Here is a 112,249-nt window from a genome sequence, read left to right on the forward strand (position 1 = left end):
GACCCTCCCCAACGAAAAGGCATCTTTGGGAGTACCGCGACAAACTGACGAGATGGGCTACGAGACGCTGATCGTGGAGCGCAAGGGACGGGTGGGATGGCTGATAAACAACCGCCCCGACCAGCTCAACGCCATGAACTCCCAGATGCGGGAGGAGTTCGCGGAGGCGTGGCTGGAGCTCGACCGGGATCCGGAGGTGCGGGTGATCGTCCATACCGGGGAGGGGCGGGCCTTCCAGACCGGGGTGGATGTGGTGGAGTTGGCCACCGACGGGCAGGGCATGGAGCGCTATCGGGAATCGGTGGAGAACTTCGATCTGCACTTCACCTCGTGGCACCAGAAAGTGCGCAAGCCGGTGATCACCGCGGTCAACGGCATCTGCTGCGGTGGCGGCTTCCACTGGGTGGCCGACGCCGACATCGTGATCGCCGCCTCCGACGCCCAGTTCTTCGACCCCCACGTGTCGGTGGGCCAAGTAGTGGCCTTGGAGGCCATCGCGCTGTTGAAGAAGATGCCCGCGGAGACGGTTATGCGGATGGCCCTGATGGGCGCCCACGAGCGGATGGGCCCCCAGCGGGCGTACGAACTGGGCATGATCAGCGAGATCGTGGACCCGCCCGAGCGCCTACGGGAGCGAGCCGGCGAGATCGCCGAAGCCATCGCCCGCAACTCCCCTTCTGCGATGGCCGCTACCAAGAAGGCCCTGTGGGACGCCATGGAGCACGGCCTAACCGAGGCCAGCAAAACCGGTGCCTTCCACATGACCGGCATCTGGGGCCACCCCGACCAAGTGGAGGGCCCCGCCGCCTTCGCCGAGAAACGCGAGCCCCAATGGGAACCTCTGGATCCGAATTAGGCTAAATAAGTACTCATGGGAACGATTGTCATCACCGGATCAGCAGGCGGAATCGGCCAAGCCACTCGGGAGCGCCTCTCCCGAGACGGCCACGAGGTGATCGGGGTGGACATCCGTGACGCCGAGGTCATCGCCGATCTTTCAACTCCTGAGGGGCGCACCGAGATGATCGGCGCGGTGGCCGCCGCTAGCGGAGGTCGGATCGATGGCCTGGTGGCCGGCGCCGGAATTACCGGCCCCGATCCCGAGCAGGTGGTGTCGATCAACTACTTCGGGGCGGTGGCCACCGTGGAGGGGCTGCGTCCCCTGCTGGCCCAGGGCACCGACTCCTCGGCCGTGGCCATCAGCTCCAACTCCTGCACAACGTTGGTAGCTCTGCCTGATGGGCTGGTGGAGGCCTGTCTGAACGACGACGAGGCCCAGGCCCGGGAGCTCGCCGGCTCTGACCCGGGCACGGCCTATGCCACCAGCAAGCTGGCCTTGGCCCGGTGGGTGCGGCGCACCGCCATCGGAGACGACTGGATCGGGTCGGGCATCCGGCTCAACGCGGTGGCCCCCGGGCTCATCGACACGCCGCTGGTGGCCGAGAACCTCGACATGATTATGAATTTGGGCGACGTGTACCCCATCCCCCAGAACCGCCCCGGACGCCCCGCCGAGGTGGCCAACCTGCTGGCCTTTTTGCTATCGCCCGACGCCAGCTTCTTCTGCGGCTCAGTGGTGTTCATGGACGGCGGCAGCGACGCCGCCCTCAACGCTGACGCCTGGCCCGCCACTAACACCACCGCCGAACGCTGGCCGACCCCGGACTGAATTCAACTCCTTCTGGGGCTCCAATTCCCTACTTGCTGCCTTGGCGCTTTTGGATGCGGGCCCACTCGTCTCTTAGGCCGACTGTGCGGTGGAACAGGTCGGGGGTCTCGGGGTCGCGGGCGAAGTAGCCGAGGCGCTCGAACTGGACGACTTGGCCGGGGGCGATGTCGGCCATGGCGGGCTCGAAGCGGGCGCCTTCGATGAGCTGGGCGGAGTCGGGGTCGAGCGAGTCCATGGGGTCGGATCCGTCGGCGCCGGGGTGGGGGTCGGTGAACAGGCGCTCGTAGAGGATGGCCTGGCCTTCTAGGACGTGGGCGGCGGACACCCAGTGGATGGTGGCCTTGACCTTGCGACCGTCGGGGGCCTTGCCTGAGCCGGTCTCGGGGTCGTAGGTGCAGCGCACCTCGGTCACGTTGCCGTCGGCGTCGGTGGCCACGTCGGTGCAGGTCACGAAATAGCCCGACCGCAGCCTCACCTCCCGACCCGGGGCCAGGCGGAAGAACTTGGGCGGCGGATCGAGCATGAAATCGTCCCGCTCGATGTAAAGCTCCCTCGTGAATGGAACCTGCCGGGTTCCAGCCGACGGGTCTTCGGGGTTGTTGCCCGCTTCCCGCATCTCCACCTGGTCTTCGGGATAGTTCTCGATCACCAGACGCAGCGGGTTGAGCACGGCCATCCGGCGCAGTGCCGTCGCATTGAGCTCTCGGCGGACGAACGACTCCAGCAGCTCCACCTCTACCGTTCCATCCACCCGGGCCACGCCGATGTGGCGGCAGAACTCCCGAATGGCCTGGGGCGGAAAGCCCCGGCGGCGAAGACCTCGCAGGGTGGGCATGCGGGGGTCGTCCCACCCGTCCACATGGCTCTCGTCCACCAACTGCGATAGGCGGCGCTTGGACAACACGGCGTGGGTGACGTTCAGGCGGGCGAACTCGGTTTGGCGAGGGCGGTCGCCGGGCAGATCGAGATGGTCCAAGAACCAGTCGTACAGCGGGCGGTGGGCGTCGAACTCGAGGGTGCAGATGGAGTTGGTCACCCCCTCCACCGCGTCGCTCTGGCCGTGGGCCCAGTCGTAGGTGGGGTAGATGCACCACTGGTCTCCGGTGCGGTGGTGGCTCGCGTGGCGGATGCGATACAGCACTGGGTCGCGCATCAGCATGTTCTCGTGGGCCATGTCGATGCGGGCCCGCAGCACCCGCTCGCCGTCGGCGAACTCCCCGGCCCGCATCCGCCGAAACAAGTCGAGGTTCTCCTCGGGGGTGCGGTCGCGCCACGGGCTGTCGGTGCCCGGCTCGGTGAAGCTGCCCCGGTTCTCGGAGATGGCCTCGGCATCTTGGTCGTCCACATAGGACAGCCCGGCCTGAATCAGGTCTTCGGCCCACCGGTAGAGCTGCTCGAAATAGTCGGAGGCGTACAAGGTGCCCCGGTCGGACTCGTAGCCCAGCCAGGCGATGTCCTCTTCGATGGCGGCGACAAAATCGGCCCGCTCCGTCTCGGGGTTGGTGTCGTCGAACCGGAGGTTGCAGGTGCCGCCGAACTCGGCGGCCAAATCGAAGTTCAAACAGATCGACTTGGCGTGGCCGATATGGAGGAATCCGTTGGGCTCGGGCGGGAACCGGGTCTGCACCCGACCGCCATAGATGCCATCGGCGATGTCCTGGCGGATCAGGCTGCGAATGAAGTCGCTGCGCTCGCCGGGCTCGTCGCCTCCCGGGTTCCCGGCATTGCTCATATCCACCATCCTTGACGGATTTTGCGCCGACCGGCAACGCATTATGGGGGTGGTTGGCGCGAAACTGGGGAATGGCCTATTCGATCATCGACGTTGACACGCACATCACCGAGCCAGCCGACACCTGGACCAGCCGGGTGGCCGCCCGCCACCGCGACCACGTTCCCCGAGTCGAGGAGATCGACGGCCGTCAGATATGGCTGTTGGGCGACGACCGCGTCGGTGCGGTGGGCCCGACGGCCCCGGCCGGGTGGTCGAAGCCGATGCCCGATTCGCCCGCCGGCTATGACGAGGTACACCCCGCGGCCTACGACGCCCAGGCCCGCCTGGAGCTGATGGACCAGCGAGGAGTGTGGGCCGAGGTTCTGTACCCCAACGTCGGAGGGTTCGGCGCCCAGAAGTTCTTGTCCATCGACGACGCCGAGCTGAAGTACGAGTGCGTCCGGGCCTACAACGACTTCCTCTCCGAATGGTGCAGCGCCGATGACCGGCGGCTCATCCCGTCGATGGCCACCCCGTTCTGGGACGTGGACAATGCAGTGGCCGAGGTGCAGCGGTGCGCGGCGATGGGCTACCGGTCGGTGAACTTCACCGGCGAGCCCCAGGTGTTCGGCCTGCCCTATCTGGGCGAGTCCCACTGGGATCCGTTCTGGTCGGCGGTGTGTGACTGCGACATGGTGGTGTCGTTTCACATCGGCAGCGGCGAGTTCAACTGGGACCACAACCGGGTGGAACGCCGGGGCTTTGCCGAGGCCTACGCCCTGCAATCGGTGGACTTGTTCACCAAGAACGGCATCCAGGTGTGCGACCTGCTGCTGTCGGGGGTGCTCCCCCGCTACCCCAAGCTGAAGGTAGTGTCGGTGGAGTCGGGCATCGGCTGGCTGCCCTTCATGCTCGAGGCGGTGGACAACCAGTTCGTCGAAGGCGGCGGCATGAATGACCGGCCCGAGTTCGACCGGCTGCCCAGCGAGTACTTCACCGGACAGGTGTACACCACGTTCTGGTTCGAAGAGTCGGCTCCCCAGGACCTGCTCGGAGGCCGGATTCCGCTCGACAACGTGCTGTTTGAGACCGACTTCCCCCACCCCACCTGCCTCTACGACAACGTGGAGGAGAAGATTGCCGCCAGCCTCGGGCACTTTTCTCCCGAAGACCGCCACCAACTCCTCTGGGGCAACGCCGAGAAGCTGTACCGGGTGGAAGCGCCTGTCTAGAGTCCAGCCCATGAGCAATGGATGGGACAGAGAAGCTGATGTAGTAGTGCTGGGGATGGGCGCGGCGGGATGTGCCGCGGCCGTCGCGGCGGCCGATGCGGGGGCGTCGGTCTTGTTGCTGGAGAAGATGCCCGAGGGCCGAGAAGGGGGCAACACCCGCATCTCGGGGGGGATCTGGTTCAACAGCTTGGACCGCGACGGGATGGCGACGTATTTGCGGTCGCTGTGCGGGCCTTACACGCTGCCTGAAGAGATCATTGAGGTGTGGGCTGACGAGACTTACAAGAACACTGAGTGGTTGGAGGGGCTGGGCGTGACGCCGGGGGTTCATGCCGACTACAAGCCGGAGTACCCGGAGATGCCCGGTGCGGAGTTCTATGGCGGCTATTTGGGAGTCAATGGCGAGATGGGGCAGCAGTTGCTGTGGAAGGCCCTTTCTGCTGCGGTGCGGGACAAGGGTGTGGAGGTGTTGTTGGATACCCCTGCTGACGAGCTGGTGACCGACGATGACGGCGCGGTGGTTGGCGTGGCGGCCACTTCGGGCGGTCAGCCGCTGAGGGTGGGCGCCCGCCGGGGGGTGGTGCTGGCTACTGGTGGCTTTGAGAACAACCCCGACATGGTGCGCGACTACTTGCAGCTTCCCGGTTCCCCGGTATGGGGTTCGCCGGCGGGTACCGGCGACGGGATCAAGATGGCCCAGAAGGTGGGCGCCGATCTGTGGCACATGGACAACATGATGGCTGCCCTCGGCTTTGCCGCCGACGGGTTCGAAGCGGGGATGTACGTGATGTTCATCTTCTCCATGGGGTTCATCTGCGTGGGCAACGATGGCCGTCGGTCCCACAACGAGATTCCGCCCCAGGGCCACGGCCACGGTCTGATCGACGGCGACTACGAGCTGTTCCAGCGCCGTCCGCTGCACGTGATCTTCGACGAGAACACCCGTCAGGCCGGGCCCATCTCCCCGCCTCGGGAGATCTTGCCGGTGGGATGGAACCTGCTCATGGAAGGCTACGAGTGGAGCGCCGACAACTCGGCCGAGATCGAGAAGGGCTGGATCCAACAGGCCGACACCCCCGCGGAGCTGGCTGAGACCCTCGGCATCGACCCCGATGGGCTGGAGGCGGCGGTGGCCTCATGGAACGAGGTCTGCGCCGCCGGCAACGACCCGCTGGGCCGCCCCGCAGCCACTCTCGCTCCACTGGCCACTCCCCCGTACTACGGGTTCACTTCAGCCCCGCTATTGGGCTGGACCAACGGCGGCCCTCGCCGTAATGAGAAGGCCCAGGTGCTCGATCCCTTCGGCCAGACCATCGGCCGCCTCTACGCTGCCGGCACGGTCAGCTCCACCTATAGCCGGTGCAAAGACGGCGGCTTCCACATCGGCGACGCCCTAGCCTTCGGCCGAGTCGCCGGCCGCAACGCAGCAGGCGAAACCCCCCGCTGATTCTGGCTTAGGGCCAAGACCTCCACGAGACGATGTCCATAGCGATGACCGGTCCCGGGGGCCGGGTGGTTTGGTATTGGGGGTACTTGGCGGCCAGCAGGTCGAGGGCGTGGTCGCGCTCGTCGCCGTCGATTAGCACTCGGGCGGTGCCGTCCACTCGGATCCACCACAGCTTCGACCAGTCGTCGTCGTAGCAGTCGACCAACAGGCAGGCCGCGGGGTTGGCGGTCAGGTTGTCGAGGCGGCGCAGTGCCAGAGTGGACTTGGGCTTGGCATCGACCGCCGAATACACCACATCGCCCTTGAGGAAGAAGCAGCACGGCACGGCGTGAGGACGGTCATCGGCGGTGATGGTGCTCAATATGGCCGACCGGGCCTCTCCCACCCGCTGCCGCATTTCGCCCTGTTCCATCTCTGAACTCTAGGAATTCTGCAGAAGAGGCGGGAGCAGCGGGCAATTTGAACCGACTCGAGGGGGCAAGGCAAGTAGAACGTTGTTGTGGTCCGAGTGCCTCGATCGCAGCCGGTTGCTCCCGAGCCGCTGTTCATGGTGGGGGCGGTGTCGCAGTATCTGGGCGCGGCGGTGGCTGTTCACCTGTTCGACGAGATTGCCCCGGCTGGGGTGGCGCTGGTGCGGGTGCTGGGCGCGGCGGTGATGATCATCGTGCTGCGGCGCTCCTGGCAGCGACGCTGGAAGGCCCAAGACTTGGCGTGGGCCTCGGCCTTCGGGGTGGCGCTGGCCGCCATGAACCTGTCGATCTATCTGGCCATCGACGAACTGCCGTTGGGCAACGCGGTGGCCATCGAGTTCACCGGCCCGATCCTGGTGGCCGCCGTGGGCACCCGTACGCTCCGCTCCGGTGCCGCGCTGTTGATGGCCGCGGGCGGGGTCGTGGTGCTGGCCGGGGTGGAGGCCGACGGCACTATGCGGGGGGTGGGATTCGCCTTGCTGGCCGGGATGTTCTGGGCTGGCTACATCGTGCTCGGGCACCGAGTAGCGCGGGGTCCGGCCGCGGTGGACGGACTGGGCCTGGGGATGTTGGCCGGAGCGGCGGCCATCAGCGGCTTCGGCGCCACCGAGGTGGGATCGGCGCTGGACTCGCCGCTGGTGCTGCTGTTGGCCCTGGCCACCGGGCTGTTGTCGAACGTCATCCCCTACTGGATCGACCAGTTGGTCATGAAGCGAATCACCCAGCACCGCTTCGCGCTCCTGCAAGCGCTGCTTCCCGCGACTGCGGTGCTCGTGGGTTTGGCCGTGCTTCTCCAGGTGCCCAGCGGGAGGGAATTGTTTGGCATCGCCTTGGTGATCGCCGCTATCTTGCTCAGCCGCACCGTGAAGGGATCCGGCGGCACCGCCGAAGGGATGGGCTTACGGGCACAGTAGGCATCGGCCATTCCCGCCATGCCAAAATATATGCTTGTAATTACAATCTATAGATTCCAACCCGCATTTGCAGAAGTCCCATTCACCTCTCCATGCGCTCTATCCGCTTGCTCAGCTTCATCGCCTTATCTGGCCTGGCCTTGGTTGGCACCGGAAGCCAGACCGACAGCTACGACCACTACGGCGTAGAGCAGTGGCGTGGTCTGGTGGAAGAGATGTTTCCGGCCGACGAGGTAGACGACGTGCTCTCGGTGATGGCCTGTGAGTCCCTTGGCAACCCCAATGCCCGCCATCTGGAGGAGTGGGGGGACTACTCACTGGGACTCATGCAGATCAATGAGGGCTGGCTCACCGGATGGAGCATGCCGGAGTGGGCAATACTCTCTCACAACGATCAGCCCGTCGACCTCACCGACCCGGCCACCAATCTCCAAGCCGCCAAGTTCATCCGCTACTACGAGGACTCCAGCGGCCACCCCCCTTGGTCCCAATGGGCCTGCCAGCCCGAGTAAACGGGGACTTCGCCGATACGCTTGAGCGTGTCATTCGTAGGCATTTACGACGCTGACGGGGGGCTTGGCGGCGAGCTGCGGTATGTGGCCGGCAAGCTCCTGGGCCGGGGAAAGTGCGCCCTGTGCGACATCACCCACGGGTGGAATCCAATGGGGTCGCGGAGCTGGAAGCAGGCCTGTGCGGTGTCGGATGTCGATCTGGAGCTCTTGCATCGCGACGAGGCCACCGCTGAGCAATTGGCAGCCACCACTGCTCTGCCCACCATTCTGCGCGGCGACGACGGACAGTGGAGCGAGATAGTCCCGGCAGATGAGATTGCCCAGTTCGTGGGTGCGCCCGACGCTCTGTTGGAGCGCTTGGGCGCGCTCTAGGCACGCTCAGTTCGTCGAGAAGGGCAGGTACTGGTAGGTGCGGGTCGACGAGCCGCCGGCGAAGCGGGCGGCATTCTCGTCAACCGAGTGGTCCGGGAACCGCCGCAGCAGCTCCTCGAGGGCGACTCGGCACTGGAGACGGGCCACCGATGCGCCCAGGCAGTGGTGGGCGCCGTAGCCGAGGGCGACGATCTTGTCGATCTTTCGCTTCACATCGAGTTCTCCGGCAGTGGGCCCGAACTCCCGCTCGTCCCGGTTGGCCGATCCGAACAGCAGCAGCGCTTTTTTGCCCTCGGGGATGGTGACGCCGTGCAGGGTCACATCCCGGGTCAGCGTGCGGGCCAGGTTCTGCACCGGCGAGGTCAGCCGCAACAGCTCCTCCACCGCGTTGGGGATCGCCGAAGGATCGTCGATCAGCACTTGACGCTGATCCCGATGACGGTCGAGCAGCACCGTTGATGCGCTGAGCATGCCGGTAACGGTGTCGTTGCCGCCGGTGATCATGGTGAATATGAACCCCACGATCCACATGGCCGAGGCGGTGTCCTCGCCCTGTTCAACCAGATCGGTCACCAGGTCGTCGCCGGGATCGGTCTTGCGTCGCTCAATTAGCCCAGTGGCGTACTCGAACAGCTCCAGGAACGCGCTCTGGTCCTGGCCGTAGGCCGCGGTGGACTCGGCGGTGGCCTGCACGATGCGCTCGGTCCAGCGGTCGAACAGCACCCGGTCTTCGGGGGGGACACCCAGGTAATAGGCGACCAGGTAGCTGGGCAGCGGCTTGAACAGGGCTTGGACGATGTCGACGTCGCCGGCCTCGGCCACCGCATCGAGCTTTTGGGCGATGAACTCCCGAACCAGGTCCTCCACCGGGGCCACCTGGCGGGGGGTCATGGGCCGGCTCACCAGCCGGCGCATGGCAGTGTGCTCGGGCGGGTCCATCATCACTATGGGCCGGGCTTTCTCGTCGAAGCTGGCCATGTCGTCGGGGACGGTGGTCAGGCCGTTGGCCGACGAATAGGTAGCGGTGTCGCGGGCGGCGGCGAAGACGTCGTCGAACCGGGACAGCACCCAGAACTGGCCATCACCCACCTCGTGGACGGGGTCCTCATCCCGCAGGGCGCGGTAGTCGTCCCATGGCTCGGCCCACTTCTCTCCGCCGCGGTAGGCGAACTTGACGGCCACGGGTTCAGCTCAGCTCGAGGCCGTCCAGGGAACCTTCGTCGCGCCAGGCCTTGAGGAGCTTGAAGAACTCCTGAGCGCCGCCCCCGTAGTTGCCGCCGAACCAGCCGGGGCCCTCGTCGGGCCTTCCCTCGTTGTTGTAGTAGCCGGGCGTGCAGGACTCCAGGAATCCGGCCCGGCGATAGGCCGACTCCATGATGACGCGCACCCAGTCGGCCTCGGCCTGCTCGGTGGGCTCCACCACAGTGGCCCCCGCCGACAGGCCCTTCTCGACGATGTAGGCCACGTGCTGGCTCTGCTCGTTGTAGAGCTCGGTGAAGTTGGGGGAGACCCCCGACTGGATGCCGCCCATGTGCAACAGGTTGGGGTATCCCCGGGTGACCACCCCGTGGTAGGTGGACATCCCGTCCTTCCAGCGCTCGCTGAGCGTCACGCCGCCCCGGCCGTAGATTTCGCAGTTGGCCCGGTGGGAGTAGTCGGTGCCCACCTCGAACCCGGTGGCGAAGATGATGCAGTCCAGCTCGTACTCCTGGCCGCCGGCCACCACGCCTTTGGGTGTGATCCGCTCGACGCCCTGGCCGTCGGTGTCCACCAGGGTGACGTTGTCGCGGTTGAAGGTGGGCAGGTAGTCGTCGTGGAAGCACGGCCGCTTGCAGAACTGCCGGTAGTAGGGCTTGAGCGCCTCGGCGATGGACGAGTCTTCGATGAGCTCGTCGACCCGGCTGCGGATCTGCTCCATCTTCTGGAAGTCGGCCATCTCCATGGCCTCGGCGATCTCCTCGGGGGTGCCGAGACGGGCGCCCTCGCCCAGCGCGGTGAGGTTGCGCAGGATGTCGGTCCAGCCGTCGCTGACCAGATCCTCTTCTTGCATGCTGCCGGCCACGATGTTGCCGAAGTTCTCGATGCGGTTCTGCTGCCAACCGGGCTCCAGCGACATGGCCCACTCCGGGTCGGTAGGGCGGTTGCCCCGAACGTCGATGGACGACGGGGTCCGTTGAAACACATACAGGTGCTGGGCGGCCTCGCCCACATGGGGGATACACTGCACCGCGGTGGCCCCGGTGCCGATCACCCCGACCACCTTGTCGGACAGCTTGGTCAGGTTCCCGTGGGTGTCGCCGCCGGTGTAGTCGTAGTCCCACCGGCTGGTGTGGAAGGAGTGGCCCCCATAGGTGTCGATGCCGGCGATGCCGGGCAGCTTGGGCCGACTGAGGGGCCCGATGGCCATGATCACGAAGCGGGCCCGCATCCGGTCGTTGTGGTTGGTGTGCAACACCCAGCGGTGGTCGGCGTCGTCCCAGTGCATCTCGTGTACCCGGGTGCCGAAGCACACGTCGCGGTACAGGTCGAAGTGGCGGCCCAGGGCCTTGCAGTGCTCCAGGATCTCCGGCCCGTAGGAGTACTTCTCCTTGGGCATGTAGCCCATCTCCTCCAGCAGGGGCAGGTAGATGTACGACTCGATGTCGCACTGCACCCCGGGGTACTGGTTCCAGTACCAGGTGCCGCCGAACTCGGCCCCGGTCTCGATCATCCGGATGCTCTCCACGCCGAGCTGGCGGAGCCGGGCCCCGGCCAACAGCCCGCTGAACCCAGTGCCGATGATGACCACGTCCACCTCGTCGGTCAGCGGCTCCCGGGTGATCCCCGTTTGGGCCGGGTCGTCCAGATAGCGGGAGAACTCCCCGTCCATGGCGATGTACTGGTCGTTGCCTTCGGCCCGGAGGCGCTTGTCCCGCTCGTGTCGGTACTTCTCTCGGAGGGCATCGGGGTCGAATTCCATCTTGGCGTCAGAAGAGAGAGTGTCGGTCATAGCCCACTACGATACGGCCCATGACCTTTGAGGCTCGATTCGACTTGAGTGACGTGGACTGGACCCATATGGAAGGGGGCCCGGAGTTCGACTATCCCGTCGAGTTCGACGTGGCCGTGCTCGGCTCCCAGCCCGAGAACGGCACGCTTGACTTGCTGGTGCGCTTCGCCCCCAACTCGCACTGCCACTTCCATCGCCATGTCGCGGTCACCCGCACCCTCGTGCTCCAAGGCGAGCACCATGTGTTCGATGTCGGGTCCAACGGCGAGACCGTCCACAAGATCAAGCCCGCCGGCACCTACAGCCAGAGTCCCTCCGGCGAAATTCACATGGAGCGGGGCGGTGAAGAGGGCGCCATCGTGCTGTTCAATCTCCACTCCCCCACCGGCGTGCTCTTCGAAACCCTCGACGCCGACCACAACGTGTTGGCTACCTCCACCATCGAGTCGATGTCCGAGGGCCCCCTCATGGGGGGCTAGGGCGCTCCGGTTAATCCCCGAAGGCGCAGCCCTATTGCCGGGGTTCTCCCGTCAAACCCTTGCGGGTGTAGGTGATGTCTGAGCGATCGCGGTGGCCGATGGTGAAGTCGTCGTCGTAGGGGAACGAGTAATTCAGGGTGAGGGTGTAGCGCCACTCGAAGGCGCAGACCCGGGTGGCGATCAGCCAGGGTCCGCCGCCGCGCCGCTCGAACCGGTCCACATAGCGCAGGCCCATGCGCATGTCGGAGCCCGGCCCCTCCTCGGTGGGATGCACCACGTGGTGGGCGTTGCAGTAGGTCTCCACGAAGGCCACGTCGCCCTCTAGCTGGATGCGGGACTGGCCCAGCAGGTGCTGGGTGTAGTCGAAGGCCGCGAGCACCTCCAGCACCCAGTCGGCGAACTCCACCGGGCTGCCGCGGAAGTTGTTGTGATCGTCGAACCCGTCGGGGTGATAGCCGGAGACGATCAGCTCCTTGTCGAGCCGGTCGGTGCCCCGGGCCACCCGGTGGACGGTGTCGGTGATCTCGTCCTTGTCGACCAGCGCCTGAAGCCGGGGATCCAGTTCAGCCTCCGATCGATCAACCACCGTCCACCCCGATCATCACCGCCGAGAGGGTGAAGGGGCCGTCGCCGGTATTTCGCCAGGCGTGCTCGGTGCCCCGCTGGATCACACAGTCGCCAGCGGTGAGGTGTACCGGGGGTTGGCCGGGCAGCTCCAAATCGACGGTGCCCTGAGCGATCCGCACGAAGTCGATGGTGGGGGTTTGGTGCATCAATGCGGCCTGGTCGGCCATCGACGCCGGAATGGTCACCTGCTTCCAGGTCACCCCTCCCCCGGGCGGATTGAGCTGCATCTCCGACTGGGGGGCATCGCCGCCCTGGAGCTCGCTGGCCACGGGAGCGAACGTGTGCCACAGCTCGGCGGTTAACAGCCCGCCCTCGGACTGCGATGCGGTAGCCGGCGGCCCATCGGCGCACACCCCGTTGCCGTCGGTGACGATCCGGCGGGGGCCAACGGTGCCGACGGATGCCCCGGCAAAGCCGGGATCAGCCCCTTCGCCCACCCCTAGCATGATGGCGCTGAACGTACAGGGCTCGTCGCCGATGACGATCCACCGATGCCAGGTGCCCCGCTGTATCACGCAGTCGCCCGCTTCGAGCTCCACCCAATGGTCGTTCAGCTCCAAGCGGATCTGGCCCGAGATGATCTCGATGAAGTCGATGGTGGGGGTGGCGTGGAAGCCGACGCGGTCTTGGTCGAATCGGGGGTCGTCGAGTGGGCCGATGGCCTTTCCCCCCGAGGGCTTCAGGGTGAAGAAGCGCCACGAAATCCCGCCGGGCGGGGGGACGAAATCAGTAATGCCCTCGGGCTCGTCCCCACCGTCGTCGACGGAGGCGGGATGCTGCCCCACGTACCACATACTGGCCGTGCTCCGTCCCAAGAAGCTCGACTCGGCCATGCCGTCGGAAGCGACGACCGGGGCACCCCGTTCGTCGTGTCCGGTAACAATTCGCCGCCTTGTGAATGCCATCCGCCCACCGTAGCTACCCTCTGAGACGTGGTGGACATCGGCTCCCTCATCAAGCAGTCAATCTCGTGCTGGCGGGAGGGTGAGGGTGGGACCGGGGCGGCGGAGATCGCCTTCTGGTCGGCGGTGTCGCTGTTTCCCGCCGCGGTGGCCGCGGCGGCCATCGCCTCCACGGTTCGGGCGGTGTCCGACCGGATCGCCGACCGGTTCAACGAATGGCTGGCCGACGCGGGCCAGACCGCGCTCAGCGACGTGGACAGCACCATCGGCGAGGAGCTCGCCGATGTGGTGTCGGCGCCGGTGGCGGCTACGTCCATTGCCGCGGTGGTCGCGGTGTGGGGCACCATGAGGGCCGCGGCCGCGGCGTGCCGGGCCGTTCGCCGGGTTCGGGGAGAGTCCCGCCGGTCGTGGTGGATGGAGCGGTTCGCCGGATTCTGGCTCTTGGTGGGTGTCATCCCCCTGATCGCCGGGCCCACCGCCATTGCGGTGTGGGTCGACGCCCGCCTGGCCCCGGTGGTCGGCTTCGTGTCGGCGGTGGCCGTCTTCTCCCTGGTGCAGAAGGTGGCCTGCCCCCGCCGACCCCTCCGCCACGACCTGATCGGCGGCCTGGTATCAGCCGTTTGGTTCTCAATCGTTTCGGCTATCGCTGCGCTGGCAGTGAACTGGTCCGTCGGCGGCACCGCGGTCACCGTGGCCACCGCCGGAACCCTGGCCGCCCTCAGCTGGCTATGGGCCGCCGCCTGCGGAGTAACCGCCGGCGCCGCCATAGCCGGCGCCCTCGATCAGCGGAACGCCTAGTCGCCGCCTAGAAAAGAGACCTCTCGATCAGGTTCCCTCCTGTCAGGCAACTCAAGATCGATGCCGCGCGGCATGTTGTCAACAAGCCATTGGCCCATATGCTCACGCTCCTGTCGTTGGGCGAAATCAGCCGGAGCAGCCCCCGACGCGGCCACTAGTTGAGCCGGAGCGATGGGAAAGCAGGAATCGGGAGTGCCAGCCGCAGCCCACACGGCCTCATATGCCAGCAAGTCCTCGTCGATCCAGGTAGCCAGCTGGTTGATATGCCCGAACGGCGGAGTGCCCCCGATGGCATACCCGGTGGCTGCTCGCACCGCCTCCGGCTCAGCCAGGCTGACCTCCTCACCGACAAGCTCTCCCAAGCGATCGATGTCCACTTGGTTAGCTCCTGAAGTCAACGCCACCACCAGCTTTGTCGGAGTGGCGAATACCAGCGACTTCACGATTTGGCCTACTTCGCAGCCCACCGCGGCGGCGGCATCAGCCGCAGTCCGAGTGCCCGCGGGATACCGCACTGGCTCCACCTGAACACCCAGCTCTTCGGCTGCCGCCCTAAACCGCTCCATTCCGCTGGTCATGAAGTTCTCGCTACCTACTTCAAGAAGTCGAAATAGATGAGCTAATCACGCCCGGGAAGACCTCCTCAACCGACTTGCCGGTAAGCCTCATGTAGAGAGCATCCGGACAGAGCTCGATCTCTTCCCCCCAGGCGATCCCTCCATCTGCGGCAATTCGCACTGCCTCAAAGCAAGCTCGACTCTCCCACGCCTGAAACACGCCTCGGCCAGCCAGATCCGACAGATCAACCTCGCCAGCTACCCCATTGGGGTATCGAAGCCAGACTCGATATCCCTCTCGGGGTGCCACTTCAATCGGGCGGTTCAAATTACTTGTGCTTTCCATTTGCTCTGAGCCTCAGCACTTGCGATAGGCCTTGCCTGCTAGTCCAAACTACCGGACTCCACGCCCAATACCCCACCGCATTCGGTCAACATGCAACTTCGCGCACCGCGTGCGACCAATTGCCATGGGTGAAGTACGGTCAGGCCATGTCTGAACCCCGCCAGCCCGATGTGCTCAGCCGACTCCCAATACCCGAGGAAGTCCGCGATGACGTGATGGAGATGTTGAGGGTGGGGCCGTCGGCGGTGTGGGGTCGGCCGGTGCTGAGCCGTCGGGAGCGCAGCTTGGCCACCATTGCCATGATGACTGCGCTGGGCAACGAGTTCGCCATCCGCGAGCACGTCATCATGGGCTTGGACTCTTTCGGCCTGGACCGGGAGGAGATCTGCGAGGTCATGATCCAAGCCGCCATCTACGCCGGCTTCCCGGCCGCCATGAAGGCCTTCGAAATCGCCACCGACATCTTCGCCGAGCGCGACGCTGCTGCTTGAGAGAGCCCCTCTTGGCCACAATGGCGACTATGCGCCGCCACCCCGTAGGGCCCCGGATTATGCGCCGGCTTCCGGAGAACTGGGAACCTGCCCAGTTCCAGTGTTTCGAGGTCTCACCGGTAGCCCCAACTATCGGCGCTGAGCTATCCGACCTATCCCTGCGGGATGTGGACGACGAGCTGCTCGAGGAGCTCGACCGAGCCTTACTGGAGTGGAAGGTGCTGATTGTGCGAGATCAGCCAATCGATGTCTCCGCCCAGGGTGCGCTGGCCCTTCGCTGGGGACCACTCACCGATGACCAGCTGATCCCCAATCCCGGCACCGCCGCCCAAACAGATGCCATCACCTTCGAGCGCAACGACACCGTGGTCGGACTGGAGAACATGTGGCACACCGACGGCACGTTTCGAACCCACCCGCCGGTCTGCACCATCCTGCGGGCCATTGAGATTCCCCCTGTGGGAGGCGACACCCTGTTCGCCGACATGGCCGCCGCCTGGGACAACCTCGACCCTGATCTTCAAGACCGGCTGACCTCGCTGTCAGCCCGCCACGACTGGAGCATCGGGGCCTACGCCGACAAGTACGGGGACGATCTGGACAAGCTGCGGGCCGAAGTTCCTCCCGTTGTCCACCCGGTGGCCCGTCCTCATCCCCGCACTAGACGGCTCACCCTGTTCGTAAACGCCGGTTTCACCACCGATTTGGTCGACCAAAACGGCTCACCGGTTGACGACAGCGACGACCTGCTCAATCTGCTTTGCCGCCAAGCCGAGGTCCCCGAATACCACTGCCGGGTCCGCTGGGCCCCCAACACTGTGGTGATCTGGGACAACCAAGCCGTCCAGCACTACGGCGTCAACGACTACCACCCTGCCCTAAGAGTGATGGGCCGCGCTTCTGTCGCCGGAGGTTGAGGTCCGCGGCTACGACTTGACGGTGAATATCCAGCGGCCGTCGGCGTTGGACAGGTGGCCGCAGCTGGGGCCGGCGAAATGGGTGCCGAAGATTAGGATGCCGGAGTCGGCGTAGCGCTCGCGGAAGGCTTTACGGGTCTCAGAGGCTCTTGCTGGGTCGTCGTCGGCGGTCATTACCCATTCGGGGGCGGAGAACTGGACGGGGTGGTGTACCAAGTCGCCGGTGATCACGGCCTCGTGGCCTGCCGATGAAATGCGCACGCTTACGTGGCCGGGGCTGTGGCCTGGTGAGGGCTCCAGGCTGATCTCGCCGGTGACTTGGTGGTCGCTGTCCACCAGGTCGGCCAGCCCGGCGTCCAGCACTGGGCGCACGGCATCCCCGAAAGTGATGGCCGCCCCCTCGGCGCCGGAGTCCCAGTACTCGTACTCGGTGCGGTTGAACAGATAGCGGGCGTTGGGGAAGGTGGGCACCCACTCCCCGTCCACCAGGATCGTGTTCCAGCCCACGTGGTCGAAATGCAAGTGGGTACACAACACGATATCGATGTCGCCCGGTTCAAAGCCGGCAGCAGCCAACTCGTCGAGAAACCCTTCGCCCAAATGGCTCATCTGGGGGACCATCTCGATAGGGCGGTTGCCGATGCAGGTGTCCACCATGATGGTCTGGCCCTCCGACTCCAGCACCAGAGCATGGATAGACAGCGGCATGTTGCCCTCGTCGTCCAGAAAATAGGGCCGCAGCCAGTCGGCATTGGCCTCGAACACCCCCATGTCGGGCTCCACGTACATCCCCTCGGCGGGAACTGGTTGCAGGGTCTCGCGCACCAGCATGACTTTCACGTCGCCAACCTGTGTGACCAGTGCCATGGTCAACCTCCGATCTTGTCCAGAACCTCGGTCTGGTAGCGGCCGACAAAGCGGCGGATGTCGTCGATGTCGGTACTGCCCGACTCGGCGGCCGACACGATCAGCCGGTCGAGGCCCGTTTCGGCGTACTTCTCGATGAGGCCCAAGTCGAACGACCCGCCCCGCTGGTAGCTGCCCGGCCACACCGTCGTCTCGATGGCGTCGGGATCTCGGCCGTGCTCGATGGCGGTGGCCCGAATGGTGGCCACCCGGTCGGCGTAGTCCTCCGGTGAGATCACATAAGGATAGAACCCGTCGCCCAGTCGCCCGGTTCGCCGGGCCGCCCGGCCGGTGCTGCCCCCGATCACGATGGGCGGGCCACCGGGCTGGGCCGGATTGGGCAGGCTCTCGCACTCGGTGAAGCTCACCGCGTTGCTCTGGTAAGTGCGGTAGCCGGGGGCCCACAGCTCCCGCAGGGCGCCGATGCACTCGTCGAGCCGCTCGCCCCGGCCCTCGTAGGGCACCCCGCAGGCGGCGTACTCCTCGATCTGCCAGCCGCTGCCCACCCCGAGGATCACCCGCCCGCCGCTGAGGGCATCGAGGGTGGCCACCCGCTTGGCCATCACCGCCGGCGGGTGCAGGGGCAGGACTATCACACCGGTGCCCAGCCGCACCCGCTCGGTCACCGAGGCCATGAAGGCCAGCATCTCCAGCGGATCGGGCATCACCACGCCCGGAGCGCCGGGCATGCGGCCCGACTCCGAATACGAGTAGCGGGGCTCGTAGTTGTTGGCCACCACCACGTGCTCAACCGTCCAGATCGACTCCACTCCCTCTTCGTCCATCGCCTGGGCGAACTGGGTGATCCAGCGGGCGTCGGTGACGACCGACTCGTGCATGTGGGGAAGGACTCCGAGGCTGACCATGAGCAGAAGACTAGGCGCGGGTCACAGCACGCCGGAGGGGTTAGCTTCGTGGGGTGTCGGATCATCTGGTTATCGACGTGGACGGCCACGTGTTCGAACCCGACGAGCTGTGGGAGAAGTACCTCCCGGCCCGTTTCCACGAGCGGCGGCCCCGGTTGATCACCGACGACCGGGGTACCACCCGCTATGTGATCGAGGGCAAGGTGATCCCCCCGGGCACCGGCACGGGCGCGTGGGCGCCCGAGGGCATCCGAGAGTCCACTACCCTCCGAGAGGGCGGTGTCGACTCTTCGCTGCGGCTGGCTGACATGGACACCGAGGGCATCGACATCGCCGTGCTTTACGGGGCCATGTCGCTCGGCTTGTACGCCGGATCAGACCGAGATCTCACCGTCGCCTGCTGTCGGGCCTACAACAACTGGCTGGCCGACTGGTGCTCGGCCGACCCCAAGCGGCTGAGGGGCACCCCGGCGCTGCCGTTGAAGTGGATGGACGAGGCGGTAGCCGAGGCCGAGCGGTGCGTTACCGAGCTGGGTTTCGTCTCGCTGACCGTTCCCTGCGCGGTGGGCGATCGCAATCCCGATCACCCCGACAACGACCCGCTCTACGACCTGGCCGAACAGCTGGATGTGCCCTTGGGCTTCCACGCTGGGGGCTGCCGGTTTGCCAATGGTCGATTCACCGACGCCTACGCCCAGCTCCATGTGATCGAGTTCCCGTTCAATCTGATGTTCGCGGCCACTACGCTGATCTGCGGCGGGGTGTTCGAGCGGTTCAAACGGCTTCGAGTGGCATTGCTGGAAGGCGGGGTGGGCTGGGTGCCCCACACGCTGGAGCGCCTTGACGAGCACTACGAGTACCGAAGCCACGAGTTCGACGCCATCACCAAGCCGCCTGGCGAGTACTTGGCCGAGGGGCGGCTGTTCGTGTCCACCGAGGGCGAGGAAGGCCTGCCCCAGGTGATCGAGCAGATCGGCGGCGACATCATCGTGTGGGCATCCGACTACCCCCACTGGGACAGCGACTTCCCCACCAGCGTGACCGGCGTGACCGACCGCTCCGATCTGGCCGAAGCCCACAAGCGGGCCATATTCGAGGCCAACCCCAAGCGGCTGTTCGGGTGGGACTGAGCCCATGAGCCTGATCACAACGGCCGACACCATCGAAGAGTGGGTGGAATTAGCTCACGCCGAGGGGTTGACCGACGGCTTGCCGGTGTATCCCCCCACCCGGGTGGCGGTGGACGCCCTGGTGGCCGCCTCGGGCCGGGATCCTGGCCAGCTACTGGGAGCCATCCCCCCGAGGGGCGGTGCGGCCACTGTCGAGGTGGCGGCGGCCAATGCGGTCATGGCCGGTTGTCGGCCCGAGCACTTCGAGGTGGTGCTGACCGCCGTCGAGGCCATGCTGGAGGACCGATTCAACCTGCGTGGGGTGGTCACCACCACCCACCCGTGCTGGCCGCTGGTCATCGTCTCGGGGCCGGCGGTGGAGCGGCTCGCCATGGCTCATACCGAGTCGGTATTCAGCGGCGGCGGGGCCCACGCCAACGCGGCCATCGGCCGGGCCGTCAAGCTGCTGTTGTGGAACGCCGGCGGGGCCACCCCCGGCGAGCCGGTAAAAGAGGTGTTCGGCCACCCTGGCCGCTACGCCTTCTGCGTGGCCGAGTCGCCGGCCAGCCCGTGGCCTCCGCTGCACCAGGCCCGAGGCGTCGACGCGGCCAGCGGGATCACCGTGTTCGCCTGCGAGTCCCCCACCAGCGTGGCCATGTGGGGGGCCGACGACACCCCGGTCAACCGACTGGCCCAGTTGGCCGACGCCATGGCCATCAAGGGGTGCAACAACACCCACACCATGGGCGAGACCCTGGTGGTGCTCACCCCCAACGAGGCCCGCCACTTGGCCGAGAACGGCTACGACCGGGCCGCGGTGCAAGAGCAACTCTGGCAGCAGGCCCGGCGGCGCGTCGGCGACCTTCTCTCTCCTGGCGTTCCTCCCTATGCCTGGTGGCCCGACTGGGTGGACGCCGACGATCCCGACACGCTGGTGCCGGTCACCGAGCGGCCCGAAGACATCCACGTGATGGTCACCGGCGCCGAGTCGATCCCGTGGATGGCGGTGTGCGCTGGCTGGGGCAACCTGGGCGGTTACGCGGTGAGCCGGGCGCTCGATGGCTAGAACTGGCAGGATTGAAGTGTGAAGTCGATCGGAGAGCTGGTGGATCCCCGGGGCCAAGTAGTGGTCAACGATGCAACCCTGGCATCCCGGCGGGGCCACACCCAGGGGCCGCTGACCATCGGTTTCCTGGTCAACGAGTACAACCCCTCCTCCGGCCCCGACTTCACCCGCTACACCGAGGTGCTGGAGCAGGAGTTCCGCCATCGCCTGGACGTGACCGCGGTGGTCCGCCAGCACAAGCCGGTGCTCAGCCGGCCGGCGGGCGACGAGATGCTCGCCTCGTTCCGGGCCTGTGCGGGGGTGGTCAACGGCCTGGCCAAATGAGGCTCATGCACGTCGGGCAGTGTGCTCGACGCCGTGAACCTGGAGAGGCTGGGCATCCCCACCGTAACCGTGGTCACCGAGCCGTTTACCGTGGCCGCCGACACCGTCGCCCGCTCCCTGGGCATGCCCGACATCCCTCGGGTGGTGATCCCCCACGACTACCTCAGCGAAGACACCGACGCCATCACCAAAAAGCTCGAGCCCCTGCTCGAAGAGATCGTCGACCGGCTGTTGGTTCGCTAGCCGGCTGCTTGAGCGCAGGCTACGAACTCTGCTCCTGAAACTCTTCGGGGCTCTTGATGCGGCCGCCGTCTTTGAACAAGATGTCGTTGTAGCCCTGGCCGGGGGGAATGAACTCGGCCCAGATGGGCTGGTGGTAGCCCACGTAGATGGTGCGTCGGCCACCGGATTCGGGGGCCGCAGTGGGGGGCGGGGCGCCGTGCATGGTATGGCCGTAGTGCACGGTGACGTCGCCCGGCGAGGCGCTGATGGCCACCGTGGGCCAGTCGTCGCGCACCTCACGAGCCCGGTTGGAGGATTTGTTGGAACCGGCCAGGTAGTGGAGCTGGCCGTTGGCCTCGCTGCACTCGTCGAGCTGGATGCCGATGCTCACTGTGGGACAGGTGATCGAGTGCCCTCCGGTGCCGCAATCCCGGTGCCAGGGCAGGTCGGCCAGGCCTTCCACGATGCTGGGCAGCTTGATGACCACCGACACGCCGTCGCCCCGCTCGGGATAGGCGGCGAAGTCGTCTCCGCCCAGCGCGCCGATGGCGTCCAAACGGTGATCGCCGATCAGCCCGAGCATCAGCTCGCTGCGGTCGTCCATGTGGGTCACCCGGCAGCACACCTCCTCGCCACCGGCGTTGGTGGCCCACCAAGACCGGTGGTCGTCGGGGGTGGCCGCGCTGCGCTGGCGCTCCACATCGGCCCGTAGGGCCTCGATCTCCTCGGCGCTGAACACACCTCGGATGTGGAGGAATCCGGCCTCGTCGAGGAACCGGCTCATCTCCTCGTGGTCGTCGTCGAGGGTAAAGCTGCGAGACAAGTCCACCGTGGGCTCCCATCCCTCGTACAGGGGACGGCCGTGGTACATGGCCAATAGCACCGGCTCGAAGTCTTCGAACAGCCCGAAATCGCCCCGAATCATCTCGGCGGCCTCGGCATACAGCAGCCCGACCCAGGTCCACAGCTCAGCCACGTAATTCGACCAGTTCTCCTCGCTGACCTCCACCACCAGCTCGGCATCATCGCCGGGCCGGATCTCCACCCCATCGTCGCCCACCACGTAGGTCACCGACCGGCCGTCGGTCAGCCGCCAGGCGAAGCTCTTGACCAAGGCCCCGGAGCCAATGCTCGCAGCCAGTGCTCCGTTACCCTCGGCCAAGCGCCGGGGCAGGTCATTTGAGTGGAAGTCGTCGAAGTCCAGGGTGTCGAACAGGGGAAGTCGGGGGGCGTGGTCCACTACAGCCATGACTGAAACCTAGTTCACCGGATCCACGAATCCCTGATGCAGCCCTAGAACTCGGCCCCTTCATAGGGGTCGGTGGGATTGCGGCGTGCCTCGATGTCGGTGAAGCGAACTGCGGCCGCCTCCGGCGTGATGTCGTGGGTGAACACCCAGAACCGATCCTCCACGATGGCATCCAACACGTTGGCGGCCACTTCGGAGGGTGCGATGCCCCGGGCGCTAAGCATCTCCCGCATCGGGGTCATGATGGCGTTCTGGGTGGCGGTCAGCTCGGCGTCGTAAGGTCGATTCCGCTCCGACTGGAAGATCTGGGTGTTCACCAAGTTGGGGCACAGGCACGACACCCCCACACCCAGGGGATGCAACTCCCGCCACAGCGACTCGCTCAACCCCACCACGGCGTGCTTGGTGGCGCAGTACATGCCCAGGGCGCTGTTGGTGACCAAACCGGCCTCCGATGCAGTGTTCACGATGTGACCTTCCCCGGCCTCGGCCAAGATCGGCCCGAACGTGATCACACCATGGGCCACGCCCATCACGTTCACGCCCACGATCCATTCCCACTCCTCCGCGGTGGTCTCCAACATCAGCCCGCCTGGCCCCACTCCAGCGTTGTTGCACACCACATGCACCCCGCCGTAGGCCGACAGGGTCTGCTCAGCCAGATCCTTCACCGAGGCCGCGTCGCTCACATCACACAGCACGCCCAGCACATCGGCGCCCTCGGACTCGAGCTGGGTGGCCGACCGGGCCAGCGCCTCTTCTTCAACGTCGGCCATCACCACCGACATGCCCTCTGATACGAACCGCTCGCTCATCGCGAATCCGATCCCGCTGGCCGCCCCGGTGACCACGGCGACCTTGCCGTTGAGCTCTTTCATGGCCGTTACCCTCTTTCCGATTTTCCGACGCCTCATATTGCCAGGGCCGTTCCCGTGGCGTTGATTTCTTCATGACAGGGCAGCTAGGGCGACAGGCCGTAGGGTGATGGAGATGGCGAAACCCGTTGTTGATCTCACCGGCGCCACCGTGATCGTGGCCGGGGCCGGAGGAGGGGGGATAGGCACCTGTTCGTGTGAGGCCGCACTGGCTGCCGGAGCGGAGGTGGTGGCCGTAGAGCGGTCTCCAGAAGAGCTGGACAAGCTCGACCTGCTTTCCCGACCGGTAGCCAAAGTCCAGGCCGATCTCACCGATCCTGATGCCCCCGCGGCCGTCGTTCGAACCGCGTTAGACGCCCACGGCCGCATCGACGGGCTCATCAACGTGGCTGGCGGCACCGGCATAGACGACTTCGGCCCCTTGGTGAACATCGACCACCAGGGCTGGGACCGGGTCATGGCCAACAATCTCCGCTATGTGGCATTCCTCAACCGGGCGGTGGCCCAAGCCATGATCGACGCCGACACCGGCGGGGCGATGGTCAACGTCTCCTCGGTGAGCAGCCTGGCCTCCCAGCCCTTCCTGGCTGCCTACGGCGCGGCCAAAGCCGGGCTCAACTCGCTTACCCGCACCATGGCCGTGGAGTGGGGCAACCACGGCATCCGGGTCAACGCCGTCGCCCCTGGCACCATCACCACTCCACGAGCTGGTGATGAGGAGTCCCCCGAAGCGGCCAAGCGGGCCATCCCCCTCGGTCGCCGGGGCCACCCCGCGGAGATCGCCGCTGCTGCGGTGTTCTTGCTCTCGCCCCAGGCCAGCTACATCACCGGGCAGGTGCTGTCCGTGGACGGGGGGATGTCGGTGAAGCTGGCCATGCTGGGCGACGACAATGCCCCGGTGTTTGTGACCGACCCCGAGGTCCGGAGCCGCATGATCGGAGCTGATCCCCCATGAGCGGCGAGCGCCATCGGTTCTCCGACTGGGCTGGCCAGGACGAGAATGCCCCGGAGCTGGTGGCTGCGGCCACCGTGGTCCTTTTGCGCGATGCCCCCGAGGGGTTGGAGACCTTGATGATGCGGCGCAATTCCAAGCTCAGCTTTGTCGGCGGCATGTGGGTGTTCCCCGGTGGCCGGGTGGACGACGACGACTACCCCGCCGAGCGGCCTGATGACATCTTTGCCGCCAGCCGGGCTGCCGCCGTGCGAGAAGCCGCCGAGGAGGCCAACCTGGCCGTTGCCATTGACGAGCTGGTGCCCTACTCACACTGGGTGCCGCCCACCACCATCAACAAGCGGTTCGCCACCTGGTTCTTCCTCGCTCCCGCGCCCGCCGGCGCGGTCACCGTGGACGGCGGCGAGATCAAAGAGCACGCCTGGTGGCGCCCGGCCGACACCCTGGCCCGCCACGCCGCTGGCGAGATTGAGATGGTCCCGCCCACGTTCATCACCCTGATGGAGCTGGCCGAACACCCCACCGTCGACCATGCCCTGGCCGCGGCCCGGAGCCGAGCCGACGACATCCCGCACTACGCCACCCACATCGGCCTCGACGGCAAAGTCCCGGTGTCGATGTGGCACGGCGACGCCGGCTACGACACCAATGACGCCAGCGCGCCCGGCCCCCGGCATCGCCTCACCCTGCATGAGGGCGGCTGGCGGTTCGAGCGGACATGAGCCGCCGCGCCACCCGCGAGCCCGCGGTGTTGCGCCGCCCGTCGGCTGTGCTCATCGCGGCCCTTGTTGCCCTCGCCGCCGCGCTCATTGGGGCCTGCGGCGCCGATTCGGGCGACTCCCCTGCCGACATCGCCACAGCCTCTCCCCCGCCTTCCGCCACCCCCGTGCCGACCACCACGCCTACCGCCGACCTCGGCCCGGTGACCCACGCCGACCCCGTGTACCAGCCCGATGGCAACCGGCTGGCCACCGGCTTGGGGCTGGGCACCGGTTTCATCCAGCAGGTGACCACCAAAGACATAAGCCTCGAAAGCGAACCCACCTGGGTGACCGGCGCCAGCACTCCCGACGGCGACGTCTGGGCGGTGGCCCTGGCCGACGGCACGGTGGTGGGCTACCAGGTTCCCGTCGCGGGCCAACCGGTGGAGATCGACATTCCCGGCGATCGGCTGGTGCCCGGCCAGCCGCCAGTGCTGGCGGTCCAGGGTAGTTCGGTGCGCTTGGCCACCACGCCGGCCAATGCGTCGCCCAACAGCGTTCCCGTGTATCTGGCCGGTAACCGCGCCGCCTATGTGGACAATCTCCAACGGCTCACCGTCCTTGAACCCAACGGCACGCTGTGGCGGCCCGACCTCGAGGTTCTGCCCGACTCCAGGGTCGTCCAGATCAGCCCCGAACAGGTTTTGGTACTGGCCGAGCCGACCGACCGGTATCCCCACTCCTCGCTGGGCGACAATCTCGAGGCCAACACCGCGGTGGTGGTCACCGTGGGGGTGAACGAGGTGCAGACGATCTACCGGTCGGGGGATGACGTCATCGAGTCCATCGCTCCCCTGCTGGCCGATGTGAACGGCGATGGGATCGACGATGTGGCCCTCGTTGTCAGCAATGACCGGGAGGCCTGGATCGTGGTGGCATCGAGCACCGGCAGCGGTGTGGTGGCGACCAGCGACCCGGTGGACCGCCTCCTGGGCTGGCGGCAACTCGTGGCCGTGGGCCCGCTCGGCCCCAACGGGGAGACCGAGATCGTCGAAGTCCTCTATCCCGACGACAACGGCTCGGTCCGATTCCTGTCTCTGGTCGGGGGCGAATTGCCGGTGGTCGCCACCCGCACGGGCTATCGGTCTCATGAATTCGGATCCCGCAACCTCGAACAGGTCTTGGCCGCTGACGTCGACCGGGACGGCCACATAGAGGTGATCGTCCCCACCCTCGACCGGCAGAATATCGCTGGCGTCCGCCACGGCCCTGACGGAGCCGTGGACATGTGGAGTCGCCCCCTCGGAGGAACGCTGGCCACCAACATCGCCGTGCTGACCCGCCCCGACGGCACGCTGTCGATCGCCGCCGCCACCGTTGAGGGCTCCCTGCGTATCTGGCAGTGAACGAGTACAAGCCCGACCGCCCCGATTCAGAGCCGATAACTTCAAAGCCTGATGGCCCCTGAGACCGCTCCGCACCCGACAGCCGAGGTGAACCCAGCAAGAGGGCTGGCCAGCGAACAGGTGGCTGAGCGAGTGGCCGCGGGGCGCACCAACCAAGTGCCGGATGCCCCGGTGCGCACGCTGCCCCAGATTTTGCGGGCCAATGTGTTCTCCCCGGTGAACGGCATCATGCTGGCGCTGTTCGCCGCCATCTTGATCGCCGGGTTTCCCCGCGACGGGCTGTTCGTTGGAGTGGTGGTGTCCAATGCGGTCATCGGGGTGGCCCAGGAGATTCGGGCCAAGCGCGAGCTGGACAAGCTGGCGGTGCTCAGCGCGCCCAAGGCCCGAGTGGTGCGCGACGGGGAGGTCTCCGAAGTTGGCGTCAGCGAGGTCGTGGCCGACGAAGTGCTGGAGCTGGCCCCCGGCGATCAGGTGGTGGTGGATGGTCAGGTGCTGACATCTTCCGGCTTGGAGGCCGACGAGTCGCTGCTCACCGGCGAGGCCGATCCCATCGAGAAGGAGGCCGGCGACGAGCTGCTGTCGGGCAGCTTCGTGGCCGCGGGCAGCGGGAGGTACCAGGCCACCCGTATCGGCGCCGAGTCCTACGCCAGCTCGCTGTCGGAAGAGGCCAGGCGTTTCACCCTGGTCAACAGCGAGCTGCGCCGGGGTATCGACACCGTGCTGCGCTGGCTGATCATCATCATCCCGCCGGCATCGGCGCTGCTGATCTTGGTGCTGCTCGACACCGAGGACCGCTGGCAGAACGCGCTTCAGGGCACGGTGGCCGCTGCGGTGGCCATGGTGCCTGACGGGCTGGTCCTGCTCACCAGCCTCTCGTTTGTGGCCGGGGTCATCGCCCTGGCCCGCCGTCGAGCGCTGGCCAAGGAGCTGGCCACCGTGGAGCTGCTGGCCCGCACCGACGTGCTGTGCCTCGACAAGACCGGCACGATCACCACCGGCCACATCAGTTTCGGCGAGGTGGAGACCCTGCCCGCCGTCGATCCTGGCCTGGTGGCCACTGCTCTCGGGGCCCTGGCCCATGCCGATGAGGCCCCCAACGCCACCATGCTGGCGGTGCGCGACGCCTACCCCGCGCCCGACGGCGGCGATGCCGGTGGTTGGACACCCGTGGGGGTCACACCGTTTTCCAGCGCCCGCAAGTGGTCGGCCATGGAGTTCCGCAGCCACGGCGCCTTCTACTTCGGCGCCCCCGACGTGATCGCCGGTAACTTCCCCCTGGTTATGGACCGGGTGGCCGCGCACGCGGAAGCAGGTCGGCGCACCCTGCTTTTGGCCCGCAGCCCCGAGCCGTTGGCCGACGAGACGCTGCCCGAGGATCGGACCCCGCTTGCTCTGATCCTGCTGGAGGACACCATCCGCCCCGACGCCCCCGAGATCCTGGCCTTCTTCCGGGAGCAAGGGGTGAACCTCAAGGTGATTTCCGGCGACCACACTGCCACGGTGGCCGCGGTGGCCCAGCGGGCCGGCATTCCCAACGCACACAGCCACATGGATGCCCGGGAGCTTCCCGAAGACACCGACGAGATGGCCAGGGCACTGTCTGAGAACGCGGTATTCGGCCGAGTCACCCCCCAGCAGAAACAGGCCATGGTGGGGGCGCTCCAGTCGAGAGGCCACACCGTGGCCATGACCGGCGACGGCGTGAACGATGTGTTGGCTCTCAAGAACGCCGACATGGGCATCGCCATGGGCAGCGGCTCGGCCTCCACCCGGGCGGTGGCCCAGTTGGTGCTGCTCGACAACTCGTTCGCCACCTTGCCCGAGGTGCTGGCCCAGGGGCGCAAGGTGATCAACAACGTGGAACGGGTGGCCAACCTGTTCGTGACCAAGGCGGCCTACGCCGTGCTGCTCACCGTGCTGGTGGGCATATTCACGGTGGAGTACCCGTTCCTCCCCCGCCACCTCACCCTGGTGGGCACGTTCTCCATCGGGGTGCCCGGGCTGTTCTTGGCCCTGGCCCCCAGCACCGAGTTGATCCGCCCCGGCTTTCTGCGCCGGGTGCTGCGGTTCTCGATCCCCGCGGGGGTGTTGGCCGCGGTGGCGTCGTTCTTCGTCTTTGAGGTCGCCCGCCGCCATGAGGAAGTCACCCTGCCCGAGGCCCGCACGGTGGCCACGTTCACCCTGCTGGGGGTGGGGCTGGTGATCCTGGTGGTGATCAGCCGCCCGCTGCGACCGTGGAAGATCGGCTTGGCCGCAGCCATGGCCGGGTCGTATGCACTGGTGATGGTGTGGCCGTTTGCCCGGGACTACTTCGAGTTGGACGCTCCCCCAACGTGGGTGTGGATCCCCACCATCGCCGCGATGGTCGTCGCCGGTGCCGGTGTGGTCAACATCCCCCGGGCCATCAGGAGATACCAGCGCCAGTGACCGACGACTACCAGGACATCGCCTATTCGGTAAACGACCGGGTGGCGGTCATCACTCTGAACCGCCCGGAGAAGCTCAACGCCTTCAGCACGTTGATGGGCACCGAGTTGTCCGACGCTCTGCGCCGCTGCGATGCCGACGAGGAGGTGCGGGCCGCGGTAATCACCGGTGCGGGCCGGGCCTTCTGTGCGGGCGCCGACTTCTCCGGCGGGCCGGGCGTGTTCGGCACCCCCAACCCCGACAGCTTCCGCTCCGATGCCCTGGAGTTCCATCCCTGGGACGTGCGCAAACCGGTCATCGCCGCCGTCAACGGCCATGCGGTGGGCTTGGGCATGACCATGGCCCTGCAATGCGACATCCGCTACATCGCCGCCGACGCCCGATGGGGCATCGTGCAGAACCGCCGAGGGGTGCTGCCTGACTTTCGCTCTCATTGGACCCTGCCCCGCACGGTGGGCCACGCCAAAGCACTGGAGATCCTGCTAACCGGCAAGATGTACACCGGCCAAGAGGCCGCCGAGTTGGGGCTGGCCACCGCCGCCCTGCCCGCCGAAGAAGTGCTGCCCACTGCTATGGAGACCGCCAAAGACATCGCGGTCAACGTGGCTCCGGTGTCGGCCGCCCTCAGCAAACGGCTGCTGTGGACCACTTCGCCCGGCGACCAGGGAGTGATCAACGAGCTGGAGCGCCGCATCCACCTCCACGTCATGGGCCAGCCCGACGCCACCGAGGGAGTGATGGCTTTCCTGGAGAAGCGTCCCCCGGAATGGTCGCTCACCCTGGCCGACCACTGGCCCGACTGGATGCCCCCTGCCACCGAGGACGAGTAGGGACTCCGAGAACGAGTAGAGCCAGGCAAGGGCGTTAGGGTCAGGCCATGCGCATCGGCATCTACATGGACCTGCGGAACCCGCCCGAATGGCACAAGCCCTGGCCCGACTTCTACCGGCAGTCGCTGGAGTTGGCCGTCCAAGCCGAGGAGTGGGGGGCCGACTCGGTATGGCTCAGCGAGCACCACTTCTTCGAGGACGGCTATCTGCCCCAACCCCTCACCTTCGCCGCGGCGGTGGCCGCTCGAACCCAGCGCATCCGCATCGGCACCGCGGTGTTGCTGGCGCCCCTTCGGATTGCTCCGCAGATCGCCGAGGAGGCCGCGGTGGCCGACCAGATCAGCAACGGCCGGATCGACCTGGGGCTGGGCGCGGGCTACGTGCACGACGAGTTCGAGGCCTACGGGGCCGACCTGTCCAAGCGCTACACCATCACCGACCAGCGGGTTCGGGAGGTGCGAGAGCTGCTGGACGGCGGAGTTGTCACCCCGCCGGCGGTGCAGAACCCCTTCCCCATCTGGCTGGGATACAACGGCCCCCAGGGCGCCCGCCGGGCCGGGCGGCTGGGCTGCGGCCTGCTGTCCATCAACCCGGCATCGCTGGAGCCCTACAGCGAGGGCTTGGCCGAGGGCGGCCACGACCCGGGCGTCGCCCAGATGGCCGGGATAGTGAGCTTGGTGGTGGCCGACGACCCTGAGGAGGCCTACGAGCGCATCCTCCCCCACCTGGCGTGGCAGCTCAACACATACCGGGCGGCGGGGGCGTCGGGCACCGGCAAGACGCCCAGCCCGCTGACGGTGGACAAGCTGCGGGAACGGCGCAGCACCATGGGGGTGATATCCCCGCTGGAGGTGCTCACCCCCGACGACGCCATTGCCCACCTGCGGGGTTTGTCGGAGGGAATCCCCATGGTGGAGGCCTACTGCTGGACCAGCATCGCCGGGATGCCCGACGACTTGGCCCACCGCCACGCCGAACTGCTGTGCACGGTTGTGAGAGAAGGAGTGGCCGAGCTATGAGCTTGCCCCTTGCTGGAATGTCGGCCGTGGTCACCGGCGGGGCCGGCGGTATCGGCCGGTCCACCGCCCGGCTGCTGGTGGCCGACGGGGCTCATGTGGTCATCGCCAGCCGGAGCCCGGGCCACTTGCAGGAGGCAGCCGACGAGTTGGCCCCGCTGGCCGGCGAGGCCGGCGGCTCGATCCGTTGGACCACCTGCGACGCCACCGACAGCGATCAGGTGCTGGCTGCGGTGGAATTGGCCGCCGAGCCCACCGGACGCCTCGACATGGCGGTGTCGGTTCCCGGAGGGGGCGGCATGGCCGCGGTGCTTGACTACGAGCCTGAGCAGGTCGCCGACATTGTCAGCTTCAACGTGGTGGCCCCGTTCATCATGATCAAGCACGCCGGACAGCGAATGGCCGACGCGGGGGGCGGGTCGATCGTGGCGGTGTCGTCCACCGCGGCCATCCAGTCGTGCCGCTTCCTGGCCGCCTACTGCGCCGGCAAGGCTGGGGTGGACGCCCTCGTCCGAGTGGCCGCCGACGAGCTGGGCGACCGGAATGTGCGGGTCAACGCGGTGCGACCGGGGCTTACCGCCACCGACGCCACCGACGGCTTGGTGAACAACGACTCAGTGGTTGCCCAGTACCTCGACCAGCAGCCCCTCCAGCGCATCGGCCGCCCCGACGACATTGCCGGGGCCATCCGCTACCTGGCCGGACCGGAGTCGAGCTTCACCACCGGCCAGTTCATCACCGTTGACGGGGGCCACACTCTGCGCTCGTTCGTGGACTTCACTGACGTGGTGGCCTCTCGCGCCCAATCCTGATCAGTTACGGCGGATCAAGTGAACGAGCTGTCGATTCGTCGGATCTTGACTTGGCGGTTGGCGGCAGTTGTGGCCTTGGTGGCGGTAGTGGCCACCGCCTGTTTCATCGACGACGCCGACACGCCGGGAGACAAGTTCATCGCCATCTCCGCTGGCGAGGACCACAACTGCGGGATCACCACCGACAGCACCGCCTGGTGTTGGGGCGACAAGTGGACCAACGCCGGCTGGGCCTATGCCCCCAGTGGAACTTTCACCGCCATCTCCGCGGGATCGGGCTATTCCTGCGGGCTCCGCGACGACGGCACCGCCGACTGCTGGGGCGACAACTACGAGGTGCGCAACCCTCCACCTCACGGCACGTTCACCGCCATCTCTGTTGGAGGGCTGCGATCGTGTGGGCTCCGCGACGACGCCACCGTCAGATGTTGGCCCAACACCAAAGGCCGCGCCGACGTGCCAGCCATCGACCGGGTTCCTTACACCGACTTTTCGGCCGGCTGGGGTGACAACTCCTGTGGGGTGCGCGACAACGGCAACCTGGAGTGCTGGGGCGACTACGGATGGCCCGATCCGCCTGAGGGCCGGTTCACCGCGGTCTCCGTGGGCCTCTCCCATGCCTGTGCGATTCGCGACGACGGCACCGTGGCGTGCTGGGGCGACAATGCCGGAGGGCGGGCGGAGCCCCCCAGCGACCAGTTCACGGCCCTCTCCGCCGGCTGGGAGCATACGTGCGGACTGCGCGACGACGGCACCCCCCGGTGCTGGGGAGCAGGCGGGGCGGCCGACCCGCAGATACGGCGGTTCGTGGCCATTTCGTCCGGCGCTGACCACGCGTGCGGGTTGCGCGAAAACAACGACATCATCTGCTGGGACTGAACGAACCCACCGCAAGAACCCCTAGGCTCTCGGCCCATGCGAGCAGTTGGAGTAATCGAATACGGCGGACCGGAAGCGCTGGAGGTGGTGGAGTTGCCCACGCCTGAGGCCGGTCCCGGCCAGGTGAGGGTCCGGGTGCGAGCCACCGCGGTCAGTCCCACCGACACCCACGTGCGAGCGGGAACCCGAGCCGAGCAGCAGGCCAAGACCGGACCGCCGCCCTACGTGCCGGGTATGGATGTGGCCGGCGTGCTGGACCAGGTCGGCGAGGGCGCTGACACCGATCTGGAAGTGGGCGACCACGTGATGGCCATGGTGGTGCCAATGGGATCGCACGGGGCCTACTCCGAATACGTGGTGCTGTCGGCAGAATCGGTGGCCCGGATGCCGGCGGGCTCGTCTTTCGCCGAGGCCAGCACCCTGCCCATGAACGGCCTCACCGCCCGGCTCAGCCTCGACCAGCTCAAGCTCCAGCCGGGCCAGACGCTGGCCGTCACCGGGGCGGCGGGGTGCTACGGCGGCTACATGGTGGAGTTGGCCAAGGCCGACGGGTTGCGGGTAATCGCCGATTCCTTGGAAGCCGATGAAGAACTAGTGGCCTCGTTCGGGGCCGACGTGATCGTGCGCCGGGGCGACGACGTGGCCGATCGCATCCGGGAGCACGCCCCCGACGGCGTGGACGGCCTGGCCGACGGGTCGGTGCAGATGGAGCCGCTGGTGGCCGCAGTGCGCGACGGCGGAGGCTTCGCCTCGGTGCGGGGCTGGCCGGGCAACGGCGAGCGGGGCATCCAATTCCACATCACCTGGGTGTTCGAATACGCCAAGGAGCACGCCCGCCTCGACCGCCTGCGCCAACAGGCCGAAGACGGCCAGGTGTCCCTGCGGGTGGCAGGAACCGTCCCCATGGAGAACGCCTCAGAGGCTCACGCCCGCCTGGAAGCCGGCGGGACGCGCGGGCGCTGGGTAATCGAGTTCTGATTTAACTCTGGACTTCTAGCTCAGCGCTTTGATGTCGGCTATGATCACGGCGGCGTGCTCAGCCAAGTCCTGACCCTCGAGGTCGTAGGCCTTGGCCACGGTGCCGTCCGGTGAGATCAGGTAGCTGATCCGCCGGGGCAGGCCGTATTCGAAGTAGGGCTCGCCCTCGGCCCGCTCGGCGTCATAGGCCCGCCCGACGGACCGGTCGGGATCAGAGATCAGGGCAAAGGGAAAGCTCTCGCCATCCACAAAACCCTTCTGGTCCTCCACGGAGTCGAACGAAGCACCCACTACTACGGCGTTCAGGGCCTCAAACTCGGAGATTCGATCACGGAATCCCTGTCCCTGGATGGTTCAACCCTTGGTGGACGCCTTCGGGTACCACCAGAACGCCACCCAGTTGCCCCGCAGATCAGCCAAAGACAGATCGTTGCCATCCTGATCCGGCGCAGTGAACTCCGGCGCCTTTGTTCCTTCACTCAACATGAGTGGCGACCCTAGTACCGGCGGTCAGAGACAGAGCAGTTGGAGGCGCCTCACTGCGAGGTGTAAAGGCCTGCGAACTTAGGATGCTGGCCATGAAGCGATTTGAAGGCAAGAATGCCATCGTCACTGGAGCCAGCCGGGGCATCGGCAAAGGCATCGCCCAACGGCTGGCTGCTGAAGGGGCCAACGTGGCCATCACCGCCCGAACACTGGACTCCCACCCCACCCTGCCCGGCTCTCTCAACGAGACCTTGGCCGAGCTCAATGCCCATCCCGGCACCCACATCGCCATCCAGGCCGACTTGGCCGATGCCGACAGCCGAGCGACCATCGTGCCCCATATCCGAGAGGCGCTGGGCCCCATCGACATTCTGGTCAACAACGCCGCCGCGGCCATCTACCAGCCCATGGTGGGCTACCCGCTGAAGCGACGCCGCCTAATGCTGGAGATCAACCTGCTGGCCCCTCACGACCTCACCGACGCAGTGCTTCCCGATATGGAAGCCGCCGGGGAAGGCTGGATCGTCAACCTCTCCAGCGCCACCGCCAACCTGGCCGTCGGCCCGCCGTTCCCCTCCGACGGGGTAAAGGGCACCTTCGGGTTCTACGGCACCACCAAAGCGGCCCTGAACCGCATGACCAGCGCACTAGCCGTGGAACTGCACCCCCGCAACATCCGCATCAACACCATCGAACCCCAAGCGGCGGTGTTGTCGGAAGGGGCCGACGAGCTGGTGGGGAACATCCTGCGCCCCGACCAAATCGAGTCAATGGAGGCCATGGTGGAAGCAGCCGTGGCCCTGTGCGACTGCCCCATAGACCGCTGCGGCGAGATCCTGTCAAGCCTCTCGCTACTCGACGAACTAGGCCTAACCGTCATGACCCTAGACGCCAAAACCCCCTACCCCGGCGGCCACCGCCCCGTTTAGGAGCCGGTCCTGCCGCCATTCGCCTGTCTTGATGTCAGCCGTCAGCAATAGATGACCTCATCGTCGAGAATCATGCGCTTGGGGTCCGGTCGCCCCGAGCCCCCAATCGTGCCGTCGGGCAGTAGGTACTGATGAACAAGAGCGAGCTCTCGACCTTTTGGGCTGAAATACCAGACCATTTGGCTCCGCGTCCCCTCAGGCAACCCCACTTCGGGTAGGACCAGCCAGTCAGACCTCAAAACCAGTATCAGCTCACCTCGTACGGCTCGCTCGAACAATCCCGATCTGTTGAATCGTCGTCTGATCTCGCTGGGCTCGACACGGCGGCGAGGCGCGTCTTGCTTCCTTCCACCCACCTATTGCTATTTCTCTGTGGTCTTGGACGCACGCTCGCGTAGGATTCTTCCCGTGGAAGCAATCGATTCCGAGATCCTAGATCAACTCAAACTGCTTGAAAATGGCCGATTGACCATTTTCGAGTTCGAAGACTGGCATGTGGGCCGTACATGGGGGAGCCACTCCAGGTTGATCGCCGAAATCGACCACTCCTTGGCCGAGAAGTCCCTGCTCACCGAGGAGCAACTGATCAGCGAACTTCTCTCCCACGCAAGGGTCGCCGTGCTAAAGCCTGCCCCGTCCGGATGAGGCTCAGGTATTGGGGGCTTGGCTGCTCTGAGCAGCTCTGATTACTCGTCTGCGGCGTCCGTGCCGAGTTCGATGGAGCGGCCGCCGACGCGCACCTCAATGTGGAGGGTTCCTCCGAGGGCTTCGGTGAGCTTGCGCATTGTAGAGAGCTTGGGGTCGGCGGACCGTTCCAGCTTGGAGACCCCAGCTTGGGATATGCCTAGCCGCTCGACCAGATCGGTCTGGCTGATCCCCAGACCCTGGCGCAGATCAACCAGCTTGCACGCGAACAGCTCGGCTTCCATGTCCCGCTTGTGCCGCTCGATTTGCTCCCGAGACTTGGGGTCGCAATACAGAGGAGCCGCAAGGTCTTTGAATTTCTTGGCCATCAGATCAGTTTCCTTGTCGAAGCTATGACTTGGTACTACAACTCACAGGTTATGGCAGACAGGTCACCGCCACATCGCTGAGTCAAACCGGCCGCCGACTGCTGGCGGCCCACTGCCTTCAGCAGTAGATCGTCTCAGTGTCGAGAATCATTCGCTTGGGGTCTGGCCGTCCTGATCCCCCGATTGTGCCGTCGGGCAGTAGATACTGGTGAACGAGCGCAAGTTTCTGACCGTCGAGGCTGAGATACCAGACCATCTGGCTCCGCGTCCCCTCGGGCAACCCCACCTCGGGCAGGACCAAGCGGTCGGACTCTAAGAAAGTTCCCAACTCGCCGCGTGTTACTCGCTCGAATAATCCCGACTCATTGAACAGCGGCCGAATTTCGCTGGGCTTCACCCGGCGGGCAGGCGTGTCCTGCTGCTTTCCACCCACGTATGGCTTTTTCCCTGTGGCCTTCGACACACGGTCGCGTAGGATTCTTCCCGTGGAAGCGATCGATGCTGAGATCCTAGACCAGCTCAAGCAGCTTGAGGATGGCCAAATTGACGTCTACGAGTTCGAGGATTGGCTGGTCCCTAATACCTGGGACACAAGCACCCCACTGATTGCCGAAATCAATCACACCTTGGCCGAGAAGTCCCTGCTCACCGAGGACCAACTGATCAGCGAACTTCTCTCATTCGCCAAGGCTGCCGTACTAAGGCCAGCCTCCACCGCTTAGGGCTCTCGCCTCCAATCAGCTAGCTGGATACCCAGCTGAGGGCTTGGAGTTCGCTGTAGGCGTGGAGGCCGAAGACGCCTTTGGTGCTCCCAATGCCGCTCACTTGAGGGCGGCTGCGAAGTGATGGTGGTTGTCGTTCCACCAGCGGCGTCGGCGGTGGTAGCGCTCGGCGCCATCGGTCTGGTTCCACATTTCGACGAAGTTGGGGTCTCCGGATTCCACTCTGTGGCGGATGAACTCCTCGCCACGGGTGAGGGCGACGTCGATTGTGGTCAGCAGTTCCTTGCGGCCGTCTCGGTCTAGACCGTAGGCGTCGGCCACGAGCCGCAGCCGCGCTGGCCGGTCAGCCGGCCGCCACCCGAGGCGGGCTTGGTCGAAGTCGTTCTCGATCGGCACACACAACCGGGCCAGTTGGGCCAAATCGAAGACGGGGCGTCCGGGAGCCGCGAACTCGAAGTCGAGCAAGGCAACGGCGACGCCATCTCGAAATACAACGTTCTCCGGGCACACGTCGTTGTGGCATACCACCGTCCCGCCTGCCGGGTCCGACAAACTGCCATTCCAAGTGTGCCCCAGAGGGTCGAAGTCCTTGGCGGCGTCGTGGAAGCCGCGAAGCAGCTCGACCATGGATGCCAAAGCAATATCCGACTGGCTCCACTCCGGATATGGCGCTATCGGAACTTCGCCTTCAATAAACACGAGCCGCTCGCGGGAATCGTCGTCAATGCCGACCGGTTCGGGAACTCCCTCAAATCCGGCCCGTCTTACCGCCCGAAGAAAAGCGTGAATCGAACCTGAGTGAGGATTCGACGGGCGAAGAACATGCGGACCGACCCGGACTACCTGCCCAGCGTTCGCAATCCCCCCGCCAAGGGGCTCCTCAACCACGCCAATCAGTGTGCCACCGAAAAGCAGCTAGCTAGATACCCAGCTGAGGGCTTGGAGTTCGCTGTAGGCGTGGAGGCCGAAGATGCCTCGGTCGCGGCCTACGCCGCTCATCTTGAAGCCTCCGAAGGGGGCGTGGACGTGGGGGGCCAGTGAGTTGATGCCGACGTTGCCCGATTCGATGCGCTGGCCGATCTCGAAGGCCCGGGCGGGGCTGTCGGCGAACACGTAGCTGAACAGGCCGTAGTGGCTGTCATTGGCCAGCTCCACCGCGTGGTCGTCGCCGTCGTGGGGCATCACCGCCACCACTGGTCCGAAGATCTCCTCGGTCACCACCCGCATGTCCGGCTCGCAATCCGCCAGCAAGGTGGGAGCCACGAAGTAGCCGGGAAGGTCCGGTCGCTCCCCACCGCACTGCAAGGTGGCCCCATCGGCCACGCCGCTGGCGATGAAGTGCTCCACCCGGCTGCGGTGCAGCTCGGTGATGACCGGGCCGACGATCGTCTCCCGATCGAGGGCGTCGCCCACCTTGAGCATCCCGGCCACCGCGGTCAGCTTGTCCACCACCTCGTCGTAGCGGGAGCGGTGGACGATCACCCGGGTGGGAGCGGTGCAGATCTGGCCGCTGTGAAGCCCCCACACCGATGCGATGGCCCCAATCGCGGCGTCCACGTTGCAGTCGTCGGTGAGCACGCAGGCCCCCTTGCCGCCCAGCTCCATGAGCAACCGCTTCATGGTGGCTGCTCCGGCCCTCATGATCTTGACCCCCACCGCGGACGAACCGGTGAAGCTCACCATGTTCACGTCGGGTGACCCCACCAGAGCGGCTCCGGCGGCGGCCCCTGAGCCGGTGATGATGTTGACCACACCTGGCGGGAACCCGGCCTCCTCGATGATCTCCACCACCTTGATCATGGCCAGGGGATCTTGAGGCGCCGGCTTGATCACCACGGTGTTGCCCATGGCCAGCGCAGGGGCGACCTTGCCTGAGACATTGACCAGCGGGAAGTTGTACGAGGTGATGCAGGCCACCACGCCCACCGGCTGGCGGATGACGTGGGCCCCCGCCAAACCGCCCGGCCCCAGCGGATTGGCCTCCACCGGATACGGCGCCATTGACTCGTCCAGGTCCACCGGAATCTCGTACTGGCGGAATCGGTCGCCGCACGCGGGAAGCTGCACCGCCTCGGTGATGTTGATGGTGGCCCCGGTCTCCCCTTGAAGCAGCCCAGTCAGGCCGCCGATCCGCTCGTCGATCAGATCAGCAGCCCGGCCCAGCAAGGCGCAGCGCTCAGCCATCGGAGTGTCTCGCCAGCCCGGCAGAGCTGCCTTGGCCGCGGCAGCCGCGTCGGCCACCTGCGAAGTCGACGCCTCGGGGGCGTGGCCGATCACCTGGGTGGTGTTCGGGTCGACGATCTCGTAGGTGCCCGCCTCCGGCGCCACCCAGTCACCCCCGATGAGCAGGCGATATTCGTCGTCGACGTTCAGCGGCTCCAATTCGGCCAGTGCCATAGCAATCCCCCCTTGCCGAATAACCCGTCGCCTCAAACAGCTACGCGGCGATTCCGTACTTCTCCAGGCCGTACAACTCGATGGCGTTGCCCCGCAGCAGCTTGTAGGTCTCCTCCTCGTTGAGCGCAGCCTGGGTCACGATCCTGGTGGCGATCTCTTTGGTGTGGGGGAACGTGGAGTCGGCATGGGGGTAGTCCACTTCGAAGGTGATCTGGTCCATGCCGATCAGGTCGCGGTTGCGCAGTCCCACCTCGTCGTCGAACATGCAGCCCCACACGTGGCCGGCGATGTAGGAGGACGGCGGATTGGGCAGATTGACCCCGAAATCGCCGTCGTCGTCGTTGATCCGCTCCTCCCACAGCTTGTCCATGCGCTCGATCACATAGGGCATCCACCCCACCTGGCCCTCGCTGTAGGCCACCCGCAGGCCGGGATACCGCTCGAACGCCCCGGAGAGGATGTAGTCGCACATCGAGCCCATTGCGTTGCTGAAGGTGATGGTGGAGCTGACCGCGAACGGGGCGTCGGGCGACGTTGTCGGCATCTTCGAGGAGGAGCCGATGTGCATGTTCACCACAGTCCCGGTCTCCTCGCATGCCGCGAAGAACGGCTCCCAGAATCGACTGGGGTCGTGGATCGACGGCAGTCCCAGGTGGTAGGGGTTCTCGGAGAACGCCACCGCGAAGCTGCCCTTGTCGGCGCAGCGGTGGATCTCCTCGGCGGCCAGACGGGCGTCCCACAGCGGGATGATGGTCAGCGGGATCAGTCTCCCTTGGCCATCGCCCGCGCACCACTCGTCGATCATCCAGTCGTTGTAGGCCTTCACGCACAGCAGGGCCAGTTCCTTGTCCTCCCGCTCGTGGAAGGTCTGGCCGCAGAACCGGGGCAGCACGTTGGGGAAGCAGATCGAGGCGTCTACGTGATTGGCCTCCATGTCCTCGAGGCGCTCCTTCTGCTTCCAGCACCCCGGCAGGATCTCGTCGAACGTAACCGGGGTGTTGGTGAGCGGCTCGAACCCGATGGCCGCCGACAGCTTGGGGAACGGGTAGATCAGGTCGTCATAGAGCCACCAGTCGCCCCAAGTGCCGTCGGGTGATCCCTTTTCGTAGCTGAACACCCCGCCCTCGAAGTGGAACGTCGCCTTGTCGCGCTCCACCCGGGGGCAGCGGTCGTGGAACTTGCGGGGAAGCCGCTCAGTCCAAAGGTCGGGCGGTTCGACCACGTGGTCGTCCACCGAGATGATGCGCGGGATCTCTGCCATGGGGAGGAAGCTTACCGATGCTTTCGCCCAAGCCATTCACTCAACGCCCGGTTCTTCGCCAACGAGCCCAGGCATGGCCTAGATTGTGCCCAAAGCGTGCCGAAGGGCCGCATATAAGGGGCGAACCATGTTTGACAGCATCATCAAAGGCGGCGACATCGTCGACGGCACCGGCAGCCCTCGCTACCGAGCCGATCTGGGATTGCAGGGCGGTCGAATCTCCGCCATCGGCGACCTGAGCGCAGCCGAGGCAGCCAGCACGGTGGACGCGACCGGCAAAGCAGTGTGCCCCGGCTTCATCGATGTCCACACCCACCTCGACGCCCAGGTGTTCTGGGACACCACGCTTAGCCCGTCGCCTCTTCACGGAGTGACCAGCGTCATCGGGGGCAACTGCGGGTTCACCATCGCGCCGCTCAGCGACGACCCTGCCGACGGCGAGTATCTGATGCAAATGCTGGCCCGGGTGGAGGGCATGCCCCTGGAGTCGCTCCAGGTCGGCGTGCCGTGGAACTGGCGGTCTACCGCCGAATATTTCGACGCCTTCGATGGCACCCTTTCGATCAACACCGCCTTCAAGGTGGGCCACTCTGCGCTGCGCCGGGTGGTCATGGGGCCGGAATGCGTCAAGCGGGAGGCCACCCCCGAGGAGCTGGCCCAGATGCAGGACCTGCTCCGGGCCGGCTTGGAGGCCGGTGCGCTGGGGTTCTCCTCCTCCTACGCCCGCACCCACAACGACCCGTTCGGCAACATGGTGCCCAGCCGCTATGCCAGCCGAGAGGAGCTGGTGGAGCTGGCCCGAGTGTGCTCGGAGTACCCGGGCACCTCGTTGGAGCTGATTCCCTGTGTCGGCCCGTTCGACGATGCCGCCATCAACCTGATGACTGACATGTCAGTAGCGGCCCAGACCCAGCTCAACTGGAACGTGATGACCGTGGCCGAGGGCAACCTGGACGAGTGCTACGCCAAGCTGGAGGCCAGCGATCACGCCAAGGCCAACGGCGGCAAGGTGGTGGCCCTCACCGTGCCCATGGCCTTCTCGGTTCGCCTCAGCATGGCCGGCGGCTTCGTGCTCGACGCCCTGCCCGACTGGGAGGGCGCCATGCTGGCCCCGCCCGCCGAGAAGATGGCGCTGTTGGCCGACCAGGCCGAGCGCGACCGCCTCGACGAGCTGGCCCAGCAGCCCGGACCGCTCAAGGGATTGGCCGACTGGTCCACGAAGATCATCTTCGACACGTTCGCCCCGGAGAACGAGCAATATCGGGGGCGCACCGTGGGCCAGATTGCCGAGGACGAGGGCAAGAAGCCGTTCGACGCCCTGTGCGACATCGTGGTGGCCGACGAGCTGAAGACCTCCTTCGGCACGCCGCCGCCGGTGTCGTCCACCGAGGACTGGAAGGCCCGCATGGAGATCTGGCGGGACGGCCGGGCGGTGATCGGCGCCTCCGACGCCGGAGCCCACCTCGACCTGTTCATGACCGCCAACTACGCCACGTCCATGCTCGGCCAGTGCATGCGGGAGCGGGAGCTCATCTCGACCGAGGAGGCCGTCCATCTGATGACCGATGTGCAGGCCCAGCTGTACGGCCTCAAGGAGCGGGGCCAGCTCCAAGAGGGCTGGCACGGCGACGTGGTGGTGATCGACGAGTCCCGGGTGGGGGCCAAGCCGCTCACGGTGGTGGCCGACCTGCCCGCCGGCGCTCCCCGCCTGTACGGAGAGGCCGACGGCATCGACCACGTGTTCTGCAACGGCGAGGAAATCGTTCGGGACGGGAAGTTCACCGACGCTCGACCGGGCAAGCACCTCCGCAGCGGAAGCGACACCGAGCGAATAGACCTCTCCTAGACTCCAGACTTCCCATCCCAATCGGCCCAAGGGGCCCCCAACCCAACTGATCACAAGCAAAAACAGGAGCCACCATGCCCGAAGCAGTCATCGTCGCCACCTCCCGCACGCCCATCGGGCGAGCCGTAAAGGGCTCGCTGGCCGACGTCCGCCCCGACGACATGTCGGCGTTCATCATCGACGACGTGCTCGGCAAGGTCCCCCAGATCGACGGGGCCGATGTCGAGGACGTGATGTGGGGCTGCGCCCAGCCCGCGGGCGAGGCCGGTTACAACATCGCTCGGTTGTCGGGGCTGCTGGCCGGCCTGGACGTGCCCGGCGTGACCGTGAACCGCTACTGCTCCTCGTCGCTTCAGACCATCCGCATGGCCGCCCACGCAGTGCGGGCCGGTGAGGGCGACGTGTTTGTTTCTGGCGGGGTGGAGTGCGTGAGCCGCTTCGCCTCCGGTGCCTCCGACCGGGGCGGCAAGAACGACAAGTTCGCCGAGGCCGAGGCTCGCTCAGCTGAGCGCAGCGGCGAGGGCACTGCGGTGTGGTCACCGCCTGAGGGCCTGCCCGACATCTACATCGCCATGGGCCAGACCGCGGAGAACGTAGCCCAGGCCTGGAATGTCAGCCGCGAGCGCCAGGACGAGTTCGGCGTCAGGTCGCAGAACCGGGCCGAGGCGGCCCAGGAGCGGGGCTTCTTCGAGCGGGAGATCACCCCCTATCCGCTGGCCGACGGCACGCTGGTGACCAAGGACGACGGCATTCGAGCCGGCACCGTCATCGAGAAAGTGTCCCAGCTCAACCCGGTGTTCCGCCCCGACGGCACCGTTACCGCGGGCAATGCATGCCCGCTCAACGACGGGGCCGCCGCGGTGGTGGTGATGAGCGACACCAAGGCCGCCGAGCTGGGCGTGAAGCCGCTGGCCCGGATCGTGGCCTCTGGGGTGGCCGCAGTGAACCCTGAGATCATGGGCCTCGGCCCCATTCCGGCCATCGCCCAGGTACTGGAGCGGGCCGGGATGACCATCGACGACGTCGACCTGGTGGAGATCAACGAGGCCTTCGCCGCCCAGGTGATCCCCAGCGCCGACGAGTTGGGCATCGACTACGACAAGCTCAACGTGAATGGCGGGGCCATCGCCCTGGGCCACCCCTTTGGCATGACCGGCGCCCGCATCATGGGCACGCTGTTGAACGGGCTGGAGGACGCCGACAAGACCATCGGTGTCGAGAGCATGTGCGTGGGCGGCGGCCAGGGCATGGCCATGATTGTGGAGCGCCTTAGCTAGGCCCCACACCCATCATCCGGGCCTGCTAGGCCCTTAAGCGAAGGGGTCGGCTGCGCCCGTACGCACCCCAGGCGTAAATGTGACCGGCATCGACACCACGCCGGTCATCAGCAGATTGCCGGGATAGGGCTTGAACCCGTCGAGGTCTATTTCGTAGTCGCCGATGCGAGCGAGAACGTCCCGGAGCATGAGCTCTGACTCGATGCGGGCGATCGACGAGCCGATGCAGCGGTGGCCGCCCAGCCCGAACGCCAAGTGCTTGTTCGCTTCTCGGTCGATGCGCACCTCGTCGGGGGCGTCGAACATCTCGGGATCGTGGTTGGCCGTCACCCAGCTGATGAACACGATGTCGCCTCGGCGGATCTGGCGGCCACCCAATTCCACGTCGCGGGTGGCGGTGCGGGTAAGGGTCTCGCTGGGGCTGTAGTGGCGCAAGAACTCCTCCACCGCGGTCGGGATCAGACTCGGATCGTCGATGAGCCGGGCGCGGTCCTCGGGATGGGTGCCCAGGTGGTGCAGGCCCCACGACACCAGCGACGTGGTGGTGTCGAGGCCGCCCGCCACCAGGTTCCACATGATGGCGGTGATCTCGTCGTCGCTCAGCATCCGGCCATCCAACGGGGACGACACCAATGCAGTGGTGACATCGTCGGCCGGGTTGTCCCGGCGGAACGCGGCAAAGTCGCGAAGCTCCTCCCACATGTCCGGTTGGTGGGCGATTGCACTCTTGTACCGCTCGTCGGTGGATTCATACGACGAGGTGGCATGGAAGAAGTCGGCGTAGTGCTGCCAGTTCGACGAGACCATGCCCATCATCTCCAGCGTCAGCACCGCCGGAACCGGCGTGGTGTAGTCGAGCACCAAGTCGGCCTGGCCCGACTCGATGATCTCGTCGATAAACCACGCCGACACCGCCTCCATGCGGGGACGATTGCTCTCGACTGCGTTGATCGTCATGAGCGGGTTCAGCACCCGCCGCAGATCGGCGTGCTCGGGCCCGTCGATCTCCGACACTCCTTGGCGGGGGATGTAGCCCGGGCGGGGTACTCCGCAGATGCCCATGTAGGAGATGCCGTCGGGGGCGTCGGGCTCGTACTTGTGGGCGAACGTCTCATTGTCTCGGGCTACCTGGGCCACCGACTCATAGTCGGTGACCATCCAGAAACCGCCGTAGTGCTCGTTGAACATCACCGGGCAGCTCTCCCGCAACTCGTGGTAGCGGCTATGGCGGTTGGCGACGAACTCCGGCGTCTGATGATCGATGTCGACTGTGACGTCTGCTGTCTCGGCGTCCACGCCCGCAGCGTAGTGGCCCGCTCGGGCGGTCCGGACAGCTACGAGCCGTAGACCAGCACTCCTTCGGCGTATTTCTCGGCAAAGAGCTTCAACACCTCGCCGACATCGGCGTGTCGCATGCAGTCGTCTTTGGAGAAGAGCATCTCACCGTCGACTTCTACGTCGAAGATGCCCGACGCACCGGTCACCAGAGTCAGATCCTCAATGATGTGTTGGTAGTTCTGAAGGAGGTCCTTGGCAGCGCTCACGGCGTGCTCGGAATAGTCTCAAGGAACTCAATAGGTGATGGTGATGCGGTGCTTTTGCGCCATGGGAGCAGGCTACCGGCGGGCAGTCGGCAACCCGCACATTTCTGCGACCGCTACTGTCGGACCCCATGAATCAACCAGCCGGCGAGGTCGGCGTGTTCGAGGCCATGCACACCCAGCGGGCGGTGAGGCGCTATCTGCCCGATCCGGTGCCCGACGAGATGGTCACCAAGGTGCTCGACGCCGCCATCCGGGCGCCCAGTGCCATCAACGGGCAGTTCGCCCGCTTCGTGGTGGTCACCGATCCTGAGAAACGCCGCCGTCTGGCCGAGCTTTATCTGGACGCTCAGCAGGAGTCGTACAACAATCCGTCAGCGGCGGGCACCGAGTGGCTGCGGGGCCAGGAGGCTGAAGTCGTCGAGAAGGCCGCCAAGTTCGCCCGCGAGGTGGGCGACGTGCCGGTGTTCATCATCGTGTGCTCCACCCAAAGGGGAGTGAGCCACTCGATATACCCCGCGGTGCAGAACCTCTTGGTGGCGGCCCGCAGCCTGGGATTGGGCACGGTGCTGACCACGCTGCACGCCTTCCGGGCCGACGAGGTTCGGGCCGTGCTGGGCATTCCCGACGACGTCCACATCGTGTGCGGCATCCCGATGGGGTGGCCCGCGGTGCCCTTCGGGCCGGTGCGCCGGCGGCCATTGTCGGAAGTTTGTTTCTGGAATGAATGGGAGGACCACGATGAGTGAGCAGAGTTTTGGGCCATTCTCTTTGAGAGTTGCCGACGGCGTGGGCTGGGTGGTTATCGATCATCCGCCCAAACAACTCGTTGACGGCCCCTTGATCGGCGGTCTCATGAGCCTTCTTGACGCCGTTGAGGCTGATGAGCAGGTGCATGTATTGGTGTTCGAGAGCGCTGATCCCGAGTTCTTCTTGATGCACGGCGATGTGGAGCAGATCCTGGCTATGGAGGCGCCCGCCGAGGTGCCGAGCGAGCCCAACTTTGCCGCGGCCACGTTCGACCGCTGCCGCACCATGGGGGTGGCCACCATCGGCATGATCGACGGCATCGCCCGGGGTGGCGGCTCAGAGTTCCTGCTGTCGCTCGACATGCGCTTTTCTGGGCCACGCACCGTGTTGGGCCAGCCCGAGGTGGCTATGGGCATCATCCCCGGGGCCAGTGGCACTCAGCGGCTGGCCCGCCTGGTGGGCCGCAGCCGGGCGCTGGAGATCGTCTTGTCGGGCAACGACGTGACCGCCGAGGAGGCCGCGGACATCGGCTACGTCAACCAGGTGCTGCCCTCCGATCAGCTCCGAGCCCTCACCACCCAGGTGGCCCGTCGCATCGCCGCCTCGCCCCGGCTGTCAATCGCCAAGGCCAAGCAGGCCGTGGACGCCGCGTTGGGGCCGGTGGAGCCAGGCTTGTTGACCGAGACCCAGGCGATGATGGCCTGCTCAGCCACCGGCCAGCATGTGGCCCTTATGCAGCGCTTCCTCGACGCTGGCGGCCAAACCCGCGAGACCGAGCGCGACCCCGCCGCGATGGCTGCGGTGATCGACGAGATGCTGGGAATCGACTAGCCCAATTCCGGCCAAAGGGCCAGGGCGGTGCCCCCCAAGAACTGGGCCTTCTCGCGCTCGGTAAGCCCAGCGCAAGCTGCTCGGGCCTGGTCGGCTAGTTCCTGGTAGGGCCGGTCGTGGGTCTGGGAGTAGTCCGATCCCCACATGAGCCGGTTGAGGCCGAACTGCTCGGCCAGCCGCTCCAACATGGCCGCCGGGTCACCCGCATCCAGCACATGGGGAGTGACCTTCAAGTACAAGTTCCCCAGGTGGGCATAGTCCCCAATCGACTCTGGCGCGAACCCGCAGTGGTCGAGAGACAAGATCACATCAGGATGGGCGGCCACCGCGTCGCCCAACGCTGGCAGATACTCGGGCACCGTGGCCGCGCTGACCCGTAGGCCGAGTCGTCTCGCGGTGTCCCAAGTGGCCTCATCGTGCAGCGGCCCTCCCCCGCCGATAGCGAAAAACCGCACCCCACCCGCCCCGGCCGCAGCCAGCCGGTCGAGTTCGGCAGGTTCGTCGACGATCACTACCGCGCTGAACAAATCGGGGTAGGCCGCCCGAGCGTCCAGCGCATAGGAATTGTCCGTGCCGTAACCCCCCTGGGCCTGCACCAAGACCGCCCGGTCCACTCCAGCAGCCGCCATCTCGGCCAACAACTCCTCAGCGGTCACCGGAGCCTCATACACCCATTCCACCCCCGGATAGTCCGCCACCTGGAGCGGATATTTCTCAAAGTCATCCGAGATCACGTGAGTATGGGTATCGACTACGAGCACCCGGCTAGTTTGCTCGGCAACACCCCCTAACGCCGATCTCAGGGGGCTCCCTGTAGGGCAGATCGGCCACGAAAGGAAGCCAATATGGCTAGCTCAAACCAGAACTACACCTGCTTCGAGATCACCCTCGAAGGTGGCGTCGCCCATCTCCAGCTCTCGCGGCCCGAAGCCAGGAACTCAATGATTCCGGAATTCTGGTCTGAGCTGCCCGCTGCGGTGAATGAGCTGTCGGACTCCGGCGAAGCCCGAGCGCTGGTGATCTCCTCCACCGGACGCCACTTCACCGCGGGAATGGATCTGTCGGTGTTCACCCAGCCGGACTCTCTGTTCTCGGGTGGCTCAGATACTGATAGGGAGTCAGCAGAGGCACCGGAATTCGGCCGGGTCCGAGCCGAGACTCGCAACCTCGCCCTGATCCTCCAGGAGTCGTTCAGCTGCCTGGAGAAGGCCCGTATGCCCGTGCTGGCCGCAGTGCAGGGCGGCTGCGTCGGCGGAGGGGTCGACATGGTCTGCGCCGCCGACATGCGGTACTGCACCGCCGATGCCTTCTTCTGCATCCAAGAGATCAACATCGCCCTGACTGCTGACTTAGGCACCCTTCAACGGCTGCCTCGGATCATCCCCGACGGGCTGGCCCGCGAGCTCGCCTACACCGGCCGCCGGCTCACCGCCGATGAGGCAAAGGCAGCTGGACTGGTCAACCAGGTCTACCCTGATCAAGAGGCCATGATCGAAGGAGTACTCGCCATCGCGCAGGAAATTGCCCAGCGCTCGCCACTGGCTATTTGGGGATCGAAGGAGATGCTCAACTACACCCGCGACCACAGCGTGGACGACGGTCTCAACTATGTAGCCACCTGGCAATCGGGCATGTTCCACCCCGACGATATGGCCGAGGTGTTCGCTGCGAGAACCGAGGGCCGCGACCCCGTCTTTCAAAACCTCCTACCCGTGAGGCGAACGCTGTAGTTCAGGATCATTGGCAACAGGCAGCTAGGTTCAACCCATGGCTTCGATTGCTACCGACCGCTACGTCGACCGGGCCGAGATGGAGGACTTCGTCCGACCCCGCCACCGGGGCGTGCTCCTCACCACTCGCCGAGACGGGCGCCCCCAGAGCTCGCTGGTGACTATGGGCCTCGATACCAGTGGCCGGGTGGTGGTGTCTAGCTACCCCGAGCGGGCCAAGTCGATGAACGTCAAGCGCAACCCTTCGGCCTCCATGGTGGTGATGTCGGATGAGTTCGGCGGCGAGTGGATGCAGCTCGACGGAACCGCAGAAGTCCTCGACATGCCCGAGGCTCTCGACGGCCTAGTCGAATACTTCCGAGTCATCTCCGGCGAACACCCCGACTGGGACGAATACCGCGAGGCCATGGCCCACCAGGGCAAATGCCTCATCCGCCTCACAATCGACCAATGGGGCCCTATCTCCAAAGGCGGCTTCCCCGCCCGCCTAGTCCAAGACGACTGAGGGAGCACGTCGTGGACTACCTCATGTCATCGCCTGTAGATCGACACAGGCCTTGTACAAGACCCGTTCGAGTTGCAGGTCTGGTGGGACGCCGTCGCGTTGCCGGTAATCGGTGAACGAGTCGCCGACGGGCTCGAAGCAGTAGAGGCCGACAGCATCGAGAACTTGCTGTGCAGTTGAGGCCCATTTGAGGGTCCTCTCGAAATCGCTGTCGTTGATGACCCTTACTGCGATGAAGAAATAGATCTTCGGGTCGACCGAGCGGAGCCAGGTGGTCAGATCGCCTCCGCCGGGCCCTCCTGTGCGAGGCGCTGTGCCGGTCATCGTCTGACGTCTGCTGAATTCGCCCTTCAGGTCGATGCACTTGAAAGCAAGTTCCTTGACCCGTTTGTCGATGTCGGCTGATCCAGGGCGGCCACTCTCCTTTTGCCTCGGAGAGTTGATGTGCTTGGGCGTACCCATCATCTTCGCTTCGAGCATGAACCGGAGATCGCCTTCAGCGGGATAGACGCAATCGAGGTTGTGTACAGGCACGATGAGCCCGGGGACTGGGCGACGAGACGTCAAGAGCTCGACACCGGAGCACTGCTTGAGGAGGAGAACGAGCAGATCGTTGAAGAAGTCGCCTTTGCCATTTTGGAGATCGGCTCCCAATTCGGACTTCTCGTCGTCGGTCATGTCAGCACCCACCGACGCGGCGATGGAAGCGTCGAATTGAGACATCGCCAGTAAGAACGCTTGTTCTACTTGATTCCAGCTTGTGTGCCCCTCAGCCTCGGCGGCGGCGTACACATCCATGAACGGGGCACATCGTTGGCTCGTGGCCCATCGAGCGTTGGTTGGAGCGGGCATCTATTGACTCTTCCTGTCAACTCCTGCTCAATTGAATGCCACTACAAGACCGCCCGCCAACCTGGTCAATGTCGCTGGCCACTCCATACGCCTCTGCCGCTGCTTCAGTCGCGGCACGACGATCTCGCTCTTTGAAGGCCCTTCTTAGGTGCTCCTGTAGCTCCGTGTTGATGGCATCGGGGGCGGGTACTCGAATCTTGCGCAAATACTGTGCCTGGAATCGGTAGGTGCCACCTCGCATCTTGACGCAGTAGGCACCGACAAAGAGGTTGGCGATGTCGGACAGCAGAAGGCCGCCGAGCACTTCAAGGTCCCATGAATCGGATACCACGTAGTAGAGGTTGTGGTGGGGGTAGAAGCCACCAGGATCCAAAACGGGGTGTGAAAGCGCCTTGATGTCCGGAAGCAACAGCTTGGGCCGGTCAATCAGTTCAGGAGTAACCCGGTCGATGGTCCGATACCAGGCTTTCGGCTGCCTCCGGGCGACATGACGTGATCGAAGCAACTTGCTGTTCTGCTCGAAGTGGCGCGCCAGTCCTGGGTAGTCGCGCAGGTCCACGAGCCCATCCTTATCCCAGGGATTGATCAGGTACTTGCCCGACCAATCAGGACGACCCGTCGCGATATCGCCTGCGGTCAGGAGTGGGAGCAGACGATCGGGCTCCACCCCCTCGGCCTCAGCCCGGATATAGACCTCGTCGCATCCCGTAGCAACGCCAATGCCAATACGTGTCCCTGTCCGAGGATCTTCGAGTGGGACAAACCGGGATTCGAGATCGGCCAACAACTCAAGCCTCTTAGGGGATCCTGCTGGCCATAAATCTGGACCCTCAAACCACCTTGTCAACTCGCCTGCCTCAAAACCCCTAGAGGCAGACAAGGGCTGCTGTGAATCACATGGCCAATCGAGCACCAAGGAGGCCTCGTGCTGATCGAAGGAAGCGTTGGCATCCACTACACGTACAGGACCCTGGACGCCATTCCGAAGGATGGTTATGGCTGGGTACGCCGACACCTCCTCTTCGAACGCGTCGACATCATGCATGACTATGACCGTGTCAACGGCATAGCAATTCGACACCAGCTTGCGGAGGTGCGCGCCGTACTGGTTCCGCATCCATCGGTCTGCGCAGATATAGGACAGCTGGCCCTCAGGACCAAGCAAAGACAAGCCCTTCTCAAAGAACCCTATGTAGATGTCTGCTCGACCTCGCATGGTTGGCCACATGGATCGGTAAGCATCGCTGACTTCCCTGGGGACGTCCTCAAGACGGACATACGGAGGATTCCCCACCACAAAGTCAGCTGTTTGTACCGGCTCTTCGCTCAGGAGGAAATCACTCGTTGTGACCCACCGCGCAGCGAGGCGCTCTGCACTCTCCAGTGCCTCACCCAGATCGAGAAGTTTGGCTACAACAGCCTTCCGAGCAATCTCAGCATTGTGTTCAAGCAAGTCGAAGCCTGCGATGGCACTCCCTTGCTCAGACAGTAGACGCCCATGAGTGGCGCATGACTCCGCGAGCCTCTCAACGATTGGAAGAAGGAACGCCCCACACCCGCACGATGGCTCCACGACCACCTTTGCCCCCAGGTCGGTTTCAGGCGTGTAGCCGATGAGGTCGAGCATTAGGTCGACGACCCACCTTCGCGTAAACACTTCGCCGTACTCGCCTTGAGAGTCGGCTTCGACCATCGGCCGGCGAGAATCCAGGAGCGGCAACTGCCGAGTGCCACTCACGCGGAACTCCCTATGCAGCGCAAACTACATGGCTGGAATCTCATATCAGTACATTAGCGACACGCAGTGACAATTACGCGCCGCTCTGGCCTGCTTAGAAAGAGAACCCTGACAGAAATTCAGTTAAACCTAGGACGACCCAAGTCGCTCGAGTTGGCGGCGGAGCCAGTGTTCTCGGTCGGTGGCGTAGCGGTGGGCTATGGCGGTTTGGGGGAAGAGGCCTACTCCGTGGGGGGCGCCGGGGTATACGTGGAGTTCGGTGGGGACGCCGGCGCCGTAGAGGCGCATGGCGTAGATGATGTTCTCGTCGCGGAAGCCGTCGGCGCCTCCTACGCAGACGTAGGCCTCGGGGAGGCCGGATAGGTCTTCGGCTCGGGCGGCGGCTGCGGTGTAGGGGACGTTGTCGGTGCCGTAGAGATCGCCGAGGTAGCTCTGCCAGCCGAAGGCGTTCGATGCTTTGTTCCAGATCACCAGGTCTTCATCCTGGCTGGACGGGGTGATCTGGCGGTCGTCGAGCATGGGACAGTCCAGGAGCTGGAACTGCAACGGGACCTCGGCCCGGTCTCGGGCCAGCAACGCCAACGCGGCGCACAGGCCACCTCCGGCGCTGACTCCGGTGATGCCAATCTTGTCGGGGTCGATGCCGATCTCCGCGGCGTTGTCGTACGTCCACTTCAAACCGGTGTAGCAGTCCTCCAGCGGACCGGGATAGGGCGTCTCCGGGGCCAGGCGGTACTCCACTGACACGCCGACGATGCCGTAGGTTGGACACCACCGATCGAACTTGGCGTCGTCCATGTCGTAGGTGCCCCGGATGTAGCCCCCGCCGTGGATCGAGTACACGCATGGAACCACACCCTCCAGCCCCACTGGCCGGTGTACCCGCACCACCACGCCGTTGGCTTCGTTCACCACATGGTCTGACCGCTCCACCGCGTCGCTCAGCTCGGGAAACTGGACTGGCAAGCTGGCCCGAACCTCGGGCAGCAGCTCGGCACTGAGGTCACGAGTCGGCACCGTGTGCTTGAGCTGCTCGATTTCCTTGTCTAACAGGACCATCGCAATACCCGCCTTTCTGGTGCTCTTGAGCTAAGAGCCCCTCAGCCGAGCCGCTCAAGTTGCCGGCGGAGCCAGTCTTCCTGGTCGGCGGAATAGCGCTGGGCGATCTCAAGGTGGCCGAAGAGGGCGACGCCGTGGGGGGCGCCGGGGTAGACGTGCAACTCGGTGGGCACGCCCGCGCCGTACAGTCGCATGGCATAGGTGATGTCCTCGTCGCGAAAGCCATCGGCTCCGCCGATGCAGACGTAGGCATCGGGCAGACCGGATAGATCCTCAGCCCGGGAAGGAGCCGCGGTGTAGGGCACATCGTCTGACCCATAGAGGTCGCCGAGATAGCTCTGCCAGCCAAAAGCGTTCGACTCCCTGCTCCAAACCAGCAGTTCGTCAAGTTGGCTCGACGGGGTGATCTGGCGGTCATCAATCATCGGGCAGTCCAGCAATTGGAATTGCAGCGGCACCTCGCCCCGATCCCGGGCCAACAGCGCCAGCGCAGCGCACAATCCGCCTCCGGCGCTCACTCCGGTGATGCCGATCTTGTCCCGGTCGATGCCGAGCTCATCGGCATTGTCATACGTCCACTTCAATCCGGCATAGCAGTCCTCCAGCGGTCCGGGATAAGGCGTCTCCGGTGACAACCGGTACTCCACCGACACCCCGACGATGCCGTACTCCTGACACCAGCGGTCGAACTTAGCGTCGTCCATCTCATAGCTGCCCAGGATGTAACCCCCGCCGTGAATCGAATACACGCAGGGCGCGGCGCCCTCCTGCCCAACCGCTCGATGCACCCGAACTACCACGCCGTTGGCTTCGTCCACCACATGGTCGGTGCGCTCCACCGCATCGCTCAGTTCAGGAAGCTCTCCTAAGCGTCCAGCCCGCAACTCGGGCAAATTATCCGCATTGATGACCGCAAACGGCACCATTTCCTTGATCGGCTCGATCTCCTCATGCAGCGGCACCGTCGCCATAGCAGCTCCTTCTCTCAGCCCGGTCGGCAACCCAACCAGCGTCAACGGCGCGAATCTAGCGGCCCATTAGGTACCCAGATGACTTAGGCCGTGTCTTTGACCGGAGCTACTTCGCCCGTCTGATAGCTCGGACGGCGATGGTGCCGAACACTGCGACTAGCCCGGCCGACCAGGCCAGCGATCCGAGGATCGGTTTGACGAGATCGCCGCCGCGGGCGAGATGGTCCATGGCGGTGACATAGGCGGTGGCGGGATTGAACCTCACGACCGGCTGGGCCCATCCCGGATAGGCGTCGATGGGAACCATGCCCCGGGAGAAGAACAGCAGCACCAGGAAAAGCGACCCCAGCGGTGGCCCCAGCGCCTCTTGGGAGCGGGCCACGGTTGCCATGGCCAGGCCGATCCACACGATCGACACCGATGCCAGCATGGCCATCAGACAGAACCCGATTGCGGGCACAATGCCGTTGGTGAATCGGAACTCGAATCCGTATCCCACGGCCACCAACACCGCCAAGGCCACCGCGGCGCGGCCGATCTCCCCGAGCACCGCTCCCACCAGCGGCCCGGCCGGAGACACCGGCATGGTGCGAATGCGCTGCATGTAGCCCTGACCCAGGTCGGTGAAGAAACCGACCGCGGTGCTGAGCGATCCGAACATCAGCCCCGACACCACCAGCATGGGCACCAAGCGCTGGGCATACGGGCCCTCGTCGAAGCCCTCGACTGCGGAGGAGAACACCGCCAATATCGTCAACAGCAACAGCAGCGGGAAGCCGACGGTGCTGACCACATTGTCGGGAGAGCGGATGAAGCGCTTGAACGAGCGCCCGGCAAAGACAGGACTGTGGGAGAGTAGGCTTCGCACTCCGGCGCTCATGACGTCCTCTTGAATGCCCGGGCGCCCAGCGCGGCAAACAACAGCGCGAGGCCGCCCATCCATGCCGCGGCCACCGGCAATGTCGAGCCGATATCGCCCTCGCCGGTAAAGGCCCGCAGGGCGTCGATCACTGCCGTGACCGGCTGCCACTCCACGAAGGGCTGCAACCAGCCGGGGAAGTTCTCCACCGGGACGAAGCCCGTCGACAGCATAAGAAGCGGCAGATAGGGCATCGAGGCGATGGAAACCGCCGCGTCGGGCGACGACGCCACATACCCGATCAATCCCATGCCCAGGGAGGCCACCAGGCCGAAGGCCAGAGCAACGAGGGCGAACCCGACGACACCGACAGTGTTGTCGAAGCGCATCCCGACGATCACTCCGACGACGGTGATCGGCACCAGTGAGATCAGGCTGCGAATGAGGTCTCCGACCGACCGGCCGAGGATGGGGGCCGCTCTGTGCAGCGGCATCGAGCGAAGGCGGGCGGTAATCCCGGACAGGCGGTCGGCCGCCACGTAGTAAGCCGACGACATGCCGGCGAAGAGCATCGCCTGGGCGACGATGGTTGGCGGAAGGAGTTGGACGTAGTCGAAACCTTGGGCGGCCATCACCCTGCGCATGACGACGAAGAACAGGGCAAAGAACAGCAGCGGGAGGATGAACGCGCTGATCATCGTGGCCGGGTTGCGCTGGCTGCGCAGCACGGAGCGGGCTCCGAGAATCAAGGTGTCCGCCGCCAGCGTTCTCACGTCGTGGTCTCGCTTTCGGGCGACGTCTGGGTGCCGCCCGGCTGGTCGGTGATCTGGAGGAACACCTCCTCCAGGGTTGGCCGTCGCAACGAGATATCAGACAGATCGATGCCCTCGAGGCGGGCGATGATGCCACTGACCACACCGGGACCGGCATCGGGAATGGTGACTGAGCCGATATCGCGGTCGATCACCGGGGTGCCGAACGATGACAGCGCCGATGCACACTCATCGAGCTGGCCGAGATCCACCGGCATGATCACACAGGCCTGACCGCCGGCCATCTGCTTCAGCTCATCAGGAGTGCCCTCGGCCACAATCCGACCGTGGTCCAACACCACGATTCGCTCCGATAGCTGGTCGGCCTCCTCTAGATATTGCGTGGTGAGCATGATGGTGAGGCCGTCATCGCGCAATTCGCGCACCACCTGCCACAGCTCGGCTCGGCTCCGGGGGTCGAGTCCCGTGGTGGGCTCGTCGAGGAATAGCACCGGCGCGGCCACCACCAAGCTGGCCGCGATGTCCAGACGGCGGCGCATGCCACCGGAATATGCGCCGACCCGCTTGTCGGCGGCGTCGGCCAGAGTGAACCGCTCCAGCAGCTCATCGGCCCGGCGGGTGGCGTCCCGCTTGGACAGCGACCGCAGGCGGCCGAACAAAACCAGGTTCTCCCGACCGGTCAGAACGTCGTCGAGGGCGGCAAACTGACCGGTGAGCGCGATGAACTCCCGAACCGCTGGGGCTTCCGCAACGACGTCGTGACCGGCCACCGAAGCCCGTCCACGGTCGGGAACCAGAAGGGTCGACAGCACGTTGATCATGGTCGTCTTGCCCGCGCCGTTGGGCCCCAGGAGCCCCAGTACCTCGCCAGCGGCCACCTCGAAGCTCACGTCGTCGAGGGCCACCGTGTCACCGAAGCGGTGGGTAACTTCTTCGATCTTGATCATTGGGCAGAGACCTCGGCCATAGTCCGCAATTCGACAGGTTTGTTAGGTAAGCCTAATAGCGCATTGACCTCCTGGCATAGCCAAGGCAACCTCGCCCTTCGCTAATCTGCCGGTCGATGCCTCCTGCCGACCGTCCTCGCTCCTAATGATTCTTCAGCACCTGCGAGTGGTCGAGGTGGGCGGTGGCATTTCGGGCCCCTATGCAGGAAAGCTGCTGGCCGACGCCGGGGCTGATGTGATCAAGGTCGAGCCCATCGGTGGCGAGCCCCTGCGCCGGTGGTCGGCGTCGGGTGCCGAACTGGGCGACAAAGACGGGCCGCTGTTCCAGTTCCTGAACACCTCTAAGCGCTCGGTGGTTGGCGATCCGAGCGACCCGGCCGTCGCTGATTTGCTGGCCAGTGCCGACATCGTTATCGACTCGACCAACCAAGGACTGCCACCCGCAGTCATCGAGTCGGCCCGCCAGGCCAATCCCGCGCTGGTGCTGGTGTCGATCTCTGCGTGGGGGCGCACCGGACCCTATGCCGATCGGCCCGCTACCGAGTTCACCCTCCAGGCCGAGTGCGGCGGCATCGGCAAGCGGGGCAACCCCGAGCGGCCGCCGGTGCAGGCTGGAGGGACCATCGGTGAGTGGACCGCAGCGATCTATGCCGGAGTGGGGGCGCTGGCCGCGGCCCGAGCTGCCGGGCGCAGTGGCCAGGGCGACCATGTGGATGTGTCCATGTTCGAGACCATGGTCATGACCATGAATACCTACGCGTGGATCAGCGCTGAATTCACCGGCGACACCAACCCCCAGCGACCGGGCCGCAATGTGGAGCTGCCTTCGATCGAGCCCACCGCCGATGGCCATGTGGGCTTCTGCACGGTGGCCCGCCAGCAGTTCCTGGATTTCTTGGTGATGATCGGGCGATCGGATTGGCTGGAAGACGAGGAGATGTGCGGCTATGGCGGTCGCTGGAAGCGACGGGACGAGTTCCGCGCGGCCATGCACGCCTGGACCACCCAGAGGACCACCGCCGAGGTGATTGCCGAGGCGTCAGCCCGACGCATTCCGGTGGCCCCCATCGGCACCGGGGCATCCGTGCCCACTTTGGAGACGTTCTCTGGGAGGGATGCCTTCACCACCAACCCCTCGGGCGGCTTCACCCAGCCGGCCGTTCCCTACCAACTGCACGGCACCGATACCAGGCCCTTCGAGCCGGTTCCATCTCCCGGAGAGCACACCGGTCAGATCGAGTCCCACACCCCCCAGACCAACCGGGGCGAACCCGCCGCGCTCCCCCTGGCCGGCGTGCGGGTGATCGACTTCACCGCTTGGTGGGCCGGGCCCATTGCCAGCCACTCGCTGGCCCTGCTCGGCGCCGACGTGGTCAAGATCGAGTCCGTCCAGCGGGCCGACGGAATGCGCTTCGCTTCCGCCCAACCGCCATCGGAAGACGAGTGGTGGGAATGGGGCATGGTCTTCCACGGGGCCAACACCAACAAGCGAGGCGTCACCCTCGACCTCCGCTCCCCCGAAGGGGTAGAAATCGCCGAGCGGCTAATCGCCGACGCCGATGTGGTGATCGAGAATTTCACCCCCAGGGTGATGGACGGCTTCGGCCTCACGTGGGAGCGGCTGTCGGCCCTCAACCCGAGGCTGATCATGACCCGGATGCCCGCCTTCGGCCTCAGCGGTGCCTGGAGAGACAACACCGGCTTCGCCCAGACCATGGAGCAGCTCACCGGGATGGCCAACATCACCGGCTATCCCGACGAGGATCCCCAGATCCCCCGAGGACCGTGCGACCCGCTGGCCGGGATGCACGCGGTGTTTGCCACCCTCACCGCCCTCGAAGAGCGAGACCGCACCGGCCAGGGCCGGCTGGTGGAGGTGACCATGGTGGCCGCGGCCCTCAACGCTGCCGCCGAGCAACTGGTGGAGTATTCCGCCCTCGGCCGCCAGCTCCCCCGAGAGGGCAATCGGGGACCGCGGGCCGCGCCCCAGGGGGTATATCCCGCGGCAGGGTTCGAGCGCTGGGTGGCTGTGGGGGTGGCGAACGACCTCCAGTGGAAGGCTCTCTGCAACCTGCTCGACCGCCCCGACTGGGCCGACTACGACACTGCCGACAAACGCCGGGCCGCCGCCGATGCCATTGACGCCGGGCTCGGCGAATGGATCGCCCCCCAGAACGACGCAGACGCGGTGGCGCAGCTGAACGAAGCCGGGGTCCCGGCCAGCGCGGTGGTGCTGCCCGCCGAGATCGGCGAACACCCCCAACTTCGGACCCGCTCGTTCATCGAGCCGATCGACCACCCCGTGTGCGGTGAGGTGTCTGCGGCGAGCCTGCCGTTCCGGTTCGAAATGTCACCCGGTCCTTGGACCAAAGCCCCGGCCCCCACCCTCGGCCAGCACAATCGCGAGGTGCTGGGCGGCGAGTTGGGCCTGACTGATCACGAGTTGGCCGAATTGGAGGCCAAGGGCGTCATCGGCACCCGACCGGTCGGGCTCTAGCTGACTACCCTTTGCCCAGAATATCTCGGGGGGAAACGAAGATGCGGCGATGGATTCTGGCTCTGCTTGTGGCATTGGCGCTGCTGGCAACAGCGTGTGGAGGCAATGACGATGAGGAATCGGGGGGCGATGCCCCATCGGTGAACACCGAAGAAGCTCAGCCCGAGGAGCCCGCGGCCCAAGACACCGAACCGGCTGAAGCCGAAACCGAGGCCGAGCCTCAGGCCGCAGAACCCGAGGAGGGAGAGCCCGAACCCGCAGAACCGGAAGAGGCTGAGCCCGAAGAGACTGCACCTGAAGAGGCATCTCCCGAGGAGCCCGAGCCCGAACCGGTCGTGCTTACCGCGTCGTTCCGCGGGGTCACCGAGACAGAGATCAAGATCGGCGTCGGGTTCGTCGACGCCACCGAATTCGGCATCGACAGCGGCGATATCGAAGCCCAGTGGAAGGCTGCTATCGACAGGGCCAATGATGCCGGAGGCGTCAATGGGCGACTTCTGGCTCCGGTATTCGCCAGCTATTCGCCGGTCGACGACGCCGCCATCGAAGCGGTATGCCTGCAGTTCACCGAAGATGAAGCGGTCTTCGCGTTTGTGGGCTTCGTCCTCTGGGATGGGGTGCTCTGTTATACCGAGCTGTATGGGTTCCTGGCAGTGAACACAGCAGATATGGCACCCGACGTCATGGAGCGAAGCCGCGGACTGCTCTTTACGGCGCAAGCGGGCCTCATAGAGAAGATCTCCGGTCTCGTCAACGCCGCGGCCGCCGATGGGCTGATCGACGGCAAGAAGATCCAGATTCATGCGTCGGCTGATGACCAAACCTTGCTTGGGTCAGTACAGGAATTGGTTGAAGCCGCTGGCGGCATCGTGACCCGGGCGGTGTACGGAACTGCCACCCCTGGTGATCTCCCGGCCGGGGAGGCAGAAGCCGATGTCTGGATCGAACGCGCCGAAGCCGATGGGGCCGACGCCATCTTGGCCTTCAACACTGCCGGCTATGGAGCGACTGGAGCCGTAGAGCGAGCGGGAAGCGATCTGGTGGTCATCACCGACTCGATCGCCCGCGCGGGCTATGTCGACCTCGGCTACGACCCGAGCCAAGTCGACATATATGCATACGGCGCCCCAACACTCCAGGATCTTTACAACGCTGGCCAGGCTGGGGTGGCAGAGTGCGTCGAGAACTACGAATCCCGCAGCGGAAACGTGGTCAACGTCAATGTTCCCAGCCCGAGGCCCAACAATCTCCCCGCGACAATCCGGGCGTGTCGCGGCGTTGATCTTTTCGTCGCTATCGCCACTGCCGCGGGGCCGGTGCTCACCCAGGATTCGTTCCTCGAGGCAGCCCGAGGGCTGGGGTCATTCGACCTCACCGGCACCACCTCCGCCTCGCTCGGCGACGGCAAGTACAGCGCCGACAACGCACCGCTCGTTCGGCTCTTCTGGGACTCCGAGGCCAGCAACTTCGTCAGCGGGAACTGACCTCGGTCAAAACCAGAGACAAGTCCGCAGCCCCTACGACGAAGCCGCCGAATCAGGGCGACTGGGGTCGAGGCCCAGGGTGGCCGACTCAACGAGCTCAACCAGGTTGTCGGGGTCGCAGTCCATGGTGCCCTGGGTGGCGGGGTGGCGGCGGATCCAACCGCTGGGGGTAGGGCTCATCAGCAAGAAGCACGGCGAGGGTATTCCCTCTGCGGGATTGGTCGGGCCGTGCAAGCCCCGGCCGTCCCACTCGGTGATCGTGCGGGCTGCCTCGATCACCAGCTCTCGGGTCAGCCCTCCCCCGCTGGTGAACATCGCCCGATTGACCGCTTCCTCAAACAGCAGTGCTGATGCCCAGCTCGATAGGCCGATCAAGTCGACTTCGGCCTCCTCGTCCACTTCCTCCCTCAAGAAGAGCACATATCTCACCAATTCGACGTTGTCGCCCGGCTCTTCAAAGGGAAGCATCCCGATGCTCACCCAGATGTTCGATTCCAATTCCCCGGCTTGTTCGGCCCAGCTCTGGGAGTAGCAGTCAGTCGAGCACAGAACGAAGAACTCCCCACCGGTGGGCTCCTCTTCAATGACCGTGTCATCCTCTCCCGGCTGCGCCGAAGCTTGCTCGGTCTCTGCGTCCGTCCCTTCCTCGGGCACCGAGGTGGGTTCCTCTACAGGAACCTCAGCGGTCTCGCCCTCAGTAGGCCCTGCCGATTCCTCCCCAGGCGCTGCGGAGAAAAATATCGGCAACTGGTCCATCAAGCTCTCCCAGGCCTTGAGCAGTTCGAGAAGCCGCTGGCCGTCAGCCGACCAGAAAATCCCCCGAGCCCCTGCTTCCAGCAGGGCTGAAGCCAGCGCGTCGTAGTCCTCGCCGACCACATCGGCGGTGGTTTGGAATGTGAATCCGAACCCCGCCTCAGTGGCCGCCTCGATATCCCGTTGGACCCGATAGAAGGCCACCGGCAGATCCAGAATGACCGTGCCCAATGCCGCCGCAGACTGCGGGTAGCGCTCACTCAGGAACCGGGCCGGACCGGCCGGCCACAAGACGTTGGAGGTGGGGTTGGACACAAAGGTCACCGGCGACTCCCGCCGGTCTGGGCTCAACGCGGCCGCGGGAAAGTCGGGCAACCGACAGGATTCGTCGTTCAGAAGATCCACTCCGTCACCGTCGAACAGCGCGTAGGAACCCACCAAGGCAAAGATGTCGCTCTCGCAGGCCTCCCGGATGGCGGCCCGGTGGTCGACACCATTGGAATCGATGAGGACGATCTCCACATCCCGACCGCCGAGTCCACCGGTGCTGTTCACGGCCTGCGCCCAGGCCCGCATGGCCAGCCACGCCGATTCGCTGCCCCCGGTCACCGCGTTGCCCGCACCGGCGTCGGCGATCACTCCGATCTTGATCGCCTCATCGCTGATACCAGGACCCTCGGGCTCGACGGTCGGCCCCGGAGCCTCTGGCACCTCGGCCTCGACAGTGGGGGTGGGCGTGGCCAGAGAGGGCCTCGATACCACCGGGCCCTCGAGGTTGGGGGTCTTGCAGGCCGCGACCACCAGGGACAGCGCTACCGTCAGCGCCAACGGCGCGAAGGCATACTTTCGAAGTCGGGCGAGCCCCACGCCCCTATGGTCGCACGTAGCTGCTGTTGTGCGGATGGCAGGCTTAGGCCCGGGCGGCCGCGAAGCCCTGCTCCAGGTCGGCGATGATGTCGTCCACCGACTCCAAGCCGACCGACAGCCGGACCAATCCGGGGTACACGCCAGTGCTCGCCTGCTCCTCTTCGGTGAGCTGGGAGTGGGTGGTGGATGCCGGGTGGATGACCAGGCTGCGCACGTCGCCGATGTTGGCCACGTGGCTGTGCAGGGTGAGCGCGTTCACGAACTTCTCGCCGGCGTCGCGTCCGCCCTTGATGTGGAAGGCGGGCACCGAGCCATAGCCCTTGCCGCCGGTGTAGTGGTTCATCCGCTCGTGCCACGGGCTGGACGTGAGTCCGCCGAACTGCACTGACTCGACCTGGTCGTGGCCTTCGAGGTAGTCGGACACGGCCTCGGCGTTGGAGCAATGCCGCTCCATGCGGAGGCTGAGCGTCTCCAACCCCTGGAGGAAGTAGAAGGCGTTTTGCGGGGAGATGGCCGCGCCGATGTCCCGCAGCAGCTGCACCCGGGCCTTGATGATGAAGGAGCCGTGGCCCAGAGCCGGCCAGAAGGCCAGGCCGTGGTAGCTGGGGTCGGGCTCGGTGAAGTTGGGGAAGCGGCCGCTGGCCCCGTAGTCGAACGTGCCGCCGTCGATGATGACCCCACCGATGGAGTTGCCGTGCCCTCCGATGAACTTGGTCATGGAGTGGACCACGATGTCGGCCCCGAATTCCAGCGGGCGGATCAGGTAGGGGGACGGCACCGTGTTGTCCACCATCAGCGGGATGCCCTCGGCGTGGCCCACTGCGGCGACACCCTCGATGTCGAGGCAGTCGTTCTTGGGGTTGCCGATGGTCTCGGCGTAAAGCACCTTGGTGTTCTCCTGAATGGCGTTCTTCCAGGCGCCCAAGTCGTCGGGGTCCTCGATGAACGACACCTCGATGCCCATCTTGGGCAGGGTGTAGTGCAGAAGGTTGTAGGTACCGCCGTACAGCGACGCGGAGGACACCACGTGGTCGCCCGACTCGGCCAAGTTCAAAATGGCCAGCGTCTCCGCCGCCTGCCCTGACGCCATGGCCAGCGCCCCAGGAATCCCGATGGCGGTCTCGGTGCCGCCCTCCAGGGCAGACAGGCGAGCCTCCAGCACCATCTGGGTGGGATTCATGATGCGGGTGTAGATGTTGCCCACCTCGGCCAGCCCGAACAGCGCGGCGGCGTGCTCGGTGTCGCGGAACACATAGGAGGTGGTCTGGTAGATGGGCACGGCCCGCGATCCGGTGGCCGGATCGGGCTCCTGCCCGGCATGGATCTGCTTGGTTTCAAAACCCCAGTTATCGCTCACGGCTCTTCCCTCTTCCTTTCAGAGTTGCCGGGTAGATACTAATGAATTACTGCCGTTTGGCAGCTATCGAAGGCTGGCCCGGGACTATTCCTTCCCCTGGCCTCCGGACACTGCTTGGACACTCTGGCGGCCCTCGGAGATCCACGGCATCATGGCCCGCAGCTCAGCCCCGACTTCCTCGATGGGGTGCTGTTGGCCCTCGGCCTCCAACCGCAAGAAGTTGGGTCGGCCGCTGCGGCTCTCGCTCATCCACTCCTCGGCGAACGACCCGTTCTGGATTTCGCTCAAAATTCTCTTCATCTCCGCACGAGTGTCCTCGTTGATGATGCGGTCGCCCCGGCTCAGGTCGCCGTACTCGGCGGTGTCAGAAATGGAATAGCGCATCCCGCCGATGCCCTCCTCGTACATGAGGTCGACGATGAGCTTCAGCTCATGGAGGCACTCGAAATAGGCCACCTCGGGCTGGTAGCCGGCCTCGCACAGGGTCTCGAATGCCGCGGTGACCAGGGAGGTGAGCCCTCCGCACAGCACGACCTGCTCGCCGAACAGGTCGGTTTCGCACTCCTCGGCGAAGGTGGTCTCGAGCACCCCGGCTCGGGCGCCGCCGATGGCGTCGGCGTAGGCCAGGGCTACGTCCCGGGCGCTGCCGGTGGCGTCTTGGCCCACGGCAATCAGACAAGGCACTCCCCCGCCTTCCACGTAGGTGCGCCGCACCAGGTGTCCGGGACCCTTGGGGGCCACCATGGCCACGTCCACCCCATCGGGTGCCGTGATCAGATCGAAACGGACGTTGAAGCCGTGGGCGAAGAACAGGGCGTCGCCGGGCTGGAGGTGAGGCTCAATGTGAGCCTGATAGATGTCGGCCTGCTCGGTGTCGGGCAAGAGCAGCATGATGATGTCGGCTTCGGCCGACGCCTCGGCCATCGACATCACCCGCAGGCCAGCCTCTGCGGCCTTGGCGGCCGACGACGAACCGTCCCGCAGCCCGACCCGCACATCGATCCCCGAGTCCTTCAGATTCAGAGCGTGGGCGTGGCCCTGCGACCCATATCCCAAGATCGCCACCTTGCGGTCGGCGATGTGGGAGCGGTCGACGTCCTTTTCGTACATCACGGTTGCCATTGGTTGTCCTTGGTTGGTTGGGGGCCGTCAGGGGGCCAGGGGGTCGGGGGCGTTCTTCGCCAGCTTCGGCAGCGCCACCTTGCCGGTGCGCTGCACATCCACAATCCCATAGGGTCGCAGAAGGTCTTCGAAGTCATCCACTCGGCTGGGTGATCCGGTGAGCGACACCATGATCTCGTCGTAGCCCACGTTGAGGACGGTGGCCTGGAATATCCGCACCAGATCCAGAATCTGGCCCCGGATATCGGGATCGGCCCGAACGGTCACCATCATGAGCTCCCGCTCCACGCTGGCTGATGGGTTCAGCTCCCGGATGTCCACCACGTTGACCAGCTTGTCCAGCTGCTTCACCACCTGCTCCATGGGGGCGGCGTCCACCCCCACCACGATGGTGAGCCGGCTGAAACGCTCGTCGTCGGTGGGGGCCACCGCCAGCGACTCGATGTTGAACCCCCGCCGGGCGAACAGCCCGGCCACCCGAGCCAGCACGCCGGCCTTGTTCTCCACGCGCACCACCAGCGTGGTGGTGCCTCCGCCGTCGGCGGCGGTCATCGGGGCTGGTCCCGTTGGGAGGGGTCAACCACCACATCGCTGTTGGACATGCCGGCCGGAACCATGGGGAAGACGTTCTCCTCAGCCTCGCAGCGGAACTCCACCACCACCGGGCGGTCGTCGACCTCGTTGGCCTGGGCGATGGCCGGGCCGACCTCCTCGGGCGACTCCACTCTGAGGCCGACACAGCCCAACGCCTCAGCCCACAGCTTGTAGTCGGGCACGTCACGGGTCAGGTACACCTCGGAATAGCGCTCCTCGTAGAACATCTCCTGCCACTGGCGGACCATGCCCAGATAGGCGTTGTTGATGAGGGCCACCTTGATGGGGAACCCCTCGGTAGCCGCGGTGACCAGCTCTTGAGCGGTCATCTGGAAGCAGCCGTCGCCGTCCACCGCCCACACCATGCGGTCGGGTCGGCCCGCCTTGGCTCCGATGGCCGCGGGGATGGCAAACCCCATGGTGCCCAGCCCGCCCGAATTCACCCACGTGTAGGGATGGTTGAACTTCCAGTATTGGCTGGTCCACATCTGATGCTGGCCCACTCCCGAGGCCACGATGGTGTCGGAGGGGGTGGAGTCCCGAAGCTGCTCCAACACGTACTGGGGCTTGAGCAGCTCATCGTCTTTCGACTGCTCGTAGGTCAGCGGGAACCGCTCCTGCCATCCGCTGATGCGGGATTTCCAGGGGTTCCGGTCGGGTTGGGCATCGCTCCCGCCCATCTCCTTCAGCGCCTTCACCAGTTCTTCGATGACCACCCGACAGTCGCCCTGGATGGCCACGTCCGGGCGGCGCACCTTGCCCAGCTCGGCGCTGTCGATGTCCACATGGATGACCTTGGCCAGGGGAGCGAACTCGCCCACCTTGCCGGTGACCCGGTCGTCGAAGCGGGCGCCCAGGGCGATGAGCAGGTCGGCCTCTTGCATGGCAGTGACCGCGGTGTAGTTGCCGTGCATGCCGGGCATGCCCAAACACAGGGGGTGGTCGTCGGGGAACCCGCCTCGGTTCATCAACGTGGTGACCACGGGGATGCCGGTGAGCTCGGCCAGTCCCAACAGGGCCTCGGCAGCCCGGGCCTTCAGGATTCCGCCTCCGCTGTAGATCACCGGGCGCTTCGCCTCGCAGATGAGCTTGGCCGCCTGGCGGATCAGCTCGGAGTCGCCGGCGCGGTTGGGGCGGTAGCCGGGCAGGTCGTGGCTGTCGGGCGTGTACCACTCCATCGCCGAGCGGGGGTTGTTGGGATCGACGATGTCTTTGGGGATGTCCACCAGCACAGGACCGGGACGGCCGGTGGTGGCGATGTGGAAGGCGTCGTGGATCACCTGCGGGATGTCGGCCGCCTCGGTCACCAGGTAGTTGTGCTTGGTCACCGACATGGTGATGCCGGTGGTGTCGCACTCCTGGAAGGCGTCGGTGCCGATGGCCGCATAGGGGACCTGGCCGGTGACCACCACCATGGGGATGGAGTCCATGTAGGCGTCGCACAGCGGGGTGACGATGTTGGTGGCCGCCGGTCCCGAGGTGACCATGGCCACACCAGGGCGGCCGGTGGCGTGGGCGTACCCCTCGGCCATGTGGCCGGCACCCTGCTCGTGGCGTACCAGAACATGGCGGATGGACGAGTCGATAAGCGGGTCGTACACCGGCAGGATGGCACCACCGGGCAGTCCGAACAAGATGTCCACGCCCTCGTTCTCGAGGGCTTTCATTAGGGCTTGTCCGCCGTTCATTCTCATGTTGGATCAACCTTTCGGGGTGTCACCTGAAATAGAAAGACCTCCCAGTGTGGGAGGTCGGAAGCGCTCGGTCTCCGGGCCGGCCCGGGACCGCGCGCTAAAGGCGTACTACGAGAATCGCTCCGGTGTGGGGATGGCGCTTCATAGGATCACACCAGTATGAACGCTCGGGCCTACTTGTGACAAGACGGTTTGGGGTCTACCCCGGCTCGTTCAACCCCCCCACCATCGGGCATCTGGCCATCGCGGAGGCGGCGCTGCGCCAGCGGGGGCTGGACCGGGTGGACTTGGTCGTGTCGCGGGTGGCGCTGGGCAAGGAGGCGGTGGAGCGGCCGTCGTTCGATGATCGCATCGCCGTGCTGGAGGCGTCGGTGGCCGACATCGCCGGTTTGGAGGTGGTGGTGACCGACCATCAGCTCCTCGTGGACATCGCCCGTGGGTACGACGCAGTAGTGATGGGCGCCGACAAATGGGCCCAAGTGCTGGACCCGGCGTTCTACGGGGATTCGGCAGAGGCCCGCGACCGAGCGGTGGAAGCCCTGCTCGAATTGGACCTGGCCATCGCTCCCCGGCCTCCATTCGAGGTGCCGGCGAACGCTGAGCTGGTTATTAGCACCGATATCGACTTGGTGTCGTCCACCGGCGCCCGTCAGGGCAGGCTGGAATGGATGACCGCCGCGGCCCGGGCCTTCGACGACGCCACCGGGGCCTGGTCGAACACCGACCTCTAGAGGAAACCGGCTAGGCCTCGGTGATGGCGCCCTTTTCGGCGCCCTGGGCCAAGCGGGCATATTTGGCCAGTACCCCTTTGGTGTAGCGGGGCTCGGGCGGCTTCCAGTTGGCCCGCCGCTCGGCGAGGGTGGTCTCGTCCACCACCAGATCGATGGAGTGGTCCCGCACGTCGATGCGGATGGTGTCGCCTTCGGCAACCAGGGCAATCGGCCCGCCCTCGGTGGCTTCGGGGGCCACATGGCCCACGCAGAACCCGTGGGTGCCCCCCGAGAATCGGCCGTCGGTAACAAGAGCGGCATCTCCTCCGCGGCCCGCGCCCTTCATAGCCCCGGTGATGGCCAGCATCTCCCTCATGCCGGGACCGCCTTTGGGCCCCTCATAGCGGATCACCACGATGTCGCCGGCCTCGATGCGGCCGTTGAGCACCGCGTCCATGGCGGCATCCTCGCCGTCGAACACCCGGGCCCGGCCCTCGAAGTGGTCGAAGTCGATGCCCGCCACCTTCAACACTGCCCCGTTGGGGGCCAGCGACCCGGTGAGCACCGCGATGCCACCGATGTCGTGGAGCGGGTCGTCGAGGCCGTGAATCACGTCTCCGTCGGGGGCGGGCGGATCGAGCAGGGCCAGGTTCTCGGCCATGGTCTTCCCGGTCACGGTGATCTCGTCGCCGTGCAACAGTCCCTCATCCAGCAGCAACTGCATCACCACCGGAACGCCGCCGATGCGGTCGATGTCGGCCATGTGGTACTCCCCGTGGGGCTTGGTGTCGGCCAAGTGGGGCACCCGGGCGGCCACCTTGTTGAAGTCGTCCAGCTCCAGCTCCACGCCGGCCTCCCAGGCGATGGCCAGCAGGTGGAGCACCGCGTTGGTCGACCCGCCGAGGGCCATGGTCACCGCAATGGCGTTCTCAAAGGCGGCTTTGGACATGATGGTGCGAGGTCGGATGTTCTCTCGCAGTAGCCCGATCACCGCGGTGCCGCTGGCGTAGCTGTAGTCGTCGCGACGGCGGTCTACCGCGGCGGCCGAAGCGCTTCCCGGCAGCGACATGCCCAGCGCCTCCCCGATTGAAGCCATGGTGTTGGCGGTGAACATGCCGGCGCATGACCCCTCGGTAGGGCAGGCGTTGCGCTCGATGGCGTCGAGCTCCTCGTCGTCGATGTCGCCCACCGCATGAGCGCCCACTGCCTCAAACACGCTCACAATGTCGAGCACCTTGCCGTTGTGCTGGCCGGGGAGGATGGACCCGCCATAGACGAAGACTGATGGCAAATTGAGCCGGGCGGCGGCCATCAGCATGCCGGGCAGCGACTTGTCGCAGCCCGCGAAGCTGACGAAGGCGTCGAGTCGCTCGGCGTGCATCACCGCTTCTACCGAGTCGGCGATGATTTCCCGGCTGACCAGCGATGCCCGCATTCCCTCGTGGCCCATGGAGATGCCGTCGGACACTGCGATGGTGTTGAACTCGATGGGAAAGCCGCCGGCGTCGCGCACGCCCTGCTTGGCCCGCTTGGCCAGCCGGTCCAGCGGCAGATTGCACGGGGTTACCTCGTTCCACGACGATGCCACCCCCACCTGAGGCTTGTCCCAGTCGTCGTCGGTCATGCCTACGGCCCGCAGCATGGCCCGCGCCGGAGCCCGCTCGGCCCCTGATGTCACCTCGTGAGAACGTGGCTTCATATCGCTCATAGCGACAGGCTACTTAGTGAGATGGCGCGGATTAGAGGGCTATTGGGATTGCACAAGTCGCCCTACGACCGGGAGATCGCCCGGCTGGCGATCCCCGCCCTCGGCGCGCTCATCGCGGAGCCGCTTTACACCCTGGCCGACACTGCCGTGGTCGGGCACCTGGGCACCCCCCATCTCGGCGGACTGGCGGTGGCCTCGCAGGTGCTGCTGGGGGCGCTGTCGCTGTTCATCTTCTTGGCCTACGGAACCACGGCCGCGGTGGGGCGGCTCATCGGTGCCGGAGACCACCGCCGGGCCGCCCAGCAGGCTGTGCAGGGGCTGTGGCTGGCGTCGGTGGTAGGAGCGGTTCTGGCGGCGGTCGCCTATGCGTTTTCCGATCCCTTGCTGAGAATCCTGGGAGCCGACGGAGAGGTACTGGCTCAAGGCCGGATCTATCTGCGCATCAGCCTCTTCGGCTTGCCGGGAATGCTCATCACGCTCGCCGGGGTGGGCTATCTGCGAGGGCTTCAAGACACCCTGCGTCCGCTGAAGGTGGCGGTGTTCACCGCCGGGCTGAACCTTGCTCTAGAGCTGGTGCTGATTTACGGGCTCGGCTTCGGCATCGGTGCCTCGGCCCTGTCCACGGTGATCGCCCAATGGCTGGCGGCTGGCGCCTACGTGTGGTGGATCCGGGAGGCGGTGAAAGTCCACGGGGTCACCATGGCCCCTGACCGCTCGATCATCGCCCAACTGGCCGTTGTGGGATTGGACCTGTTTCTGAGGACCGCGGCTCTGCGAGCCTCGTTCACCATGTCGGTGGCCGTGGCTGCTCGGCTGGGCGACATCGACCTGGCCGCCCACGAAGTCATCTATCAGCTCATGTTCTTTCTGGCCCTGGTTCTGGACGCGGTGGCCATCGCCGGACAGGCCATGATCGGGCGTCTTCTGGGGGCCGGCGAATTGAACCAGGCTCGGGCCGCCGGCCGCCGAATGATCGAATGGGGATTGGCCTCGGGCCTGGCCGCCACCGCGGTTCTCCTGGTTACCCGACCATGGCTGCCACTGGTGTTCTCCAGCGATGAGGCGGTGCTGTCCCTGGTCGGATTCCTCATGCTGCACCTGGCCTTCTTGCAACCGGTGAACGGCGTGGTCTTCGCCCTCGACGGCGTGCTGATCGGTGCCGGGGACATGCGCTTTCTCGCCGTGGCCATGACTGGCGCCGCGGCGGTGTTCATTCCTTTAGCCGTATGGGTGATGGCCGCCGATGCCGGCATCGGTTGGCTGTGGGGCGCTCTGTGGGCCCTCATGGCCGCCCGGCTGGTGGCCCTCCTCTGGCGCTTCGCTGGCTCCCACTGGCTCGTGCCCGGTGCCGTCCGCTGAGAGGGACTAGCCCTCAGATCCCTCTATATGGGCCTTGATGCCGTCCACTACTCGCTGCATGTTGGCTCGGTGGACTCGGAGGCGGTTGGCGATGATTCGGGGTTCCTTTTCGGGGTTCTGGTTGATGAACATGGTGAGGCCGGAGGGGCCGGGGCCGAGGAGGAGGCGGTAGAGCAGGCGGGTACCGCCGCCCATTAAGGGTTGGAGTTCGAAGCGCCACCTTGCGCCGGGGTTGTCGGGGTCGGAGGTACACCAGCCGAAGGCCGTGGGTTCCTGGCACACGTCCACGAAGCAGGGGACCTCCCAGTCGCCCATCGCCTCTAGATAGTTGCGGCCGGTGAACACAGCTCCCAGGGCGGGGCCTTCGAACCCTTCGTCCCAGGTGGCCCCGGTGAACTCGTCGGAGAATTGGGCGGGAAGGTCGATGTCGGTGACCGCGGCCCACACCTCGTCGATCTCGGCCGCGATGTCGGTTTCGACCATCGTGCCGGGGCGGTCGGCCATCGTCACCGGCGTTCCCGGACCGGACTCGTAGGTGCGGGCGTAGCCGTCGAAGAAGGTGATGTTTCGGGCTGGAGTACGTTGTGCGGGCCGGAAATCGGTGCCCTTGGTCCAAGCCACCGGAAACATGGCGATCTCGGTGATCTCCTCGGGGATGCCCAGCAACTCCTTCAAATCGGGGGCCTTGGCCAAGATGGCCGTGGTCCAGGCGGTACCCAGCCCCCGGGCCCGCAGAGCCACGCAAAAGCTCCACCCGCTCTGGATGACCGAGTCGAATAACCCGGGCGCGCCGCTGCCGTCGTGGCGGCCCACGATGACAGGTATGACTATCGCCGGCACTTCGGCCAAGTGCTCCACCAGATAGGCCGACGAGCTCACCGTCTTGGCTCGGGGATGATCGGTGCCCTCCAGGCGGTCGCGAGCCTCGAGCATGAAGCCGCCCACCACCTCGCGGTACAGACGGGCCAGTTCCTGTTTGATCTCGGGGTCGCGCACCACGATCCACCGCCGGCTGGTCTGGTTGCCTCCGGTCGGGGCCTGCTCTGCGATGTCGATGCAGTCGAGGATGATCTGATCGTCCACCGGCCGCTCTAGATCCAGCCGCTTCCGCACCGCCCTCGTCGTAGTCAGTGCCAGATCTACCGCTTCAGTGTCGATGTTCATGGCTTGCTCGCGTCGTTGTAGATGCCGCGGGACATTAGGGATTGCTCTTGGTCTCTCCGCTTCTGGTACACCGCGGCCCGCTGTTCAAGCACGCCGGGGGCGTCGGGCGCGGCTTGGGCGGCCCATTCAGCCAGTTGGCAGGCAAGACGCAAGTCGCCAGCTTCGGAGAGTTTGATAGCCCGGCTTGCCAATTCGGAAGCCCCTCCAGCCAACCGGGCCACTTCGGCGGCCACCGCCTGATCCGGGGCGGGCTTGAGGCGGGCGGGGTTGCCGTCGTACCAGCCTCCATAGAGGCGCCAGATGTTGCGAACCACGAACTCGGGCTCGTCGTAGCCGGCCCGCAAATAGGGCTTGGCCATCAGGTCGTCGGGAACCCGCACCTGGTGGATGATGTCGTCGAGGCGGGCCCCGGCGTTCATCATCTCCAGCGTGTCGGCCACCAAGCCCTCCAGCGCGGTGGCCACATCGTCGAGCACCATGGCGATGCGCTCCTCGCCCTCGATGGGCAGGCCGTGGGCCGGGAGCAACAACGCGGGCCGCAAGTCGATTATCCGACGAAGAGCTGCGGCCCACTCCGCTGGATACCGCTGCACCTTTTGGGGATTGCCCGCGTTGGGGAAGTACCAGATGAACAGGTCGCCGGCGAATAGCGCCCGCTGGTGGGGCAGCCACACCAGGGTGTGGTCGTCGGTCTCCCCCTCGGCATGGAAAAGCCCCAGCGACGTACCGCCCACCTCCAAATCCAGCTCGGCGGCGTAGTCAGTGGTGGGGCGCACCCAGTCGTCGGCGAACATGTCCATCACGCCGCTTCGCCCGAACTGGCGGCGGTTGATGAGCCGGTTGTAGTCCTGGGTAAGGGTGTAGCGGTCGAACCGGCGATCCACCGCCTCGTGGGCCACCACCTGGGGAGCGGCCCTCCCCTGCTGCTGGGCATCCTCAACAAAGGCAGAGGCTCCGCCGACGTGATCCATGTGGCCGTGGGTGTAGACGATGGTGTGGACGGGCAGGCCCTTCCACCTGCGTAGGTGGTCCAACGCAATAGGAGCGAACGCCGGAAGCGAGGTATCGATGGCCACCAATCCCTCTTCGGTGGCCACCGACCACACGTGTGAGAAAGCGCACACTATGGATACGTCGTCGGCAATCTCATGGAACGACCCGTCCATGGGGTGGATCGCCTGCTGCCCCTCATCTACTCCCTCGTCGATGATCCGGGCCGATCGTTCCAGCAGCGTCATACCGCCCTGCACCCTATCCAATCCCCTGAAAACCAGCCCTCTAGCCGCGGCGGGAGTTCAGCAGTTGGGTGACGGCTTTGCCGTCGGCTCGGCCTTGGGTGGCCTTCATTACTTGGCCGACGAAGAAGCCGGTGAGTTTGGCGTCGCCATCGCAGAAGCGGGACCACTCGTCGGGGTGCTCGGCAATGAGGTTGTCGACCAGGGACTCAAGCTCGCCGGTGTCCATGGCCTCGAACCCCAGTGCCTGGGCCGCGTCCTGGGGCGATCCCCCTCCCTCCACCAGCGCGGCCAGCACTCGCTTGGCCTGAGTGGCGGTCAGCTCTCCCGCTTCCTCCATGCCAACCAGGCCGGCTAGGGATTCCGGGGTGACCATTCCCGCGCCATCGGCCAGGTTTTGGACGATGTGGGTCATCACCCGCTCCGCTGCTCCTCCCTGGCTGATGGCACCCATCGCCAACTCGTCCATAGAGCGCTCAACGATTAGGGCAATTTGGTCGGCTTCCACCGATGGGGCCGCCTCGGCAAGGCGACGTCGGCGCTCTCTGGGAAGTTCTGGCATACCTTGGCGGATCTCCTCCACCCACTCTGCACTGGGGTCGAGTGGCAGCAGGTCGGGCTCGGGAAAATAGCGGTAGTCGTAGTCCTCTTCCTTGGAGCGCAGGGCGTGAGTGCGCCCGTCGTCCTCGTTCCAGTGCCGGGTCTGCTGCTCAATGGGTTGACCGCTGGTCAGCAAGTCGATCTGTCGGCGCGCCTCATATTCGACAGCCCGGCCCAGCGAGCGCAAGGAGTTCACGTTCTTGATCTCGCACCGGGTTCCCAGTCGGTCGCTCCCCAAGGGCCTCACCGACACATTGCAGTCCACCCTCAGCGACCCCTCCTCCATCTTGCCGTCCGATGCCCCAATCGCCACCAGAATCGAGCGCAGCTCGGCCACGTACTGGCGGGCTTCTTCAGCCGACCTGAGCTCCGGGTGGCCCACGATCTCGATGAGCGGCACCCCAGCCCGGTTGTAGTCCACCAGCGAGTAACCGGCCTCGTGGATGCGCCCTCCCCCGCCGATGTGGATGGTCTTGCCGGTGTCCTCCTCCAGGTGGGCCCGCTCGATGCCGATGCGCTTGCCCGTGGGAAGCTCGAGCCAGCCATCGACGTTGATCGGCTGGTCGTACTGGCTGATCTGAAAGTCCTTGGGCATGTCGGGGTAGAAGTAGTTCTTGCGGGCGAAAACCGACGGCTGAATCCGGCAGTTGAGCGCCAAACCCACCCGGATGGCCAACTCCACCGCCTTCTCGTTGAGCACAGGAAGCGAACCGGGCAGGCCGAGCGACACCGGGTCGATGTGGGTGTTGGGCTCGCCCCCGAACCGGTTGGGGCTGGCGCTGAAGAGTTTGGTCTCGGTAGCGAGTTCGGCGTGGACTTCCAGCCCCACCACGGTCTCCCACTCGGTATCGGCCGGTGCGCCCAATCCGGGAACGTCGTGTCGTTCCGCGCTCATGGCAAGCTTGCCTCCAGCACTGCGGCAGCCCGGAACATCACCGCTTCTCCCAGCGCGGGGGCCATGATCTGCACCCCCACCGGCAGGCCGTCGTCGCCCACCCCGTAGGGCACCGACATGGCCGCCTGGCCGGTGAGGTTCACCGGCACAGTGCACACGTCGCTCATGTACATGGCCATCGGATCAGCGGTGCGCTCTCCCAGCGAGAACGCGGTGGTGGGCGAGGTGGGGCTCACCAGCAAGTCGAACTGCTCCCATACCGAGGCGAAGTCGTTGATGATCAGCGTGCGAACCTTCTGGGCCTTGCCGTAGTAGGCGTCGTAGTACCCGGCCGACAGGGCGTAGGTGCCGATCATGATGCGGCGCTTCACCTCGTCGCCAAAGCCAGTTGAGCGGGTGGCGGTATTCATGTCGGGAGTGCTGGCAGCATCCACTCGCAGTCCGTAGCGAACCCCGTCGTAGCGGGCCAGGTTGCTGGACGCCTCGGCCGGGGAGATCAGGTAGTAGGCCGACAGCCCGTAGACCGCCGCCGGAACGCTGGCCTGAGCCACCCGAGCGCCGGCTGTTTCCAGCGCCCCCACCGCGGCCTGCAATCGGGCCGCCACATCGGGAGAAATGCCGTCGCCGCTCAACTCCGACAGCACCCCCACCCGGAGCCCGTCCACCCCGTCGCCCAGGGTGTCGGCCACCGGGGGCTGGGCATCTCCGATGCTGGTGGAGTCACGGGAATCGGGGCCGCTGATCACGTCGAGAACGGCCGCCGAGTCGGCCACCGTGGCAGTGAACGGGCCGATCTGGTCCAAAGACGAGGCGAACGCAACCAAGCCATAACGGGACACCAGTCCGTAGGTGGGTTTCACTCCGACCACCCCGCACAGTGCAGCGGGTTGGCGGATCGACCCTCCGGTGTCGCTTCCCAGCGCCACCGGAGCGAACCCGGCAGCCACCGCGGCAGCGCTTCCCCCCGACGAGCCTCCCGGCACCCGGCTGGGATCGCACGGGTTGCGGGTGGGACCGAACGCCGAGTTCTCGGTGGAGCTGCCCATGGCGAACTCGTCCATGTTGGTCTTTCCCACCGTCACTGCGCCGGCATTGCGGAGTTGCTCCACCACAGTGGCGTCATACGGCGGGGCCCAACCCTCCAGAATGCGAGAGGAACAGGTTGTGGGTACCCCCCGGGTGCACAGGTTGTCCTTGAGGGCCACGGGCACCCCGGCCAGCGGGCCGGGGTCGCGGCCAGCGGCCACCGTGGCGTCAATCTCGTCGGCTCGGGCTCGGGCTTGCGCGGCGGTCACCAGATTGAAGGCGTGGATGTCGTCATCGCCGTCAGCGATGGCACCCAGGTACTCGTCGACCACCGAGCGGGCAGAACGCTGTCCCGACCGCACGGCAGCGGCGATCTCGACCGCAGTCACGGCGCCTCTCCGAGAACCGGGGGAACCCTGAACTGGCCCTCCTCGGCGAAGGGTGCCTGCGCCAACACCTCGTCGCGGTCCAGCACCTCACCGGGAGTGTCGGGACGAAGGAGGTTGACGATGGGAAGGGCGTGCATCGTCGGGGGAAGCGACTCCACGTCCAGAGCCTCCACCTCGGCTACATGGTCTAGGAGCTCATCAAGCTGGCCGGTGAAGCGCTCCAGCTCCTCGTCGCTCAGCGCCAAACGGGCCAAAGCGGCCACATGGGCGCACTCAGCCCGGGTAATGCGTTGCTGGCCCATACCGAAGCGACATCGTACCGCCCAACAATCCCATTGCCTGTGCCCTCATAGCGATACGTTGCCAAGGTGGGGTCGCACCCGTTTCTCAGCCCGGAGTGGATTGACGCGGCGATGGCGCTGCGCGGTGAGCTGGCGACATCTGCGCCGGCCCCTGGACATACGGCCAGGGTCAACCTGGTGGTCACCGACATCCCCTTCGGCGACGGGGATTTCCGGGCCTATATCGACACCGAGGCCGGAGGTCCGCTGCCCATGCCGGGCAATCTGGATGATCCCGATGCCACCGTGATCCTCGACTACCCGGCAGCCCTGGCCGCATTCGTCACCGATGACCACGACGTCGTCGCTCACGGGTTTCTCACCGGCGCCCTCCGTGTGGACGGCGACCTGGCCCTCGTCCTCATCCTGTTCGGGGAGGGGATGACCGACGAGCAGTTCGCCTTCGCCCGCCATGCCCAGACCCGGCTGCGGGCCATCACCATCCTCGACGAGGGCTGAGCCCTCAGCCTTCTTCTTCTGACCCTTCTTCTGGCCGGGTGATGAGGCTGACGCACGTTCCAAAGTCCACGACAGCTTCGGCGGGCGGGTTGCTGGCCAAGACCTCGGCGTCGGGGGGACCAACGATCTCTCCCTGGCAGAGGCCTGTTGCCTCAAGAATGGCCGCGGCTTCCTCCGCGCCGAGGGTGGCCAAGAAGGGAATCCTCACTTGCTCGGGGCCGTCGGAGACCACCACGGTGACCACCGAGTTGGCGGCAACTTCGGTTCCCGGCAGAGGCTCGACCCTCAAAACGTGGCCTGCTTCCACCTGGTTGTCCGTCACCCTCCACTCGAGCGCCTCCAACCCGGCTTCTTCCAACTGCTCAAGGGCCGCAGCCAGCGACATGCCGGCATCGATTTCGGGCACCAGCCGAGGTGGTGGCCCGAGAGATACCACCAAGTCCACCCGGCTCCCCTGCTCGAGCTGGAGGAGCATCTCGTCGACTTCGATGACAACCCCCTCGACAGCCACCTCGTCGAAGCGCTCGGTTACCTCACCGGCCGACAGGCCTACCGCGGCCAGGGCCTCCTCGGCATCGGCAATGAACAGTCCCGTCAGGTTGCCGGGAATGGACACCAACTCGGGACCCAAGGAGATCCAAACCGTGACCGTCTTGCCCCGCTCCAGCCCGGTGCCCGGCTGGGGCTCCTGGCGCAGGATTTGGCCCGCCACGGTGCCGTCTTGGCGCTGCTCGCGGCGGTCGAGCACCCAACCGGACTCGTTCTCGATGCGTGACAGCTCAAAGTCGGAGGCGCCGATCAGGTCGGGCACCGGTTGGGTCTCCGCGCCGAACCAGTTGTCCCATAGCTTGAAGGCTCCGAATCCCGCCGCCCCCAGCAGCACGAGCGCCACCACCGTCGCCAGCAGCCTTCGAACCGCCGGGCGGCTGCTGGCCTTGGGGGCAACCTCCTCCGGGTGTCGGTCGGGTGCGGTCGCGGCCGCGGATTCACCGGTATCAGGAATCTCCGGCCCCGGTTTTGACAGGGGAAGCGGGGCCGGGCGGGGCAGTGTCTCTGCGGCCGACAACAGCCCAAGGCCTAGATCGCGAGCGGTGGGACGGTCGTCCCGCTCTGGTCGTCCCGCTTGCTCCAATACCCGGCCCAGCCGGTCGAACTGGCCGGTGAGATCGAGTTGTCTGCTCATCTTGGCCATCTGGGTGTACTCGGGGTCGTCAGAGTCGAATGGCACCCGACCCGTCAGAACCTCTGTCAGCACGAGGACGAGGGAATAAACGTCGCTCTTGTGGTCGGGGGTCAGGCCCTGGGCCTGCTCGGGGGAGGCGTAGCGCACTGCGTCGATGGCTGAAAAGACCGACCTGGCCATCAGAGCTCCCTCGCGCTCGGACGAACTCAAGGCCCATGATGTGCCGAGATCAGCCAGTCGGGCTCGACCGCGGCGCGAGAACAGGACATTGGAGGGCCGGATGTCCCCATGGATGATGCCCTGACGGTGGATGTGCTCCAAGCCGCGGGCGACGTCCAAGCCCACCATGAGAACCTGTGACGGAGACAGAAGGTGCCCGGCATCCAACATCCCCAGCAAACTCCCGCCCTCCATATAGTCGCTCACTACGTAGAGACCGAGATCGGAGTCTCCCCAGCTTTGGACGCCCACCACGTGGGGGTGGCTTACGGGGGCCGCTTCCCCGGCAGCCTCTAGGAACCGGCTGGCGAGGCCGGCCCACCCGTCGGGCAGCAAGTCTTCGGAGAGCAGCTTGACCGTCACTCTTCGCGACGCGGCCAGGTCGTAGGCCATGTAGACGTCGGTGAACCGGCCCGGGCCCATACGGGTCACGAGCCGGAAGCGCCCGCCCAAGACCCGGCCGATCACCTCGGTTTCGCCGCTGTCTTGGGACACGCTTTGAGGGTACTTGCTGTCTTGAGTTTTTCCGCGCCACTCAGGGTGTCTCTAGCCTCGGCTAGCGGGCACACTGGGTGAGTGCTTGAGTCGGTTATTCTGCGCCGGGTGTTGTTGGGTGCCGCGGCCCTGATGGGTGCGGGAGCCATCCTGTTGGCTTTGTTGCTGGCCGACACCGACGACAACGACGTGAGCGTCACCGGCAATGCCGCGGTGGACGAGCTCATCCCCCCTCGCAACGCCGAAGTCCTCTCCCAAGAAACCGTCGGCATCGACCTGGCTAGCGGCTATGACGCCCGCTTGGCCATCAACGGAGTGGCCATCCCCCCCGAGCAGATTCGCCATCTGCCCAATATCAACCGCTTCACCTTCCGGCCCGATCAGAACAAGGTGATCGAGAGACTTCAAGCCGAGCAGAACTGCGTCCAGGCCACCTATTGGCGCCAAGAGGTCGGCCCCGACGACGCCAACACCATCTCTTGGTGCTTCACCGCCTCCTAGTGGGGTGATTCCGAGCCAGCCCCATCTCCTCGTCCATCGAGGGACCGAAGGGAAGCCTCCAGTTTGCGCAAGTAACCGGCGAACTCCTCCGGCTCTCCGGTTTGCAACCACTCCAACCGGTCTCGCTCGCGCTCCAGGTGCTCGCCCATGAGTCGGTCGATGAGGTTTCTGCCCTGGGGGCTGAGCTGGGCCATCATGACCCGGCGGTCGTCGGGATCGGGCACCCGGAGCACCAGATTGAGGTTCTCAAGCTGGTCCAGCCGCCCGGTCATGCCTCCAGAGGTGAGCATGGTCATGGCCGCCAAATCGCTCGGCTTCGCCTGGAAGGGCTCGCCGTTTCGCCGCAGCGCGGCCAATACGTCGAACAGGCCCAGGGTGAGGCCGTGGGGGCGGAGGAACTCAGCCATGGATTGCTCGAACAACCGGTCGATGCGGGAGATACGCCCGAAAATCCCGATGGGCGAGGCGTCCAAATCGGGCCGCTCACTGGCCCACTGCTCCAAGATCGAGTCCACCCGGTCAAATGTCACGACAACTCCCCCAACACCGCCCCAGCGGTATCTACTACTTGGTCCACCTCGGTAGCGGTGAAGGTAAACGGCGGGTAGATGCCCAAGTGGTCGGCTTGGGCCCGTACCAGTACCCCGGCTGCCTGGATGCGCCTCTGGGCCTCGGCCACCAAGGGCTCTGGGCTTTCCGCGGCCAGTTCCACCGCGGCCAGCATCCCCTCACCGCGAACCTCGGCCACCACTGGCAGGGAATCCAGGCTGTGTATCCGCTCCTGAAGGTGCCGGCCGGTCTGGAGACTGTGATCCACCAGTGATTCCCGTTCGAGGATCTCGATCACCTTCAGCCCGGCGACGCAGGCTGCGGGATGGCCGCTGTAGGTATAGCCGTGCATCAGCTCGATTGAGCCTTCGGGGTCGACAAACCCCTCGTGAATACGGCTGCTGGCGATGGCCGCCCCCATGGGGACATAGGCCGATGTCAACCCCTTGGCCACGGTCATGATGTCGGGGACCACGCCATAGCGGTGGCCGCCGAACCAGTGGCCCAGCCGTCCGAATCCGCAGACCACCTCGTCCAGCACCAGAAGTACATCATTGCGGTCACACATCGCCCTGACCTTGGATAGGTAGCCTTCCGGAGGCGGATAGACGCCTCCGGCGGCCTGCACGGGCTCCATAATCACGGCCGCGATGGTGCTCGGATCCCGGTAGGCCAGCTCCTGTTCCAGAGCGTCGATGTCGTGGGCCGGAACCTGGGAGCAGCCTTCCAGCAGCGGGCCGAATCCCGCCCGGTTCTCGGTCAGGCCACCCACCGATATCCCACCGAAGTTCATGCCGTGGTAGCCCCGGTGCAGCGACACGAATCCGGTTTTGGAGCCCTGGCCGACCCGGCGCCAGTACCCGCGGGCGATCTTCATGGCGGTCTCCACCGCCTCTGAGCCGGAGTTGGTGAAGAAGACGTGATTCAGATCGCCCGGCGTGCGGTCGGCAACCGCCTCGGCCAGTTCCCGAGCCCGAGGGTGGCTGTACCCGAAGAGGCACTGGTACTCCAGTGTGCGGAGTTGCTCGGCCACCGCGTCGGCGATCTCGGCTCGGCCGTGTCCCAAGATCACACAGGCCACTCCTCCGGCGGTGGCGTCGAGCAGTCGGGATCCATCATCGGTCATCACATAGTTGCCGTCCCCGGCCACGACCACCGGGGGCCGGCTGCCGCCCGCCGAGGTGAACGGCATCCACAGGGCGCCAGTTGTGCTGCTCACCGTCTCTCCCCGAACGATCGCTCCCGATCCAGGGCACCCGAGCTCACGATCCGCTCCGCGAGTCCCGCCAGGCCAGCAGGGATCCCAGCTCTTCAATCTGATAGTCGGGGCCCGAGCAGACCAGAATGAGGTGCTCGGCCCCCGCGGCCGCGTAATCGTCGTAGGTCGCATCGCTGGCGGTCTCGAACAGTGCCACCGTCCTCTCCACCTGAGACGGGTCGCGCTCGGCCCGCTCGCACCACCCGTCCAGCACGCTGTTGAGGTGAGCGATCTCGTCTGGGGTGCCCCATCCGTTCCAGGCGTCGGCCAGGCGGGCGCACACGTCCAGGGTCATGCGCTCCCCCAACCCACCGATCAGTATGGGGAGCGGGCCCATCGGGCCAGGACGGAGCTGTCCCAGCCGACGGCGGATGCGGTGGATGGCAACCTCCATCTCCCGTATTCGATCGGCATCGCCCGACATGGCATACCTATAGGAGTGGTAGTCCCGCTCCAGCCAGCCCGAGCCCAGGCCGAGCACCACCCGGCCCCCGGATGCGTGGTCCACGGTGCGAGCCATGTCGGCCAACAGATCGGGGTTGCGGAACCCCGTACAAGTGACCAGCGGGCCGATCATGGCCGTCTTGGTGACCGACGCCATGGCGGCCAGCGTGGTCCAGCACTCAAAGGCGGTGCCTTCGGGATCGCCGTCGATGGGAAAGAAGTGGTCGAAAGTCCAGATACTGTCGGCTCCGGCCCCATCGGCGTACTGCCAAGCGGCCTTCATGTCGGCCCAGCTCACATGGTTGGGCCGTATCTGGACGCCCACCCTCGGCGCCATCTCAGGCTCCTTCATGGCCATCTGCCCCCTCATGAGAAGCGGACAGACCGGTAATGAGCGACACCAGCTTCTGGGCGTCGGTGCTGCGGGCGTCGAGCAGCTCGATGAGCTGGCCTCGGCGCATGACTGCGATCCGGTCAGCCAGCCGAAACACCTGGTCGAGGTTGTGGCTCACCACGATGATGGTCAACTGGCGCTCTCGCAAGGTAGTGATGAGGTCTTCCACCCGGGCTGTCTCGGCGATACCCAGGGCTGCGGTGGGCTCATCCATGATGATCACTTCATTGCCCCAGTTCATGGCCCGGGCTATGGCCACTCCCTGGCGCTGGCCTCCGGAGAAATGCTGAACCGGGATGCGGACCGATGGGATCTTGATGTTGAGCCTCTTGATGATCTGCTCGGTCTCCCGGCGCATGGCCCGCTGGCGCAGGAAGGTGAAGGGACCCCATCCCAGCTTGATTTCCCGACCCATGAACAGGTTCTGGGCGGCATCGAGGTTGTCGGCCAACGCCAAGTCTTGATACACGGTCTCGATGCCTGCGGTCCGGGCGTCCAAGGGAGAGCGGAATCGGCGGACTTCGCCGTGCAGCACCACTGTTCCGGCATCGGGTTGCTCTGCCCCGGAAATCACCTTCAACAGAGTGCTCTTGCCGGCCCCGTTGTCGCCCACGATGGCGGTAAGGGTGCCGGTGGGAAAGTCCAGCGAAACGTCTCGGAGGGCGACCACTCCGCCGTAGCGTTTGTGGATCCCCGACACGCTCAGCGCGATATCCGACGACTCCGGCCCTCCAGCGCGGGGGGCGTCGACAACGGATCCGGATTGGGTGGCGGTCATGTTCTCGCTCCCTGCAATTGTTCGAACAGATAGTCAGGCGATACCGGAACTCGGTTCACCTCGACGCCCAACCCGGCCAGGGCGTCTTCGATGGCGTTGGCCACCGCGGCCGGAGGCGAGATAGCCCCGGCTTCCCCCACCCCCTTGATGCCCAGCGGGTTGAGGGGCGACGGCGTCTCCAAATGGGCGACGGCCAACTCGGGGACCCCAGCGGCGTCGGGTACCAGATAGTCGGCCAGACTCGGGTTCTGCGGCTGGCCCTCGGCGTCGTATACCGCCTGCTCAAACAGCGCGGCTCCGATCCCTTGAGCCACGCCTCCCATGATCTGGCCGTCCACGATCATGGTTGACAGCAGCGGCCCGCAGTCATGGGCCACCACATAGTCCAGGACCTCGACCGTGCCCGTGGACTGATCAACCGCGACTCGGGCGACGTGCACACCGGCGGCAAAGGTGACGGTCGGGGGCTCGAAACAGACCAGTTCCTCCAAACCGGCGCGGCTGCCGTTGGTCAAGACACCCCCGGGGGCGAAGCCAGTGGCCACCTCGGACAATTCCATTCGGCGGGTGGGGGTTCCCACCACCTCCACCGCGCCGTTGCGAATGCACAGGTCAGCGGGGGCCACTTCCCACTGCTCGGCCACCGCATCCACAATGCGGTTTCGCAACACCGTGGCGGCTTGGTGGATGGCGCTGCCGGCCACCACCGCACTGCGGCTGGCCAGCGTGCCCCAGCCGAACTCCACCGCGGCGGTGTCACCTCCGATCACCGTCACCCGGGCGGGATCGGCCCCGAGCGCCTGCGCACAGACCTCGGCAAACACCGTCTCATGGCCCTGGCCCTGAGAGCAGGCGCCAGTGGCCACCTCCACCCATCCGGTCTCGTCCACCCGTACTCGGGCGCTCTCAAACGGGCCAACCCCGGTGCCCTCCACATAGGAGGACACTCCAATGCCCACCAGCCGGCCAGCTTCGTCGCGAGCTCCTCCACGGAGCCCTTCGGAAATCTCGCTCATGGCCATAGCCGCCTCGAAGCAACCGGCGAAATCGCCGCTGTCGTAGGTCATGGCCGTGCCGTCCCGGTAGTTGAGCCCGACGGAATAGGGCATCTCGTCGGCGGAGATGAGGTTGCGGCGGCGAAGCTCCACCGGATCGATTCCCATCTCTCGGGCGGCCACGTCGAGGATGCGGTCCATGGCGAAGACTGCCTCGGGCCGGCCCGCACCCCGATAGGGCGAGTTCGGGGCCTTGTTGGTCACCACCGCGGTGGCCTCCACATCGAGCGCCGGTACCCGGTAGCAGCCGCATAGGTGGGCCAGCGTGTTGTAGGGCTGGACCACGCCGAGTGGGTTGGCTGCCCCGCTGTCCACTACGAAGCGGTCGCGTACGCCCAGGATGCGGGCGTCGCCGTCGAGGGCCAGTTCGATGTCATGGATCTGATCGCGGGATTGAATGGCGGCGAGGCCGTGCTCGCTCCGCTGCTCCACCCATTGGAGCGCCCCGCCCAGTTCCAGAGCGAGAAAGGCCAAGATCAGCTCCTCGGCGTAGGGAATGGCCTTGACTCCGAATCCGCCGCCCACATCGGGGGCTACCACCCGGATCCGGTGGGACGGGTGCCCCAGGGCCTTGGCCAGGGCGGTGCGCAGCGGATGGGGAATCTGGGTACTGCTCCATACCGTGAGCAGATCGGTGCGGGGATCGTGCTGGGCCACCACCCCCCTCGGTTCCATGGGGTGACAGGCCAGCCTTCCCGAGTGCAGTCGGCGGCGACTCACGTGAGCCGCGTCGGCGAAGGCGGCGCCAATGTCACCGAAACCGGCGGCCACGAACAGCGAGCGGTTATCGGGCCAGTGGTCGTACAGCCGGGGAGCGTCGTCGGCCAGGGCGGCAAAGGGGTCGACCACCGCCGGGCGGCTCTCCAACTCGAGGCCCACCCGATCGGCCGCGTCCGCCGCGCCGTAGGGGGTGTCGGCAATGACCACGGCAATGGGGTCTCCCACATGGCGCACCCGGTCTACGGCCAACAGCGGTCGCCCCTCATGACGCACGAACAGCCGGTCGTCGTCCAGGGATTCCAGCAATTTGTCCTGGTAGACGCCACCGTCAGCCTCGTTGGGGGCCATCGTGTCGATTCGCCCGATCAGGTCTTGGCCGATCCAGCCGTCAACGCCGGGAGGCAGTTCAACCCCGATCAGATCGGCGTGGGCCACCGGACTGCGCACAAAGGCCGCAAAGCGCATCGACGGCAGATCGATGTCGGCTACGTAGCGTCCGCCTCCCCGCAGGAGCCGGGAATCCTCGCGCCGCAGTTGCCTCACCGGGCCGTCTCCATGGCCCAGTAGTCCCACTGGGTGTGGGTGTACTCCTCCAGCGTGAGGCCGTCGGTCAACAGATCGTCGGTGAGTTCGGCTCGGTCGATGGACTCCACCGCTCCGATGCCTTGGGCCATGATCTGCAATCGGGCTGAGCGCTCAAGGTTCACCGCGCTCACCGTGGCCTCCTCGATTGACGAGCCCACCACGGTCAGGCCGTGGCCCTTCAACAGCACGCCTTTGCGGTCGCCCAGGGCCGCTGCCACGGCCCGGCCCCGGTCGGGGTTGTCGATCTGCACCGCGGAGTCATATACCGGCACACCGTCGGCAAACAGGGTGCACAGGTGCCAGACCGGGGCCAGGGGAACATCGGTCATCGAGAACGCGATGCAGTGCATGGGGTGGGCGTGGATCACCGCGCCCACGTCGGGCCGCACTCGGTAGATCTCGGTGTGCATGAAGCGCTCCCCGGGGGCGTCCATGGATCCCTCGACCACCTCGCCGTCCAAGTCCATCACCACCACGTCGCCCGGCTCGGTCTCGGCCAGGTCCTTCACGTCGTCGTGGGTGTGGCCCAGCACCGCCACCAAGCCAGTGCCGGGAACCCGGGCCGAGGGGTGGCCGAAGGGCCCGATCAGCCGCTCTCGGACCAATATCCGGGTGGAGGTGGCGATCTTGTCCTTGAGGGACGCAATGACCTCGGTGGGGTGGCTGCTCATGGTCGCGCTCCGATGTCGAGAATGTGGACGACTTTGGTTCGGGTGTAGCTGAGCAGCGACTCCATCGACCCCTCTGCTCCCAGCCCGGAGTCCTTGTATCCCCCGAACGGGGTTTCCAAGAAGTGCTGGCCTCGCCCGTTGATCCATACGCATCCGGCCTGCACCTGGCGCGCGGTGTCCATCGCCCAGTCCAAGTCGTTGGTGATGATGTTGGCGGTCAGCCCGTAGCGGGTGGCGTTGGCCTGGGCGATGAGGTCGTCTCTGTCCTGCCATTCCAGCACCGAAAGCACCGGGCCGAAGATCTCCTCGGTAGCGATGACATGGCCCGGCGCCACCCGGTCGAACAGCGTGGGGGCCAGGTAGTACCCGCCGTCGGGCACCCCGTCGGGCGGGCCTTCGCCCCTGACCAGCCGGGCGCCCTCGGACGTCCCGGTCTCCACGTAGCCGCGCACCCGACTGAGCTGGGGCTCGGAGACGAGCGGTCCCATGGTGGTGGCCGGATCGAGGGGGTCGCCCACCTTGATCCGGTCGAGCCGGGCGGCCACCGCATCCACCACGTCATCGCGCATCCCCACTGGCACATACAGCCGCGAAGTCGATCCGCACGACTGTCCCTGAGAAGACTCAAAGTTCATTCCCCCCACGGCCTGCTCGGCCACATAAGCGGGGTCGGCATCGGGCGCCACCAGCAAGGGGTTCTTGCCCCCCAACTCCACGGTGACGTGCTTCACATGGCCCGACGCCGCGGCCGCTTCCATAACCCGCAGCCCGGTCGTCCCCCGGCCGGTGAATCCGATCCGGCCAATGCCCGGATGGGCCACCAAAGCCTCGCCGGTGATGGCCCCGTCGCCGGTGAGCACGGTGAGCACCCCGGGGGGGAGGATCTCGGCGGCCAAATATGCCACTTCCAGGGGGGAGATCGGGGTTTGGTCTGGGGCCTTCACGATCACGGTGTTGCCCGCGGCCAAAGGGGCGGCTGCGTGAAAGAGGGTGAACATCAGCGGGTGGTTGAACGGCAGGATGCGGGCCACCACGCCATAGGGCTCTCGAAGGGTCAGATGGAGGCCGTTGGCCGAAGCCGGAAGGGTCTTGCCGTGCAGTTCCCGGGCGATGCCGGCGAAGTAGTCCAAGGCGTCAGCTCCGTAGACCACGTCGTTGCGCATGGCAGCCAGGGGGTTGCCGCTGTCCAAGGCGTCGATCCGGGCGAGTTGCTCGGCCTGAGCCCGCACCGCATCGGCCAGATCGCGCAGATATCGCCCCCGTTCGGCCGCCGAGAGGCCGGCCCACGCCTGTTGCGCGTCGGTCGCGGCCGCTACGGCTTGATCCACTACTTCGGCATCGGACAGCGGCACCTCGGCCACGATCTCCCCGGTGCCCGGCGCGGTGGCGGGCATGAGAGTGGCCGCGGTGACCTCGCGGTCTCCCACTACCAGCGGGTAGCGGTCGCGAACAGCTGCTTCGGGGAACCCGGAGGTCATGGCACAATCACCGGCTTCATCTCCGTGCCAGCCCTCATGGCGGCCAGGGCGTCGGTCACCTGTTCCAGCGAGTAGGTCTTCGAGCACACCACCGATTCCAACTCCAGCGCAGCCCCGTGCCGATCCAGGAACTGAAAGGCGTCGTGGAAATGGGAGATGTCGGCCGACAGGGAGGTTCGCACCGTGAGCTGGCGGACCTTCATGGCAGTGGTATCCACCGGGACTGACTGGCCGTGGGCCTGGCCGACCACCATGAGCGCGCCGCCGGCCCGCACCATCTCCATTCCCTCGGTGAAGGCGTCGGGAGGCCCCGCGCACTCGAACACCACGTCGGCGCCCCGGCCGTCGGTCAGGTCGCGGACTGCCTCGATTCGCTCCTCGGGCTCAGTGTGGTCGATGTCGATGCGGGCGGTGAGGCCCCATTTCTCGGTGGCCGCCAGCCGGGAGGCGGGCGCGCCGATGAGCACCACCTGGTGGGCCCCGCTGTGCAAGGCGGCCGCCGCGCACAAAACGCCCACCGGGCCGGCGCCGAGCACCGCCACGGTGTCACTGAAGCGGATGCGGGGCAGACGGTCGAAGGCGTGCATCACGGTGCGGAGCGCGCAGGTGGACGCGGACGCCAGCGGGCTGGACACGCTGTCGGGCACCCGCAGCACCCGTGAATCGGGCGACACGTGGAGGTGCTCGGAGAATGTGCCGTTGACGGCCCCCTCCTCATAGGGGCCCCACCCGTAGCCCATGGTGTTCTCGCACAGGGTGGGCTGTTTGGCCACTGCGCAGAAGTAGCACCGACCGCACCAGTTGTGAGCCCAGATGATGCGGTCGCCCGGTCGCAGCGGCTGGCCTCGCGCGTCGCGCTCCAAACCCGCGCCGAGCTCCAAAACCGTTCCAGCGCCCTCATGGCCCAATATCAGCGGCAGACGGGCCAGTTGATCGAAGACTCCGTCGCAGATGTGGACGTCGGTTCCGCACACGGTGGCGGCATCGATGCGCACCAGGGCGCCCCCCGGCATCACCGGCCCCAGCTTCAGGCGTTCGACCGCGGGACCGCGGGCATAGTCGGCCAAAACCACTGCTCGGCTCATTCGGGGACCTTTCGCCAAATGGGGCCCCGTTCGACAACCGGGTCGAGCAGTCCTTCGGCCACCCATTCGGTATAGGCGAAGGGGTCGTAGGTCTTGGCCACCTGGCCCGGATAGCCGATGCGGTCGCGCACCACCGGGCTGAGGTAGTAGCAGGCCGCCACCACGGTGGTCAGGGCGGTGTAGGCGTCTTCGTTCTCGGAAAGGAAGGCCGACAGCCTCTCCACGGTGAACGTTGACGGATCGAGCGCGGCCAAGGCCTCGACCAGCGGCTGGCACAGATCGTCGCGCCATCCCAACACCTCGTCGAGATAGGAGCCCACCGCCCTCACTTCGGAGGCTGAGGGCATGCCGTAGCCCGCGGGCAGCATGATGTCGGCCAACTGTTCCAATCGACCAATGTCGATAACGGTGCTGTTGTCGGCAGATGTCATGCCGGAACCTTCTGCTCGTTTCGGTTTCGGACCAGCAGATCGGCCGTTCGCAGGGCTAGTGCAGTGATGGTGCAGGTGGGGTTCACTCCCGAGCTGGTCACGAACACGCTGGCGTCGGCGACGTACAGATTGGCCACATCATGGGCCTGCTGGCGGGCGTTGACCACCGATGTCGCCGGGTCGTCTCCCATGCGGGCGGTACCCATGAGGTGCCACCCCGAATAGGGAATCATGCTGGCCACCGCGGTCTCCTGGCAGCCCGATGCTGTGAGCGACTCGGTAGCCCGCTCTTCCTGGAAGGCCATCAGCCGCCGGGAGTGGTCAGAGATCCGATAGCTCACCCGGGGCGCGGGAATGCCGTGGCTGTCGGTGCGGTCTGGGTCGAGTTTCACCCGGTTGTACTCCTCGGGGAGGTCCTCGCCGAAGATGGCCCAACTCGCCCCCCGCCCGAATGTCCGTCCCATGAGCTGGTGGTGATCGGGTCCCCACACCTCGTTGCCGGCCCTCATGGGCAATATGTGGTTGAGGGGGCCGCCGACCGGCGAAAGCGCCCACTTGGCCCCGCGCACGAACTCTCGGTCGGCGTCGGTCTCGTAAAACTGGTAGGTGGTGATGCTGGCCCCGAAGTGGCCCTGCCAGCCCTCCACCTGATCGTCCCACCATCCGGTAACCACCGAGAACGGGTGCATCATCAAGCGCCGACCCACGAGTCCGCTGGAGTTGGCCAACCCATCAGGGCAAAAGCGGTCGTCGGCCGAGAGCAACAGCAACCGCGCCGTGCCCACCGCGTTGGCTGCCAGGATCACCACGTCGGCTTCTTGGTGGTGCTCGACTCCGGCATGGTCCAGCCACACGGCTCCGGTGGCCAACCCCCGAGGCCCGATGGTGATCCGGCTGACCCGGGCACCGGTGATGAGCCGGGCCCCGGCGGCCGTCGCCTGGGGCCAATGGGTCAGGTCGGTGGAGGCTTTGGCCCCCTCAGCGCATCCCGAGGTGCACACTCCCCGCTGCACGCACGGCCGCCGCCCGTCGTAGGGGGCCGACAAGATGGCATTGGGCTCGGGCCACCAGTGCCATCCCAGCCGATTGTGGCCCTCGGCTACCCGCCTCCCAGCCACTCCCAGGGGCAGCGGCGGCAGCGGGTAGTCGTCATGGGGCGGGTAGGCCGGATCGCCGGCGAGGCCGGAAACGCCGATCTGGCGGTCGATGGTGTTGTAGTAGGGAACCAGGTCCCGGTAGGCGATGGGCCAGTCGTCGGCCACCCCATCCAGGGTCCGCACTCGCAGATCTGATGGGAGCATCCGCGGCCAGGTCCCGGCGTAGATGATCATGCTGCCCCCCACCGCGTTGTACATGAGGGGTTCGATGTCGGAGTCGTCGTGGACAACCGGGTAGTCCTCCGGTCGATTCCGCACATTGGGACTCATGGCCCAGTCCCTGCGGATGGCCAGCTCCCAGTCGGGGCGGGTGCCCGGGAACGAAGACCTATCGGGCCAATCGCCCTGCTCGAGGCAGACCACGTCGAAGCCGTGCTCGGCGAGGTGGCGCGCCGCCACCCCGCCGGACGCACCGGCGCCGATGATGAGGACGTCGGCCCGATAGGTCATGTTCGCTGTCGAAAATCCGGAAGGGAAGGACCCCTAGCGGAGATCGGCGTTGGTCATGCCTTCAATGGTGTCGGCATCCACCACGAAGGTGGGCGCCTGGATGAAGTAGCCCTGGCCGGTGCTGCCGGTGGTTAGGTATTGGTGGGCGACCTCGGCGGTCTGCCAACCCCACTGATAGCCCCGCAAGGCAATGGTCATGTCCACGCCGGATCCGGCCCGGATCTGATCGAATACCGCCGGCTCGCCGTCGGTTCCGCTGATGAGGATGTCGGCGTGGGCGATGCCCGCCTCTTCCACTGCGGTGGCGGCGCCCAGAGCCAGGGCGTCGCTGTCTGCCCAGATTCCGTCGAGATCGGGATTGGCGGTCAACGCGTCCTGGGCCAAACGGAGGCCCTCCTCAGCGGTGAAGCTGTTGGCGCTCTGGTTGAACACCACCTCGATGCCGGGGTTGTTCTCCATGGTGTGCTCGAAGCCCTCGCGGCGCTTCTCCACGTACTCGCTGGCGCCCGGGCCACCGATACGGGCGATCTTGCCCGAACCGCCGAGCTGTTCGACCATCCACTCGGTCTGCTTGGTGCCCTCAACGCCCCAGTCGGTGCCGATGAAGCCGATCTCCGGGGCGGCCTCCTGCACGCTGTCGCCGGTGGACAACATGGGAATGCCGGCGGCCGCGGCGGCCTCATAAGCGGGAATGAGCGCTTGGCGGTCGCCCGGCGAGGCGATGATGAGGTCGACTCCCTGGGTCACGAAGTCCTCGATCTGAGCCACTTGGTCTTCGATCACGTAGGCGGCGTCGGCGGCGACGAAGTTCCAGCAGTTACCGGCACCGAAGTCGCGGAGACCAGCTTCGAGGTCGCGGAAGTACAGGATGAAGGTGGCCAGATTGGCGTACCGCACCTCGTAGGTCTCCTCACAACCCCCGTCTCCCGACGCGGTGTCGTCGTCATCGTCGTTGCCGCACGCCGATGCCACCAGCCCAAAGGCCAATAGCAGCGCCAGCAGCTTGAACAACAGATTCTTGGTTTTCATTGTGCTCCCCTCCGGGTGTTTATGGTTGCTCCGACGTCGAGGTGGCCGATTGTTCGGCCGGCTCCACGCCTTGGAGTTCTAGGTCTTCCGAGCGGGCCGATTGCTCGGCCAGCTCGATAGCACGGCGCTCTTCGTCGAGCTCGTGCTCGACTTCGACTTCGATGGCGGTGTCCTCGCTTCGGTTGGCCCACCGTTCCAGGTACCTGCGCAAGAACTGCGATGTCATGGCCAACACGAAAACGACGCCGAGCCACACGTCCTGCATGTTGGACGACACATTGAGCAGGTTGAGGCTGTTGCGAATCACCCCGATCAGCAGCACGCCGGCCAGCGTGCGGGGAATCGACCCCCGACCTCCGAACAGATTGGTGCCGCCCAGTACCACCGCGGCCACCGCGTACAGCTCGGTGAGCACGGCGGCATTGGGCTGGCCGACGTTGACCCGCCCCAACAGGGTGAAGCCGCCGACGGCAACGGCCAGGCCCCCCAGCACGAAAACGGTGACCCGCACCCGAGTGACGTTTATGCCGGCTCGGCGGGCTGCTTCGGCATTGCCTCCCACCGCGTAGATCCGCAATCCGAACCGGGAATAGCGAAGGATGATGTGGTAGACGACACCGAGACCCAGCGCCACCCAAATGGGCATTCGCAGCCCGATGAACTCCCCGCTCCACCACGCTTTCCAGCCGCCGGGTAGGTTGCCCACGGTATTGCCCGCGGTGATCTCTCGGGCCAAGCCCCGGGCCATGATCAGAAGTCCCAGGGTGGTGATGAACGAGGGGACTCTGAGCACCGCAGTGATCAGCCCGTTGAACAGCCCGGCGGCTATGCCCACCCCCGCTCCGGCCAACAGGCCGAGCACGATGCTGTTGTTGCGGACCATGGTCTCGGCCGCCACGACCCCGATCAGGGCCAAAACCGACCCTTGGGACAGATCCAGTTCGGCGGTGATTATCACCAGGGTCATTCCGAAAGCCGCGCAGGCCAAGAACGAGGTTTGCAGCAAGATGTTCTGGAGATTTCCGGTGGTCAGGAACACGTCGGATTTGACGGTCATGACTGCGCCCAGGATGACGACCACGAATATGGCGAACCCGGCCTCCACCACCCGGGGAATAGCGACCCGGATCTTGTCCCAGCCCATGGCGGCCGAGGGCTCAGTCATGGGGCCACCCGCTGATTCGACTGGGTGCGATGGGCTTCGATGCCCTCGACCACCAGGCCGACCAATGCGTCGAGGTAGAGCTCGCCGGCGTCGGCCGTGGCCCCGCGCGGATCACCGATGATGCCGACCGGGGATACTGCCGCCATGCCCTCAGAGCGCAGCTTGGCGCTGGCTGAGGCCGCTGGTCCTACGTGGCCGGCGACTGCTGAGTCCAAATCCACCCGGTCGGGGGCGACAACCAGCATGATGCTGGTTTCGAAGTGCCCACCATGGGTACCCACTACTTCTCGATCCATGTTGAGCCGGGTCTCAGCTGCTTGGTGAATGGCATCTCGCTGGGCGGGCCAATCGTCAAACGACACCACTCGGGCACGGTCGTCGGCGTCGAGCTCAGACAGGGCCGCGGCCATTGCCCCGACGTTTCCGGCATGGCCGGTTACCAGATAGGCGCCGCGGAATCCGTGGCTCAGCAGAGTTTGGATCACCTCAACCAGGACGTCGCTGAGGGTCTCGTCGCTCAAGCTGGCCGTGCCCGGGAACGTGAGGTGATGGCTGGAGGAGCCAACGGGAATGCAGGGCGAAACCACGCACTCCCCTACTTCTTGAGCCGCCCGATCGGCTACTGCCTCGGCGATGAGGGCGTCAGTGTCGAGGGGAAGATGGGGACCGTGCTGCTCGAGAGCACCCAAGGGGATCATCACATCCAATGGGCCCAGGTCGAGCCGCTCGCTCAGAGCCGTCCAGCTCATCTCACCCAGTCGCACGGTCCCCTCAGAGATCGGTGAGAGCGGCGTCGAGGTAGGTGGGCTTTTGCGGGCGGCCCACGCCTATCACAACCTGCACCAAGGCCTCTTCATCGGTGTGGTTTCGCAAGCCATGCATGATCCCGGCAGGGCTGTAGATCATCTCTCGCTCTTTCAGAACGGTGTCGAGAATCCGGCCGTCGTCGTCTTCCCACCATGCGGTCAACTCACCCTTGACCACAAAGAAGACCTCTTCCACTTCGTGGGCGTGCGATGGTGCTTCGGCTCCCGGGGGCATCATCATCACCGACAGGGTGAAGTTGTCGGCGGTGACGGTTCCGGGTTCGTAGTGCTTTCCGGTGATGCTCGCCCCCACCATTCGCACATGGGCTCGTCGGTACTTCTCCTTGAGGTCTCCCTGAGCGGCAAATGGGCCCCAGTCCAGCTCCTTGCTCCCATACCGCTGGATGTGCTCGTTGAACTCAGCTTCAGTGAACTGACTCGCCATCTGGTCCCTCCCCCTAGGTATTTCAGTGCTCGGTATCTTAGGGCCAAAGTTTCCTCGGTGCTCAGGGGCCTCCTCATGGGAGACGCAGGTCGCTAAATGAGTTGTCGCTGTCGGGCCAGAGCGACGGCTTGTCCGGGCCGGGAGGGCGCGATCAGAACGGCGCTGGTTTGGACTTCGTCAGCTCGGTTCCCTCTCCGGGTTGGGGGGGTCAAGGTGATCGGCTGGTTCGCGGTCAGTTCCAAGATCAACCCGGTCGCGCCTTGGCTCAAGTCGAAGGCGCCTGATCCCTGCTCAGCCGGGCCAAAGGCGGATACAACTCGGCGGCGCAGCAACACGGGGTCTTGTACTGCCAGGTGGTCATGGAGCACAACCCCGGCGGGAACGAAGACCAACCACCGTCGAGTGAGCGCATAGAGCGAGCGGCCTCCGAGCACGGCAACTGCACCGCCTACCACGGTGATAAGCGCGCCCAAGACCCATTGCTCGGCGGCCAGAAGGAGCGGTCCGCTGACCAGACCGCCGACCGTGATCACTGCTGCCGCGGGCAGCGGACCAGCCAGCAGCACCGTCGGTGGTCGAAGCAGCAATCGGACCTCGTCGCCATAGGAGATGGCGTTCACGAAAACTTGGCCGACCGGTGAGCTCAAACAAACTGCGGCCATCGCTCCGGTAATGGCGGCGACCAGCGCGACCTCGCCCCAATCGGCATCGCCCAACCCCGCCCACACCAGAGCCGCTACTGCCGACGGCACGGCCAGCCGAACCAGCACCAAGGTCGCCGGGTGGGCGAGCAGGGAGCCCACCAACACCCCACCCCAAAGGACCCACAGACCCACCGACGCGGTCGACCGCCACGCGGCCGACGCATCGTGCAGCCCGTCGGCCAACACCGGCCCGGCAGTGAACGGCAGCGCCGCCCACCACACCCTCACGGCCCACACCCACACCCGATCCCCACCGAGACCTCTCACCCACCCCACTACAGCACCTCCCCCACTTCAGCCCAAACCGGCCACCCCTGTCAGCGGTCGGCAGTACTATCCGGCAGGTGACGGAAGGGGCAGAAGACCGTGCAGAGCATCGCATCGCGGAGTTGGTCGAACTCATCCGCTACCACGATCAGCTTTATCACACCGATGACGTCCCGGAGATTCCTGATGCCGACTATGACCTGCTCAAACGGGAACTGCTGGAGCTTGAGGCAACCCACCCGGAGTTAACTCGACCCGATTCCCCAACCCAGACGGTTGGGGCGGACCCGTCGACACTGTTCGAGCCGGTGGAGCACCGGGTGCCGATGATGTCGCTCGACAATGCCTTCGACCGGGACGAGCTGAGTGCATGGGCTGACCGGGCGAAGCGCCGCTTGGCCGCTGAGGATTTCGGCGGCCTGGTTTGCGAGCTCAAGTTCGACGGTCTGGCCGTTTCGCTGCGCTATGAAGACGGCAGGCTGGTGCAGGCAGCTACCCGAGGCAATGGGCGGGTGGGCGAGGACATCACTGCGAACGTTCTCACCCTCAGGACTGTCCCCCACCGACTCCCTGCGGAGGCACCTCAAGTTCTCGAAGTGCGAGGTGAGGTTTACATGCCCCTGGCCGCTTTTGATGCGCTCAACGCTCACCAAGACGCCGAAGGTAAGCCTCGTTACGCCAACCCCCGAAACACCGCAGCCGGCTCGCTGCGCCAGAAAGATCCATCGATCACTGCTACGAGGGGCTTGTCGATGTGGTGCTATTCAGTTGGCGAAGTCCAGGGAGGCCCTGAGGTAGCCACCCATAGCGCCACCCTGGAGTACTTGGACAGTCTGGGCCTGCCGGTCAACCCGGAGACCGCCGCAGTGGACTCGGTTGACGCAGCCTGGCAATTCGTCGAGCGGTGCGAGACCATGCGGCACGACCTGCCTTATGAGATTGACGGCGCGGTCATCAAGGTCGACCGCTTGGATCTCCAGCAGGAACTCGGATCCACCAGTCGGGCTCCCCGCTGGGCTGTCGCATACAAGCTCCCCCCTGAGGAACAGACCACCGGGCTCTTAGATATCCATGTCTCCATCGGAAGCAAAGGCAAGGCCACCCCGTTTGCAGTGCTGGAGCCGGTGTTTGTCGGCGGTTCCACCGTGGCGATGGCCACCCTGCACAACGAAGATCAGGTGCGGGAGAAAGACGTTCGTCCCGGTGACACCGTGGTGGTCCGCAAGGCCGGCGATGTGATTCCCGAAGTGCTGCGACCAGTGCTGGCCGACCGCCCCTCTGGGCTCCCCGAGTGGGTGTTCCCAGAGGTGTGCCCCTGCCCCCACCAACAGCCGCTGACCCGACAGGGGGGCGACGCAGCCCACTACTGCCGCTTTTCCCGCTGTCCCGAGCAGCTCCGAGGCTGGATCGAGCACTTTGCCGCCCGGAACGCCCTCGACATCGAGCATTTGGGTGAGCAGCGAGTGCGTTTGTTCATCGATCTTGGCTTTATCACCGATGTGAGCGACATCTACGCCCTTCCCTATGACCGCATCCGCGAACTGGAGGGGTTCGGCGAGCTCTCAGTGGCCAACTTGGCCGACGCCATTGAGGCTTCCAAACAGCAGCCTTTGGCCCGGCTGCTGGTAGGTCTCAATATTCGCCATCTGGGCGACACCACTTGTGAGTTGCTGGCCGATGACCTTGGTTCTTTGGACCGCATCATGGGGGCCTCAGTCGAGGAGCTGGCCGATATTGACGGCATCGGCCCGATCATCGCCGAAAGCGTGCACGAATTCTTCCAGTCGGATGTCAACCAGGAGATCATCCAGAGGTTGCCCAAGGAGTTGCGAGAGGCCAAGTCTTCCGACCCCGACGCCGAGGCCGAATCGCTGCCTCAAACCTTGGAGGGGATGACCATCGTGGTCACCGGCGGGCTGGAGGGGTACACCCGCGACGGAGTCGGGGCGGCTATCAAGGCTCGGGGTGGCAAGTCCCCGGGCGGCGTGTCGTCCAAGACCACCGCCTTGGTGGTGGGCGAGAACCCGGGTGCCTCCAAGCTGGACAAAGCCGAGAAGTTGGGCGTTCCGATCCTCAATGAGGCACAGTTCCAGCGGCTCATTGAGACCGGAGAATTGCCATGATTGAAGCAGTGTTTTGGGATTTCGGCGGGGTGTTTACCGGCTCGCCGTTTCATCTCGACGACTTCGCCCGCTCGCTGGGCACCACCAACGAGCGCCTCTTGGAGCATGTGTTCGGGCGATACGAGGCCGATGGCGACCATCCCTGGCACCGTCTGGAGCGGGGCGAGGGAACTCTGGCCGAGGCGCTGGAGGCGGCCGATGAGTCCTGCCGGGCCGACGGCATCGAGGGGTTCAGTTCCGAGGGGTTCTTCAAGGCCATGAGCGGCACCGACAGCGACGAGCGGCGAGAGCGAGCAGTCTCCAAAGTCAGAGCACTCAACGATTCGGGCATACGACAGGCCATCATCACCAACAACGCGAAGGAATTCGGCGACATGTGGCGCCAGCTCATCCCGGTCGATGAGCTGTTCGAGGCAGTGATCGACTCCAGCGCAGTGGGCATGCGCAAGCCCGATGCGAGGATCTACCAGCTCGCCCTCCAGAAATTGGAGGTTTCTCGCCCGGAAACGAGCGCCTTTCTGGACGATTTCGAGCCCAATGTGGTGGCTGCCCGAGACCTCGGTATGCACGGTGTGCTGGTAGGAGATGACATCGCTCCCGCCCTAGCTGAACTCGACCGGCTTCTCGGAACTGGCTAGCGCCCGCGGGATGAGCGGTCCTGAGAAGAGAATCCGCATCTGGATCGACCGGACTCCCCCGTCTGAGGTCGCGATCCCCCCTGATGTGGAGTTGGTTGACGGCCCAGAGCACGCCGACGGGGTGGTGGTGGCCGCCGACCGGCCGTGGGACGACGAAGTCTGCCGTCGCCTGCCTAACCTAAAGGTGGTAGCCCGCTCGGGTATCGGCTACGACAATGTGGACGTCGCCGCTTGCGCGGCCCACGGGGTGGCCGCCTGCAACACCCCCGACGCCCCCACGGTTTCTACTGCTGAGCACGCCCTGGCGCTGATGCTGGCGGTGGCCAAACGGCTCAAGAGCTCTGAAGCGCGCTTGACCGCTGGCACCGTCAGCGGCCCTGGCCGACTCACAGGCCCCGGGGCGCTGGAGTTGGACGGACGCATCCTGGGGCTAGTGGGCTGCGGGCGGATCGGCAGCCTCCTAGGGCGCTACGTCGAGGCATTGGGGATGACCGTGCTGGTCTACGACCCCTATCTCGAGGCGGCTCCCGTCGGCGAGTTGGTAGGCCTCGATCAGCTATGGGCAGAGGCCCATCTCGTCTCCTTGCATGCTCCGGCCACGCCGGAGACTCGCCACATCGTCAACACCGACTCGCTGGCCGCCATGCGCCCCGGGGTGATCATCATCAACTGCGCCCGGGGAGCGCTGGTGGATCAGGAAGCGCTGCTAGCCGCACTCGATTCCGGCCATGTGGCTGGAGCGGGCCTCGACGTCACCGAACCAGAGCCTCTACCCCCGGACCATCCACTCTTATGCCGCGACAATGTGGTTGTCACTCCCCATGTGGCCTCAACTACCACCGTGGGTATCGTAAGGCTGATAGGCCAGGCGTTGGAACAGGCTCTCATCTGGCTTAGAGGCGGGAACCCCGAGCACCTACTTGATCCCGCGGCCGCCCATCCTTCGGTTGATCGCCGAGTCAATCCCTAGAACTGGCCCAGATCTGACGCCAAAGCCGCAAATTGCCCCAGTCAGGCCGCGACCGCTCCGCCGGCTACCAATTCGTCCTGGTAGAAGACCACCGCCTGGCCGGGGGCTACTCGTCGCTGGGGCTCTTGCCAGTCAACCCTGCCCGCTCTGTCCACCACCCCAACCGCGGGGGTGCCGTGGGCGCTTACTTGGACGTCCACCGGACCGTCGACCGGTTCATCGGCCCACTCGATATCGACCACATCCTGGGTCGGGGTGTACAAATCCTCTCGTCGCCCCACGGTCACCCGGCCCGCGGCAATGTCCACGTCGGTCACATACCTAGGCTCGTCGGTGCCGCCCAGGTTGAGGCCTCGGCGCTGGCCGATGGTCACCGCCTGCACGGCGCCGACTGTGCCCAACTCCGTGCCGTCTACGTCAACCACCGTGCCTGGAGACTCCCCCAATCGACGGGACAGAAAGCCCTGCCTTCCCCCTGCCCGGTTGGCGATGAAGCACACATCCTGGCTGTCGGGCTTGGCCGAGTTCCGCAAACCCAGATCGGCTGCCCGCTCCCGAACCTCAGCTTTGGTCAGGTGGCCGATGGGCAAGAGCAGTCGGCCCATTTGCTCTTGGCCCAGCATGTAGAGCACATAGGACTGGTCCTTAGCCCCATCCACGCCCCGGCGCACCCGGAATCCGCCATCTGCGGCCTCAAGCCGGGCGTGATGGCCGGTGGCCACTGCGTCGAAACCCAGCGCCTCGGCTCGCACCATAAGCTTGTCGAACTTGATGTGGCGGTTGCACTCGATGCAGGGATTGGGCGTTAGCCCAACCGCGTGGTCATCCACATACGGGGACACCACCCGCTGGTCAAAGGCGTCGCCGAAGTTGAACACGTGGTGCTGCAATCCCAACAGATCGGCCACTCTGCGGGCGTCCTCCACATCCGACACCGAGCAGCAGCCGGTATCCGACTCCCCTCCCCACAGCTTGAGGGTCACGCCCACCACCTCGTGGCCCTGCTCGGCCAGCATGGCGGCAGCCACCGACGAATCCACTCCTCCCGACATGGCGGCCAACACCCGCATGGCTCAGCCCGTCCCCTCAGCCAGTCCCATAGGCCCGGAGCCGGGCCACCGCATCGGGAATGACCGCCAACGCCTGATCGACATCAGCATCGGCGGTCTCATAGCCCAGCGACAGCCGCAGCGATCCCCCGGCGAGCATTCGGTCGTAGCCCATGGCGGCCAGCACATGCGACGGATCCTGGGCCCCGCTTGAGCACGATGATGCGGCCGACGCGTACACCCCGGCATCCTCCAGCAGAAACAGGAGCGCCTCCGACTCAATACCCTCGAAGCAAAGATGGGCCGAACCGGCCACCTTGCCCGATCGCTGCCCGGTTTCGACCGTGCTGGGCACCGCGGCCAGGATCCCGTCGGCCAGCCGATCACGCAGACGGGCCAGCCGCTCCACCTGCTCGGCCCGGCTCTTCAGCACCACCTCGGCGGCCGCCGCCATGCCGGCGATACCCGCGGCGTTGTGGGTTCCTGAGCGCAACCCTCGCTCCTGGCCACCGCCCAGCAGCAGCGGCGAGAGCTCCACCCCGTCGCGCACCACCAGCGCCCCCACCCCCTTGGGACCGCCGAACTTGTGGGCACTGACAGAGATCAGATCAGCGCAAGCGGCCAGCGAGGCCACGTCGAGCCAAGGAAAGGCCTGCACCGCGTCGGTGTGGAGCACTGCCTGGGGGGCAGCCGAGCGCACGGCCTCGGCCACTTGGGCCAAGGGCTGAACCATGCCGGTCTCGTTGTTGGCCAGCATCACCGACACCACGGTCACGTCATCGTCGAGGGCGGCGGCTAGCGCTTCCAGATCGATCACCCCGGCGGCGTCCACCGCTACCACCCGGCCGCCCAAGTGCTCTACCGGCTCCAGCACCGCGTGGTGCTCGATGGCCGAGCACACGGTCACCCCGCCGGCTTGCATGTGCCGTCCGACCACCGCCATGTTGTCGCCCTCGGTGCCCCCGCCAGTGAACACGATCTCCCCCGGCTCTGAGCCCAAAGCCTCCGCCATTACGTCCCGGGCATCGTCGATCTTGCGGCGGGTGTCCCGAGCCATCCGGTGGGCGCCGGTCGGGTTGGCATAGAGCTCCCGGTGCAGCGGGGCCATGGCCTCGGCCGCTTCGACACACAGCGGGGTTGAAGCCGCATTGTCCAGATACGCAATCGAATCCGACGCCATGGCCGACCCTCCCGTGTCCCTCTAAACCCTGGGGAACACCAGATCGTCGCGCTTGGAGCGCTTCAGCTCGGCGAACGACGGCCATTCGGCCAGAGTCACCACCGCGTCCCACAGGCGCACAGCCTCTTCGGGGGGCGGAACCTGGCTCACCACCGGTCCGAAGAACGACGTTGTGCCCCCATTGTGATGGAAGGAGATGATCGGCGTGCCCACGTCTCGACCGGTGCGGCTCAGCGCTTCCATGGTGGACTGCCGCAGGGCTTCATCCAGCGACTCGTCCTCGGCCCGATCGGCTAGCACATCGGGTAGGCCGGCACGCTCCAGGGCGGCCTTCAAGTGCTCATCAGAGGCCACCTCACCCATCGTCGAGCGGACATCCGCATCGGGATTCCAGATGGTGGATCCGTAGGCGGTGTATAGCTCACCGGCCGCAGTTGCGCCGTGCTCGCCACGGACCGCCTGAGCCACCCGGAGCATGCGACGGCCCTTGTGATGCAGGTCTTGGTAGCCCTCGGGAAAGTCCTCGTAGTCGCTGTCCTCGTTGAGGATCGACAGGCAGATCAGCCGCCAGTCCACGGCGTAGTCGCGCTGGCGGGCGACATCGGTGACCCAGCGGGAGGTGAGCCATGCGAAGGGGCAAATCGGATCCCAGAAGAACTCGATGTCGGCGTCGGGCATCCTCCAATCCTACGGCCCTCCAGCAAGTCCCACGAGTCGCTTTAGACTCAGGTTGTGGCCAGAATCAGGGTTTCCACCACCATCGAAGCGCCTCTCGACGCGGTGTGGGAGTACGTGCGCCGCATCGAATCTCACACCGAGTGGATGGCCGACGCCGAGTCGATCACCTTCCAAAGCGCCCAGACCGAGGGTGTGGGCACCGCCTTCGATTGCCTGACCAAGATCGGCCCCCTGCGGCTCAACGATGCCATGGTGATCACCGAATGGGCCGAACAGGAGGCCATCGGAGTGCGCCACACCGGACTGGTCACCGGCGAAGGCCGGTTCACCCTTTCGCCGGCGGGAACCGACCGCACCGAATTCTGCTGGACCGAGGAGCTCCAGTTTCCCTGGTGGATGGGGGGCCTGCTGGGCGACATCGTCGGGGCCCGCGTGCTCGAATGGGTGTGGCGCCGCAACCTGAAGACGCTGCGCAGTCAGTTTTCGGCTGCCTAGAGCACTTCCACCCAGCGAGAGGCAGCCCAAAGCGACCCGACGAAAGAAGCCGCCGCCACTACGGTGGCAGCTAGCAAAGGAGCCGCTTTGGTGTACCGGTGTTTGCGAATGGCCTGAGCTGCAACCGCGCCAACAATCACTCCGCCTACGAGCCCCCCGATGTGGCCGCCGAGCGAGACCCCTCGAACCATGAAGCTGATAACGAGATTGATGGCCAGAATGGGTCCAATCGGGGATTGAAACAAGCCCACTCCCTGAGTCAGCAACAAGGCGGCATAGGCGCCCATCAGCCCGAAGATCGCCCCCGAAGCTCCCGCGACCAGCGAGTTGGGCGTCTCGATCAACGCCCCGAATGATCCGCTAACCTCCGAGGCGAAATACACCGCGGTGAACGGCACCCGACCCAGCCACTGCTCCAAAGCCAATCCCAAGATGTAGAGCGAATACATGTTCACCGCGAGGTGGAACAAACCGTGGTGCAAGAAGCCGCCGGTGAACACCCGCCACCACTCGTTGTATACGTCAATGGCCGCCCCCCAGGTGGCGGCGTCGACTGTCAGTCCGTTGAGACTGCCCACACCACTGACCCCGTCTCCCATCGCCATGCCCACGATGAACACCGCCACGTTGGCGGCGATCAGCACATAGCTGACGTACCAGGTCTCGGTTCTTTGTGGGACCATGCTCAGTGAGCGGTTACAGGCCCACCGGCGAGCCGTCGCTCAGCAGGTTCTGGCCCACGTTCACCACCTCGGTGACTCCGGGTACCCGATCCTTGAGAATCCGCTCCACCCCGGCCTTCAGCGTGACCGTCGAGGCCGGACAGCTCACGCAGGCCCCGGTCAGCTCCACGGTGACCACGCCGGTGTTCTCGTCCACCCCTCGCAAGAAGATGTCGCCGTCGTCGGCCTGCACCGCCGGGCGGATGGCCTCGATCACTTGGGCTACGGCGTTCTCCACGCCCCAATTGTCTCAGCCGAAACACGATTCGCCAACCTTCCCGCCGATCTCGTTCAATCAACCAAGCCGACATCTGACAGACTCGGCACCGTGGAAGTGCTGGCCCACCAGGGCGGTTGGGACGAGATCCTCTTGGTGGCCGCGCCGCTGGCCCTGCTGGCCGGCCTGCTGTATCTGGCTAACCGCCGGGCCTCTCGCGGCAGACGTCAGCCCCCAGCGCGCTGAGCTTGCCGACAAAGTCCTCGTAGCCCCGGTCGATGTGGTGGGGGTCGCACACCACGGTCTCGCCCTCGGCGGCCAACCCGGCCACCACGAGGGCCGCACCAGCCCGGATATCGGACGCCCGCACCGGCGCACCGCTGAGCCGGTCCACTCCCCGGATCACGGCATGATGGCTCTCGGTGCGGATATCGGCGCCCATGCGCACCAGTTCGTCTACGTAGCGGAACCGGCCCGAGAAGAGATTCTCGGTCACAATTCCCACTCCCTCGGCCACCGACAGCATGGCCACCAGCAGCGGCTTGCAGTCGGTGGGCAGGCCGGGATACGGCAGAGTGGACACATCGGCCGACCGCAAGCGCCCGGTGCTCATGGCCCACATCCCTTCGGAGTCCGACGAGGTTCGCACCCCCATCTCGCCCAGCTTGCGGCATGGCATTGCCATGTGGTCGGGCTGGGCGCCCTGCAAGATGATCTCCCCGCCGGCCACCCCAAGAGCGGCCAAAAACGTGGCCGTCTCGATCCGATCGCTCATCGCGGTGTGCTCGGCCGGGTGCAGTTCGTCTACACCCTCCACCATGATGGTGGACGTGCCGGCACCGGTTACCTGGCCGCCCATACGGTTCAGGAATCCGGCCAGGTCTGCGATCTCTGGCTCCCGGGCGGCGTTGTCAATCACCGTCGTGCCCTTGGCCCGGACAGCAGCCATCATCACGTTCTCGGTGGCGCCCACACTGGGAAACTCCAAAAGAACCGGGCTGCCCACCAGATTGTCGGCGGTGGCATGTACATCGCCCCCCGAGATTTCGAACCGACAGCCGATGGCCTCGAGCGCGGCAATGTGCATGTCGATGGGCCGGGGGCCGAAGTCGTCGCCGCCGGGCAGGGCCACCCGGGCATGTCCTATGCCGGCCAACAGCGGTCCCAGCACCGCGGTGGAGGCTCGCAGTTGCTCGGTCAGCGAATAGGGCGCCTCGGGGTTGATGGCCGCGGGGCGCTGGATGGTGAGGGCATCGCCCGACCGGCTGACCGAGACCCCCATCGCCCGCAGCACATCGGCCATCACTGTCACATCGTCGATGTCGGGCACATTGCGGATCACGTATGTGCCTTCGGCGAGCAGACAGGCGGCCATGAGCTTCAGCACCGAGTTTTTGGCCCCGCCGATGGCCACCGACCCCTCTAGCGGACCGCTGGCCCGAACCTCGATCCGGTCCTGCTGATCGAAGTCCTCCTGCTGGACGCGTTCCACCCGATAAGTATGGTGCCCGCGCTCCCATCAGCGAAGTCAAAGCCACCGATGCGGTCACGGAGCGTCTGCTGCCGAAAAGTAGACTGCCTCAAGCCCCATGCCCCGAGTGATCTCTCGTCGCGTTCTGAGCGCCGACGCCGCCGATGTCGTACTGAATGGCCCTGACGGCCTGCTGACCCCCCGCTCCGACATCGTTTTGGAGCGCGCCGAGCCTGAAGGGGCTTTCACCGCAGTAGAGGGGCCGGTAGATCACTACCACCGCACGGTCTCCGTTGAGCCGATCAGCTCAGATCAGGTAGAGATCACCGAACAGTTTGACTTTCGGCTGGCCATTCCGGTGTGGCGGGTGCTGTTCACCGTCCCCGTCAGCCGGGCCCTGCGCCAGGGACGGGACCTTCCCTGGTGGCACCCCCCAGACCGCTTCACCGCCCGCCAAGCTCGGATCGTGGCGTTGCTCGCCACGTTGGCGGTGCTCGCCGGGTTCCTGGGGACGCTTCTCGGCCAGACCATCACCTTTGCGCGAGAGGAGTTCGGGGAGAGCAAGTCAGCTCAGGGGGTCGCCCTATCGTTGATCAGACTCAGCATCCTGATCACGGTGGCCGTTGCCGCGCTGGCCGACCGCAAGGGTCGGCGGCGCACGCTGCTCTATGCCGCGGCCGGTGCCGTTTTGGCCTCAGCGGCGACTTCCCTGGTTGCCAACCTGGCCACGTTGACCGCGGTCCAAGCAATCTCCCGGGGGCTGTCCCACGCCATGGCACTGCTCATCTTTGTCTTCGCCCTCGAAGAAGCCCCCGCCGGCTCACGGGCTTTTGTGGCCTCCATGCTGGGGTTGGCCGCCGGGCTGGGCTCGGGAATCGCCGTCGGGTCCGTGCCCTTGGCCGACCTGGGGGATACCGCGTGGCGGCTCAGTTTCGTGGTGGCGCTGGCCGGACTGCCCCTGGTGTTGTTCGCGGCCCGCAGACTGCCCGAATCTCAGCGGTTTGAAACTGTCCGTCGACAGCCTCGAACCCGCCCGCCGAAGCAGTACCGCTTCCGACTGGTGCTCTTGGCTGTGACATCGTTTGCGGTGCTGGTGTTTGCCGCTCCGGCCTCTCAGCTGCAAAACGATTTCTTGCGGGACGAACGGGACTTTAGCGCCACCAAGATCGCGGTCTTCACGCTGCTCACCGCCTGGACGGCGGGACCGGGCATGCTCATTGCCGGCAAGCTGGCTGATCTTCGGGGCCGACGGGTCCTTGCCTCTATCGGTGTCAGCGGCGGCGCGCTGTTCGCATTGTGGCACTTCACCCTGGCCGGATGGCCCATGTGGGTTCTGATCGCAGTGGGAACCCTCATGACCGCTACTACGGTGCCGACGTTGGGGGTGTACCGAGCTGAGATGTTCGGCACCATCCGCCGATCGGAGTCCAACGGACTCCTCGGCATAGCCGGTGTGGCCGGCAGTGCCGCCGGACTGGCAGCCGCGGGGGTAATGGCCGACGCCTGGGGCTACGGCACCGCCTTCAGCATCCTGATAGCCGGCCCAATCCTCGTAGCCATCCTGGTCCTCCTCTTCTACCCCGAGACCACCCGACGATCTCTAGAAGAGCTCAACCCCGAAGACTCCTAGAGCTCCTCCAACCAGCTTGCAACCGCGGCAACGATCTCAACGTCAGCTTTCCTCGGATCATGGCGCTCGCCCTCCAGCCACACGACAGTCACCGGACCTTTGATGGCGGGCAAATGCCGATCAAACTCCTCGGGACTGCCAAAGGGATCGCGGTCACCCGAGATGAACAAGCATGGAACGTCGATTTCTGGGAAGTGCGCAGTCCGCAGATTCTCCGGCTTCTTCGGCGGGTGCAGCGGATAGCTCAACAGCACCAGCCCGGCAGCGGGCATCCCCTCGGCCACCGCCATCGAGCACATCCTGCCGCCCATGGAGCGGCCTCCCAGCACCAAACGGCCGAGCTCGGTCCCCAGCCGGGCGGCGATGGCCGGAATCTCCTCGCGCAAGAAGGCCAGCAGCTTGGGTGCCCGATCGGGGGGTCGGCGGCCCTGATTGCGATAGGGGAAATTGATCCGCTCCACCGGCAGCGGGGCCAGACCCTCGGCAAGGGCCACCAACGTGTGCTGGTCGCGGTCTCCGCCCGCACCGTGGGTCAGCACCAGCCCGTCCACCGTCGGCTTCTCCATTACATGAACCGTCGCAGGAGATCCCTCAGGGCAGTGGCGGCTTGTTGGGCAGGGGCGTCGCCTTCGGTCGGATCGGGACCGGCTACCAAGGCCTCTCGCAACCCGTCGGAAGCCTCCAGCATGGCCCGCCAAAACTCGGCGTCGTACCCCCACGGCAGGCTGAGCTGCACCACTTGATCGTGGGCGACGGCGAAGTCCTCCACCGCTTTGGTATCGGAGGTGTTGCGGCGCAGCCGGTCGGAGGAGAAGAACAGTGCCTCCAACACCTGATAGGGCTCCACCCCGGGCAGCCCTGGGCCGAACTGCCGCTGGGCGGCGGCGTTGATCATCCGGTCGAACAGGGCGTCCACCACTTCCTCGTCGGCCTCCCCCACTACCAAATTGCCGGCGTAGTCCACTTCGTGGGCAATGCCCTCACTCAGAAGCTCGCTCAACACATCGGCCTTTTGATCGTCGTCGTAGTCCCCCAGTTCGTACACCACCGCAGGCAGGCTCTTGTCGAAGGCTGGCAACTGGGCCCGCAGTACCCCCTCTACCGCCTGGTCGACTTCCTGCTCGTCGGCCTCGCGCACGATCAGCGTCGGGCCCAGCCAGGCGTGCTCCAGCCCGAGGGCCCGCAGCTCGGCCTCCAGACCGTTGCGGGCGTCGTAGGCCCACTCGTGGAACTCGTAGGCGAACTGCTCGTCGTCGGGGCCGCCCACTTCCTCAGCCGGCTGCGGCGGTGTTGAAAAGGTGGCCACGCCGCACTCCACGCACTCCGACACGTCGTCGTCGTAGGGGGCGCCGCATTGGAAGCACCAAACCATGCCGTCCATGGTTTCAGATGACGGGGCAACGGTCGCATTGTCGAGGCAAACAAAAGCCGCACAAACATGCTGGCAGAGGGTGAAGTCGGCGTTGGGCAGCACTACGGTTGGGTAACGTGAACGCTTCGCCTGAGACCCCCGATCGCAACCTGGCGATGGAGTTGGTCCGAGTCACCGAAGTTGCCGCGCTGGCCGCTTCCCGGTGGATGGGCCGGGGCGACAAGGAAGGGGCCGACGGCGCCGCGGTGGAGGCTATGCGGGTGCTGCTGCGGACTGTGCCGATGGACGGGATCGTGGTGATCGGCGAGGGTGAGAAGGACGAAGCCCCCATGCTCTTCAACGGGGAGCTGATCGGCGACGGAACGCCTCCGGAATGCGATATCGCGGTTGACCCCATCGACGGCACCACACTCACTTCTTTGGGGCGGGGCAATGCCTTGTCTGTGATCGCGGTGTCCGACCGAGGCACCATGTTCAACCCCGGACCATGCGTCTACATGGAGAAGATCGCCTACGGCCCCGAGTGCATCGGCTACGGCATCTCGATGGACAACTCGCCCACCCGCAACCTTGAGCTGGTAGCCGAGGCCAAGAGCGAGCCGGTGCGGGATGTGACTGCGGTGATCCTCGACCGCGACCGCCACTCGGAGCTCATCGCCGAGGTGCGCGATGCCGGCGCCCGCATCCGGCTCATTCCCGACGGCGACGTGGCCGGGGCCATCTCCACCGCCTGGCCCGACTCAGGGGCCGACATTCTGTTCGGCATCGGGGGAACCCCCGAGGGAGTCATCTCTGCGGCTGCCCTCAAATGCATGGGCGGTGAGCAACTCGGGCGGCTTTGGCCCCGCAACGACCGGGAGCGCAAGGAGGCGGAGAAGCTGGGTCGGGATGTGACCAAAGTGCTCACCGCCGACGACTTGGTTCAAGGCGACAACTGCTTCTTCGCCGCCACCGGGATCACCGACGGCGACTTGCTCAAGGGCGTCCACTACTACAAGAACCACGCCAGCACTCAGTCGCTCGTCATGCGGTCGAAGTCGGGCACCGTCCGGCTGGTCACCGCCGACCACCAGCTGGACAAGCTGAACAGCTTCTCCGCGATCGAGTTCGGTTAGCCGCCTTTCCCCGGAGGCGGCGGGACCCGTCGGCTACTGATCGGTGCGGTACAGGAAGCGCAGGTCCCAGTAGCCGTACAGCGTCGGCGTGGTGTTGCCGAACACGTTGCGGACCGCTCCCAAACGCTCGGACTGCGTGGTGTAGATGAGCGGCACGTTCTCGGCGACAATCGCCTGCGCATCCCAGTAGTGCTGCACTCGCTGCTCGTGGTCGAGCTCTTTGCTGCCGGCGATGTATAGCTCGTCGATCTCCGCCTCCCACTCCGTGGCGGGCTCGGGCTGATTCGGATGCCATAGGTGCAGGCCTTCGCCGCTATGCCACACGGTCATTCCGCCGAAGGGATCGGGACTGCCGGTCAGTCCCACCACCATGGCCTCCCAGTCGAAGGTGGCGGTGAGCTGGGCCACCATGTCGCCGAAGTCCACGGTGCGGAAATCAACGTCGAGGCCGATCGCCGTCATCCCTTCGTGAATGATGCCGGTGATCTCGGCGCGAACGCTGTTCCCCTCATTGGTGACCATCGTGAACGAGATGGGGTTGCCCAAATCGTCCTCCCGGATGCCGTCGCCGTCGGTGTCAACCCAGCCCATCTCGTCGAGGATCTCATTGGCCCGGTCGAGGTCGTAGGAGTACTGGCGCACTTCGGGATTGTGAAAGTCGCCCGCCGCCGGGCTCACCGAAGACCACTGTGGATAGCCCAAACCGTGTTGGACCCCGTCGATCATGGCTGCTTTGTCCATGGTGTGGGCCACGGCCTGTCGGAACGCCACGTTCTGGAACCAATGGAGTTGAACCGGATCGACATACGGCTCGCCTGCGTCGTTGGACCCGGGGTTCTGGTTGAACGCCAAGAAATTGGTGCCGAACCCAGGGCCGCGGCGATGGAGGGTGAAGTTCTCCGCATCGGCCACTGGATCGAGCAAAGCGAACTCCTCGCCCAATACGCCGTGGAAATCGGTGGTGCCGTCGCGGAATAGTTCCAGCTCGTCTTCGAGTTCCTCCACGATCAGCTCCACCACCCGGTCGAGGTAGGGCAGTTGGCCGCCAGCATCGTCAGCCAGCCAGTAGTCGAGGTTCCGCTCGAAGACGATCCGCTCGCCCGGCGTGTATTCCCCGATGGTGAACGGGCCAGTGCCGATGATCTCCGCCGGATCGGTGTCGATGCCCCAAAACTCCGCAAAGGCACCCTCCTCGATAGGACCCTCCAGGATGTGTTTGGGGTAGATGGCGGTGCCCATCGAGCGCAGGAACGGCGCGAACGGCTGCGGGAGGACGAATTCCACGGTGTGGTCATCCAGTGCCGTCACGGTCATCTGCGACTGCTCCCACTGGCCGGTCTCCGAATTCAGGAATCGGAACTCGAAGGAAGCTCGGCTCGCTGCTTGGAAATCGTCGTTGTAGATAACACGCCGGAACGTGAACTCCACGTCGTGGGCGGTGAACGGCGTTCCGTCGTGCCACTGCACGTCGTCGCGCAGATGGAACACCCAGCGCAGTCCGTCGTCAGAGCGCTCCCACGAGTCGGCCAGCAGCGGCTCGATCTCATCGTCCAGCCACGAGGTCTGGGTGAGTCCTTCGAACAGGTACCCGAGCACGCCCGACGATCCGGCGTCCCTGGCCAGGGCAAGGTTGAAGGTGAGGGGCTCGGAGATCGTTGCCACCGTGAGCGTTCCGCCATGACTGCCGATCTCATAGGAGAACCCCTCGGCGTTTCGGCGCAGTTCCTCCACGATGGCCATAGACGGAATAAGTCCCCCGAACTGAGCTGCCGCCGCCATGCGAATGCGGAGTTGCTCCAGAGCGGACTGGCCTACCCGGCCGGTCGCCTCACTGTCATCGGGCGACACAGGCTCCGCGGTCGGCTCAGGCGGCGGAGCCGTCGGCTCGGCAGTCGGAACGGGGGTCGGCTCCGGTGGCGCAACCGTCGGCTCGGCAGTCGGAACGGGGGCATCTGGCTCTTCAGAGTCCGTGTCCGGCGCGACGGTCGCTTCGGGCGTCGACGCGGAGGGGGCAGGATCATCGTCCGAACAGGCGAACGTGAAGGCGAAAACGAGAACAAGCACGAAACCGAGCCACCGCTTGGGGTTCACTGCTGGAGTCCTTGCAGGCATGTGGGGAAAGTCTATTTGCGGCGGGAGAACCAACCGATGGTCGCCCGTCGCCAATGTCGAGGCGCTTTGCTGGACAAGACGGCAAGCACCCGGTTCTGCCAGCTGCTAATCACCTCGGGCCGGGACTTTGCCGCCGCGGCCAACGCCACTGAGGCCACGGCATCGGCATCTTGCCATCCAATCGAGGGCCACCGGTCCAAGTCCCAGTGACCCCGCTGGTGAAACTCGGTGTGGGTCAGTCCGGGCAACACGGTGGTGACCGTCACCCCAGTGCATTTGTGCTCTTCGTATAGGCCCTCGCCAAAGCTGGTGATGAACGCCTTGGTGGCCGAGTACACCGCGGTCATCGGCATCCCTTGAAGCGAGGCAATGGACGACACCAGGATCACTTGGCCCCGGTCGCGGGCAGTCATAAGTCTTAATGCGGCATGGGTCAGCCGCACTAGCGCCACCACGTTCACATCAATGGTCTCCGACACCTCAGCGAGATCTTGAGCGTGAAACAGTCCCTCGTAGCCCAATCCGGCGTTGTTCACCAGCAGGTCTATGGGGGCCTCCTCGGCCACCACCCGCTTCTCCACCGCGGCCAACCCCTCTGGATCGCACAAGTCGGCCTCCAGCACCTCAACTTCCAATTGCCCCCCGCTGGCCCGCAACTCAGAGGCCAGTTCCTCCAACCGGTCGCCACTACGGGCTACCAGCACCAAGTCAACCCCCGCAGCAGCCAATTGCACAGCCATCGCCCGCCCAATTCCGGTCGATGCCCCAGTGACCAACGCCCGCTCCCACCGCGGTCCCCGAGACCTCCCCAAACCCATTCCAAGCACCCCCATTAGGAGCGAAGCCGTCGCTCTCACGCTGACAAATTAGTGGTCGTTCAGCTAACGGTGGCGGAATCGCTGAGCAGGGCGACGTTGTCGTGGGATACCTCCACGAAGCCGCGCTCGACGGCGATGGTGGTCTTGGTGCCTTCGGTGGTGTACACCCGGACGTCGCTGGGCACCAGCACGCCCAGGAAGGGCACGTGGCCGGGCTGGAACGCGATCTCTCCATCGGTGGTGCGGGCCACCACCATCTCGGCTTCGCCGGTGTAGACGATCTCCTCGGGGGAGACGAGCTCGACGTTCAGAGCCACGGTCAGGCTGCCTGGGCCTCGAGTTCGGCGGCCTTGCGGTGGGCGTCTTCGGCGCCGCCGACCATGAAGAAGGCCTGCTCGGGCAGGTCGTCCAGGTCGCCGTTCACCAAGGCCTCGAACGAGTCCACTGTCTCGCCGACGGGGGTGAACACGCCGGGCAAACCGGTGAACACCTCGGCCACGAACATGGGCTGGGACAAGAACCGCTGCACCTTGCGGGCTCGGGACACGATCACCTTGTCCTCCTCCGACAGCTCGTCGAGGCCCAAGATGGCGATGATGTCCTGAAGCTCCTTGTAGCGCTGGAGGATCTCCTGCACCCGGCGGGCCACGCCGTAGTGGCGGTCCCCCACCACCTCGGGAGTGAGGATGGTCGAAGTGGACGCCAGCGGGTCCACCGCCGGGTAGATGCCCAGCGCGGCGATGTCGCGGCTCAGCTCGGTGGTGCCGTCGAAGTGGGTGAACGAGGTGAACGGCGCCGGGTCGGTGTAGTCGTCAGCCGGCACGTACACGGCCTGAAGCGAGGTGATGGAGCGGCCCCGAGTGGAGGTGATGCGCTCTTGGAGTTCGCCCATCTCGTCGGCCAGCGTGGGCTGATAGCCCACCGCGGAGGGCATGCGGCCCAACAGGGTGGACACCTCGGAGCCAGCCTGCACGAAGCGGAAGATGTTGTCGATGAACAGCAGCACGTCCTGGTTCTGCACGTCGCGGAAGTACTCGGCCATGGTCACCCCGGCCAGGCCCACTCGCAGCCGCACGCCGGGGGGCTCGTCCATCTGGCCGAACACCAGGGCGGCCTTGTCCAAAACGCCCGACTCCTCCATCTCCAAGAACAGGTCGGTGCCCTCACGGGTGCGCTCGCCCACTCCGGCGAACACCGACACGCCGCCGTGCTGGGTGGCCACCCGGTTGATCATCTCGGTGATGAGCACCGTCTTGCCCACGCCGGCGCCGCCGAACAGACCGATCTTGCCGCCCTCCTTGTAGGGGGTGAGCAAGTCGATGACCTTGATGCCGGTCTCGAACATGCGGGTGGACGGCTCGAGGGAGTCGAACGAGGGGGCCGGCCGGTGGATCTCCCACTCTTCGCCCACGTCCAGGGTGCTGCGGTCGGTGTCGAGGCAATCCCCCACCACGTTCCACACATGGCCCAGGGTCACATCACCCACTGGGACGGTCATGCCCTGGCCGGTGTTGCGCACCAACGTGCCCCGGGTGAGGCCGTCGGTGGGCTTGAGGGCGATGGCTCGCACCCGGCCCTCGCCGATCTGCTGGGCCACCTCGGCCTTCACGGTCACGGTCTCGCCGTCGACGTTCACGTCGAACTCAAGGGCCGTGTTGATCTCCGGCAGGGCGTCCGGGGGGAACTCGGCGTCGATGACCGGGCCGGCGATTCCGACCACTCGACCGTCTTTGAGGTTCTCCGACATCTGAACTCTTTCTCCTACTGGTTGGCGGTGGCGAGGAGATCGGCGATATCGCCGTCATCGTCCTCATCTTTAAGGGCTTCGGCACCGCCGACGATCTCCATGATCTCGGTGGTGATGGCGTCTTGGCGGGCCCGGTTCATGGCCCGGGTGAGCTTGGTAATCAGCTCCTCGGCGTTGTCGGTGGCAGCTTTCATGGCCCGCTGGCGGTTGGCGTGTTCGGAGGCCGCCGCATCCAACAGCGCCGAGAA

The 112,249-nt window shown here is 65.7% G+C and carries 110 protein-coding genes and 2 pseudogenes (1 of these 112 cut by a window edge); 45 read left to right on the forward strand and 67 right to left on the reverse strand.

Going from position 1 to position 112,249, the window contains the following annotated elements:
• Positions 1–52 precede the first annotated feature (52 nt).
• Together ACOGJC_RS16875 and ACOGJC_RS16880 are read left to right on the forward strand one after the other, a co-directional pair.
• Positions 53–856: an enoyl-CoA hydratase/isomerase family protein gene (locus ACOGJC_RS16875; protein WP_419848261.1), complete on the forward strand. Its 804-nt coding sequence runs from the start codon at positions 53–55 to the stop codon at positions 854–856.
• A gap of 15 nt (positions 857–871) precedes the next feature.
• Positions 872–1,669, forward strand: a complete 798-nt coding sequence (locus tag ACOGJC_RS16880; protein ID WP_419846158.1) for an SDR family oxidoreductase — start codon at positions 872–874, stop codon at positions 1,667–1,669.
• A gap of 28 nt (positions 1,670–1,697) precedes the next feature.
• Here the strand turns inward: ACOGJC_RS16880 and ACOGJC_RS16885 are convergent, their stop codons facing one another.
• Complete coding sequence (locus ACOGJC_RS16885; protein ID WP_419846159.1) at positions 1,698–3,401, reverse strand: glutamine--tRNA ligase/YqeY domain fusion protein; 1,704 nt, start codon at positions 3,399–3,401, stop codon at positions 1,698–1,700.
• Between the two features lie 71 nt (positions 3,402–3,472).
• Between ACOGJC_RS16885 and ACOGJC_RS16890 the strand changes: the two genes are divergently transcribed.
• On the forward strand, positions 3,473–4,615 hold the full coding sequence (locus ACOGJC_RS16890) for an amidohydrolase family protein (protein WP_419846160.1): 1,143 nt from the start codon (positions 3,473–3,475) through the stop codon (positions 4,613–4,615).
• A gap of 10 nt (positions 4,616–4,625) precedes the next feature.
• Positions 4,626–6,062: an FAD-dependent oxidoreductase gene (locus ACOGJC_RS16895; RefSeq protein ID WP_419846161.1), complete on the forward strand. Its 1,437-nt coding sequence runs from the start codon at positions 4,626–4,628 to the stop codon at positions 6,060–6,062.
• Between the two features lie 7 nt (positions 6,063–6,069).
• On the opposite strand, the gene ACOGJC_RS16900 is transcribed toward ACOGJC_RS16895, so the two are convergent.
• Positions 6,070–6,474, reverse strand: a complete 405-nt coding sequence (locus tag ACOGJC_RS16900) for a TIGR03668 family PPOX class F420-dependent oxidoreductase (protein WP_419846162.1) — start codon at positions 6,472–6,474, stop codon at positions 6,070–6,072.
• 87 nt (positions 6,475–6,561) lie between these two features.
• Between ACOGJC_RS16900 and ACOGJC_RS16905 the strand changes: the two genes are divergently transcribed.
• The 3 genes from ACOGJC_RS16905 to ACOGJC_RS16915 all read left to right on the forward strand — a co-directional run bounded on the left by ACOGJC_RS16905 (position 6,562) and on the right by ACOGJC_RS16915 (position 8,330).
• Entirely contained in the window at positions 6,562–7,446 is an 885-nt protein-coding gene (locus ACOGJC_RS16905; protein WP_419846163.1) for an EamA family transporter, read from the forward strand.
• Between the two features lie 92 nt (positions 7,447–7,538).
• Positions 7,539–7,958: a transglycosylase SLT domain-containing protein gene (locus tag ACOGJC_RS16910; protein ID WP_419846164.1), complete on the forward strand. Its 420-nt coding sequence runs from the start codon at positions 7,539–7,541 to the stop codon at positions 7,956–7,958.
• A 27-nt stretch (positions 7,959–7,985) separates the two neighbouring features.
• Complete coding sequence (locus ACOGJC_RS16915; RefSeq protein ID WP_419846165.1) at positions 7,986–8,330, forward strand: hypothetical protein; 345 nt, start codon at positions 7,986–7,988, stop codon at positions 8,328–8,330.
• 6 nt (positions 8,331–8,336) lie between these two features.
• Here ACOGJC_RS16915 and ACOGJC_RS16920 read toward each other — a convergent pair whose 3' ends face one another.
• Positions 8,337–9,512 (reverse strand): cytochrome P450, encoded by a 1,176-nt coding sequence (locus ACOGJC_RS16920; RefSeq protein ID WP_419846166.1) that lies wholly within the window; start codon positions 9,510–9,512, stop codon positions 8,337–8,339.
• Between the two features lie 4 nt (positions 9,513–9,516).
• The gene (locus ACOGJC_RS16925; RefSeq protein WP_419846167.1) at positions 9,517–11,319 is read right to left on the reverse strand and encodes a flavin-containing monooxygenase; all 1,803 of its coding nucleotides are present in this window, start codon (positions 11,317–11,319) and stop codon (positions 9,517–9,519) included.
• 20 nt (positions 11,320–11,339) lie between these two features.
• On the opposite strand from ACOGJC_RS16925, the gene ACOGJC_RS16930 reads away from it, so the two are divergent.
• Positions 11,340–11,798 carry a cupin domain-containing protein gene (locus ACOGJC_RS16930; protein WP_419846168.1) on the forward strand — a complete coding sequence of 153 codons (459 nt, stop codon included), beginning with the start codon at positions 11,340–11,342 and terminating at the stop codon, positions 11,796–11,798.
• Positions 11,799–11,829: 31 nt separating this feature from the next.
• Here the strand turns inward: ACOGJC_RS16930 and ACOGJC_RS16935 are convergent, their stop codons facing one another.
• The gene (locus tag ACOGJC_RS16935) at positions 11,830–12,384 is read right to left on the reverse strand and encodes a nuclear transport factor 2 family protein (protein ID WP_419846169.1); all 555 of its coding nucleotides are present in this window, start codon (positions 12,382–12,384) and stop codon (positions 11,830–11,832) included.
• Positions 12,377–13,330, reverse strand: coding sequence for a cupin domain-containing protein (locus tag ACOGJC_RS16940; RefSeq protein ID WP_419846170.1), 954 nt, complete (start codon positions 13,328–13,330; stop codon positions 12,377–12,379). The genes ACOGJC_RS16935 and ACOGJC_RS16940 overlap by 8 nt, the downstream gene beginning before the upstream one ends.
• A gap of 30 nt (positions 13,331–13,360) precedes the next feature.
• Between ACOGJC_RS16940 and ACOGJC_RS16945 the strand changes: the two genes are divergently transcribed.
• Positions 13,361–14,125, forward strand: coding sequence for a YhjD/YihY/BrkB family envelope integrity protein (locus ACOGJC_RS16945; RefSeq protein WP_419846171.1), 765 nt, complete (start codon positions 13,361–13,363; stop codon positions 14,123–14,125).
• On the opposite strand, the gene ACOGJC_RS16950 is transcribed toward ACOGJC_RS16945, so the two are convergent.
• Entirely contained in the window at positions 14,122–14,703 is a 582-nt protein-coding gene (locus ACOGJC_RS16950; protein ID WP_419846172.1) for a YbaK/EbsC family protein, read from the reverse strand. The genes ACOGJC_RS16945 and ACOGJC_RS16950 overlap by 4 nt on opposite strands.
• Positions 14,704–14,722: 19 nt before the next feature.
• Positions 14,723–15,028 carry a DUF2442 domain-containing protein gene (locus ACOGJC_RS16955; RefSeq protein WP_419846173.1) on the reverse strand — a complete coding sequence of 102 codons (306 nt, stop codon included), beginning with the start codon at positions 15,026–15,028 and terminating at the stop codon, positions 14,723–14,725.
• Between the two features lie 146 nt (positions 15,029–15,174).
• Here ACOGJC_RS16955 and ACOGJC_RS16960 point away from each other — a divergent pair, with 146 nt between their 5' ends.
• Together ACOGJC_RS16960 and ACOGJC_RS16965 are read left to right on the forward strand one after the other, a co-directional pair.
• On the forward strand, positions 15,175–15,519 hold the full coding sequence (locus ACOGJC_RS16960; protein WP_419846174.1) for a carboxymuconolactone decarboxylase family protein: 345 nt from the start codon (positions 15,175–15,177) through the stop codon (positions 15,517–15,519).
• Positions 15,520–15,578: 59 nt separating this feature from the next.
• Positions 15,579–16,436 (forward strand): TauD/TfdA dioxygenase family protein, encoded by an 858-nt coding sequence (locus tag ACOGJC_RS16965; protein ID WP_419846175.1) that lies wholly within the window; start codon positions 15,579–15,581, stop codon positions 16,434–16,436.
• 9 nt (positions 16,437–16,445) lie between these two features.
• On the opposite strand, the gene ACOGJC_RS16970 is transcribed toward ACOGJC_RS16965, so the two are convergent.
• Positions 16,446–17,303 (reverse strand): MBL fold metallo-hydrolase, encoded by an 858-nt coding sequence (locus tag ACOGJC_RS16970; protein ID WP_419846176.1) that lies wholly within the window; start codon positions 17,301–17,303, stop codon positions 16,446–16,448.
• A gap of 2 nt (positions 17,304–17,305) precedes the next feature.
• The gene (locus ACOGJC_RS16975) at positions 17,306–18,208 is read right to left on the reverse strand and encodes an LLM class F420-dependent oxidoreductase (protein WP_419846177.1); all 903 of its coding nucleotides are present in this window, start codon (positions 18,206–18,208) and stop codon (positions 17,306–17,308) included.
• A gap of 53 nt (positions 18,209–18,261) precedes the next feature.
• Between ACOGJC_RS16975 and ACOGJC_RS16980 the strand changes: the two genes are divergently transcribed.
• The 4 genes and pseudogenes from ACOGJC_RS16980 to ACOGJC_RS16995 all read left to right on the forward strand — a co-directional run.
• The gene (locus tag ACOGJC_RS16980; protein WP_419846178.1) at positions 18,262–19,338 is read left to right on the forward strand and encodes an amidohydrolase family protein; all 1,077 of its coding nucleotides are present in this window, start codon (positions 18,262–18,264) and stop codon (positions 19,336–19,338) included.
• 4 nt (positions 19,339–19,342) lie between these two features.
• The gene (locus ACOGJC_RS16985; protein ID WP_419846179.1) at positions 19,343–20,383 is read left to right on the forward strand and encodes a hypothetical protein; all 1,041 of its coding nucleotides are present in this window, start codon (positions 19,343–19,345) and stop codon (positions 20,381–20,383) included.
• 18 nt (positions 20,384–20,401) lie between these two features.
• Positions 20,402–20,707: a hypothetical protein gene (locus tag ACOGJC_RS16990; RefSeq protein WP_419846180.1), complete on the forward strand. Its 306-nt coding sequence runs from the start codon at positions 20,402–20,404 to the stop codon at positions 20,705–20,707.
• A gap of 12 nt (positions 20,708–20,719) precedes the next feature.
• Positions 20,720–20,950, forward strand: a pseudogene (locus tag ACOGJC_RS16995) (UGSC family (seleno)protein); the annotation flags it as partial.
• 19 nt (positions 20,951–20,969) lie between these two features.
• Here ACOGJC_RS16995 and ACOGJC_RS17000 read toward each other — a convergent pair.
• Positions 20,970–22,178 (reverse strand): phytanoyl-CoA dioxygenase family protein, encoded by a 1,209-nt coding sequence (locus tag ACOGJC_RS17000; RefSeq protein WP_419846181.1) that lies wholly within the window; start codon positions 22,176–22,178, stop codon positions 20,970–20,972.
• Between the two features lie 44 nt (positions 22,179–22,222).
• Positions 22,223–23,056 carry an SDR family NAD(P)-dependent oxidoreductase gene (locus ACOGJC_RS17005; RefSeq protein ID WP_419846182.1) on the reverse strand — a complete coding sequence of 278 codons (834 nt, stop codon included), beginning with the start codon at positions 23,054–23,056 and terminating at the stop codon, positions 22,223–22,225.
• Positions 23,057–23,168: 112 nt separating this feature from the next.
• Here ACOGJC_RS17005 and ACOGJC_RS17010 point away from each other — a divergent pair, with 112 nt between their 5' ends.
• From ACOGJC_RS17010 to ACOGJC_RS17050, 9 genes are read left to right on the forward strand one after another with little or no spacing between them, the layout of a single operon-like run.
• Positions 23,169–24,008 carry an SDR family NAD(P)-dependent oxidoreductase gene (locus ACOGJC_RS17010; RefSeq protein ID WP_419846183.1) on the forward strand — a complete coding sequence of 280 codons (840 nt, stop codon included), beginning with the start codon at positions 23,169–23,171 and terminating at the stop codon, positions 24,006–24,008.
• Positions 24,005–24,727: an NUDIX hydrolase gene (locus tag ACOGJC_RS17015; protein WP_419846184.1), complete on the forward strand. Its 723-nt coding sequence runs from the start codon at positions 24,005–24,007 to the stop codon at positions 24,725–24,727. Before ACOGJC_RS17010 ends, ACOGJC_RS17015 begins: the two co-directional genes overlap by 4 nt.
• Entirely contained in the window at positions 24,724–26,112 is a 1,389-nt protein-coding gene (locus tag ACOGJC_RS17020; RefSeq protein ID WP_419846185.1) for a hypothetical protein, read from the forward strand. The genes ACOGJC_RS17015 and ACOGJC_RS17020 overlap by 4 nt, the downstream gene beginning before the upstream one ends.
• Before the next feature lie 51 nt (positions 26,113–26,163).
• Entirely contained in the window at positions 26,164–28,539 is a 2,376-nt protein-coding gene (locus ACOGJC_RS17025; RefSeq protein WP_419846186.1) for an HAD-IC family P-type ATPase, read from the forward strand.
• Positions 28,536–29,369 (forward strand): enoyl-CoA hydratase-related protein, encoded by an 834-nt coding sequence (locus ACOGJC_RS17030; RefSeq protein WP_419846187.1) that lies wholly within the window; start codon positions 28,536–28,538, stop codon positions 29,367–29,369. The genes ACOGJC_RS17025 and ACOGJC_RS17030 overlap by 4 nt, the downstream gene beginning before the upstream one ends.
• 47 nt (positions 29,370–29,416) lie before the next feature.
• Entirely contained in the window at positions 29,417–30,388 is a 972-nt protein-coding gene (locus tag ACOGJC_RS17035) for an LLM class flavin-dependent oxidoreductase (protein ID WP_419846188.1), read from the forward strand.
• Positions 30,385–31,197 carry an SDR family NAD(P)-dependent oxidoreductase gene (locus ACOGJC_RS17040; protein WP_419846189.1) on the forward strand — a complete coding sequence of 271 codons (813 nt, stop codon included), beginning with the start codon at positions 30,385–30,387 and terminating at the stop codon, positions 31,195–31,197. The genes ACOGJC_RS17035 and ACOGJC_RS17040 overlap by 4 nt, the downstream gene beginning before the upstream one ends.
• 18 nt (positions 31,198–31,215) lie before the next feature.
• Positions 31,216–32,076 (forward strand): RCC1 domain-containing protein, encoded by an 861-nt coding sequence (locus ACOGJC_RS17045; protein ID WP_419846190.1) that lies wholly within the window; start codon positions 31,216–31,218, stop codon positions 32,074–32,076.
• A 36-nt stretch (positions 32,077–32,112) separates the two neighbouring features.
• Positions 32,113–33,054, forward strand: coding sequence for an NADP-dependent oxidoreductase (locus ACOGJC_RS17050; RefSeq protein ID WP_419846191.1), 942 nt, complete (start codon positions 32,113–32,115; stop codon positions 33,052–33,054).
• Positions 33,055–33,069: 15 nt separating this feature from the next.
• On the opposite strand, the gene ACOGJC_RS17055 is transcribed toward ACOGJC_RS17050, so the two are convergent.
• On the reverse strand, positions 33,070–33,540 hold the full coding sequence (locus tag ACOGJC_RS17055) for a peroxiredoxin (RefSeq protein WP_419846192.1): 471 nt from the start codon (positions 33,538–33,540) through the stop codon (positions 33,070–33,072).
• Between the two features lie 92 nt (positions 33,541–33,632).
• Here ACOGJC_RS17055 and ACOGJC_RS17060 point away from each other — a divergent pair, with 92 nt between their 5' ends.
• Both ACOGJC_RS17060 and ACOGJC_RS17065 read left to right on the forward strand, forming a co-directional pair.
• The gene (locus ACOGJC_RS17060; protein ID WP_419846193.1) at positions 33,633–34,469 is read left to right on the forward strand and encodes an SDR family NAD(P)-dependent oxidoreductase; all 837 of its coding nucleotides are present in this window, start codon (positions 33,633–33,635) and stop codon (positions 34,467–34,469) included.
• A 408-nt stretch (positions 34,470–34,877) separates the two neighbouring features.
• Entirely contained in the window at positions 34,878–35,114 is a 237-nt protein-coding gene (locus ACOGJC_RS17065; RefSeq protein WP_419846194.1) for a hypothetical protein, read from the forward strand.
• Between the two features lie 41 nt (positions 35,115–35,155).
• Here ACOGJC_RS17065 and ACOGJC_RS17070 read toward each other — a convergent pair whose 3' ends face one another.
• The gene (locus tag ACOGJC_RS17070) at positions 35,156–35,482 is read right to left on the reverse strand and encodes a helix-turn-helix domain-containing protein (protein WP_419846195.1); all 327 of its coding nucleotides are present in this window, start codon (positions 35,480–35,482) and stop codon (positions 35,156–35,158) included.
• 485 nt (positions 35,483–35,967) lie between these two features.
• Between ACOGJC_RS17070 and ACOGJC_RS17075 the strand changes: the two genes are divergently transcribed.
• A complete protein-coding gene (locus tag ACOGJC_RS17075; protein ID WP_419846196.1) occupies positions 35,968–36,204 on the forward strand; it encodes a hypothetical protein in 237 nt (78 codons plus the stop codon).
• A gap of 99 nt (positions 36,205–36,303) precedes the next feature.
• Here ACOGJC_RS17075 and ACOGJC_RS17080 read toward each other — a convergent pair whose 3' ends face one another.
• From ACOGJC_RS17080 to ACOGJC_RS17090, 3 genes are all read right to left on the reverse strand, one after another.
• On the reverse strand, positions 36,304–36,831 hold the full coding sequence (locus ACOGJC_RS17080) for a phosphotransferase family protein (protein WP_419848262.1): 528 nt from the start codon (positions 36,829–36,831) through the stop codon (positions 36,304–36,306).
• 288 nt (positions 36,832–37,119) lie between these two features.
• A complete protein-coding gene (locus ACOGJC_RS17085; protein ID WP_419846197.1) occupies positions 37,120–38,601 on the reverse strand; it encodes an aldehyde dehydrogenase family protein in 1,482 nt (493 codons plus the stop codon).
• 40 nt (positions 38,602–38,641) lie between these two features.
• Positions 38,642–39,862: an amidohydrolase family protein gene (locus ACOGJC_RS17090; protein WP_419846198.1), complete on the reverse strand. Its 1,221-nt coding sequence runs from the start codon at positions 39,860–39,862 to the stop codon at positions 38,642–38,644.
• 127 nt (positions 39,863–39,989) lie between these two features.
• Here ACOGJC_RS17090 and ACOGJC_RS17095 point away from each other — a divergent pair, with 127 nt between their 5' ends.
• Positions 39,990–41,708: an N-acyl-D-amino-acid deacylase family protein gene (locus ACOGJC_RS17095; RefSeq protein ID WP_419846199.1), complete on the forward strand. Its 1,719-nt coding sequence runs from the start codon at positions 39,990–39,992 to the stop codon at positions 41,706–41,708.
• A 74-nt stretch (positions 41,709–41,782) separates the two neighbouring features.
• Complete coding sequence (locus tag ACOGJC_RS17100; protein ID WP_419846200.1) at positions 41,783–42,985, forward strand: acetyl-CoA C-acetyltransferase; 1,203 nt, start codon at positions 41,783–41,785, stop codon at positions 42,983–42,985.
• A gap of 33 nt (positions 42,986–43,018) precedes the next feature.
• Here the strand turns inward: ACOGJC_RS17100 and ACOGJC_RS17105 are convergent, their stop codons facing one another.
• Positions 43,019–44,281 (reverse strand): cytochrome P450, encoded by a 1,263-nt coding sequence (locus ACOGJC_RS17105; protein ID WP_419846201.1) that lies wholly within the window; start codon positions 44,279–44,281, stop codon positions 43,019–43,021.
• A 38-nt stretch (positions 44,282–44,319) separates the two neighbouring features.
• Positions 44,320–44,532 (reverse strand): annotated as a pseudogene (locus ACOGJC_RS17110) (Rdx family protein); the annotation flags it as partial.
• 125 nt (positions 44,533–44,657) lie between these two features.
• Between ACOGJC_RS17110 and ACOGJC_RS17115 the strand changes: the two are divergent.
• Positions 44,658–45,275: a nitroreductase family protein gene (locus ACOGJC_RS17115; RefSeq protein WP_419846202.1), complete on the forward strand. Its 618-nt coding sequence runs from the start codon at positions 44,658–44,660 to the stop codon at positions 45,273–45,275.
• The gene (locus ACOGJC_RS17120; protein ID WP_419846203.1) at positions 45,268–46,107 is read left to right on the forward strand and encodes an enoyl-CoA hydratase/isomerase family protein; all 840 of its coding nucleotides are present in this window, start codon (positions 45,268–45,270) and stop codon (positions 46,105–46,107) included. Before ACOGJC_RS17115 ends, ACOGJC_RS17120 begins: the two co-directional genes overlap by 8 nt.
• On the opposite strand, the gene ACOGJC_RS17125 is transcribed toward ACOGJC_RS17120, so the two are convergent.
• Positions 46,104–46,868, reverse strand: coding sequence for an amidohydrolase family protein (locus ACOGJC_RS17125; protein ID WP_419846204.1), 765 nt, complete (start codon positions 46,866–46,868; stop codon positions 46,104–46,106). The genes ACOGJC_RS17120 and ACOGJC_RS17125 overlap by 4 nt on opposite strands.
• Positions 46,869–46,952: 84 nt before the next feature.
• Here ACOGJC_RS17125 and ACOGJC_RS17130 point away from each other — a divergent pair, with 84 nt between their 5' ends.
• Positions 46,953–47,837, forward strand: a complete 885-nt coding sequence (locus ACOGJC_RS17130; protein ID WP_419846205.1) for a crotonase/enoyl-CoA hydratase family protein — start codon at positions 46,953–46,955, stop codon at positions 47,835–47,837.
• A 37-nt stretch (positions 47,838–47,874) separates the two neighbouring features.
• Positions 47,875–48,342, forward strand: a complete 468-nt coding sequence (locus ACOGJC_RS17135) for a PPOX class F420-dependent oxidoreductase (protein ID WP_419846206.1) — start codon at positions 47,875–47,877, stop codon at positions 48,340–48,342.
• A 21-nt stretch (positions 48,343–48,363) separates the two neighbouring features.
• Here ACOGJC_RS17135 and ACOGJC_RS17140 read toward each other — a convergent pair whose 3' ends face one another.
• The 7 genes from ACOGJC_RS17140 to ACOGJC_RS17170 form a co-directional block, all read right to left on the reverse strand.
• Complete coding sequence (locus ACOGJC_RS17140; RefSeq protein ID WP_419846207.1) at positions 48,364–49,134, reverse strand: hypothetical protein; 771 nt, start codon at positions 49,132–49,134, stop codon at positions 48,364–48,366.
• A gap of 76 nt (positions 49,135–49,210) precedes the next feature.
• Entirely contained in the window at positions 49,211–50,887 is a 1,677-nt protein-coding gene (locus ACOGJC_RS17145; protein ID WP_419846208.1) for an Eco57I restriction-modification methylase domain-containing protein, read from the reverse strand.
• A 174-nt stretch (positions 50,888–51,061) separates the two neighbouring features.
• Positions 51,062–51,991 (reverse strand): alpha/beta hydrolase, encoded by a 930-nt coding sequence (locus tag ACOGJC_RS17150; RefSeq protein WP_419846209.1) that lies wholly within the window; start codon positions 51,989–51,991, stop codon positions 51,062–51,064.
• 41 nt (positions 51,992–52,032) lie between these two features.
• Positions 52,033–52,962, reverse strand: a complete 930-nt coding sequence (locus ACOGJC_RS17155) for an alpha/beta hydrolase (protein ID WP_419846210.1) — start codon at positions 52,960–52,962, stop codon at positions 52,033–52,035.
• 106 nt (positions 52,963–53,068) lie between these two features.
• Positions 53,069–53,842, reverse strand: a complete 774-nt coding sequence (locus ACOGJC_RS17160; RefSeq protein WP_419846211.1) for an ABC transporter permease — start codon at positions 53,840–53,842, stop codon at positions 53,069–53,071.
• On the reverse strand, positions 53,839–54,594 hold the full coding sequence (locus ACOGJC_RS17165; RefSeq protein WP_419846212.1) for an ABC transporter permease: 756 nt from the start codon (positions 54,592–54,594) through the stop codon (positions 53,839–53,841). The genes ACOGJC_RS17160 and ACOGJC_RS17165 overlap by 4 nt, the downstream gene beginning before the upstream one ends.
• Complete coding sequence (locus tag ACOGJC_RS17170) at positions 54,591–55,541, reverse strand: ATP-binding cassette domain-containing protein (RefSeq protein WP_419846213.1); 951 nt, start codon at positions 55,539–55,541, stop codon at positions 54,591–54,593. Before ACOGJC_RS17170 ends, ACOGJC_RS17165 begins: the two co-directional genes overlap by 4 nt.
• Before the next feature lie 145 nt (positions 55,542–55,686).
• On the opposite strand from ACOGJC_RS17170, the gene ACOGJC_RS17175 reads away from it, so the two are divergent.
• Both ACOGJC_RS17175 and ACOGJC_RS17180 read left to right on the forward strand, forming a co-directional pair.
• Positions 55,687–58,038 (forward strand): CaiB/BaiF CoA transferase family protein, encoded by a 2,352-nt coding sequence (locus ACOGJC_RS17175; protein ID WP_419846214.1) that lies wholly within the window; start codon positions 55,687–55,689, stop codon positions 58,036–58,038.
• A gap of 41 nt (positions 58,039–58,079) precedes the next feature.
• Positions 58,080–59,522 carry a hypothetical protein gene (locus ACOGJC_RS17180; RefSeq protein WP_419846215.1) on the forward strand — a complete coding sequence of 481 codons (1,443 nt, stop codon included), beginning with the start codon at positions 58,080–58,082 and terminating at the stop codon, positions 59,520–59,522.
• 33 nt (positions 59,523–59,555) lie between these two features.
• Here the strand turns inward: ACOGJC_RS17180 and ACOGJC_RS17185 are convergent, their stop codons facing one another.
• The 5 genes from ACOGJC_RS17185 to ilvB all read right to left on the reverse strand — a co-directional run bounded on the left by ACOGJC_RS17185 (position 59,556) and on the right by ilvB (position 65,909).
• Positions 59,556–61,142 (reverse strand): ABC transporter substrate-binding protein, encoded by a 1,587-nt coding sequence (locus ACOGJC_RS17185; protein WP_419846216.1) that lies wholly within the window; start codon positions 61,140–61,142, stop codon positions 59,556–59,558.
• Positions 61,143–61,185: 43 nt separating this feature from the next.
• Entirely contained in the window at positions 61,186–62,499 is a 1,314-nt protein-coding gene (locus tag ACOGJC_RS17190) for a bifunctional o-acetylhomoserine/o-acetylserine sulfhydrylase (RefSeq protein ID WP_419846217.1), read from the reverse strand.
• Between the two features lie 84 nt (positions 62,500–62,583).
• Positions 62,584–63,621, reverse strand: coding sequence for a ketol-acid reductoisomerase (gene ilvC, locus ACOGJC_RS17195; RefSeq protein ID WP_419846218.1), 1,038 nt, complete (start codon positions 63,619–63,621; stop codon positions 62,584–62,586).
• Positions 63,622–63,648: 27 nt separating this feature from the next.
• Positions 63,649–64,173, reverse strand: coding sequence for an acetolactate synthase small subunit (ilvN, locus tag ACOGJC_RS17200; RefSeq protein WP_419846219.1), 525 nt, complete (start codon positions 64,171–64,173; stop codon positions 63,649–63,651).
• Entirely contained in the window at positions 64,170–65,909 is a 1,740-nt protein-coding gene (gene ilvB / locus ACOGJC_RS17205; RefSeq protein ID WP_419846220.1) for a biosynthetic-type acetolactate synthase large subunit, read from the reverse strand. The genes ilvN and ilvB overlap by 4 nt, the downstream gene beginning before the upstream one ends.
• 179 nt (positions 65,910–66,088) lie before the next feature.
• Between ilvB and ACOGJC_RS17210 the strand changes: the two genes are divergently transcribed.
• Positions 66,089–66,640: a nicotinate-nicotinamide nucleotide adenylyltransferase gene (locus tag ACOGJC_RS17210; RefSeq protein WP_419846221.1), complete on the forward strand. Its 552-nt coding sequence runs from the start codon at positions 66,089–66,091 to the stop codon at positions 66,638–66,640.
• A 10-nt stretch (positions 66,641–66,650) separates the two neighbouring features.
• Here ACOGJC_RS17210 and ilvD read toward each other — a convergent pair whose 3' ends face one another.
• Positions 66,651–68,327: a dihydroxy-acid dehydratase gene (ilvD, locus tag ACOGJC_RS17215; protein WP_419846222.1), complete on the reverse strand. Its 1,677-nt coding sequence runs from the start codon at positions 68,325–68,327 to the stop codon at positions 66,651–66,653.
• A gap of 21 nt (positions 68,328–68,348) precedes the next feature.
• Between ilvD and ACOGJC_RS17220 the strand changes: the two genes are divergently transcribed.
• Complete coding sequence (locus tag ACOGJC_RS17220) at positions 68,349–69,686, forward strand: MATE family efflux transporter (RefSeq protein ID WP_419846223.1); 1,338 nt, start codon at positions 68,349–68,351, stop codon at positions 69,684–69,686.
• 6 nt (positions 69,687–69,692) lie between these two features.
• Here ACOGJC_RS17220 and ACOGJC_RS17225 read toward each other — a convergent pair whose 3' ends face one another.
• The 5 genes from ACOGJC_RS17225 to gatC are packed head-to-tail and all read right to left on the reverse strand — an operon-like array spanning position 69,693 to position 75,297.
• Positions 69,693–70,850 (reverse strand): nitroreductase family protein, encoded by a 1,158-nt coding sequence (locus tag ACOGJC_RS17225; protein ID WP_419846224.1) that lies wholly within the window; start codon positions 70,848–70,850, stop codon positions 69,693–69,695.
• Positions 70,847–72,088 (reverse strand): alkyl sulfatase dimerization domain-containing protein, encoded by a 1,242-nt coding sequence (locus tag ACOGJC_RS17230; RefSeq protein WP_419846225.1) that lies wholly within the window; start codon positions 72,086–72,088, stop codon positions 70,847–70,849. The genes ACOGJC_RS17225 and ACOGJC_RS17230 overlap by 4 nt, the downstream gene beginning before the upstream one ends.
• Positions 72,089–72,128: 40 nt before the next feature.
• On the reverse strand, positions 72,129–73,580 hold the full coding sequence (gene gatB / locus ACOGJC_RS17235) for an Asp-tRNA(Asn)/Glu-tRNA(Gln) amidotransferase subunit GatB (protein WP_419846226.1): 1,452 nt from the start codon (positions 73,578–73,580) through the stop codon (positions 72,129–72,131).
• Positions 73,577–74,995 (reverse strand): Asp-tRNA(Asn)/Glu-tRNA(Gln) amidotransferase subunit GatA, encoded by a 1,419-nt coding sequence (gatA, locus tag ACOGJC_RS17240; RefSeq protein WP_419846227.1) that lies wholly within the window; start codon positions 74,993–74,995, stop codon positions 73,577–73,579. The genes gatB and gatA overlap by 4 nt, the downstream gene beginning before the upstream one ends.
• Positions 74,992–75,297, reverse strand: a complete 306-nt coding sequence (gene gatC / locus ACOGJC_RS17245) for an Asp-tRNA(Asn)/Glu-tRNA(Gln) amidotransferase subunit GatC (RefSeq protein WP_419846228.1) — start codon at positions 75,295–75,297, stop codon at positions 74,992–74,994. The genes gatA and gatC overlap by 4 nt, the downstream gene beginning before the upstream one ends.
• A 66-nt stretch (positions 75,298–75,363) precedes the next feature.
• Between gatC and ACOGJC_RS17250 the strand changes: the two genes are divergently transcribed.
• Complete coding sequence (locus ACOGJC_RS17250) at positions 75,364–75,795, forward strand: hypothetical protein (protein WP_419846229.1); 432 nt, start codon at positions 75,364–75,366, stop codon at positions 75,793–75,795.
• Between the two features lie 4 nt (positions 75,796–75,799).
• Here the strand turns inward: ACOGJC_RS17250 and ACOGJC_RS17255 are convergent, their stop codons facing one another.
• Positions 75,800–77,692: a protein kinase domain-containing protein gene (locus ACOGJC_RS17255; RefSeq protein ID WP_419846230.1), complete on the reverse strand. Its 1,893-nt coding sequence runs from the start codon at positions 77,690–77,692 to the stop codon at positions 75,800–75,802.
• 81 nt (positions 77,693–77,773) lie between these two features.
• On the opposite strand from ACOGJC_RS17255, the gene ACOGJC_RS17260 reads away from it, so the two are divergent.
• Positions 77,774–78,193: a hypothetical protein gene (locus ACOGJC_RS17260; protein ID WP_419846231.1), complete on the forward strand. Its 420-nt coding sequence runs from the start codon at positions 77,774–77,776 to the stop codon at positions 78,191–78,193.
• Here the strand turns inward: ACOGJC_RS17260 and ACOGJC_RS17265 are convergent.
• The 15 genes from ACOGJC_RS17265 to ACOGJC_RS17335 form a co-directional block, all read right to left on the reverse strand.
• Complete coding sequence (locus tag ACOGJC_RS17265) at positions 78,190–78,723, reverse strand: MarR family winged helix-turn-helix transcriptional regulator (RefSeq protein WP_419846232.1); 534 nt, start codon at positions 78,721–78,723, stop codon at positions 78,190–78,192. The genes ACOGJC_RS17260 and ACOGJC_RS17265 overlap by 4 nt on opposite strands.
• A complete protein-coding gene (locus ACOGJC_RS17270; protein ID WP_419846233.1) occupies positions 78,720–79,961 on the reverse strand; it encodes an aspartate aminotransferase family protein in 1,242 nt (413 codons plus the stop codon). The genes ACOGJC_RS17265 and ACOGJC_RS17270 overlap by 4 nt, the downstream gene beginning before the upstream one ends.
• Before the next feature lie 43 nt (positions 79,962–80,004).
• A complete protein-coding gene (locus tag ACOGJC_RS17275) occupies positions 80,005–80,802 on the reverse strand; it encodes an LLM class F420-dependent oxidoreductase (protein WP_419846234.1) in 798 nt (265 codons plus the stop codon).
• Entirely contained in the window at positions 80,783–81,616 is an 834-nt protein-coding gene (locus ACOGJC_RS17280; protein WP_419846235.1) for an ATP-binding cassette domain-containing protein, read from the reverse strand. The genes ACOGJC_RS17275 and ACOGJC_RS17280 overlap by 20 nt, the downstream gene beginning before the upstream one ends.
• On the reverse strand, positions 81,613–83,934 hold the full coding sequence (locus ACOGJC_RS17285) for a xanthine dehydrogenase family protein molybdopterin-binding subunit (protein ID WP_419846236.1): 2,322 nt from the start codon (positions 83,932–83,934) through the stop codon (positions 81,613–81,615). The genes ACOGJC_RS17280 and ACOGJC_RS17285 overlap by 4 nt, the downstream gene beginning before the upstream one ends.
• Positions 83,931–84,647, reverse strand: coding sequence for a class II aldolase/adducin family protein (locus tag ACOGJC_RS17290; protein ID WP_419846237.1), 717 nt, complete (start codon positions 84,645–84,647; stop codon positions 83,931–83,933). The genes ACOGJC_RS17285 and ACOGJC_RS17290 overlap by 4 nt, the downstream gene beginning before the upstream one ends.
• Positions 84,644–86,125 carry an aldehyde dehydrogenase family protein gene (locus tag ACOGJC_RS17295; protein ID WP_419846238.1) on the reverse strand — a complete coding sequence of 494 codons (1,482 nt, stop codon included), beginning with the start codon at positions 86,123–86,125 and terminating at the stop codon, positions 84,644–84,646. Before ACOGJC_RS17295 ends, ACOGJC_RS17290 begins: the two co-directional genes overlap by 4 nt.
• On the reverse strand, positions 86,122–87,210 hold the full coding sequence (locus tag ACOGJC_RS17300) for a zinc-binding dehydrogenase (protein ID WP_419846239.1): 1,089 nt from the start codon (positions 87,208–87,210) through the stop codon (positions 86,122–86,124). Before ACOGJC_RS17300 ends, ACOGJC_RS17295 begins: the two co-directional genes overlap by 4 nt.
• A complete protein-coding gene (locus tag ACOGJC_RS17305; RefSeq protein ID WP_419846240.1) occupies positions 87,207–87,641 on the reverse strand; it encodes a hypothetical protein in 435 nt (144 codons plus the stop codon). Before ACOGJC_RS17305 ends, ACOGJC_RS17300 begins: the two co-directional genes overlap by 4 nt.
• Complete coding sequence (locus ACOGJC_RS17310) at positions 87,638–89,248, reverse strand: GMC family oxidoreductase (protein WP_419846241.1); 1,611 nt, start codon at positions 89,246–89,248, stop codon at positions 87,638–87,640. The genes ACOGJC_RS17305 and ACOGJC_RS17310 overlap by 4 nt, the downstream gene beginning before the upstream one ends.
• A 33-nt stretch (positions 89,249–89,281) precedes the next feature.
• Positions 89,282–90,277 (reverse strand): sugar ABC transporter substrate-binding protein, encoded by a 996-nt coding sequence (locus tag ACOGJC_RS17315; protein WP_419846242.1) that lies wholly within the window; start codon positions 90,275–90,277, stop codon positions 89,282–89,284.
• Between the two features lie 19 nt (positions 90,278–90,296).
• Positions 90,297–91,442 (reverse strand): ABC transporter permease, encoded by a 1,146-nt coding sequence (locus tag ACOGJC_RS17320; protein ID WP_419846243.1) that lies wholly within the window; start codon positions 91,440–91,442, stop codon positions 90,297–90,299.
• Complete coding sequence (locus ACOGJC_RS17325) at positions 91,439–92,191, reverse strand: creatininase family protein (RefSeq protein ID WP_419846244.1); 753 nt, start codon at positions 92,189–92,191, stop codon at positions 91,439–91,441. The genes ACOGJC_RS17320 and ACOGJC_RS17325 overlap by 4 nt, the downstream gene beginning before the upstream one ends.
• A 22-nt stretch (positions 92,192–92,213) precedes the next feature.
• A complete protein-coding gene (locus ACOGJC_RS17330) occupies positions 92,214–92,693 on the reverse strand; it encodes a dimethylsulfonioproprionate lyase family protein (RefSeq protein WP_419846245.1) in 480 nt (159 codons plus the stop codon).
• A 92-nt stretch (positions 92,694–92,785) separates the two neighbouring features.
• Entirely contained in the window at positions 92,786–93,673 is an 888-nt protein-coding gene (locus ACOGJC_RS17335) for a hypothetical protein (protein ID WP_419846246.1), read from the reverse strand.
• A gap of 68 nt (positions 93,674–93,741) precedes the next feature.
• Here ACOGJC_RS17335 and ligA point away from each other — a divergent pair, with 68 nt between their 5' ends.
• The 3 genes from ligA to ACOGJC_RS17350 are packed head-to-tail and all read left to right on the forward strand — an operon-like array spanning position 93,742 to position 97,395.
• Positions 93,742–95,787 (forward strand): NAD-dependent DNA ligase LigA, encoded by a 2,046-nt coding sequence (gene ligA, locus ACOGJC_RS17340; RefSeq protein ID WP_419846247.1) that lies wholly within the window; start codon positions 93,742–93,744, stop codon positions 95,785–95,787.
• The gene (locus ACOGJC_RS17345; RefSeq protein WP_419846248.1) at positions 95,784–96,425 is read left to right on the forward strand and encodes an HAD family hydrolase; all 642 of its coding nucleotides are present in this window, start codon (positions 95,784–95,786) and stop codon (positions 96,423–96,425) included. Before ligA ends, ACOGJC_RS17345 begins: the two co-directional genes overlap by 4 nt.
• A 10-nt stretch (positions 96,426–96,435) precedes the next feature.
• Positions 96,436–97,395 carry an NAD(P)-dependent oxidoreductase gene (locus ACOGJC_RS17350; RefSeq protein ID WP_419846249.1) on the forward strand — a complete coding sequence of 320 codons (960 nt, stop codon included), beginning with the start codon at positions 96,436–96,438 and terminating at the stop codon, positions 97,393–97,395.
• A gap of 41 nt (positions 97,396–97,436) precedes the next feature.
• Here ACOGJC_RS17350 and mnmA read toward each other — a convergent pair whose 3' ends face one another.
• The 3 genes from mnmA to ACOGJC_RS17365 are packed head-to-tail and all read right to left on the reverse strand — an operon-like array spanning position 97,437 to position 100,302.
• Positions 97,437–98,465, reverse strand: coding sequence for a tRNA 2-thiouridine(34) synthase MnmA (mnmA, locus tag ACOGJC_RS17355; protein ID WP_419846250.1), 1,029 nt, complete (start codon positions 98,463–98,465; stop codon positions 97,437–97,439).
• A 16-nt stretch (positions 98,466–98,481) separates the two neighbouring features.
• A complete protein-coding gene (locus tag ACOGJC_RS17360; RefSeq protein ID WP_419846251.1) occupies positions 98,482–99,624 on the reverse strand; it encodes a cysteine desulfurase family protein in 1,143 nt (380 codons plus the stop codon).
• Between the two features lie 21 nt (positions 99,625–99,645).
• Positions 99,646–100,302: a hypothetical protein gene (locus tag ACOGJC_RS17365; RefSeq protein WP_419846252.1), complete on the reverse strand. Its 657-nt coding sequence runs from the start codon at positions 100,300–100,302 to the stop codon at positions 99,646–99,648.
• 54 nt (positions 100,303–100,356) lie between these two features.
• Between ACOGJC_RS17365 and ACOGJC_RS17370 the strand changes: the two genes are divergently transcribed.
• Positions 100,357–100,797, forward strand: a complete 441-nt coding sequence (locus ACOGJC_RS17370; RefSeq protein ID WP_419846253.1) for an SRPBCC family protein — start codon at positions 100,357–100,359, stop codon at positions 100,795–100,797.
• On the opposite strand, the gene ACOGJC_RS17375 is transcribed toward ACOGJC_RS17370, so the two are convergent.
• The 3 genes from ACOGJC_RS17375 to murA form a co-directional block, all read right to left on the reverse strand.
• A complete protein-coding gene (locus ACOGJC_RS17375; RefSeq protein ID WP_419846254.1) occupies positions 100,794–101,480 on the reverse strand; it encodes a rhomboid family intramembrane serine protease in 687 nt (228 codons plus the stop codon). The two genes, ACOGJC_RS17370 and ACOGJC_RS17375, sit on opposite strands and share 4 nt — an antisense overlap.
• Before the next feature lie 13 nt (positions 101,481–101,493).
• Positions 101,494–101,757, reverse strand: a complete 264-nt coding sequence (locus tag ACOGJC_RS17380; RefSeq protein ID WP_419846255.1) for a NifU family protein — start codon at positions 101,755–101,757, stop codon at positions 101,494–101,496.
• A gap of 178 nt (positions 101,758–101,935) precedes the next feature.
• Positions 101,936–103,228 carry a UDP-N-acetylglucosamine 1-carboxyvinyltransferase gene (gene murA / locus ACOGJC_RS17385; RefSeq protein WP_419846256.1) on the reverse strand — a complete coding sequence of 431 codons (1,293 nt, stop codon included), beginning with the start codon at positions 103,226–103,228 and terminating at the stop codon, positions 101,936–101,938.
• Positions 103,229–103,325: 97 nt separating this feature from the next.
• Between murA and ACOGJC_RS17390 the strand changes: the two genes are divergently transcribed.
• Positions 103,326–104,837, forward strand: a complete 1,512-nt coding sequence (locus ACOGJC_RS17390; protein WP_419846257.1) for an MFS transporter — start codon at positions 103,326–103,328, stop codon at positions 104,835–104,837.
• Here ACOGJC_RS17390 and ACOGJC_RS17395 read toward each other — a convergent pair.
• Entirely contained in the window at positions 104,834–105,403 is a 570-nt protein-coding gene (locus tag ACOGJC_RS17395; protein ID WP_419846258.1) for an alpha/beta family hydrolase, read from the reverse strand. The genes ACOGJC_RS17390 and ACOGJC_RS17395 overlap by 4 nt on opposite strands.
• Positions 105,403–106,218: a hypothetical protein gene (locus ACOGJC_RS17400; protein ID WP_419846259.1), complete on the reverse strand. Its 816-nt coding sequence runs from the start codon at positions 106,216–106,218 to the stop codon at positions 105,403–105,405. The genes ACOGJC_RS17395 and ACOGJC_RS17400 overlap by 1 nt, the downstream gene beginning before the upstream one ends.
• 146 nt (positions 106,219–106,364) lie before the next feature.
• On the opposite strand from ACOGJC_RS17400, the gene glpX reads away from it, so the two are divergent.
• Positions 106,365–107,324: a class II fructose-bisphosphatase gene (gene glpX, locus ACOGJC_RS17405; protein ID WP_419848263.1), complete on the forward strand. Its 960-nt coding sequence runs from the start codon at positions 106,365–106,367 to the stop codon at positions 107,322–107,324.
• Between the two features lie 33 nt (positions 107,325–107,357).
• Here glpX and ACOGJC_RS17410 read toward each other — a convergent pair whose 3' ends face one another.
• The 5 genes in view from ACOGJC_RS17410 to ACOGJC_RS17430 are tightly spaced (at most 44 nt apart) and all read right to left on the reverse strand, a layout consistent with a single transcriptional unit that may run on beyond the window.
• On the reverse strand, positions 107,358–109,436 hold the full coding sequence (locus tag ACOGJC_RS17410) for an ABC transporter substrate-binding protein (RefSeq protein ID WP_419846260.1): 2,079 nt from the start codon (positions 109,434–109,436) through the stop codon (positions 107,358–107,360).
• Positions 109,437–109,447: 11 nt separating this feature from the next.
• The gene (locus tag ACOGJC_RS17415) at positions 109,448–110,269 is read right to left on the reverse strand and encodes an SDR family NAD(P)-dependent oxidoreductase (RefSeq protein WP_419848264.1); all 822 of its coding nucleotides are present in this window, start codon (positions 110,267–110,269) and stop codon (positions 109,448–109,450) included.
• Positions 110,270–110,313: 44 nt separating this feature from the next.
• Positions 110,314–110,571 (reverse strand): F0F1 ATP synthase subunit epsilon, encoded by a 258-nt coding sequence (locus ACOGJC_RS17420; RefSeq protein WP_419846261.1) that lies wholly within the window; start codon positions 110,569–110,571, stop codon positions 110,314–110,316.
• 2 nt (positions 110,572–110,573) lie between these two features.
• Positions 110,574–112,001 carry a F0F1 ATP synthase subunit beta gene (gene atpD, locus ACOGJC_RS17425; protein ID WP_419846262.1) on the reverse strand — a complete coding sequence of 476 codons (1,428 nt, stop codon included), beginning with the start codon at positions 111,999–112,001 and terminating at the stop codon, positions 110,574–110,576.
• A gap of 14 nt (positions 112,002–112,015) precedes the next feature.
• Positions 112,016–112,249 carry the 3' end of a F0F1 ATP synthase subunit gamma gene (locus ACOGJC_RS17430; protein WP_419846263.1) on the reverse strand. The gene runs 702 nt beyond the window's last position, so 234 of the gene's 936 nt are visible here — the last part of the coding sequence; its start codon lies off the right edge, out of view; it ends in the stop codon at positions 112,016–112,018.

This window comes from Candidatus Poriferisocius sp. (assembly GCF_965204015.1).
Taxonomy (GTDB): domain Bacteria; phylum Actinomycetota; class Acidimicrobiia; order Acidimicrobiales; family Bin134; genus Poriferisocius.

Bases quoted from the DNA above. Each gene is read 5' to 3' on its own strand.
- ACOGJC_RS16875 (WP_419848261.1), top strand. From the start codon at position 53: ATGGGCTACGAGACGCTGATCGTGGAGCGCAAGGGACGGGTGGGATGG.
- ACOGJC_RS16880 (WP_419846158.1), top strand. From the start codon at position 872: ATGGGAACGATTGTCATCACCGGATCAGCAGGCGGAATCGGCCAAGCC.
- ACOGJC_RS16885 (WP_419846159.1), bottom strand. From the start codon at position 3,401: ATGAGCAATGCCGGGAACCCGGGAGGCGACGAGCCCGGCGAGCGCAGC.
- ACOGJC_RS16890 (WP_419846160.1), top strand. From the start codon at position 3,473: ATGGCCTATTCGATCATCGACGTTGACACGCACATCACCGAGCCAGCC.
- ACOGJC_RS16895 (WP_419846161.1), top strand. From the start codon at position 4,626: ATGAGCAATGGATGGGACAGAGAAGCTGATGTAGTAGTGCTGGGGATG.
- ACOGJC_RS16900 (WP_419846162.1), bottom strand. From the start codon at position 6,474: ATGGAACAGGGCGAAATGCGGCAGCGGGTGGGAGAGGCCCGGTCGGCC.
- ACOGJC_RS16910 (WP_419846164.1), top strand. From the start codon at position 7,539: ATGCGCTCTATCCGCTTGCTCAGCTTCATCGCCTTATCTGGCCTGGCC.
- ACOGJC_RS16925 (WP_419846167.1), bottom strand. From the start codon at position 11,319: ATGACCGACACTCTCTCTTCTGACGCCAAGATGGAATTCGACCCCGAT.
- ACOGJC_RS16930 (WP_419846168.1), top strand. From the start codon at position 11,340: ATGACCTTTGAGGCTCGATTCGACTTGAGTGACGTGGACTGGACCCAT.
- ACOGJC_RS16940 (WP_419846170.1), bottom strand. From the start codon at position 13,330: ATGGCATTCACAAGGCGGCGAATTGTTACCGGACACGACGAACGGGGT.
- ACOGJC_RS16950 (WP_419846172.1), bottom strand. From the start codon at position 14,703: ATGACCAGCGGAATGGAGCGGTTTAGGGCGGCAGCCGAAGAGCTGGGT.
- ACOGJC_RS16955 (WP_419846173.1), bottom strand. From the start codon at position 15,028: ATGGAAAGCACAAGTAATTTGAACCGCCCGATTGAAGTGGCACCCCGA.
- ACOGJC_RS16960 (WP_419846174.1), top strand. From the start codon at position 15,175: ATGTCTGAACCCCGCCAGCCCGATGTGCTCAGCCGACTCCCAATACCC.
- ACOGJC_RS16965 (WP_419846175.1), top strand. From the start codon at position 15,579: ATGCGCCGGCTTCCGGAGAACTGGGAACCTGCCCAGTTCCAGTGTTTC.
- ACOGJC_RS16970 (WP_419846176.1), bottom strand. From the start codon at position 17,303: ATGGCACTGGTCACACAGGTTGGCGACGTGAAAGTCATGCTGGTGCGC.
- ACOGJC_RS16975 (WP_419846177.1), bottom strand. From the start codon at position 18,208: ATGGTCAGCCTCGGAGTCCTTCCCCACATGCACGAGTCGGTCGTCACC.
- ACOGJC_RS16985 (WP_419846179.1), top strand. From the start codon at position 19,343: ATGAGCCTGATCACAACGGCCGACACCATCGAAGAGTGGGTGGAATTA.
- ACOGJC_RS17000 (WP_419846181.1), bottom strand. From the start codon at position 22,178: ATGGCTGTAGTGGACCACGCCCCCCGACTTCCCCTGTTCGACACCCTG.
- ACOGJC_RS17005 (WP_419846182.1), bottom strand. From the start codon at position 23,056: ATGAAAGAGCTCAACGGCAAGGTCGCCGTGGTCACCGGGGCGGCCAGC.
- ACOGJC_RS17010 (WP_419846183.1), top strand. From the start codon at position 23,169: ATGGCGAAACCCGTTGTTGATCTCACCGGCGCCACCGTGATCGTGGCC.
- ACOGJC_RS17015 (WP_419846184.1), top strand. From the start codon at position 24,005: ATGAGCGGCGAGCGCCATCGGTTCTCCGACTGGGCTGGCCAGGACGAG.
- ACOGJC_RS17020 (WP_419846185.1), top strand. From the start codon at position 24,724: ATGAGCCGCCGCGCCACCCGCGAGCCCGCGGTGTTGCGCCGCCCGTCG.
- ACOGJC_RS17025 (WP_419846186.1), top strand. From the start codon at position 26,164: ATGGCCCCTGAGACCGCTCCGCACCCGACAGCCGAGGTGAACCCAGCA.
- ACOGJC_RS17035 (WP_419846188.1), top strand. From the start codon at position 29,417: ATGCGCATCGGCATCTACATGGACCTGCGGAACCCGCCCGAATGGCAC.
- ACOGJC_RS17040 (WP_419846189.1), top strand. From the start codon at position 30,385: ATGAGCTTGCCCCTTGCTGGAATGTCGGCCGTGGTCACCGGCGGGGCC.
- ACOGJC_RS17050 (WP_419846191.1), top strand. From the start codon at position 32,113: ATGCGAGCAGTTGGAGTAATCGAATACGGCGGACCGGAAGCGCTGGAG.
- ACOGJC_RS17060 (WP_419846193.1), top strand. From the start codon at position 33,633: ATGAAGCGATTTGAAGGCAAGAATGCCATCGTCACTGGAGCCAGCCGG.
- ACOGJC_RS17070 (WP_419846195.1), bottom strand. From the start codon at position 35,482: ATGGCCAAGAAATTCAAAGACCTTGCGGCTCCTCTGTATTGCGACCCC.
- ACOGJC_RS17080 (WP_419848262.1), bottom strand. From the start codon at position 36,831: ATGGTCGAGCTGCTTCGCGGCTTCCACGACGCCGCCAAGGACTTCGAC.
- ACOGJC_RS17085 (WP_419846197.1), bottom strand. From the start codon at position 38,601: ATGGCACTGGCCGAATTGGAGCCGCTGAACGTCGACGACGAATATCGC.
- ACOGJC_RS17090 (WP_419846198.1), bottom strand. From the start codon at position 39,862: ATGGCAGAGATCCCGCGCATCATCTCGGTGGACGACCACGTGGTCGAA.
- ACOGJC_RS17095 (WP_419846199.1), top strand. From the start codon at position 39,990: ATGTTTGACAGCATCATCAAAGGCGGCGACATCGTCGACGGCACCGGC.
- ACOGJC_RS17100 (WP_419846200.1), top strand. From the start codon at position 41,783: ATGCCCGAAGCAGTCATCGTCGCCACCTCCCGCACGCCCATCGGGCGA.
- ACOGJC_RS17115 (WP_419846202.1), top strand. From the start codon at position 44,658: ATGAATCAACCAGCCGGCGAGGTCGGCGTGTTCGAGGCCATGCACACC.
- ACOGJC_RS17120 (WP_419846203.1), top strand. From the start codon at position 45,268: ATGAGTGAGCAGAGTTTTGGGCCATTCTCTTTGAGAGTTGCCGACGGC.
- ACOGJC_RS17130 (WP_419846205.1), top strand. From the start codon at position 46,953: ATGGCTAGCTCAAACCAGAACTACACCTGCTTCGAGATCACCCTCGAA.
- ACOGJC_RS17135 (WP_419846206.1), top strand. From the start codon at position 47,875: ATGGCTTCGATTGCTACCGACCGCTACGTCGACCGGGCCGAGATGGAG.
- ACOGJC_RS17145 (WP_419846208.1), bottom strand. From the start codon at position 50,887: ATGGTCGAAGCCGACTCTCAAGGCGAGTACGGCGAAGTGTTTACGCGA.
- ACOGJC_RS17150 (WP_419846209.1), bottom strand. From the start codon at position 51,991: ATGGTCCTGTTAGACAAGGAAATCGAGCAGCTCAAGCACACGGTGCCG.
- ACOGJC_RS17155 (WP_419846210.1), bottom strand. From the start codon at position 52,962: ATGGCGACGGTGCCGCTGCATGAGGAGATCGAGCCGATCAAGGAAATG.
- ACOGJC_RS17160 (WP_419846211.1), bottom strand. From the start codon at position 53,842: ATGAGCGCCGGAGTGCGAAGCCTACTCTCCCACAGTCCTGTCTTTGCC.
- ACOGJC_RS17170 (WP_419846213.1), bottom strand. From the start codon at position 55,541: ATGATCAAGATCGAAGAAGTTACCCACCGCTTCGGTGACACGGTGGCC.
- ACOGJC_RS17175 (WP_419846214.1), top strand. From the start codon at position 55,687: ATGATTCTTCAGCACCTGCGAGTGGTCGAGGTGGGCGGTGGCATTTCG.
- ACOGJC_RS17180 (WP_419846215.1), top strand. From the start codon at position 58,080: ATGCGGCGATGGATTCTGGCTCTGCTTGTGGCATTGGCGCTGCTGGCA.
- ilvC (WP_419846218.1), bottom strand. From the start codon at position 63,621: ATGGCAACCGTGATGTACGAAAAGGACGTCGACCGCTCCCACATCGCC.
- ilvN (WP_419846219.1), bottom strand. From the start codon at position 64,173: ATGACCGCCGCCGACGGCGGAGGCACCACCACGCTGGTGGTGCGCGTG.
- ilvB (WP_419846220.1), bottom strand. From the start codon at position 65,909: ATGAGAATGAACGGCGGACAAGCCCTAATGAAAGCCCTCGAGAACGAG.
- ilvD (WP_419846222.1), bottom strand. From the start codon at position 68,327: ATGAGCGATATGAAGCCACGTTCTCACGAGGTGACATCAGGGGCCGAG.
- ACOGJC_RS17220 (WP_419846223.1), top strand. From the start codon at position 68,349: ATGGCGCGGATTAGAGGGCTATTGGGATTGCACAAGTCGCCCTACGAC.
- ACOGJC_RS17225 (WP_419846224.1), bottom strand. From the start codon at position 70,850: ATGAACATCGACACTGAAGCGGTAGATCTGGCACTGACTACGACGAGG.
- ACOGJC_RS17230 (WP_419846225.1), bottom strand. From the start codon at position 72,088: ATGACGCTGCTGGAACGATCGGCCCGGATCATCGACGAGGGAGTAGAT.
- gatB (WP_419846226.1), bottom strand. From the start codon at position 73,580: ATGAGCGCGGAACGACACGACGTTCCCGGATTGGGCGCACCGGCCGAT.
- gatC (WP_419846228.1), bottom strand. From the start codon at position 75,297: ATGGGCCAGCAACGCATTACCCGGGCTGAGTGCGCCCATGTGGCCGCT.
- ACOGJC_RS17275 (WP_419846234.1), bottom strand. From the start codon at position 80,802: ATGGCCATGAAGGAGCCTGAGATGGCGCCGAGGGTGGGCGTCCAGATA.
- ACOGJC_RS17280 (WP_419846235.1), bottom strand. From the start codon at position 81,616: ATGACCGCCACCCAATCCGGATCCGTTGTCGACGCCCCCCGCGCTGGA.
- ACOGJC_RS17290 (WP_419846237.1), bottom strand. From the start codon at position 84,647: ATGAGCAGCCACCCCACCGAGGTCATTGCGTCCCTCAAGGACAAGATC.
- ACOGJC_RS17295 (WP_419846238.1), bottom strand. From the start codon at position 86,125: ATGACCTCCGGGTTCCCCGAAGCAGCTGTTCGCGACCGCTACCCGCTG.
- ACOGJC_RS17300 (WP_419846239.1), bottom strand. From the start codon at position 87,210: ATGAGCCGAGCAGTGGTTTTGGCCGACTATGCCCGCGGTCCCGCGGTC.
- ACOGJC_RS17305 (WP_419846240.1), bottom strand. From the start codon at position 87,641: ATGACATCTGCCGACAACAGCACCGTTATCGACATTGGTCGATTGGAA.
- ACOGJC_RS17310 (WP_419846241.1), bottom strand. From the start codon at position 89,248: ATGACCTATCGGGCCGACGTCCTCATCATCGGCGCCGGTGCGTCCGGC.
- ACOGJC_RS17315 (WP_419846242.1), bottom strand. From the start codon at position 90,277: ATGAAAACCAAGAATCTGTTGTTCAAGCTGCTGGCGCTGCTATTGGCC.
- ACOGJC_RS17320 (WP_419846243.1), bottom strand. From the start codon at position 91,442: ATGACTGAGCCCTCGGCCGCCATGGGCTGGGACAAGATCCGGGTCGCT.
- ACOGJC_RS17325 (WP_419846244.1), bottom strand. From the start codon at position 92,191: ATGAGCTGGACGGCTCTGAGCGAGCGGCTCGACCTGGGCCCATTGGAT.
- ACOGJC_RS17330 (WP_419846245.1), bottom strand. From the start codon at position 92,693: ATGGCGAGTCAGTTCACTGAAGCTGAGTTCAACGAGCACATCCAGCGG.
- ACOGJC_RS17345 (WP_419846248.1), top strand. From the start codon at position 95,784: ATGATTGAAGCAGTGTTTTGGGATTTCGGCGGGGTGTTTACCGGCTCG.
- ACOGJC_RS17350 (WP_419846249.1), top strand. From the start codon at position 96,436: ATGAGCGGTCCTGAGAAGAGAATCCGCATCTGGATCGACCGGACTCCC.
- mnmA (WP_419846250.1), bottom strand. From the start codon at position 98,465: ATGCGGGTGTTGGCCGCCATGTCGGGAGGAGTGGATTCGTCGGTGGCT.
- ACOGJC_RS17360 (WP_419846251.1), bottom strand. From the start codon at position 99,624: ATGGCGTCGGATTCGATTGCGTATCTGGACAATGCGGCTTCAACCCCG.
- ACOGJC_RS17365 (WP_419846252.1), bottom strand. From the start codon at position 100,302: ATGCCCGACGCCGACATCGAGTTCTTCTGGGATCCGATTTGCCCCTTC.
- ACOGJC_RS17375 (WP_419846254.1), bottom strand. From the start codon at position 101,480: ATGGTCCCACAAAGAACCGAGACCTGGTACGTCAGCTATGTGCTGATC.
- ACOGJC_RS17390 (WP_419846257.1), top strand. From the start codon at position 103,326: ATGCCCCGAGTGATCTCTCGTCGCGTTCTGAGCGCCGACGCCGCCGAT.
- ACOGJC_RS17395 (WP_419846258.1), bottom strand. From the start codon at position 105,403: ATGGAGAAGCCGACGGTGGACGGGCTGGTGCTGACCCACGGTGCGGGC.
- ACOGJC_RS17400 (WP_419846259.1), bottom strand. From the start codon at position 106,218: ATGGACGGCATGGTTTGGTGCTTCCAATGCGGCGCCCCCTACGACGAC.
- glpX (WP_419848263.1), top strand. From the start codon at position 106,365: ATGGAGTTGGTCCGAGTCACCGAAGTTGCCGCGCTGGCCGCTTCCCGG.
- ACOGJC_RS17410 (WP_419846260.1), bottom strand. From the start codon at position 109,436: ATGCCTGCAAGGACTCCAGCAGTGAACCCCAAGCGGTGGCTCGGTTTC.
- ACOGJC_RS17415 (WP_419848264.1), bottom strand. From the start codon at position 110,269: ATGGGGGTGCTTGGAATGGGTTTGGGGAGGTCTCGGGGACCGCGGTGG.
- atpD (WP_419846262.1), bottom strand. From the start codon at position 112,001: ATGTCGGAGAACCTCAAAGACGGTCGAGTGGTCGGAATCGCCGGCCCG.